The organism is Candidatus Melainabacteria bacterium, assembly GCA_016193285.1.
GTDB lineage: Bacteria > Cyanobacteriota > Vampirovibrionia > 2-02-FULL-35-15 > 2-02-FULL-35-15 > JACPSL01.
In genome coordinates, this window is the sequence record JACPSL010000018.1 from 1 (window position 1) to 115,343 (window position 115,343).

Sequence of the window (115,343 nt, forward strand, 5' to 3'; positions counted from 1 at the left end):
CACACAAAGTGATACATTAACCTGAAAACATGATGAGTATTCTTCAGCGTCTCCACAAAGAGGATAGCTTAACATGCCTTCGGCATGTCAACTATCCTCCTCGGGGGCAAGCCCCCGAGATCGCCGTTGGCGGTTTCGAAATGCTCATGGTTATCAACTTTTTCTAAAACATTCTTTAGCTTAAATTTTAATCTGCCCCTCTCGCTAAGATACATTATTTCAGCCAAAGAAATTATGGAAAGAATTATTTTAGAATTACCTGTATCAGCATCCCTTAGAATTTCTAAAGCTCTTTTCCCAAGTCTGTTAGGATGAGAAATAAATCTTGTAATTGCAATAGTGTCAGCTACGTATTCCAATTTTCAATCTTTTCTTCTAAATCCTTTTGTACTTCTTTACGTATAGTTCTTATCTCATTTTCAAGATCAATATTCTCATCTACTAAACCAGCAAAACAATTCTCTAAAGGTTCGTTTTTTTTTGGCGATCTTATATCCTCTATAATAAAAAAAAATTCAGTGTTAGGTGGAAGATTAAGTTCTTGGTCAAGCTCAACCCTTTTTTTACCTAGATATTTGCCTTTACCTTCAATACTCATTATTGGCTCCATTAATTTTGTGTTAATAAGATTATACCCTGAGGCTGTTAAACCTAATTTAAGCAGGACTTAAGCAGCTTTCTGCAGAAAATCTGGTATCTTTAATTGGATAATCTCAATCTTACAGAGCCTGAATGCGTCAACTAAGAGACACCAACACAGTGCTGACATAGGAGTGCTGAGCTTTGAGTAAATTAGGATCTACACTGATGTGAGCTTACTTTTATTGATTTTCTTTGCTAAAACAAATAGTTCACTATATTCTTTGTCTTTAGCTACCACTTTAGAAAATAAATTATTTGTGTTATAAGGGGTGCTAGCACATTTAACTTCAAATCCATATCTTGTAAGATTCTGCTTGAAGAATAAATCATTAAATGCCATTGTATGCTTTTCTCCAAATGCATAAGACTTCTTAGCATTGAATACTTCACCTTTTTCAATCCCTGAACAGTTTGGCACAAAAATAATTAAACAGCCACCTTTATTTAAAAGTTTATAAAACGTCTCAAAGACAGAATATAGATTGGACAAATGTTCAAGAACATGATTAGAAAAAATAATGTCAAAACTTCCATTCTTCATAGAATGTAACAAAGAGTAATCATCAAGTATTGTTAACCCTAGTTTAATTTTCCCAAAATTAACTCTCTCTTTTGAAATCTCAAATCCAGTTACATCAAAACCACTCTTTTGTAATTGTAATGTTCCATATCCCCATGAACAACCAAAATCTAATAACTTACCATTTGATTTAAATAGCCTAACAATTCTAATTTTTTCAGAAAAATCTTTTTCAGTATTTAAAAAGCATGTGTTTAAATATTCTTGAAATTTAAATTCATCAGGGAGTCTTGTGGTCATCCCTTCTTTATACTCATCTTGGTAGAACTTAATACTTTCAGATATTTCTTCTGTAGGATAACGAAACATCAACCCGCAAGCATTGCACTTTAAGAGTTGTAATAAAAAATACTTCCTGCCTATTAAACCAAATTCCTGTCCTTTACAAAATGGGCATTGCTTTTCTACTTTGATTAGATATTTTTTTAAAACCTTAAAAAGATATTGAATTCTTGCCATGAACTATGTTTAAAGCATTAAAGCTTTTAAGTTATTCTAGCAAGAAAATATCTTTTACCGATCTGAATTATTTTAAGTTTTTTAAGTAGTTCTTTATTTCCATTAAGATCTGATAAATAACCAATTACGAATACATCTTTTTTTTCTTTTTTGGATAATTTGATTTTGCTAATTTGTTTTGTTGTCTTGTTGAAGTTAACTGGTACTCTGCCATAATAGACAAGTATTGGTTTATAGCCAATTAAGGATATTATTTCTTTTGCACCACTATTTTTAGCTAACTTCGCAAAATTAACTAAGTCAGCATATGTAGTTTTGTAATATGTTGAAAGACTTGTTTTTAAAATTAATATTCCTGGGATTACAAGTGTAAAAGCAAGGCATACGATAAAATTAAGTCTTTTTTTGCTCATTATATTTAAATAATGTCCGGTTATTAAAGCTAAAGGTGGAAATAATAAAATGATATAAGTAGCGAATTTTGTTTTTGAAAAAGAAAAGAAAAGAAAAATTGTTATGATCCAGATTAAACAAAATAAAATAAGCTTGTTGAAATCCTCCTTTTGTAAGTGTTTTAAGAAAGTAAAAAGAACTTTTATAAAAAACAATGTCCATGGCATAAAACCTAATAAAATTACTGGGATATAAAACCAAATAGGTCCACGGTGCTCACCAACAACTGATGTAAACCTTTGTAAGTTATGTGTCAGAAAAAAAACTTTAGTAAACTCGCCACAAGTTGCATGGTGAACTACAATATACCATGGCAAACTTATAAGCAGTGCAAAAAAAATAATAATAAAATAAACTCTTAAATGTTTTATGTCAAATTGTTTTCCAGAAATTAAAAATATTGTTAGGATTAAAAATAAAAGTAAAATTGCTACAGGGCCTTTTGTTAGAATAGCAAGACCTAAAAATAAACCAGACATCATTGCATAAATTATTTTTTGTTTCCAGTCTTTAACAAAATAACTTAAATATAGAGAATACATTGAACTTGAAAAAAAGAAACATAAAGCCATGTCAGTAGCTGCCCGGCGACCAAGAAAAACATATTCTGCTGATGTAGCTAATATAACTGCTGATAAAAATCCGCTAGTGCTCCCTAAAATCTTTTTTGCTATGTACCATGTAAACAATATAAGTAATATTGCACAAAGAGCTGATGGTACTCTGCTTGAAAAATCACTAACACCAAGAGCTTTATATGAAGCTACAATCATCCAGTAAAAAAGAGGCGGTTTATCAAATCTGTCTTGGAAATTAAATTTTGGAACAATATAGTTGTTGTTTTCGATCATTTCAAGTGCTGAACCAGCATATCTTGGTTCATCTTTAGTAAGTAAACCATACTCACCAATTCCATAAAAATATGTATAAAAGAGGATTAGTATGAATAAGATGTTTAATGCTTTAAGTCGCTGTTGAGAAGACATGAAGATTTAAATTTACCATGAGGTTTAAGATTGATTATTTGTTTTATTTATTTCTTGTTTTATTCCTTATAACTAGCTTTTTGATAGTTGATGATTTTGGAGTTCCAATTGATAATCCAAAAAACTATTTTGAAGGAGAAGCTAATCTTACATATCTTCTTACAGGTGATATTGAATCTTCTAAAGTGTTAAACCAAACACATGGAGCATTTATTTTTATGCTTGCTGATGCATCAAGGAGGTTACTATCTAACAAGCTCCATTTTCTTAATCCAATAGCTGCAAGGCATATAGTTTTACCTCTAATAACAGCTTTATTTTTTATTCCTCTTTTTTATTTTTTAAAGAAATATTTTAGTTCTGGATTTGCCTTAGCTGTAATTGCTATTTTAGTTACTTACCCTGAATATTTTGGACATATATTTAACAATTTAAAAGATCCACCGCTTGTTGTTTTTTTTACACTTGCAATAATTTCATATGCTGAGTGGATTTTTTCAAAAAAGCTTAAATACTTATATTTATTTTTTGTTTTTTTTGGACTTGCGCTATGTATAAAACTATATGCTCTTTTACTTATAGTGATTTTATTTTTGTGGATAAAACTAGGAGGGAAAAGATTCGTTGACAAAAATTGTTCATTAAAAAAAAATCACTTTCATTTTTTAATTGGGTTCCTAATAATTTTAACTTTACTTGCTCTTTTATATAATCCGACATACTGGGGCTGGGGTATTGAGAATAAAATCCTTTTTATAAAAAGATTTATTTCTAATATTAGATGGATTACATCAAATTCATCTGCTAATGCAGGATTAACTCTCTATCCATTTGTACAAGTATTTTATAGAACACCATTACTTATGCTTTTGTGTTTTACTTTTGGTTTTTATCAAACTGTAGCTAAACATAAAACTGATTTATCTGTCCTTCTTATAGTCTGGTGTTTAATCCCAGTAGTTATACTTTGTTTTCAACAATTATATCGTTATCATAATGGTAGTAGGCTTTTCCTTGTTTATGTAGTTCCTTTTTCAATTGTTTCTGTTATTGGAATACAGAGTCTAGTAAGTTTGTTAGTAAGAGAGTTTAAACTAGATGAAACTTCTTTAAAGTTGATTATCCCTGTATTAGTTTTTAGTTTAAATCTTAGTAGTATTATTTCTACACATCCTTATCAAACTACTTATTTCAATTCTTTAGCTCGTGGTCTGAAAGGTGCTCAGGAAAAACACATACCTAATGCCAATGATTACTGGTTTAATTCATATCGGAAAGCAGGAAAGTGGCTGGACAAAAATGCAAAAAAGAACTCAAACATTTTTTTTATTAATCGCATTTCTAGTAGAACCTATCTTATAGAAGATTTAATTTCAAGAAAAGACTTACTGATAAGAAATTTTTTCCCTCAAAGGATTAAATACATTTTTCCGCATGATTCTTATATTGTAATAATACCGTTTGATTCTATACAGCGCGGTCATTACTCATCATTCTGGAAAGAGAATTACAAAATAGTGCATGAAATAAAAAGACAAGGTGGAGAAATTTTAACAATATATTATAAGCCTTGAAGTTTTATTATATTACAATAGAGAAAATGAGAAAAACATTTACTGCTGGTGGTTTAGTTTTAAATAAGAAAGGTCAGGTACTTATTGCAAATCAAAATGGAAATTCCTGGTCATTGCCAAAGGGGCATATTGACGAAGGAGAAACTAAACTTGAAGCAGCAATTAGAGAGATTTATGAAGAAACAGGCATTAGAAAATTACAGTTTGTTAAAGAATTAGGTTTCTATGAGAGATATAAAATTGGATTAAATAGTAGTGAAGAAGATAAATCAGAATTAAAAAATATCTCTATGTTTTTATTTAAAACAGAGGAAGAAAATTTAAAACCAAAAGATCCAACAAATCCAGAAGCTATTTGGGTGGAGAAAAAAAAAGTTGCAGAGTTATTAACTCATAAGAAAGATAAAGAATTTTTTCTGGGTGTTATTAAAGAACTTCCCAGTCTTTTATAAGTAATAAATCTTTTTGTTGTATGGGAATACTGGTTTTCCAGCACAATATAAAATAAGATTAGAGTTGTTGTATATCAAATCAATATCTAAACAATCATGGGCTACAGAAAAGACTGTAAGATCTGCACTACTAAGTAATTCTTTAGTAAGTGCTCTTTCCAATTTGACATTAATATTTTTAGCAAATGGATCATAGATAGTTAGTTTTACACCAGCTTCGGCTAACAGCTCAGCTAATTTTAGTGAAGCAGAAGTTCTTATATCTGCTACGTTTGGTTTGTATGTTATTCCAATTAATAATATTCTACTTCCTTTTAGCGGCTTAAGTTTTTCATTTAAAACTTGAGTTATCCTTTGTAAAACATAGTATGGCATGCCTTGGTTTATACGATGTGATAGTTCAACAAATTGAAGATAGCAATCATTTGTCCTAGCCCATGAGTCCATATATAAAAGATCTACTGGTATGCAATGTCCTCCAGTTCCAACAGTAGGCCAAAACGGCATGATACCAAAGGGCTTGGTATATGCAGCAGCTAAGACATCCAAAATATTCATATTGAGTCTGTTTGCTGTTCTTGCCATTTCATTTACAAATGCTATGTTTACTGCCCTAAAAGTGTTTTCGTATAGTTTTGCAAACTCAGCAATTTCAGGTGATTTTGTCCTTATAACTTTTACAATAAATTGGCTGTAGAAGAGTTCTGTTAATGACAAACAATTTTCAGTTATGCCAGATACTAACTTAGGTATGCTTTTGACACTGGAGTATTGTTTACTTGCAGGGTCGATCCTTTCTGGAGAGTAACCAATAAAAAAATTTGCTCCTGCTACAAGATTTTTTTTCTTGTGCAATATCTTTGGCATTATTAGTTTTCTTGTAATTCCTGGTTGCAAGGTACTTTCTATTAGTAAAAGTTGCCCTTCTTTAAAAACATTATTTGTTAAAGCATCTATTGCAATTTCAATAGATGAGAAATCAGGATGAACATATTCTTTTAAAGGGGTTGGCAAACAAATTATATAGATGTCACGGTTTTTTATTTCATTTATATCTAGTGTAACTATCTTTTTAAAAGAAGATATTGATTGAAGTTCTTTAATAGTTTTTGTGTCTATATCGTAACAAACGACATCTAAGTTAGAATCCAGAAGTGCTTCTGTTACTGCAGTACCTACATAACCCATTCCTACAACTACAATCTTGGCAGTTTTACTTGTTATCTTATTTTTTAGTTCATTAAACATTTTTGTTTTACTCTAACATATGTTTCAATAGGATTTAAATATGCCTTTCTTTTAATAACGCTTCTATTTACAATCAAGAAATGTTTCATTTATTATAGATATTAATGAAGATTTTAATTACTGGTGGTGCTGGCTTTATAGGATCTCATCTGGCTGAGTCATTAATTAAGCTAAAAGAAGAGAGCTATGTTTTAGATAATCTTTCTACTGGTAGTTTTGAAAATATCAAACATTTAATTTCTAGTCCGAAATTTCATTTTATTAATGGCTCAATAAGAGACCAGAAATTATTAGAGGAGTTAGTGGATGAATGTGAATTGATTTATCATTTAGCAGCAGTAGTTGGAGTCAGATTAGTCGTAAATAATCCAATAGACGTGATTGTAACTAATATCACTGGTACAGAGTTTCTTCTTGAGCAAGTTAGTAAAAAGAATAAGCAAATTTTAATAGCATCGTCATCAGAAGTTTATGGAAAAGGAGAGTTAGAAGCACTTAAAGAAACTGATAATTTAATTATTGGACCTCCGACAATTCCACGATGGAGTTATTCATGTTCTAAGTTAATAGATGAATTCTTAGCTTTAGCTTACTATAAGGAAAAAGGAACTCCAGTTGTAATAGCTCGTATATTTAATACTGTTGGACCTCGTCAGACAAGCAAGTATGGAATGGTAATCCCAACTTTTGTTCGTCAGGCATTAAATAATGAACCATTAACTGTCCATGGAGACGGAAATCAAATCCGGTGTTTTAGCCATGTGTCGGATACAGCTTCATGTTTAATTAATTTAATGAACACTACAAAAGCAATAGGGGAGATATTTAATGTTGGAAGTGATAAGAAAATAACCATTCTAGATCTCGCAAAACAAATTAAATTAGTTTCTAATAGTACCTCTGACATCAAATTCATTCCTTATAACAAGGTATATGGAGAAAATTTTGAAGACGTGCTTTGCCGGATTCCAGATCTTATTAAACTAAAAAAGACAATAAATTACCACCCTGTTTACAACTTAGATGATATTTTAAGAGATGTGATTGCGTTTGAAAGTGCAAAACTAGCAAAGAACAGCATTTGACTGTTGCCTCTTATTTCGTTATACAGTGCAACCCACCGCCTTCTTGAATTAAGAGTGAGCAATCAATTCCAACAATTTTTCTATCCGGGAATATTTTTTTAAAAATTTCTAAAGCAAGACTGTCAGATTTACAATTAAAAGTAGGAATTATTACTCCGCCGTTTACAAAAATAAAGTTTGCATAAGAGCTTGGAAGCTCATCATTATTACCTGGTAAAGGTATTTCAATTATTTTAAGTTTATATTCTTTCTTAGGATGTTGCCATTTTTGTAAGTATTCAATACTTGGTCTTAGCCTGTCATAGTTTTTATTTTTTTTGTTGTTTGTGTTGCACACTAACATAGTTTTTTTATTTATAAACCTTGCAACGTTATCTATATGTCCATCAGTATGATCATTTGCAAGCCCATGTTTTAACCAAATTATTTCTTCTATGTTAAATGCAGGTTTTATAATTTGCGCAACTTGTTCTTTTGTTAAATTTTTATTTCTATTTTTGTTTAAAACACACTCTTCAGTAGTTAATAAAACCCCATCGCCAGAGAATTCTACAGCTCCTCCTTCTAATATGAATGGATAAGATTCAATTTCACACCCAAGATAAGTTGCAATTTCTTTTGGGACATTATTGTCAAGATCCCATGGAGGGAATTTACCTCCCCAAGAATTAAATTCAAAATCCAAAATTTTCTGTGCCATGAAAAATGGTCCATAATCTCGAATCCAGACATCGTTATTTGGAATAATTATTTTTTTTAATTTATGTTGGGGCGTATTGCAATACGCCCGTACCTCAAAATCGTTTAATAATTCTATGTTCGGAAAAATTAAATTTACATTTTGAAAATCAAGAATAATTTTAATTAGCTCTTTATAAAACTCTTGTATCTTTCCTATTCTTTTTTTTTTCCACTCTTTTTCATTATGTGGCCATGAAAGCCATGTAGTATGCTGCTTTTCCCATTCAGCTAGATAATGTCCTCTTTTATTCATTAATCAGCATCCGAATATTTTAACAAACCTTGGTAACTGTCAATTCTTCTGTCTCTAAAAAAAGGCCATGTTTGTCTACATTTTTTTAATTTATTAAAACTAATTTCTACTTCTGATATTGCTTCTGTGGTTTTGTCTTGATGGACAATTGAACCATATGGATTTGAAAGAAAAGAATGTCCCCAAAAATTTAAATGTCCTTCTTTGCCTACTCTATTTACTGCCATTACATAAATTCCATTTGCAATTGCATGTGATCGCATAATCGTAGTCCAAGCATCTACCTGAGACTTGTTAAGGGCTTGTCGCGACAAGCCCTTACAGGATTCATCGTTATCCCAACCAATTGCAGTTGGATAGATTAAAATTTCAGCACCTTTTAATGCTGCAATCCTAGCTGCTTCTGGAAACCATTGATCCCAACAAATAAGCACACCAATATTTCCAACAGATGTCTTAGTTACAAGAAAACCACGATCTCCAGGAGTAAAATAATATTTTTCATAAAATCCTGGATCATCTGGAATATGCATTTTCCTGTAGTGACCAATAATCTCTCCATTGTTTTCAAGTATTAAACAACTATTGTGATAAATTCCTTCTCTTCTTTTTTCAAATATTGGAAGTATTAAAACTATTTTTAATTCTTTTGCTAATAGCTGAAAGTGTTTAATAATGTCAGACTTAATTTCAAGAGCACTATTAAAGTGTTTTTTATCTTCTGTAATTGGGAAATAGTCCCATAAAAAAAGCTCTGGCAAAACAATAAGTTTTGTTTTGCTCTTGCACGCATCTTGTATTTTCTCTGAATAATATTTTAAATTCTTATTAAGATTGCCTTGTGATTTACCTTGGATCCAAGCTGCTTTGAATGATTTCATAATTGTAATCTTTAATTATCAATTACCAATTATTAATTGTCAATTTGCGTTATAATTTTCTTATGTCGGTAGAAATCAAAGGACAATACGAAGGTGATTTAAGGGTAAAGCTTGTTCATGGTCCGTCAGAATCTGTTATTGAAACTGATGCTCCAATTGATAATCAAGGTAAAGGTGCTCGGTTTTCACCAACAGATCTTGTTGTAGCATCTCTTGGGTCCTGCATGTTGACTATTATGGGTATTATTGCAAAAAGAGAGGGAATAAACCTTGAAGGCCTTTCTTTTCGAGCCAAAAAACATATGACTGAAAATCCAAGAAGAATTGGAAAAATTATTTTAGAAATTTATTTGCCAAAAGGAATTACAAGTGAGCAAAAAGAAAAACTAGAAAGATCTGCTCATACTTGTCCTGTGCATAAGTCATTACATCCAGATATCCAACAAGATATAAAATTTGTTTATTCGTGACTCAAAAGGCAATATTGGTTGATGTTATATCTCCTGAAATAACAAAGGAAGAAGGCTTTGAACGTCTTGGTGAGCTTGAAAATCTTGTAAAAACTTTTGGTGGTATTGCTGTTGTAAAAATTATTCAAAAAAAATCCATGCCTGATTACAGAACCTATATAGGCTCTGGAAAGGTTCAAGAAATATTGACTTATAACAAAACACAAGATAAAAATGACAAAGCAAACCTTTTAATAGTAAATAATTTACTTAAGCCATCCCAGGTTTATAACCTTGGAGAAATATGTAAGAGAGAAAATATTGAAGTATGGGACAGGATTGATTTAGTTTTAAAAATATTTGATAAGCATGCAAGAAGTGTAGAGGCAAAACTACAAATAGAACTTGCTGCAATAAGACACATGGGTCCAAGGATTTATGGTCTAGGTTTAGAACTTACAAGACAAGCAGGTGGTATTGGTACACGAGGTATTGGCGAAACAAATATCCAGATAATGAAACGCCACTTAAAAAAAAGAGAACAAAAAATTAAAGAAAAACTTAAACATCATGATTTAGTTCAGTTGAATCATAGAAGACAAAGAAGAAGTAAGGATTTAAAAACTATTTCTCTTGTAGGTTATACAAATGCAGGTAAAAGTACACTATTAAATTCTCTTACAAAAAAAGGTGTTTATGTAGCAGATGAATTATTTGCTACTTTAGAAACAACTGTTGGAAGATTATACTTACAAAATACAGAAAAGATTGTACTACTATCAGATACAATTGGTTTTATCCAAGACCTGCCACCTGATTTAATTGATGCATTTAGATCTACACTCAGTGAAATTATTGACGCAGATCTCTTATTGCATATAATTGATACTAGTGATCCGTTGTATGAAAATAAAATTAAAGTAGTAGAAAGTATATTATTTGATTTGAAAGTATCTGATAAACCTAAAATATATGTTTTTAACAAGGTAGATTTAAATCACAATGTTGATAAAAAAGAGATTATTAGATCTTATAGTGAATATTCACCAGTTTTTATTTCTTGTAAAACAAGACAAGGTTTAAATGATTTAATTTTAAAGATTGAAAAGATAAGTCTTTACTCATAAACAGCAACCTTTTTTTAAATTAATAGTCATTTAAATAAAATCAAGTAAAATTCAACTTAAGGAAAAATTATGGAAATAAAAACAGATACAAAAAAGATAATTATTGGTGCATTAATTGCAGTTGTTGTACTAAATGTTTTAGGTAAAGAGCTGCAAAAAAGTTTTGAAAAGTCAGTTTTAGAAGTTGTAAAGAAAAATCCAGAAGGATTTAAAACTGCCCTTGGTAATTTACCAACTGAAGTTACTCCGCCATCACCTGCCCAGCCCAGTGAAGAAGAACTTTTTAAGCAACAGTTAGAGGATAAGACAAGTGTAGATATTGGAAATACACCTATTCTTGGTAGAAGGGATGCAAAGATTCAGTTAATTGTATTTAGTGATTTTCAATGTCCTTTCTCAAAACGTGGTGCAGATACTACTCATGCTTTAATTCAAAAATATGGAAACAAAATAATGTATGTTTATAAAAATCTTCCTTTACCATTTCATCCTGAAGCAATGCCAGCAGCAAAAGCTGCACTAGCAGCCGGGAGACAAGGGAAGTATTATGAGTATCATGATAAGCTTTTTGAAAATCAAGACAAATTAGGTGAACCGTTATATCTCCAGCTTGCAAAAGATCTTGGATTAAATATTGATAAGTTTAATACAGATAGAAAGAGCAAGGAAATTGAAGATCAAATTAATGCAGATACAACCCAAGCAAGTGCTATAGGTTTTAATGGCACTCCTGGTTTTACTTTAAATGGTGTAAAAATTCTAGGAGCTTATCCAATTGAACATTTTGAAAAAGTAATTAGTGCTTTAGGAGTTAGTTAGTTAACACTTATACCTTGTAACCTATTAACTGTATTCTTTAAACCATATATGCATTTACCAAGAACTGGTAAAAGCTCGTACTCAAATGAAATCCTAATCTCATCATTGTCATAAGCTGTAGTCATATTGTGATGGCTTGATCTGTAATCAATTGCTTTAAATCTTGATCTTAAATCAAAAAGTTTTAACACATATGTAGCAAGGAATTCAGCACCAATAACTTGTAATTCTTCTCTTTCAACTTCTTTAGCTAATCCGATTTTTTGTTTAATTTTTTTAGTTAGTCTTTCTTTTATGTCATTCTCTTCAATACTAGTAAGTTCATGCTTACCTTGTAAGGCATCTTTTCCAACAAAAGGTAAACAAATTTCTTGAATAATCTTTTCAATTTGTTCATTAATTTTGTTATTTAATTCAGTTTTTCCAGCTTTAAATTCTTTAACAAGCTCACATAGTTCTTCATAAATCTTAGTATCTTTTGCTTGCTCAAATGCATAGTTTGTTTGTATTTGTTCATAAGTTAAATAACCATGATCATGTTCTACCTTATAAAAATCAGATACAAGTTTTTTAATACTATTTTCTGCAAAATCAGATAAACCCTTTACAACTAGTGAGTTACATATTCTTTCTCTAAGGTTGTTTAAATCTTCTGTTGTAGTTTCTTTGCCAGAAATTTTTCCAATTAGTTTCTTTCCAAAATATGCAATTTGAATAAAAGATTGTGGAGCTCTGCTAAAGAAAACATATAGCCCATTAAATACAGAAAGGAATATGCTTCCTGTTCTTCCTAAGACCTTATCAATAAGAGCACTAGCTCCACCTTTATTTTGTGCTTCTTCTTCTAAGTGTGGTTCATCTAATAGTGGTGTAAAAAGTGAAAACATTGAAAGTGGGCTGAGAGTATGAAAAATAATTTCAGCATAATGTCTAATTGATTTTAGTCCATTATTCTCATTTGTAATTTTATTTTCAAACCAATTCCCAAAATTATCTAATGGGTTTCTAAGAAAACCTGGAAGCCCTTTTTTTAAATTCTCTCTTTCTTTTACTACACGCACTACTGAATCAACTCCTTTTGCATAGTATTCAGGTGCTGCTACAAAAAAGCTTACAAGCCTGCTTAATCCAAGAAATGGTCTTCTAAAGAAATCACCTGGTGATATTTTTCCAGTAAATAACGCACATGTATCTGCTAACTGTCTTAGTCCTTGCATTACAGGATTTGCAATACTACCAATAATTGTCATTCGTTTAAAACTTTGATAAAGTTCCTCATAACCTTCAATTTTTTTATTTGATTCCTCAATTAGTGATTCATCAGATTTATTAGAAAGCCAAATGTTAGTTTGCTCTTTTGTTTTTAATACCCATGCAAGCAATGCTTGTAAATTACCACCTGCCCATGTAACTGTAGTAAAAAACAAAGCAGGAATATTGAAAATAGTTGCAGCTTTGTGAAAACCTGTAGCTCCAAACTTTTCAGGATTTATAAATGGCTCTATAACAAAAGGAGTAAATCCAGCACTGCAAGCTCTATAAAAACCTTCTCTTGCTGTATCAAATATTTTTTTTATTTCTGCTCTTTCACCATTTCCGTTTCTTCTTGAATAGAAATTTATAATTTCATTTCCAACTAAAAAAAATGGCGAAGCAATTGCTCCTATTGACCCAAAGGCATCACCAACTACTTTCAGTGCTTTTGCTGGAAATGTTGCTCCATATTTTAATGAGCCTAAAAGTAGCCCAAGAGCACCTACTCCAATAGCAGTACCTGCAATTGGCTTAAAAGTTTTTTCTACTTCTTTGTATTTATCTTTTGCTGAAGAAGAAGGTTCTCGTGGCCGAGGGGATACTGGTGGTACTTCTTTCTCTGCTATGGGTGATGTTGTCTTTAGGATTACTGGCATTATTCTGACTTATTTCATCGGATATATACTAAATATTGGATTATGTTAACTTATCAACGTGGAATTGTCTATGGGTATAACCCTATATTCCCGATATAATTAGTCGACTTAGAATTTGATTTGTTATTTTCTTTTCTTTTGCAGCTTTGCTAATTCTTGATAAAGTTTTCTTTCTTCATCTGCAATTATTATTGGAACATTTATTTTTACTTTTACAAAATGCTCTCCTCTGCCTTCTCTTTTCTGGTGAGGTAATCCTTTCCCTCGTAATCTTAAAACTTTATCATTTTGTGTCCCTTGTGGAATAACTATTTTTACTGGGCCATCTAGTGTTGGAATTTCTATTTCTGTTCCAAGTACTGCATCACTTGGTGAAATAAAAATTTCTGAATGAATATCATCTCCATTTATTTTAAAAAACGGATGAGGTTTTACTTTTACTACTAAATATAAATCCCCTGCCTCTCCTCCATTTTTTCCTAACAGTCCTTGTCCAGCCATTCTAATTTTTGAACCTTCTCTAACATTTGGTGGTATTTTAACTTCAAGTCTTTTCATGTCTCTGCCAGGAATACTAATATCTATTTTTCTTGAAGTTCCTTTAAATGCTTCTTCAACAGATAGTTCAAGATTTAAATAATGATCTTCTCCTCTACGTCTTCCTTGAGTTCGTGAATGTCTTTCTGAATAAATGTCTTCAAAAGGTGAAGTTCTGCCTTTTAATGCTTCGCCAAACAACATTTCAAAAAAGTCGCTAAAAGGAGATTCATATGTTGTTTTAGTAAATTCTTGGTTAAAATCAAAATTAAAGTCAAATCCAGGTGGAGGAGTAAAATCACTTCCAGCTCTAAAGCTACTTCCTAAAGTATCATATCTTCTTCTTTTATCAGAATCTCCAAGTACTTCATAAGCCTCATTAATTTCTTTAAACTTTTCTTCTGCTACTTTATTATTTTTGTTTGCATCTGGATGATATTTACGTGCTAGTCGTCGAAAAGCTGCTTTAATTTCTTTTTCCGTTGCACTTCTTGTGACTCCTAAAATTTCGTAATAGTCTTTGTATTTGACCATGATTTAAATTATTCTACATCTTATACAATAAATATTGTGCAAGACAATAATTCTGTATATTACAGTCTAAGCTCATATCTACAAAAGCGTTTTGGTATAAAAGTCCAGCGCATAACTTTAGAAGCTAATTTAAGCTGTCCTAATAGAGATGGTACAAAAGCTTATGGTGGTTGTACTTTTTGTACACGAGATGGGACAAGTGCAGGTGCATTTAGTATAAATGATCCGATATCAAAGCAATTAGAAGACGGCGTAAAACTTTTTTCAGAACGTTTTGGCGCAAAAAAATTTATTTCATATCTTCAGTCATTTACAAATACTTATGCATCAACAGATAAATTAAAAAAAATTTATGATGAAGCAATCTCACATAAGGATGTTGTAGTTCTTGCAATAGGGACTAGGCCTGATTGTTTATCTGATGAAGTACTGGACTTAATTGAGACATATACATCAAGAGTTGAAGTCTGGTTAGATATTGGTTTACAAACCATATATGATGAAACACTTGATTTTATAAATAGAGCACATACAAGTGATGATTTTTTTTGTGCTTTAGAAAGAGCTAAAAAAAGAAAATTAATTGTTTGTGCTCATGCAATGCTTGGACTGCCTGGTGAAACTAAAGAAATGTTTTATAAAACCATGAAAAAACTTGCAGCATCACAAATTGATGCAATAAAAATTCATCAACTGTTAGTGCTTGAAAAAACAAAAATGGCAATGCAGTACAAGAAAGGTTTGTTTAAAACATTAGAACTTGATGAATACATTTCTTTAGTGTGTGATTTTCTTGAAATGCTTTCACCAAATGTAGTTATTCACAGGCTTTTTGCAGAAGCAAGACCAGGTGAATTAGTTGCACCAAAATGGGCAGAGCAAGATGATGGCAGAAGAAATAAACAACAAATTTTAAGAATGATTGAAAGAGAATTGATAAAAAGAGGTACAAAACAAGGTTCAAGTTTTAATTAAGATAAATATTTATCTTTTCTTTATATTTTTACCTTTGGCTCTTAACTTTATTAGGTTAGATTCAAAGTATAGTTATTTTAGCAACCTATTTGTTTTATTTATGCCTTTAACAATTCAAAGAAATATTAATCAACGAAGCCAACAAAGCCAACGAAGCCAAGCCACAAGACAGTTAAAATCAGCTGCTAAAAAATCAAGCTCAGACGAAAAAATATTAAATGGTGTCAAAATTGCTAGTGGTGTTGCAGCTGCATTAGCTGGAGGCGGGGCTTTTTGGTTCTTAAAAGATTTTGGAGCAGATTCTGATTCTATATTTGGTTATATTAAAAAATCTTTAAAGTGGATTTTACTTAGTAGCGGGCTTGTTGGAGGAGGTATTATTGCATTTGGCTTTAAGAAAGATGGTGCGCTTCTTGTTGAAAATAAACAATTAAGACAAACAAGTTCACAACCTTCACTACCTCTAAACGAAGAGGAAAAAGAAGAATATGCACACAACTTGATTCAAGAATTATATGGAGAAAATAGAGTTAGTGAAGGAGCACAAAGAAATAAGATTTTTCAAGATTTATATGATTTGTTAACGAAGACAAGAGATAAAAATATCTCTTTAAATATTTCCAAAATAATTCTTTCGTCATTAGACAGAGTAAGCATTCAAACTGATCAAGACGTTAATGAATTTAGAAAATTGTTAGGGTTAATGAAAGATATTAAAAAACATGTCTTTGATTCAGGACTTTCTTTTAAATTAAATAATTCTATTCATATTATAGAAGAGAAAATAAAAAAGAGACTTGAAAGTGATTATGAGGGTATTGAGACTTCAATAATTTTAATTCAGGATGATTCTAAAGAACCAGAAGCACGTGCAGAAGAAATCTTACTTCTTAAAACAAAATATCAACAAACAGAAAATCCTTTAATTCATAGTGAATTAATTTCTTGCTTAGGTAAACTACGTGGTACGCCTTGTGGCGTTACATTAGCTGATACTTTGATGGATATAGATCCCGGAGCAGTTTATAAAGAATTTATGAGGGACAGGCTTTAATATTTTTAAAATATTTGTTACCAATGTAACCTTTGGTTACATCAAATTTCATTTCAATTATGCATAATAATTGAAATGGGCAATGATTTATTTCAGAACAAATATAGAATAAAATCTATTCGATTGGAGCATTGGGATTATTCATCTGATGGGGCATATTTTGTAACCATTTGTGTGAAAGATAGAGAATGTGTTTTGGGTGAAATTGTTAATGGAAAAATAAAATTATCAAAAATCGGGGATATTGTGAAACAATGTTGGTGTGAAATTCCAAAACATTTTAAAAATGTTGATTCGGACGAATTTATTGTAATGCCAAACCATGTGCATGGAATCATACAAATAACCAATGATGGTTGTGATGATGGTTGTAGAGACGCGATTAATCGCGTCTCTACGGGTACGGGTGGAATTACCCACAAATACAACCCAATGTTGTCAAAATCATTATCAACAATAATCCGATGGTATAAAGGACGTTGCAAATATGAAATAAATAAAAATCAAAACAAAATATATTTCCAATGGCAACCACGATTTTATGAATCAATCATTCGTAATGAAAACCATTTGAATGCAGTACGTGAATATATTGTTAATAATCCTTCAAGATGGGAATTCGATAGAAACAATAATCCTTTATACCACAGCCATTTGTAATTGATTTATTAATTTTTCAAAATCTGGAAATGATGTGCTTATCCACTCAGAGCCAGGAATTGTAATTGGTTCATTTGCTTTTAAGGCTGCTATTGCAATTGACATGGCTACTCTGTGATCTGAATGTTTTGGCCATTCAATATTTTGGTTTACTTGAAAAGGCTCTCCATTTAAACCATTAATTTCTAAACCATCCTCAAGCTCGTTTACTTCTACGCCAAGTTTTCTTAAAACTTGTACCATAACACTTATTCTGTCTGATTCTTTGTAACGTAGTTCTTTTGCATCTTTAATAATTGACTTTCCGCTTGCTTGAGCCATTGCAATGCACAAAATTGGGATTTCGTCTATTAGAGTTATAATTGTACTCCCTTTGACTTCAACTGCATTAAGATTGTTAGATGTTACAAATAAATCAGCAACTGGTTCACCTGAAGAATCTTTTTTGTTTGTAATTTCAATTTTTGTTCCCATCTTCTTGAGTACATTTAATATGCCTGTCCTTGTAGGATTTACTAATACTCTTTGTAAAAGCATTTCAGAGCTTTGGATTATGCTACATGCTGTTATAAAAAATGCAGCTGAAGATATATCACCTGGAATAGAAAGGTCTTGAGCTTTTAAGTCTTGTTCAGACCCAACTACAATTTCATTTTTTTCATGCTTGATTGTTGCACCAAAAACATTTAACATCCTTTCAGTATGATCCCTTGTTTTTTCTTTTTCAATTATTCTTGTTTCACCTTTAGCGTATAGTGCTGCTAGCATAATTGCAGATTTTACTTGTGCACTACTAACTAGCATTTCATAAGTAATTCCATGTAACATTCCTGGCAAAATTACAATAGGAGCTTTAGTATTATGTTCTCTAGCTGCAATTTTTGCACCCATAAGAGTAAGTGGCTCAATGACTCTGCCCATTGGACGACTTAAAAGTGAATCATCACCTGTAAGAATAGATAAGAAATTTTGTGTACTTAATAATCCACTAAGTAGTCTGATAGTTGTACCTGAGTTTCCACAGTTTAAAATGTTTTTAGGTTCTGAAAATGAGTTTCTTCCCTTACCATAAATAGTTATAGATTCATAATTGTTATAAGTGTTAATTTCAATACCAAGCTGCTGCATTATTTTTAAAGTATTTAAACAGTCTCTGCTTGTTAATAAATTTTTAATTTCTGTTCTTCCATTTGCAACTCCTCCAATAATAATTGCTCTGTGGGATATTGATTTGTCAGCTGGAACTGAGATGGTTGACTTAATTGGATTTTTTAAGGGAGTAACTGTAAATTGTTTCATTTTACAATTTCTATCTGGATGTTATTGGCTGCTTGGATATTTTGGTGGGTTCTAGCTCCACCAGTGAATCATTTCCTTGTAATGTTGCAAAAAGTTTATTAGATTCAGTATCGTAAAAAAGGTAATATGGCTTGATAATATTGTCAGCTAAAACTGTTACTTCTTTGTTTTGAGTAATTTTTAAAATTGAATTACCAGTATAATTAGCAACATAAATATTATCGCTTTGATCTATTGCAATACCTACAGGACCTTTTATTCCAAGTTTTTCAATAAATATTTCTCTTGTACCATTAGCATTTATTCTTTCAATACGATCTTTTGTAAAGTTAGCAACGTATAAATTATTCTTGCTGTCTTTTGCTATACCTGTTGGTCCACCATTAAGATTACTAGTAACTGTCTTAACTGGATCTTTAAAATCTTCTTGTGATGGCTTAGTAAGAGTGTTAACTAAAAGCTGAGCTTGGCTTTCAGCAGTACTACTATTATTTTGTTGTACTAGTGTTTGATTTATTATTCCTAGCTTGTTCATTACTTCTCCATACTTAGGGAAATCTTTAGGCAGCAGAGAGAAATATTCCTTTGCTTTTATAAAGTTTTTGTTTTCATAGTAACAACTGGCAAGTTCGTAAGTTGCTTCAGCATCTTTTGAATTTAATTCAACTGCTTTTTGGAAGAAAAAAATTGCAAGAGGTAGATTTTTTTGTTTTTTATAAATTGCTCCGAGATTATAATAAGCATCAACAAACTCAGGATCTAAATCAATTGCTTTTTTAAAATAAATTACTGCTGATTGAAGATCTCCTTGTTCGTAACTTTTTAAGCCTAAGTTATATAAACTTGCACTTGCTGGTTTAGGATTAAAGTTCTTAGCACTTTCTTTTGCCTCTTGTATTCCTTGAGAGTAAGCAGGAGTATGTATAAAGCATAAAATTAAGAGAATAAACAATAAAAAAATATTTAAACTAATTTTTTTTCTACTCATAATCACGTAGGTATTCTAACACATTTGTTAATTAATAATTAAAAGTAATCTATGTAGTCTTCATTGCATTACAATAATTGTTGTGAAGAGATATAAGAAAGGATAGGGAAATGGTGGTGGAAGAAAAGACTATGTCAGGTAAACTTTTATTTAATCCACAAGCTTTTTGTATAAGATTAAATTCACCAAGTGGATCATTTTCAGGTATTGCAACAATTATAAATGGCTCTGGAGGTCATTTAGGTGATATTAAAGTAGTTGAAAATAATCAAAATTTTGTTACTAGAGATATTCATTTTTTTTCTAATACAATCCAAGCAAGAGAAATTATTTCAAAGTTACATGACTTACCAGGAACACAAATTCTTGATGTTCAAAATGAAGTTTACAATGCCCATGTCAGTGGAAAAATTGAGATCAAATTAAAAAAAGAAGTAAGAGATTATAGAGACTTATCGGTAGTTTATACACCAGGTGTAGCTGAAGTTTGTAGAACCATTCATCAGGATCAAAAGCTTGCTTATAACCTAACAATTAAAAAAAATTCAGTTGCAGTTGTTACTGATGGCTCTGCTGTTTTAGGGCTTGGAAATATTGGACCTTATGCTGGAATGCCTGTTATGGAAGGTAAGGCAATGTTATTTAAAATGCTTGCAGATGTTGATGCTTATCCTATTTGCCTTGATGTAAAAACTCCTGATGAAATTGTTCAAATAGTTAAAGCAATTGCTCCTGGTTTTGGCGGGATAAATCTTGAAGATATTGCAGCACCAAAATGTTTTGAAATAGAAAGAAGATTACAAAATGAACTTGACATTCCTGTTTTTCATGATGATCAACATGGAACTGCAGTTGTTGTTACTGCTGCTCTTTTTAATGCTGTAAAAGTAGTTGGTAAAAAGTTAGAAGATTTAGAGATAGCAATCACTGGAGCTGGTGCTGCAGGAGTTTCTTGTGCAAAGATGTTACTTTTTGCAGGTGTAAGAAATATTATTGTTACTGATAGAAATGGTGCTATTTATATGGGAAGAAAAGAAATGAATCCTGCTAAAGAAGAACTTGCATCACTTACAAATCAAGAAAGACAAAAAGGAGCAATTTCAGATGTTATAAAAGGTGCTGATGTATTTATAGGTGTGTCAGGACCCAATTTGGTTAGTGTAGATGATATTAAATCAATGGCAAAAGATCCAATTGTTTTTGCTTTGTCAAATCCTGATCCTGAAATTAAACCTGAACTTGCAAAACCATATGTAAGGATCATGGCAACTGGTCGCTCTGATTATCCAAATCAAATAAACAATGTTTTATGTTTTCCTGGGCTCTTCCGCGGACTACTAGATAGTTATGCTACAACTGTTACAGAAAAAATGAAATATGCAGCAGCAAAAGCAATTGCTTCAATAGTCCAAGATTATGAATTAAGTGAAAGCTATATAATCCCAAACATATTCAATAAACATGTAGCACCTGCAGTTGCAAGTGCAGTTGCAGATGCTGCTTTTGAAGATAGGGTTACAAAAGTTATTCCAGAAGTTGATTTAAAGTTAATATAGTTATTTATCTATCTAACCCACCTCTTAAGTCAGTCCTTTGTGATCTTACGGGTGATTGATTAGTAGTTTCTTCTTCTTCTCTTTCAAAATTTCCACCATGAACAGTTCTTGCATGTTTTATTAAATCTAGAAGTTGTTCCCTTTTTCCTCTTAAATCTGTCCTTGTTTGAAGAATTGGTAACCCATTTGTTGCATCATATATGTAGCCAAGAGTTCCAGCTCTCAATATAAATCCATACTCAGCTGCTTTTACAGCAATTTGAATTGCAAACTCTTCGGCGCCGTACTTCATTAAATACTGAGAGCATAAAATATCAAATACTTCCCAATCTAGCTCTCCAATTGTGTTTGGTTTGATATTCCTTGAATCAAATCTTTCAAAAGCAGTTATACATAGTTTATGAATTACTATTGCAAGGTCCCTATCTAAATCTCTATAGTCTCTTACAGCAGCTATTGTAGAATGGACAGATTTAATATCTATCTCAAGATTTGGGTTTCTTAATGCTTTTGAAAGTAGTCTTACAGCATTTGGAACTTGATCTGGTATCCTTCTTAAATCATGAATTGTTTTATCAATTCTAGCCTTATCTTTTATCTGTAATTTTCTATCAAGGTACTCAACTGCAATTTTATATGCCAGCTCTCCTCTTATACTTAAATCAGATGGTATGGGTTTTCCTTCCCGGCTTTTGGGATTTGCAAGTCTTGCAATGGTAATTTCTATAAATTGTGGATCTTTTAGCTCACCATGTTTAACAGCAGTTAAAACTAGCTGTCCATAAGCAATATTATTGCCTGGCTTTTTACTATCACTTGCTTGAACAGCAGTAGTTGTGATCATCGGTTCTTCAAAATGTAACCCATTTTCTATAGCACTTAACATTAGCCCTGCTGTTTCAAATGGACATTCTTTTTGACCAGCTACTATTGTTGACTCTGTAGTAATCGGCTTTGGTCTGGTTTCATAATTTATTTTATTTTTAAAACAATAAGTTGCAAGTAAAACAGCAGCTAGAACTTCTCCATTTTCTCTAAGACCTCTTACAATTGATTCAATGTCTCGCTTTGTATTTTCATCAGTTAAAAAAGTAAGTTTAGCTCGTATTGCTTCTTCGATTAGCTGAACTCCTTCTGCATAGTCTCCTTCCTTTCTAGCTTGTGATAAGCGACTTTCATATTCGTGTGGTTGGTAACGCAAATTAGATGTAGAAGCTTGAGCACAAACAGTTTTACCAACAGTAGCAGCTTGTACATCTCCACCAGGCTTTTCACCACTTTTAACTGCAGATGGAGTAGTAGGGAGAGGCTTGTTTACCAGAGGCTTTACTGCTAATTTTGCTTGTTGTTGTAGTCGTGCACGTTCAATCCTGCTTTTTTTACTCATATTAAAATTCCCTTTTTAATATTTTATATGATCTGTCTACAATTAATCTCATCATGATATATTTAAGAAGTTTTAGGACAGGTTAGATGAGTCAAGCAAAGAAAAACTATTTTCCATTACTTTTTGCAGTAGCCTTTACATATTTTACTTTTGGAGCAATTACAAATGTAGCAGGTGCAATTGTACCTAAGATTAAAGAAACATATCAAGTAAGTGGCTCAGCATCTAGTTTTCTAGCTTCTGTTTTTTTTATTGCCTACGGCTTAACATCAGTTCCATTTGGTTTTGTAATTAATAAATACGGGACAAAATTTACTTTGCTCTTAGGAGCACTCATTACTACAGCTGGTGTTTTTCTCTTTGCTAGTGTGCCTGGTTATTATCCAAATATGATTAGTATGTTTACATGTGGCGTTGGAATTACAGCTCTTCAAGTTAGCCTTAATCCTCTTGTTAAAGAAATTAGTAACCCTGAAAAGTATTCTAGAAACTTAACTTTGTTTATGGTCTTGTTTGGGGTTGGATCATATGTAGCTCCTCATGTTGTAACTTGTGTAAAGTCAAGAGGACTAGAGTGGAATTATGCATATTGGTTATTTACAGCTGTTTCAATAGTTATGTTTTTTTCTTTAGCTTTTCCAAAATATCCTTCCGAACTCAGGGCTGGACATGTCCAGCCCCTACAAAACTCAAAAACTGGATTTGTAGAACTCTTAAAAGATCCATTAATGCTTATGTACACATTAGCGATTTTTCTTTATGTAGGAGTTGAAGTAGGAGTTGCATACAATATTGGACTTTTTTTAGAAGATGCTCATAATATTTCAACTATTTTAGGAAATAATGCTGAGAGTATTAAAAATTCAACAATTGCAAATTACTGGCTTGGTTTACTTCTTGGCAGATTATTAGGAAGTTTTGTTTTGGATAAAATTCCAACTAAAAAAGCAATTCAAATTTATATTTCTTGTGCAGCTCTTGCTTTAGGAGTTGCAGTCTTTTCAAAAAGCTTAACTATTGTGTTGTGGGCATTTCCAATTGTAGGATTTTTTATATCAATTATGTTTCCTTCAATTTATGGCCTTGCTATTGACTCTTATAAAAAAGAATATTCTGGCATAGTTTCAGGAATACTTTGTACTGCAATAATTGGTGGTGCTGTAATTGCACCAGTAATTACAAAAGTTTCAGAAATAACAGGTTCATTACAAGAACCAAACTGGCATATTGCTATGTTAATTGCTTTTGCTTGTTATGCATATATTTTTACAGTAGGGATTTGGGCAAAAGGAAAAAGAATAGAAGGATGAAACATATAGTCTTTGCTTCTTTGCTTCTTTGTCTCTTTGCTTCTTCTGTATCAGCAAAACTTGGAAATAAGGTTCACGAAAATCAAAAACAATTTAGCAAAGAACTTTTTACAAGACAATTTTCTGAAGAAGGGAAAAATTTTTCTGGAAGAAAAGTTTACCAAGCTCCTTTTTACGGGTGGCAAATAGACACTATATATAAAGATGGGAGATCTTTCTCAGAAACAGCAAGACCTAAAGGAAATAAAGTTAGTAAAAAAATGATTACTGAAAGAGAAGCAAATATTATTGCAGATCTTTTATATCCTAAAAAAGAACGTGGTCAGTACAGAAAGCAAATTAAAAATGCACATTTTATAAGTCATTTTTTTGAGCATGGTCTTGTAAGTTATGAAATGGCATTAGATAAAAGAAAAAAATATCATGTAGGAATTGTTGGGGTTAGAACTGTGTTATATAGTGATGGTGATATATTTAAAGACATTATGGTAAATGCATATCATTAGAAAAACATCCTAACTATTGTCAGGTAAATAATCTCTTAGCTTTGTACTTCTAACGGGATGTCTTAGTTTTCTTAAAGCTTTAAATTCAATTTGCTTAACTCTCTCGCGTGGAAGCTGAAATAATTTGCTTACTTCATCTAAAGATCTTTGTTGACCATCTTCTAGTCCAAAACGTAAACAAATTAAATGTCTTTCTCTTTCATTTAATTCTTCTAAAACTTTGTTTAAGTCTTGCCTTAGGAATTCATTTGAAACCTGAGTGTCTGGCTGAACAATTGAATTATCTTCAATAAAATCAGATAGCTTTGTATCTTCTTCTTTTCCAAAAGGTGTTTCTAGTGAAACAGGTTCTTTAATTGCTTTTAGAATTTCATCTAGTTTTTCTTTTGAGATTTTCATTACTTTTGCAATCTCATCTTCTGAAGGTTTTCTGTTTAGTTGGTTTGCTAAGTAGTCAGTGATTCTACGAACCTTGTAAAGATTTTCTACCATATGTACTGGAACTCTTATAGCATTTCCTTTATCAGCAATTGCTCTTGTAATTGCTTGTTTTATCCACCACGTTGCATAAGTAGAAAATTTAAAGCCACGGCTGCCATCAAATTTTTCAACAGATTTCATTAGACCTATGTTTCCTTCTTGAATTAAATCTAAAAAATTTAATCCTCTTCCTAAATATCTTTTAGCAATTGAAACTACCAACCTTAAATTGGCTTGAATTAATTTTCTTTTAGCAACTTCAGCTTCTTCTCCGCCCTGTGAGATTGTTTTTGAAATTTCTAACTCTTCTATTGGTTTTAAGAGAGGAACCTTTCCAATTTCTTTTAAGTAAAGTTTAACTGAATCATCAATTGGTACATTTATATCTAAGAAAAAGTCATCAAAAGTATCTTCATCAGTAAAGGTCGTGATTTTATCCTGGTTATTTTTTGTAGTATTGTCTTTCAAATTTTTAACTGGTGAATCGTGATAAACGTCACATGTAACAAGATCACTTAAGTGATTTTCTGTTACTTTTAATGTATTCATTTTTTACCCCTTATTGTAGAAAAAATAACTCTGAGGTACTAAGCCCACATGAACTAATAAAACTCATGAAGTTTAGCGTTTTGTTAACAACTTTACGTTCTTGCTGTTTGTTAAAAATACGTTAAGTAGTTGAGTTTAAAATCTAATCCCGCAAGTCCTGATAGAGTAGTAAATATGTACTATTTTGAATTTGATTCAAAAAAAGTTCTTCTACATTGTGGAGATTGCTTAGATATCTTAAAAAATTATAATGAAAATATATTTGATTGTATTTTTGTAGATCCACCTTATCTTTTATCTAACAATGGTTTTACATGTCATTCGGGCCAAAGAACATCAGTAAACAAAGGCAATTGGGATATAAGTAAAGGTCCTGAATATGATTTTGAATTTCATAAAAAGTGGCTGTCTGAATGTAAACGAGTATTAAAACCATCCGGAACAATTTGGATAAGTGGTACATATCATTCTATTTATTTATGTGGTTTTCTTTTACAATTACTTGGATTTCACTTGTTAAATGATATTTGTTGGTTTAAGCCAAATGCTCCACCAAATTTAAGTTGTCGTTATTTTACATGTAGTCATGAAACTTTAATATGGGCAAAGAAAGATAAAAAATCAAAGCACTATTTTAATTACAAAACAATGAAAGAAAATAGCTGGCATGATGATCTTTTGAAAAAAACAAATGCCCAGATGCGTACAGTCTGGTCAATAACTTCGCCAAAAAAAGAAGAAAAAAAGTTTGGTAAACATCCCACGCAAAAACCAATTGCATTATTAAAAAGAATTATTCTTGCAAGTACTAAAGAAGGAGATTTAATTTTAGATCCTTTTTGTGGGAGTTCTACAACTGGCATTGCTGCACATATATTAAATAGGAGATTTGTTGGAATAGATATAGAAAAAAAATATCTTGATATTGGAATTAAAAGATTTGAAGAATCAAAATGTCAACTCCCGCTATTTTAAGGTTGGATCTCTAAACTTGTAGTAAAATATTATAGTTATGCGTAAGTCAATTTTTTCAAATAGAAAATATATTTTAAGCTCAGGTCGTGAGATTGATCTAAGTGCAGAACATATAGGTAATAGAGTTATTGTTTCAGGTATGTTTAATTTTTTAGATCCAGTTCAAGAAATTGGACATTCAGCATTAATCAGGATAGAAAATAATCAAACAGTTTCGTTTGAATCAATTGGTGCAAAAAATATTGATGATGAAAATTTAAAAGAAATTTTAAAACCAATTGAAGGACTAAATGGTTCAGACAATAATTTAAAAATATTTGAACTAAATGAATTAATTAGTGTAATGCAACAGTTTTTACAAAAGATTGATAAAGAACTAGCTACAAAGAAATAATGTCTGACCTCATTACTGGTCCATCAATGCAGGTTCTTAAATGTTTTTCACCTGTTTTTATTACACATGACATACAAACACCAAAGCCACAAGCCATATATTCTTCAAATGAAACTTGGGCAATAACATTAAAATCATTACAAACTTTAATAACACTCTTTAACATTGGTGTTGGTCCACACACAAATATTTCCTGATTTTTATTTTTCTTTAATTCATTAATAAGTAGTTCCGTAACAAAACCTTTTTTATCTGAACTACCATCATCTGTTATAGATTCAACATCACCATATTTTTTTAATTCTTCAGTACAAATAAGATCATCTTTTGTTCTTGCTCCAAAAAGTGTTTTAACTTTGTAGCCTTTTTCATGGGCAATTCTTGCAACAAGTGGAAAAGTTGCAATTCCAATACCACCAGCAACTATTAAGATAGACTTTTGTTTATTTTCAGGGTAAGTAAATCCTTTTCCTAAAGGCCCATTAATAAGTATTTGATCTCCAATTTTTAATTTGCTTAAAAAGCTAGTGCCTTCTCCAATTACTTTATAAAGAAAACCAATTTTATCCTCGTTTATTTCATAAATGCTAAATGGCCTAAGGAGATACTGTCCTGATTCCATCATTACAAACTGTCCTGGAGTTATATTTGAAACAATTCCAGGAGCATAAAACCAACTTACATAATAGTCTTTTCCAACTGATATATTTTTTATTAGTTTTGCTTTAGTTAAAACTTGCTTAGAAAGCATTCTAGAGTTAAAACCTAATTATTCCCCAACCAACTAATGCAGAAGAGAGCATAAATACTCCTGCTGTTATCCATGTTAATTTATTTAATCCTGCTTCTGCTTGAGAAGGACCACTAAATAAACTTGCTTGACCACCAATACCACCAAGTCCTTCACCTTTTGCAACATGCAAAAGAACTAAAGCTAATAATGCAATTCCGCTTAAGACTTGAACAGCTACTATAAAATATGCCATAACAAAGTTATTTTATCACAACAAACCCCTGGTTGGATTTGTAAATAAAGAGACAAATATTTTAAACAATGCAGGAAGAAGGATTAAAAGAAGTATAAGAGCAATTGCAGGTTTTATTGAAAAGCTAATTTGAAAAGCATTTATTTGTGGTGCAGCTCTTGACATTATTCCTAAAATTAAATCAACTGCAAGTAAAAAAATAACTATGGGTGATATGATTAAAAATCCAATAATAATTACATCAGCACTTATTCTAAGTAGTTTGTCAAAGCTAAAATTTATTTGATGAATGACTACAGGAAATGTCTCATAGCTTTTGTAAAATCCTTCGATTACTTTTTCAAGACCTCCCATTGAGATAAATATTATTAAAGCAATCATCTCAAAAAATCTTCCAATGATTGTACTTTGAACTTGATTTCCTGGATCAAATACAGTTGCTGCATTTAAAGCCATTTGCATGTCTAGCATTTCACCTGCAATTCTTCCAATTTCTAGTATTAATTGAGCAACCCAACCAATTAACATACCAACTAAAACATTCATTACAATTAAATAAACAAACTCAAATTCTTTTGGATATTCTTGAGGTACTTCTAAAAGTGGCATTAAAATTAAACTTAAAATAATTGAAAAAGTAATTCTAATAGGAGCTGCGATGGTTCTGTGAGATAAAAGTGGTGCAGTACTTGCGAATGCAACTGAACGAGTAAAAACTAAAAACCAAACATTTATAATGCCTCCTAATTCTTGCAGTAGTTTTGCTTGGTTTACAATAATATTTGAAATCTCAAACATGGAATTTCTTACTTTTTTACTCCAGCCAATTAGCTCTTTCAGTTTGCTCGTTTTTTGTTTCCTGGCTTTCTATATTTTCTTCTTCCACTTGTTGTGGTTCAGTATTTGTTACAGTAGAATCCTGAAGAGGTATTTCAGTTTGTGGAGGCCTGGCTTCAACAGGCGGAGGCAGAGGCGGAGGTAATGTCTCTACTTGTGTTTGAGGCTCTTGAACTTGCAATTGAGATTCAATTTGTGTCTGAGGTTGAGGTTGAATAATTGGTGCTTCAATTGGCAAGGCTCCCTTTAAAGGGGCTATTGGAACTGTTAGTACTTTTGGTATTTGAGGCACTGTTTGTACAGAAGGAAGAGAAGGTTTACTTATTGGTGGAGGCTTCACTATTTCAGGAGAACCTAAATATGGAATTCCTTGAGGTATTTCTAATACCTCGTTTTCAATTTTTTCAACGTTAGGTACCTTTTCAAAACCTTCTTTAAATTCACCCTTTGTAGAAACACCTGTTGGAATAACTTTTTGAGACTGACGAGGAATAAAAGTAAATGCAGATGATAATGTCTTGGTAGTGTATTGATTTAAATATTGAAACATCCAAAAACCAAGAGAAATAATGAGAACAAAAACACCAATTATTTTTAAGGCTGACCCAATTGTTTGTTCCTGAACCTGTGTTGCTGCTTGAAGAACACCAATAACAAGACCAATAAAAGCAGCAGCTAAGACAAGCGGTCCTGAAATTACTAAGACTACAATTATCCCGTCCCTAATTGCTTGCGGCATCCAGTTCATAAAAACAATTGCTCCTTAGTTAGTTAAAGCTTTGTACTAGGCCTTTAATTATAAGCGACCAACCATCAATTGCTACAAATATTAAAAGCTTAAAAGGTAAAGAAACTATCGTTGGTGACAACATGATCATACCTAAAGCTAATAAAATGTTTGCAACTATTAAATCAACTACTAAAAACGGAATGAAAATTAAAAATCCAATTTGAAATGATGTTCTTAATTCACTTAATAAAAATGCTGCTATCAAATGCCTGAATTCTACATCTTCAGGAGTGTCTGGATTTGGAGTATTGCTAATGCGGTAAAAAAAAGCTAGGTCTTTCATCTCAGTTTGTTTTAGCATAAATTTTCTTAAGGGCTTATATGCTTCAGTAACTGCTTGTGGGACACTGATTCGTTGATTGCTTAAAGGAATTAAAGCTCTTTCATTTATCTCATTTAGTGAAGGTCCCATTATGTAACCAGTAATAATTATTGCCATTCCAATTAAAACTAAATTTGGTGGTACTTGTTGTGTACCAATTGAAGTTCTTAAGAGCGACAAAACAATTACTATCCTTAAAAAAGGTGTCATTGTCATTATTATTAATGGAAGCATTGATAAAATCACAAGCAATACAGTGATTTGTAGTGATGGTTCTAAATTTGGAAGAATGTTTTGCCAGTTCATTTTTGTAACCATTAATTTATTATTTTCATTTCTTTGTGAGATGAAAATAATTTTATTTTTTCTTGTAGTGATATTTCATATAAACCTGACTGTGAGCTAAGCTTGGTTGATTTAATTAAATTTCTTTCCTTTAAACAATTTAAGACAAGTATAGGTAATGCTTTTGCTTCCTTTGCTATATAAAATGCTACAAGACTTGCTAATCCAGATCCAAGAAAAATTGTTGTTAGTTTAATAAGAAAAGAAAAAACATCTTTCATTTTCTTAGCTTTCTTCAAGATTTTCTAATTCATCAGCAAAAGTTGCTTTTTTTTCACTCTTGCTTTCTTGTTTATCAATCAAATCATTTATTTCTACTCCACCAGGTGAACCTTTTAATCCTCTTTTTGCTCCAATTAAAAGATCAGTTACTCTCAGACCAAACTGATTTCCAACAATTACTAATTCTCCTTTTGCTACTGGCTTACCCTGGGCAGTTAAAACAAGTTCAGAATCTAAAACAGAACCTAATGGCAATACTCCACCTGACTTAAGTTCTAAAACTTGTTTTAAGGGGATCATAATTTTCTGAAACTCTGCAGTTAATTCCAGAGGGAGACTTGAAAGTGGATCTTCTTCAATATTTTTTGGCCTTATCATTTCACTTGCTAGCTCGTTAATATTTCCTATTTCTTTTAAATAAACCGGGTGATCTTCTTCAGGTAAGACGAGACTAATTTCACCTAAGTGCCAGTTAAATTTGCTTGTGTCGCTATCTTCAAATATTATGAGATCTTCTAGCTCAATTGACTTAATTTCATTAAACGATAACTTAGTGCCCCCTACTAAAAAACCTACAGGCACTTTTATACCGGTATTAGCAAGTTTGTTTAAATCAACAATATCTCCTGCACTTGTCTTTGTAATTTCCTTTGGCCTGAAACTTGCAGGTATACCATAAGCAATTCTTCCAATCTCACCTTCATTAGACTGAACTACCCAAACTAAATAAATTAAATCCATTAAAAAAGGATGTTTAGCATCAACTTCCCAGTATCCTTTCATTTTTGTTTCAACGCCCCCTAAAAATGATTGAAGAATATTTAATTCTAGTTCATTAACTTTTTTTATATTAAATGGACGATTTACAGGAGATTCACCAAAAGTCTGATTTAACAAAAACTCAGTAAGCTTAGAATCAATTCTTATTTGTCCGTTATAGCTATTGTGTTGCCATGAAGCACCTATGCCAATCCAATTATTTGGATCTAAATCAAGTAATATTGCAATTAGTTTTGTTCTAACTTTAATTCCAAAAAAATTTTGGATGACATCATTTATTTCTATTTTTTCATTTGACCAAAGATGTAAATTATCCATAAGAGGCTCATTAATAATTTGAAATGAGTCTGGTTTAAATGGATTTATGCCTAATTGTCTAATTAGCTCCTTATTTTTGTTTTTTATCACAGTAACATTATTCCCTTAATTAGGGGAAAACCTACAATGTGCTATAAATATTATCTGAAACTTAATTTTTAATACATTTATTTTAGTGACTGCTGTATTATAAAAACAAAAATGCCTGAAATTGAAGTCCCAGATTTTTTTGTACCAAACCCAAAACAAGATCCAAGACTAAATGATTTAGTTAATTGGTTTAAAAAGTTTTGGGGTTACTTAATCTTTGTATTAATAATGCTTTTATTTCTTTCTGGTTCAATTGTAAAAGTAGATGCTGGAGAAAGAGCAGTTGTATTTAATATCTTTGGTGGCATAGAAAAAAGAGTTCTTGGAGAAGGGATACACATTGTTTTGCCACCAGTCCAATTAGCAACAATTTATGATGTTAAACAAGCAACCTATAATTTTACTTCAGATGAACAAGGCGGGCAAGGACAAGTAGTTGGAAGAGAAATACATTCACTAACATCTGATGGACAAAAAGTTGATGTGGAACTTTCTGTAAGAGCTAAACCACAACCAACTGAGCTTTGGAAATTACATAAAACTATTGGGCCTGACTATGCTTCAAAAGTAATATTTCCTAAAGCAAGATCAGTATTAAGGGAAGTACTTTCAACTTATCCTGTTGAAGATGTTTACAGTGTAAAGAGGCAAGAAATACAAAACGAAATTCAAGAACAGCTTACAAATGATCTTGCAAGAAAATATTTTATTGATGTAGAAGAAATCTTAATTAGAAATGTAAGATTTTCAAAAGAATTTCAAGATGCAATAGATCGCAAACAACAAGCATTTCAGGAATTTTTAAAAATGGAATATGTTCTTGCTAGTGAAAGAGCCAAAAAAGATGCAAAAATCTTTCAAGCAGAAGGAGAAGCTAAAGCAATAAATCTAAGAGTTAATGCCTTAAGAGCAAATCCAGATTTTATAAAATACAGGAGAGCACAAATTTTTGGGAGGAAGGCAAAACTAATACTTAGCAATGAGTAATGAGGAACAATAAATAATGAATAAAGAGAGCTTAACAGCATTAGGAATGGCAATATTAATTTCTCTTGTATTAATTTTTAGTGGTTCACTAATTAAAATTATTCCAGCAGGACATGCAGGTGTAGTGTTTAACTTATTTGGTGGAGTAGAAAAAAGAGTATTAAATGAAGGAGTTAATTTTGTTATTCCATTTGTTGAAGCAGTAACAACTTATGATGCAAGAAAGATCTCTTATACATTTTCTGACAATCTCGAAAGAAGTTCAGTAGGACAAAGTATTAAATGCCAAACCAATGATGGACAACAAATTGACATTGACCTGACAGTAATTGCACACTTAGATAAAAATAAAACATGGAAAATCCATCAGGATTTAGGAAGAGACTATGCTCAAAAACTTATAGTCCCTCAATCAAGAAGCATAATTAGAAATATAGTTGCTAAGTATCCAATTGACACTGTTTATACATCTTCAAGAGCAGGCCTAGCTAAGGATGTAGAACATGCACTTAGAAAATCTTTTTTAAAAAGCGGACTTTACTTAGATGAATTATTAATCAGGGGGATTACTTTTTCACCTGCATTTGCAGAAGCAGTTGAAAGAAAACAAATTGCACTTCAGGAATCTCAAAGGCAAAATTGGATTAAAAAAACTGCTGAACGAGAGAAAGAAAGAAAAATTATTGAAGGCGAAGGTGATGCAAGAGCTTTATCAGTAAAAGGACAAGCACTTAGCTTGGATCCACGTATTGCAGAACTTGAATTCTTAGAGCAAATTGAACAAAGAGAAACTGAGATTCCAATAATCACTGGAGCAATGAATGTAATATTATCTATTGGTGAACTATTAAACGAACCTCTAAGAACATTGCCAAATAATACAAAAGAATAAATGAAGAAAACTTTTTTACGAAATCCAAAAGGTTCAAGAGATTGGCTTCCAAATGAAGTAATTAAACAAGAGTTTGTAAGAAGATCTCTTGTTAAAGTATTTGAACTTTGGGGATACAGACCTATTCAAACTCCAATACTTATTAGCTGGGATACTTTAAGTCAAGGCAGTAGTAAACTTGCCGATGTTGCTTTTAAATTAATGGGTGAGCATGGAGAACTTTTAGCGTTAAGGGCTGATTTAACTACACCTATTGCTAGAGTTACTGCAGAAAGGATGCAGAAAGAAAAGTTACCATTTAGATTTTATTATGTTGGAAAAGTATTTAGATATCATGCAAGAAAAACAACAAACGAACGCGAGCTTTATCAAGTTGGGATTGAGCTTATTGGCTCAAAAGAAGGAATTTCAGATTTAGAATGCTTACAAGTACTTTTAGATAGTTTAAGTAAACTTAAACTTAAAAAATATCTTGTCTTGTTTAATCACTCAACATTATGGGTTGAACTATTTAAATGTTTTGGAAATATTGCTCAAGAACTTTATAAAGCTTTGTCTAAAAAAGATTTAATCTTGTTTAATTTAATCCTTTCTAAATCCAAACTTTCAAACAAAGAAAAAGAATTTTGGAGTAGATTAATTCAAGTTAGAGGAAATAAAGATGCAATTAAAGAAATCAAGCAATTAGCAAAGCTTGTCAAAAGATTAAAGATAAAAAAAATAATTTCTTATTTTGAAAAAATTTTAAACTTATTTGAAAATAATATTGAAATAGATTTAAGTTTAACTAGTGATGTTGATTATTATACGGGGATTTATTTTGAGGTTATTACTCCTTTTTTAGGAAGAAATATCGGTTCGGGTGGTAGATACGATGAGCTAATCAGCAAGTTTGGATTTAATACTCCTGCTATTGGTTTTTCTTTTTGTTTAGAAGATTTACTTTTAACTTTAGAAAATCAATCACATAAATTCCTAGACTTTAAGCCTCCTGAACTTATTGCAAAAGGAAGAAACATAAAAAATACTTTTAAAGCAATTAAAAAACTACACTCGAGAAACAAGAACGCAACAATAAAAATATGAAGAAAGACTCTAAAGAACTAACCATTGCAATTCCAAAAGGGTTTCTCCATGATGGAAGTTATAAATATCTTTCAAAACTCGGAATAAATTTTACAGATAAAAATTTTAAGGACACAAATAGAGAATTAGTATTTTTTGATAAACAAAATAATATTAAAGGACTTTTAGTAAGGCCTAATGATGTAAGTGTATATGTAGAACATGGAAGTGCAGATTTAGGAATAGTAGGTTTAGATTTGTTACAAGAACAAGTTCCTGATGTTATCAAGTTAAGAGACTTAAAATTTGGCAGGTGCAAACTTGTTCTTGCTGTCAAAAGAGACTCTCAAGTTAAAAGTGTAAAAGATTTGCCACCAAATTCTAAAATTGCTACTAAGTTTACAAAATTAGCAAATGATTTTATTAACAAATATGGTTTAAGTGCTGAAGTTATTAAGTTATATGGATCTGTAGAACTTGCACCAATAGTTGGTCTTAGCAATGCAATTATTGATTTAGTTGCTACTGGAAAAACACTTAAAGCAAATAATTTAATTTCAATAGAAACAATTTTAGAAAGCACTGCAACATTAATTGCAAATCCTGTATCTTTTAAGATTAAGAAGTCAGAAATATTAAAGTTTGAAGCATAGCTAGACAATATGGATAGATTGTACTAGAATCATAGTAAGGATTAAAAAAAAGATAACACACTCATGAATCAATGGATGATTCACATATGTGGTTTTCTTGAAAAAAAGCTCAAGCAGAGTATTTCTAAATCTGCGTACATTGATTCAAAAGCAGAAATACTTGGCAAAGTTTGTGTTGGAGAAAATACAAACATCGGGCAAAGCAAAATTATTGCTGAGGATTGTTGTTTAATTAACATAGCAAAACACTCAGCAATAAGAAGTCAGGTATTAATAAGAGCAAGGCATCATATAATCCAGGCCAAGCGAGAAATCACTGACATATTTATTGGAAGTAAGGTTTACATCTCAAGTGAAGTAATGATTGAAGGGCCAGTAATTATATCTGATGGAACATTTATAGGAGGAAAATCAAAAATTATTAATTCAATAGTTGGAACAAATTGTTTAATTGAAGATAACGTAACACTTCAAAATGTATATGTACCGCCAAATTCTGTAATTTATTCTAAATCCTTTATAGATTCAAAAGAAAAATTAGATCAAGTTATTCAAGAAAGCAAAATTGAAAGTTGTTGTGAGTTTAGTTGTTTAGGAAATAAATAAACTATTTCTCCATTCTTGAATAGATTTTAGATTTTTTAAGGTTGCTAACTTAAGTGCTTTTTTTAATTCTTTAAAGTACCGAGGTAAAAGTTGTACAAGTTCATTAGAGTTTGAAGTAAGTAAACCTAAACTCATTTCAGGATTCCCCCCTGCAATTCTTGTTGTATCTCTAAAACCACTTGATGCAATAGTCATGGCTAACTTTTTTAATTTTTTATCATTTGTATTTTTAACTAACTGGCAAAGTCCTATTGAAACAAGTAAAGGAAAATGGCTAATCAGTGCTACAGCCTTGTCATGTTTTTCTGGAGTAGTTATTATTGGCTTAGCATGAATTCTTGTAATAATTTTTTTAATTCCTTTAATTAATTTCTTATTTTTATCAGTAGGAGTTAAAATCCATGTACAATTTTTAAAAAGATCTTTTTTAGATGCACTAAATCCAGCGTGCTCGGTACCTGCCATTGGATGACCACCTATGAAGAAACGAGCTGGCGAAACGGCGAAACGACGAGACGGCAAAAAGTATTGTTTTGCAATCTTACATATTTTAACTTTTGTACTTCCTACATCAGTAACTATAACTTCTTTTTTTAATTTTAGAGCTGCGATTTTTTTTATATAATCAGGTATAAATCTTAAAGGAGTTGCAATAAAAATTACATCTGCTTTTTTGAGTACCTTAGAATCTGGTTTTGTAGAGCCTATGTCAATTGCTTTTTCTTTTTTAGCAAGTTTTATTGTCTTAGGATTTCTTGTTATTCCAATTACTGTGTAACCTTTTCCTTTTAATGCTTTTGCAAGTGACCCACCAATTAAGCCAAGTCCAATTATTGCTATGCATTTAGTTTTATTTTCTTTTAGCATAACTATTTATTATATCCAAATACGGTATACTTTTTTATATGCCAAAGCTTTGCATAAATATTGATCATATAGCAACTGTTCGTGAAGCAAGAAAAACAATTGAACCTGATCCTGTTTTAAGTGCAAAGCTTGCAATTGAAGGTGGTGCAGATGGAATAACTATTCATCTAAGAGAAGATAGAAGACATATAAAAGATCGGGATGTAATTCTACTAAGTCAATTTATTAATAGTCATCAGGGCAGGATAAATCCTGCCCCTACTGTACTCTTTACGCTGGAGATGGCGGCCGCCGATGAAATGCTTGAAATATCTTCAAAGATAAAGCCTAATTTAGTAACTCTGGTTCCTGAGAAAAGACAAGAACTTACAACTGAAGGTGGATTAAATGTTATTTCACAAAAAAAATATTTAAGTGATTACTTAGAAAAACTTCATAAGAATAACTTAGTAGTAAGCATTTTTATAAATGCTGATAAAGAACAAATTAAATTAGCAAAAGACATAAGTGCTGATTTTGTAGAAATTCATACAGGCCCATATGCAGAAAACCCAAATGAAAAAGAATTAAACCTTATAAAGGAAGCAATTTTGTTTGCTCAAAGCATTGGTCTTAAAACAAATGCAGGCCATGGTTTAAATTATGAAAACATAAAGCCTATTGCAAGGATAAATGGTATTGAACAACTTCATATTGGGCATTCAATTATAAGCAAAGCTGTAATGATTGGAATAAAAGAAGCTGTAAGAGAAATGAAAATTTTAACTCAATTAGGCTTACCCCACGTTATAAATGCTACTTAAGCGGGTATAATACTTTTACGTTAAAAATTAAACAACTTAAAAAGAGCTTTATAGCTCTTTTTTTATTTTGATTTAAGATTAAATTTTTTTAATGAAGAGGTTTTGTTAACCTTTACTTTATACAAGTTCTTTAGAGTCAATTTATAGGAAAAGGTTCTTAGAAAAACAAGAAGGGTGAAACAATGAGTGACTTTACATTAGGACTTAGATTTATAAAAGAATATATTACAAATGGGTTTTCTTATGCTGATGCTGTAGTTAATGCTAAGAAAAATCAAGATATGGTTGATGGTACAAAATTGCCAGATGCAAAATATGAAGCTGTACGTGCACAAATGAAAAAGGGTACCTTTGCAAGCAAAACAGCTGAAACTGTTATTAAACCAGTTTATAAAGGTGCAGGTTCTAGTGATGAAGAAGTTAAGCAACACTCAGACAACTTTGGGAGAATTATTGATGGACGTGCCTTCAAAGGGGATATAAACGAAGGTAGTAAGAAAAAGTAATTTGCTATTATTTTCTTTGTGGCTGAAGATATTGAGATTAAACTAGGTCAACTTTTCTTTGTTGGTTTTTGTGGATATTCTTTATCAAAAGAAATAAAAGATTTTTTTAAAACAGTTCAACCAGGTGGAATAGTTTTTTTTGAACATAATGTTAAAAGCAAGAAGCAAGTTAGAAAGCTAATTAAGGATATAAATAAATTTTTTAAAATAAAACCATTTATTGCTGTTGACCAGGAAGGTGGTCGTATTGAAAGACTTAAAAAGATTTGTACTTCAGTACCAAGCCTTTGGGAACTTAGCAAGCTTGGAGCAGATAAAGTTTTAGAAGCACAAAAAATAATTATTAATGAACTGCTTGAACTTGGTTTTAATATGAATTTTGCACCTGTTTTAGATATAAACTCAAATCCTAAAAATCTTGTTATAGGAAGAAGAGCAATAAGCAATGATCCTGAAATTGTTACAAAAATTGGCTGTAAAATAATTGATTTGTATTTAAAGAGAAATATTATTCCTGTTATAAAACATTTTCCAGGGCATGGGGATACGGATGTTGATTCACATTTAGCCCTTCCAATTTTAAATAAAAGTAAAAATCAATTAAACAATTTTGAACTTTTACCTTTTAAAAAAGCAATTAAAAACAATGCCCCAGTCATAATGGTTGGACATATTCAATTACCAAAAATTGAAAAGGATAAAAAAAGGCCAGCATCCTTGTCAAAAAATATTTTGCTGGATTTGCTTAGAGATGAACTAAAATTTAAAGGATTAATTATTACTGATGAGTTAGGTATGAAAGCAGTTAGTAAGAACTACTCTTTAGAGGCTGCTGTTTATGAAGCAATTAATGTTGGTGCTAATATGCTTTTATTTAACCAGAAAGAAAATCGCATTACTCGATCATACAAGCACGTTAAAGAAAAATTAACAAGGGAGCTTTTAAACAAAGTTGAAGAATCATATAAAAGAATAATCACAATAAAAAACAAATTCCTCTTAACTTCCTCTTAATAGATCTCATGTAACTTACTCACTTAGCATAAAGGAGCATTATGCCATTTAGATATCGTTTAGAAAAAGTACTAAAGATCAGAGAAGAAGAACTCGATGATGCAATCATTGCAATGAGAGAAGCAGAAGATCATCTAAGAGAAGTCTCTTATGAACTAAGTATAACTATTGAAAAACGAAATGAGATGCATGCTGAATTAATTAAAGAAGGATTAGCACATGCAAATCTTTATGTAATGAGGATTAAGCAATTAAATGAAAAAATTGCTTCCTTAGAAAAAGAACTACAAGCTGCCCAGGATGCACTCTTCAAAGCAAGAGAAGAAGTAAAAGAAGCAAAAATAAGGCTTGAAGCTTTAAAAAGACACAAAGAAAGAAAATATAAAGAATATACAAATGAAGAAAACAGAAAAGAAAGAATTATGCTTGATGAAATTGGGATCTTAAAACATACCAGGGAACTTTTAGAAAGTAAAGAAGGAGAATAAGATAAAGTGATACCTCAAGTAAACATTGATAATAATCTTGATACCTTTAAAATGGCTAACAACCTTTTAAAAAATCCTTCTAATGTAAGTTTTAGTAAGTTGCTAGAAGAAGCAAATGAAAAAAGGATACAAGAAGTATCTCCAAAATTAGAAGAAAAAGAAACAACTGCGGAAGAAGCTTTAGAAACAAAAAAGAAAAAATCAAAACAAAATTCAAATGAAGAATTACCCAACGTAAGTACAATTATTCAAAACACAGACAACAAAACTTCAAGAGGGGTCCACTCAACATATGCACTTTTAAATAAATTTAAAGAAAACAAGCAACATTTTGAAGAAGAAATGTTTCAAAGCCCAAGACAACAAATACTAAACAATGCTCATAATGTTGCTGGTCAAGCACTTATCCAGCCAGTTTATGATCAAGGGCAAAGAAGACAATACTCTAAATCAGAATTACTTGCTCTGTGGGAAAAATTTATACCAATAGTTACTGAAGACATAACTAAAAAATCAATAAGAGTAGATATACCACTTTTAAATGATGTTCAAGCACTTGTGCTTAGAATGCATCCAGACAGAAGTGTTACAGCATCCTTGCTTGGCTCAAAAGAAATGGGTGAACTAATTAAAAATAACAAGGATAAACTAAACAACAATTTAAAACATCATCGTTTATCACTACGTGATTTTAATTTTTATGAGTCAGAAGTTTTGTTTAATAATGAGTCAGGTTCAAGGAAGAAAAAGAGAAAAGAAAAGCAGCTTAAAACACCTAATTTCAATTTAATTTAAGATAAAAAAAGTAAAGGAGAAATGACCATGTACAACATATCAACACTAGCAGCAAATGCAGCACAATCAGCGTTAGAACAAATTGACTTTTTAACTTCTAACGTAATTAATGGTGAAACACCAGGCTATAACGGTAAGAGATTTACCTTTAGAGACTATTTATTTGGTGGCACAATTGAAGATGCTGGTTATTCCTGGAGACAAGGCAAAGAAATGGTAAGAGTAGGTGAACCTACAAAGATGATGCTTAGAGGCAAGGGCTTTTTCACTATGTTAAATCCAGGAAATAATGAGATTGTGTACACAAGACTTGGTGATTTTCATTTTGATAGAAACGGTTACTTAGCTTCCAACGAAGGTTTTACATTACTTGGAACTCCTCTCCAATCAAATGTTCAGCCACATGGAAATTCTGGATATGCAAAGTTAGGACCAAGAGCTGAATTTGATATATTTGCAGATCCATTTAATAGTCCTGCAAAAAGAGAATATGCACAAGTTAGTTCAGGTGGAGCAATTGGAAAACCACAACCAATTAATCTAGCTGTTGATCCTACTAATGGTTTATATCTTGGAAAATATGAAAAAATTAGAATTGATAAAAGTGGTGTAATTTGGGGGAAGTATGGTGACAGTGAAGTATCACTGTATAAAGTAACACTACGAAATTTCCAAAATTTAAATGGATTAAAAAACTTCCGTGATGTTTACTGGAAACAAACTTCTGAAAGTGGTCCTGCATTACCATCTAATGCACTTGTTTTTAATGAAGCATTAGAAAAATCCAATGTCTGGACTAAAGTAGAAATTGACTCCATTATTGAAGCACAAAGACAATACACTGCAGCAATTAATGCACATAAAGTTGCTGACAAATTGCTTCAACAAGCTGTTGAACTTGTTGGTTAATCCCACCCATTACCCCTGTCAACCGACGAGTTCATATAAAGGCCCCTCCAAAAAAGTGAGGGGCTTTTTTTCAATTATCAAGATTAGTACCATAATTACTTCTTTTAATAAGTTCTACAAATTCCTTAAACAAATAATCACTATCATGTGGTCCAGGAGATGCTTCAGGATGGTATTGAACTGAAAAGATTGGTAACTCTTTATATCTCAAACCTTCATTAGTATTATCGTTTAAATTGTAGTGGGTAACTTCTAATTCTTTTGGAAGTGTTTCTGTTTCAACTGCAAAACCATGATTTTGTGCAGTGATTTCAACTTTTCCTGTAAGTAAATTTTTTACAGGCTGATTTGCACCACGATGTCCAAATTTTAGTTTATAAGTTTTTGCACCAAATGCTTGAGCTAATAATTGATGTCCAAGACAAATACCAAATATTGGAATATTTAATTTATCAATTACTTTTCTAATTGTTTCTATTGCATATTTAACAGGCTCAGGGTCCCCTGGTCCATTTGATAAAAAAACTCCCGTTGGATTTATTGCTTTTATTTCATCAAATGTTGTCCAGGCAGGAACTACAAGTGGTGCTAATCCAAAATAACTTAGCCTGTTTAAAATATTTCTTTTAATTCCAAAATCCAATGCTACTATAGGCCAGGCTGGCTGGGTTTTTGGCATAGGTCCTCTGTAGTTTTCTTTTGTAGAAACTTCTTTAGCTAGATCTCTTCCTAGCATTTGTGGGGATTCTAAAACTTTTTTATGTAGTTCTCTTGGATTTAAAATTTCAGTAGAAATTCCTGCTCTCATTGCACCTACATTTCTAATCCTTCTTGTAACTGCTCTTGTATCAACATAAGAAATTCCAACTAGCTCTTGAGATTTTAAAAAGTTGTCAAGTGTAGAATCAGCACGCCAATTACTTTCTTTAGGACTTAAGTTTCTAATAACTACACCTTTTGCAAAACTTTTTTTTGCTTCTAAGTCAATATTGTTTGTACCGTAGTTTCCAATCTCAGGATAAGTAAAAGTAATAATTTGGCCTGCATAACTTGGATCAGTAATTATTTCTTCGTAGCCAGTCATGCTTGTATTAAAAACAATTTCGCCAAGTGTAGTTCCGGAGCATCCAAAGTTCTTACCTTCGTAAGTTGTTCCATCTTCCAGTGTTAAGATTGCTTTTATTGTCATCCTTAACATTTATATCAAATATCGTTAAAATATGAAGATTTAATGGCTTTATGCTTAGGGGTTGACATAATTCCTAAAATGTTTAGAATCAAAAGTAAGAGTTCTTAAACAGTTCTTAACCTAGAACCTAAAAGGAAAAAATAAAAAATGCCGCCAAGAACACTAAACAGAAGACCACAAGCAAGATCAAAAGGAAGTGATCCTACAATAAGTGTTGCTGCTGCATCTACAGCAAAAGTAACTTTAGCAACAAATAATCCAGAAATAGAAAATAAACAAGCTAATCAAAACCAAGGACAAAACGATGATTTAAAAAAGCTTATTGAAACTTTAAAAAATAAACTTGGAAGTACTCAAGGAACACCAATACAAAAACAAACTCCTCCTCCTCCAAAAGCAAGAACAGTTTGGAACCGCAGCATAACTACTGAAAAAACCTGGGTACCAAAACCTGCTTATACAATACTTACAAGGGTTTCAAATCATGAAAAGGTACCTGTTAAGTCATCCAAGATATCTGACTTGTCTATAAATTCACTTCCACACTCATTTTTATATAGACCAGGTGCAGCTGGAATTAAAGTTGACAAGTTAACAGTTAAATCCGGCAAACAAATCGGCTGGGGTTAATTTTTTTAAAAAGAAAAAACAAATTTATTTTCTTGTCTAGTCCTTGCAATTGCAAGTGCATTCTTTGGAACATTCTTTGTAATAACTGAACCTGCTGCAATCATTGCACCTTCACCAACTACAACTGGAGCAACTAAAACAGAATTTGAACCTGTTGAAGCCCTATCTTTAATTATTGTTTTACTTTTTTTACCAGTACGTGAATTGTAATTTGCAGTTATTGTTCCAGCACCAATATTTACATTCTTACCAACTGATGCATCTCCAATGTAGCTCAGGTGGGCAATTTGAGTATTGTTTCCAATTTTACTTTTTTTAATTTCAACAAAATTTCCTACTTTAATATTGTTTGCTAAAACCACATTATCTCTTAGTCTTGAATAAGGTCCTATATGATTGTTATTTCCAATTTTTGAATTTGTTACGTGTGAAAAAGTAATATTATTTCCAAAACCAATTGTTACAGTGCCTTCTATATACAGATTTGGACCAAGAATGTTTTTAGAACCAATTTTAATTTTTCCTTTTAAAAAAGTATTTGGATAAATTATATTCCCTCGTGAAATCCTAACACCTGAGCCAATATAAGTATTCCGTGGATCCAAAATTGTAATTCCCTTATCCTGGAATTTTTTTATAACTTTATGATTCATACTGTAAAATAATAACAAAAACAATTATAAAATGCTAAAAACTTATACAGATCAAAAATCTTCCTTGTTCATTACAAAATGGAAAGATTGTCAAACCTTTGTAAGTAAAGTTAAATCACAAAGACCTCTTTTTATACTTGTAATTGCTTCTACTGAAACAGCATTAATTCCTGGAATATCCAGTGCTGGACAAAATGTAGAGCTTTTAAAATTAACTCCAGCACTAGATGCTGACTTTTTACTTTCTAAAAAAGAAGAATTTAAAAATCAATTACCAGTATCACCAAGTGGTATTCCTTCCCCAGTAATTATTTCAAAAGCAATGATTGATTTACTAGATTTGGATATTTCAGTAATTGATGTTGGTGCCTTTGTAAAACCTAAAGGTGAGCACATTAGTTTAAATATGGGTACTTCAAAATGCATAACTACTGGTAATGCTTTAGGACCTATAAAAACATCTTTCTTATTTCAAAAAGGTGAAAAACTTATTTCAAATTTTAATGCTTATCCTTATGTAGTAATTGGTGAATGTGTTCCAGGAGGGACAACCACTGCTTTAAGTGTATTGTGTGCATTAGGAATCAATGCTTTTGATTTAGTTAACAGTAGCTCACCTGAAGGAAATAATCTTTGGAAAAATCAAACAGTAAAAGATGCTCTACTTACAAATGCTAATTTATTTTCACGAGTAAATAAAAACCCACTTAAAGCAGTTGATTATTTTGGTGATCCAATGCAGGCTTTCGTTTGTGGTCTTATAAAAGGTGCACAAAAAGTAAATAAACCTATACTTCTTGCTGGAGGTTCTCAGATGCTTGCAGTATACTACTTAGCAAAGAAAGTTTTAGGTTATTCACCATATGATGTAGCAGTAGCAACAACTTCTTGGATTACAAATGATAAAAATGCTAAGACTAAAAAACTTGCTGAACTTGTTGATGCACCACTTACTTCATCAAATGTTCATTTTAAAGACTCAAAATGCCAAGGGCTTTATGCATATGAAAATGGTCATATTAAAGAAGGTGTTGGTGCAGGTGGATTAATGGTGGTTGCTGATTGGTATAAGAATTTAACACAAGAAGAAATTGTATCTAAAATAGAAAATGTTTATTGTAATTACTCAGCTGGCTCTGCGGAACTCTCGCTCCTTGAGCCAGCTTTCCATAGACCGCTCGGCTTGCCCAAGTAAATTGGATCAAGCCTCACTTTATTAAATAGTATAATTCCGTGAAGGATAACCTAAGATAAATTAACGTGCTGAGTAATTATATTCGGTCACAATAACAAAAATTGTTTAAAGATAACTACAAGACATAAAATAGTTACTTCACTTAATTCAATTAATGCTCCATAAGTATCACCTGTATGACCTTTAAAATGGTTATCAAGCCAGTGTGACCAGAGCAGACAAAAGACCATAGACAATAGACCATAGACTAGATAAATAAACTTTAGATGAAAACAAAATATACACATTAAGAAAACTATAACAAAACAAAAAAGATTTGCGAAAAAATCTCCCGGCTTTTTTACTCCAGATAAAAGTAAAGATGAACTTATTCCAGAGTCCTTACTTTTATTTAAAAAAGTAAAAGAATATACAGCAGCTAATCTTGCAAGAGCACAAGAAATTATAATTACAAAAAATATCTTATTTAAAATAATAGTGCAAAGAGAAATTAATTTAAACAAAACAACAAAAATACCTGCCATTGCCCCAAAAGCACCTATTCTGCTATCTTTCATGGCTTCTATTTTTCTTGTTTTATCTTGACAATTAATGCCATCAAATGTATCCATTAATCCATCAAGATGCAAACCACCAGTAATTAAAACCCATAGAAATACAAGCAAAAGAGCTGAAAATAAAACTGGTAATTTAAAATACAAAAAAATCTTAGCAAATAAAAAAAGAATTAAGCCTATTAAAAAACCTATTAAAGTAAAGTATGGTGCTATCCTTCCCCAGTCTTCTTTTGTTGCTTTTGGTAAAGGAGGCGCAGGCAATTTAGTTAAAAAAAGCCAGGCATAAAAAAAACGATGAAGTAACTTTATCATCCAATTCTTTTTCTCATCGACTCCTCATGTGCTTTTAATCCTTCAGCATCTGCTAAGTTAATTACATCTTTTGCAATTTTATTAAATGATTGTTTATCAAATGAAATAACTGAAATCTTTTTCATAAAATCCATTACTGTAAGTCCACTAGAAAATCTTGCACTCCCACCTGTTGGTAAACAGTGGCTAGGTCCTGCAATATAGTCACCGACCGACTCACAAGAGTACTCACCTAAAAATATAGCTCCTGCATTGTAAATTTTATTTAATAAGCTGACTGGATTTTTTGTGATTATTTCTAAATGTTCTGGTGCAAACTTATTTATTAAATCAGTTGCTTTTTGTAAACTTTTTACTATAATAATTGCACTATTTTTTTTCCAGGAGTTAAGTACTATATTTTTATTTGGTAATTTTTTTGCTAGCTTTAAAAGTGTTTTTTGTGTTTCTTTAGCAATCTGTTTACTGTTGGTAACTAATAGTGCAGATTCAAGTCCTGAGCCATGTTCAAGCTGGCTTAAAAGATCAATAGCTAAGTAGTTAGGATTTGCAAACTTATCAGCTATGATTGCAACTTCACTTGGTCCATATAAACCATCAATCCCTACATCTCCAAAGACAACTTTTTTAGCTAGTGTTACATAAATGTTTCCAGGTCCAATAATTTTACTAACTGGTTTTACTGTCTCTGTACCATATGCTGAGGCTGCAATTGCTTGAGCACCACCTATTTGATAGATCTCATTTACGTTAAGCAAATTACAAACAGCTAAAATATTTTTATGTACAGGTGGTGGAGTAAATACTGCTATTCTTTTTACACCGCTAACCTTAGCTAATATCACTGTCATTAAAATTGTTGAAATTAATGGACTTTTTCCACCAGGTATATAGATACCAACTGAATCTAAAGGAACATACTTGTAACCAAGTTTTTCACTTTTTCCAAAAGATTTAATCCAGCTTTTAGGCATATTTGTTTTTTGAAATTTTTGTATTCTAGAAATTGCTTTTTTTGCTGATGCTAAAAGATCTCGTGCAATTTGTTTCCTTGCTTTTTTAATTTCAGATTTTGAAACTAAAATATTTTTTAACTCACGCTTGTCAAACTTTCTTGTATAGTAAATTAAAGCTTTATCACCTTTTTCTCTTACATTCTCTACAATATTTTCTACTACTTTTAATTCTTTTTTTTTCTTGCTTAGATTAAATCTTGAAGAAATTTTCAGAATTCTTTCCTTTGCTTTATCTAAATTTTTAATTGTTGGCATAAGAGTATTATAAGCTCTCAAACGACTTAATTGCTTTTGGCAAATAAGTAATTAAATCCTGTGGAAGAAGTGAATATTTTGTTTTTTCACCTGCAATTATTTCAGCAACTTTTCCATGAAGGTAAACACCAACACAAGCTGCAATCGGTGGTTCAAGACCTTGTGCAATTAATCCTCCAATGTAGCCAGCTAATACATCTCCAGTTCCACCTTTTGCTAGTGCTGAATTTGCAAATGGAGAAATGTATGTTTTTCCATCTTTTGCTGCAATAATTGTTCCTGGACCTTTTAAAACTACTGTACATCCAAGTTCTAAAGATGCATCTTGTGCAAGTTTTAATTTATTCGATAAGACTTCGTTTAAATCTTTTCCTAGTAATCTTGCAAACTCTTTTAAATGTGGGGTTATAATCATATGGTTTCTAGCGCTTCTTAAGATTTCTTTTTTAGATGCCAAAACACTTATGCCATCAGCATCTAAAACAATAGGGACTTCTGCATTAGTAATTAGTTCACAAACTAAAGTTTTAATCTCTTCTCTAAGAGTTAAACCTGGTCCTAAAACTACAACATTGGATTTTTTACATTCGCTCAGAATCTCATCTAATTTAAATTCCACATGAATTACTTCAGGAATGCTAGAAGTAATTTGAACAAATACTTCTTTTGATGTAGCTAAACAAGTTAATCCTGAACCAATTGAACTAGCAGCTTTGCTTGCTAAAATTGCTGCACCTGGATACTTCATGCTACCAGCAACTACTAGTGTTCTTCCAAAACTACCCTTGCTTTTATCATTAGCCCTTTGAGGTAAATTGTCATTGGCAAATTCATCATCTAATAAAAATAAATTTATATCCTTGTCAGGTAAACCAATATCAACAACATTAATCTTGCCTGAATATTCTCTGCCAGGATAAATATATAATCCTATTTTTGGATAACCAAAAGTTACTGTTTCCTTAGCCTTTATTGCACAAGAAGATATATTACCACTACTTGGATCGACACCGGTTGAAATATCACATGCAATAATATTTTTACCTGAGTTATTTACTGAATTAATTATCCATTCATAAAAAGTTGAAAGCTTACTTTTACTACTAGTACCTGTTCCTAGTAAACAGTCTACAACTGTATTTGTATCTTTTAAGAAGCTTAAAAAGGCTTTATCACTTTCATTTTGAATTTGAAAATATTGAATCTTAGTTTTTTTTACTAGATCAAAATTAATTTTTGCATCATAAGATAATTCTTGCTCACTAGAAGTTAAACAAATAACCACTTTGCGTTTTAACTTGTGGAGGTATTTACTTGCAGTAATTCCATCTCCGCCATTATTTCCTTTACCACAAATAAACATATATGGCTCATCATAATTTTTTACTATACGAGCTAAACCTTTTCCTGCTTTTTCCATGAGCTCTAAAGAGCTTCCTAAACCCATTTTTTTTATGTATTCAGATTCATGTTCACGTATTTGACTAGAGGTTACTAACTTTTGCATTTTTGTATTTTATTTAGCTACAATCATTAATTTGGATTTCCCAGAATAATCAATTTGAGCTATATTTTCAAATGAAACCTTGCTACCAACACTAATCATATTCTTGTCTGTAAATCCACCATTTACTTCAATTACTTCAGTTACATTAAAATCTGACGAGTAAAGAGTATGAGTTTGATTCGGCTCTGCCGCTTTTACAATTTTAACAATTTTCCCCTGGTTTATAAAAATTATGTCAAGTGAAATGAGTGTATCCTTCATCCAAAAAGTAACTTCCTTTGCTGGTCTAAAAACAAAAACCATGCCTCTATCTTGTGGTAAGTCTGGTCTACTCATTAAACCTTTTGATTTTTTTTCGTCAGTATCTGCAATTTCAAGAAACACTACTAGATTTCCCTTGCCTGAAAACTTAACCAAACCTTGAAGAGCTTTAGCTGAGCTTTCAGAAAAGAAAAACATAATTAAAATTAAAATTATAGAAATTATTTTTCTAAACATTTCATTACCTTACCACTTACTACTTACCTCTTACCACTTGTTCTTTACCATCCATACTTTGCATAAAGAGTAACTTTATAATTTGGATTAATCCAATCAATTAATACCCCTCTTGTATTTTGCAAAGACTGACTTTTAATTTTACCGCTTGGATCTATAAAGGCAGAAATACCATTGTTAGCACAAATTACAAATGGCTTTCTGTTTTCTATTGCTCTAAATGCAGCAAAAGCTAAAAATTGCTCCTTAATTCTAGAGTTAGAAAACCAGCTTAAATCAGAAAGATTAACTAATAGTCCTGCTTTTTGAAGAGAATATTTTCTTATAAGAGAAGGAAAAATTAATTCAAAACAAATATTCATACCTAGTTTTCCAATAGAACTGTTTATTGCGGAGATTTTTTTACCTTCAACAAAACCTTCCCCAATAGTAAATGATGCCAACTTTTTTAATATGTTAGGTAAGATATAAGAAAAAGGTACAAATTCTCCAAAAGGCACTAGTCTTTCTTTTTCATAAAATGAAAACCTGCTTTCACCAGGAAGAATACTTGCTATGCAATTTGTAAATTCAGAGTTCTGTTTATTACAATACGTACCAAAAATAACACTTGCTTTCTTTTTATTTACTATAGATTTTAACCAACTTTGTACAGAGGGGTTTTTATTGAAAACTGTTGGTAAAGATCCTTCAGGACTAATAAAAAGTGCTGCTTCATTGTTAACTAAAAGTTCTTCATAAGTTTGTTTTGCAAGATTTAAATCAACTTTTGCTCCACGTGTAGTCTTAATTGGTAAGTTACCTTGAAGCAAGCAAATAGCTTGTGATTCATTAGAAAATTGTTGTTGATTTCTTTCATATAAAAAAAATCCTGTTATTAAACTTATAAAAATCAAAGTTAAAACAAAAATAAAACCATTGATAATTACTTCAAGCCCTCCAGGTGTCTTTGGTATATGTCTATCTCCTATTTTTTCAGAACTAAATATCCAAATCAAGAACTCTGCTAAAACTAAATTAAAAATAACAATTAAAAAACTAATTGAAACACTTCCAAAATATTCTGCAATTTGAATTAAAAATAAATTCTTATACTGGCTATATTCAACTAAGGTCCACGGAAAACCTGGTAAATATTTACAAGAAAGTAACTTATTAAAAACAATTAGCCAAATAAAAGTTGTTAATATTAACTTTAAAATACTGTTATTAAAAGGTTTTACTGAAACTTGTTTTAGTAAAAACACACAAATTGTAAATAAAACAAAATAAAGTGAACAATAAACTGATGTTATAAAAAGAGCTAAATAAGACAAAATTAAACTCTCAGTATTACTTAATCCTAACCAATCTAAGGGGTGCATTGAAAATAACCAATGCAAATACCAGAAGTTATAACCAAAGCCAAATAAGAATGAATAAAAAATTCCTTCTTTAATCTTCTTAGCAGTGTTTATAATAATAAAAAGTGGTGTAAGTCCAATCCATGCAACAAGCCAAAGATTATATTCTGGTGCACTAAATGATAAAAGAAATCCACAAAATGTTATTAACAATATTTTTATTACTGGGTTTGACAACATAACAAATATTTTATTAGTTTTATAAAAAACAAAGGAGAAATGTGAGACTAAATAACAAAGCAAAAACTATTTTAGGTATTGATCCTGGCAGTACAACAGTTGGCTATGGAGTCTTGTGTTATGGTAATGGAGAAACAAAACCAAAAGCAATAGGTTATGGATATATTGACTTAAAAGGTAATTCTGACAAAGGTGACAAACTTTTACAACTTTACAATGATTTAAAGGCACTATTTAAAAAATACAAGCCTGATAGTATTGCAATTGAAAGTCTCTATTTTTTTAAGAATGTAAAAACTTTTGTGCCTGTTATGCAATCAAAAGGCGTCATTTTGTTTTCTGCAGCAGAATCAAAAATAAAAACATATGAGTATACACCACTACAAGTAAAACAAACTATTTCAGGGTATGGTAAAGCTAGTAAATCTCTAATTCAAAAATTAATACAAAAATACCTGGACATTAATTCTACGATAAAGCCAGATGATGCTTCTGATGCACTTGCAATAGCACTTTGTCATGCTAATCACCTGGTTCAAAAAGATGAAAAAAAATTAAATTAAAAATCTTACAAAGAGAACACAATTTAGAAATAAAAATTTACAGAAAAATATTTTTATTTATTTTCTAGACCTACAAGCTAAATCCTTATTTTAGGGATATCCAGGATTTATTACCTACGCCAATTGGACGAATTTTCTACATTAAACCTTAACCTAAATATGTTTGTTTTATGATAAAGGGATAGCTAGGTTTCTAATGTAATTGTATGAGGCATTATGTGATAGAGAGCACTTACTATAAGGATTTAATAAGGTATAGTGTCTGAAGTTTTATTTCATTAAAGTAAAGTTAGAAAGGTTAATTAAAATTGAAAGATAAGAAAAAAAGTCCTGAAATTAAATATTCTGTGTTTGAGACATGCTCACAGAAAAGTTATGAAATTGATCCACCTTTGAAAGAATTAACACACTCTTTAAATGAAATTGCAGGAGAGTTAAGAACTGAAGAAGCTACTGAAGATGTATCGAGAAAAGATAAAAAACCAACTAGTAAAGAGATTTCTTTTTTTGCAAAAGAAATTAAAAATTTGCCAGAGTTAAAATTAGATTTTAAAGAACCTTTACACAGAATTGCAACAACATTTAGTAAAGCTTTTGCAAGTCTGAGAGACTATGAAGAAGCTAATGAACAAATTCAAGAATTGCTTATAGAAAACTTCTTTCATACTGCAAGCACATTAGCAATGGCAGTAGAAACAAGAGACCCATACACTGGAGGTCATTCTGAGAGAGTTTTTCAAATTGCTGCAGAATTAGGAAGAAGATGTAACTTAAGCACGATTGAACAGCTTTACCTGCAAGGTGGTGCTTTATTACATGATGTAGGTAAAATTGGTATTCGAGATGGTGTTCTTTTAAAACCTGGGCCACTTACAGATTCTGAATACAAAGAAATGCAGCTGCATACAATAATTGGAGCTCAGTTAGTTAAAAAGCTAAACTGCTTGTATGGATGTATTGATGTAGTTATTCTTCATCATGAGAGAATTGATGGCTTTGGATACCCATATGGGATAAAAGGAAAAGAAATACCACTTATAGCTAGAATAACTTCTATAGCTGATGCATATGATGCTATGACAACAAATAGAATTTACAGAAGAGCACTGAGTCATGAACAAGGAGTTGAAGAAATAATTAGAAACAGCGGCACACAGTTTGATCCAGAAATAGTTAAAGTTTTTGTCCCTTGGTGGGAAGAAAACTTTCAACACAAGTCATACAAAAATGCTGTTTAAAATTTTTTTACCGAATTCTATCTAAGTCTAATTCCTGAGCAATTATTATAAGAGAAAATCTGTCAATCCTTTCATATAAAACATCTTCTAAATATTTCATGAGTCTATATAACAAGAGCTTAACTGTACACTTTTTCATTATAAGTTCTTTAGAGATCTTTTCGTTAGAAAATCCACCTGCAACTAATTTTAAAACCTTGATTTGCTTATGAGTAAGAGCAATTTTTATACCTTTATGGTTTAAAATAGTTTTTTGATTTAATAGAATTCCTTTTTGTTTCAAATAGTTTTGATGATCTATTATTTGCTCATAAGCAGAAAAGGTGGATCTAGTTTTAAGGTTTAATTTTCTAGCTTCTTCTCTCACAACAACAATATTATGAGAGAGAGGTACAGAAAAGTTAATCAGGTTAATTCTGGTATTTCATTAATTAAGACTTTAAGGAAATTTGTAAAAATTACAAAAAATCTAACAAATATTTTGTTCTTCATTAGCTTGTTGTAATTTTCTAATTAAAAACCCTAAGGATAAATATTATTACTTTACAATATTTATAATTAATTAATATTTTGAATAGGTCTATCTAAGTTTATGTCCAAAGCCTAATTTAGAAGCCAGTCGTATCAATGTTCTTGGTTTAACTGGATACATGTAAAATGCTTTTGCAAGTTTGTCTTTAATTTCGTTTACATATGACTGGACTGTCTTAGTTTCAACATCTAGTAGTTCAGCTATTTCATCATTTTCTTTTCCATCAACCATGTAATGTAATGTTTCTCTTTGCCTTGGAGAAAATTGAACCTCAGGAAGATGTTCAGCAGTAAAAATAACAAGCTCATCACTTTCATAAACATGTCTAATTAAATTTGCAAGTTTCCCAATTGAAATTGCTTTCTCAATATAAGCTGAGGCCCCTATTTCTAAACATCTGTGTATTCTTGCCCATCCTGTTTCATTAGAAAATATAATTACCTTACATTTAGCAAGCGCTCTTAGCTTATGAATATATGGCTTCAAGTCATATTCCTCACAATCTGGCATTTTAAGATCCAATAAAACCATGTCAGGTTGTAACCCTGCAACTTTGTCCATCAGCTCGCCATAAGAATGAGCAGTTCCAATAATTTTAATTCTTCTATCTTTGTTTAAATCAACTTCAACACCTTGAATTAAGTAAGGATGATCATCAGCAATTAAAATCAATATCATTTCTTTTTTGGGATTATAGGTATTTAATTTAGAAGTTCTTGGTGGATGATATCTAAAACTACTTTTTGAAAATGTGTACAAGTATCCTTGATGTTGTAATGCTGTTTCCATAGTGTTTTAAGTTAGGAGTTATTTTACATCAAAGATAAAATTTAAATTATTAAATTTTCAACCTCTAATACTTTTACCAATCCAAAAATTAATCAAATTCAATGATTTGAAAATCATCCTTGTCTAAATAAAAAATATTTAATCTTCGTTGAGGTGAGTAAGATTTTACCTTACCTTTGGTTAAGCCCTTAAAGTAAGTCATAAGCCACATTTTGTATTAGAATATCAATCAATATCAATATGCAAAATACACTTACTAAAGGCAACATTGAAATTTTAATTAAAGGACTTACAGAACAACCTCGCTTACAAGAGAGCTCAAACATAATATCTCTAACTAGTAATGAACTTACAGATATCTTATTAAAGATAAGCAAGGATATAAGAGAAGAAATTTCAATTGATCAGCTCTTAGAAAACACAACTAAAATTCTAGGTGAATCTGGTATAGCTGAAAGAGTCTTGTTATTTCAAATAGACAATGATTATTCAAAAACATTATTAACACATCATTGGGAAAGTGCTTATTTACCTAAAATAAATCCACTTGGTTTTCAGTTAGATTTGAGTGACATGACTTTACTAAAACTTCTACGTTTAAACAAAAGGCATACTTTGCAAATAGAAGATCTGTCTCATTTTTTACCTCTGCCAAATTACATTTTTAAAAACAAAATAAAAGCACTTTTCCTTAAATTAAAAACAAAGTCTCTTCTTGTAACTACTGGAAGCACTTACAAAATTAAAGTTGCAGTTAACTTACAATTTTGTACAAAGAACGTTATATGGAGTAATGAAATTGAAAAACTTATCCAGTCAATTGCTGACCAATTAGCTATTGCAATTGAACAAAATATAGAAAAAAGAAAAAAGGAAAATCTACAAAAAAACATAATAGAGCTCCAAGAATCTGCAAACCAAGAACAAGAGAGGCTTTTAAAGCACTTTGCTAGTGAATTACATGATCTTCCATGCAGCATAATTCCAGCTTTAAAAAAGGCAATTCAAGAAAGAGATTTTAAAGAATGTGAAAAACTTGTTGATGAATTACACTACAATTTAAGACATCTTATAAATGAATATATGATTCCAGACATAAACTTGTTAGGTTTTGTTAGTACGCTGTATCAATTTCTAAATGGTTTTAAAAAATCTTTTAAGGGGAAAGTTATTGTGGATCTTTATGATGAAGAAATTAATATCTCGCACAAAATGGCTGTTGAATTATTTAAGGTAATTAAAGAGTGGTTGTGTAATATAGAAAAACACTCTAAAGCAAATGAAGTATATTTTAATTTAAAGAAATTAAATGAAAATTATTTTTTAATTACAATTTCTGACAATGGAATTGGTTTTGATCTAAATGGCACAAGAAATCTTGGTTATGGCATATTAAACATAAAGCAAAGACTTAAAGAAATAAAATCAAAGCTTGAAATTAAAAGTGAAATAAACAAAGGTACAACACTAAAAATACAATTTTGCTTGATATAATCTTTCTATGAAGCTTACTACTAAAGGCCAATATGCAATTCAAGCAATGATTGATATTGCATCACATTGTATTAAATCAAAAGTACCAATATCTCTTAGAGAAGTAGCTTGTAATCAAAACATACCACTTCCTTTTTTAGAACAAATTGCAATAAAGCTTAGGAGAGCTGGTTTAATAAAAAGTACAAGAGGTCCTCAGGGTGGATATCTTCTTTTAAAGGATAAAGCAAGTATTTCACTGGCTGATATTCTTCAAGCCGTAGAAGGTCCTATTAATTTAGCTCCAACTGGTAGTAATGAAGCAGTGGTTACTTACGAGTTATGGCAAAAACTTAATGGAAGTATTTTTAAAATTTTAAAATCAATAACACTAGAAGATCTTTATTATGATTCTATTAGTTTTAAGGCATCAAAAGAAAATCAAGCATATGTACAATAAAAAAATGATTTATGCAGATCATAGTGCTACTACACAAGCAAGGCCTGAAGTAATTCAAGCTGTGGTAAAGGTTCTAGAAGAAGACTTTGGCAATCCTTCAAGTATTCACTTTTACGGGAGAAAAGCAAAGGAACATTTAACTGGTGCTAGAACTGAAGTTGCATCAGTAATAAATGCAAAAGAAGAAGAAATAATTTTTACAAGTGGTGGGACTGAAGCAGATAACATTGTTATTTTTGGTATTGCAAGGTCTTTTGAAGCACTTAAAATTAAAAATAAAGATAAACATATAATATCTACTAAGATTGAACATCCAGCAATTAAAGAACCACTTGAGTACCTGGAGAAAAAAGGCTGGAGAATTACCTGGCTAAATGTAGATAAGGAAGGATTTATTGATCTGAATGAACTTAGAAAAAATATTACAAAAAAAACATTACTAGTTTCAATCATTCATGCAAACAATGAAATTGGAACTATACAGGATTTAAAAGAAATTTCTAAAATATGTAAGGAAAATAATGTTTCATTTCACGCAGATGCAGTTCAATCTTTTGGGAAAATCCCTATAAATGTAAAAGAATTAAATATAGATTTTATGTCAATGTCAGGACATAAGATCTATGGCCCAAAAGGAGTTGGAGCACTTTATCTGAAGTCTAAAGATTTTTTAGAGCCTTTAATAATGGGCGGTGGCCAGGAGAGTAATTTAAGACCAGGTACTGAAAATTTAGCTGGTATTGTTGGTTTTGGAGTTGCATCAAAGTTATTAAAAAAAGAAATAAATGAAAATGCAACAAGACTTCGAAAACTTCAAACCATGCTTATTGAAAGCTTGTCAAAAATAAAAGGTATTATTTTAACTGGTTCAGGTATTGAAAATAGAATTCCTGGCCATGTAAGTATTTGTTGTAAAGATGTAGAGGGTGAGAGTCTTGTTTTACAAATGGACTTGAAAGGCATTGCATGTAGTTCAGGATCAGCATGTAAATCTCATAATGAGTTTGAACCATCTCATGTTTTACTTGCATGTGGAATTTCAAAAGAGTATGTAAAAGGCTCTCTAAGATTAACTCTAGGAAGAGAAAATACTAAAGAAGACATAAATTACATTGTTGAATCAATTAAAGATATTGTAAACGTAAAGCTTCTAGTACCATAGTTTAATCTCGAGAAATTCGGAGAGTGAGGGATTCGAACCCTCGATAGAGCTTTTGGCCCTATAACTTCTTAGCAGGAAGTCGCTTTCGACCAACTCAGCCAACTCTCCATTTTTATGCTCACGATAAGCGTGAGCTTCCGTTGGTAGATCCCTTTCACCTGATCGGATTCACCGAGTAAATCGGATGAATCCTTTATTGATAACGCCTCGGAACTGCTACGCAAATTCCTCGGCTATTAGATGTGTCACATCACTCGCTCGGACTTCTGCCTTGGGAAAATCCTTGCTTAGAATTTTTATTTTTCAGTATACTCTTTGTTAGTATTTTTTCCCTAAGGGATTTATCCATTTTAACAGTAAATATTCCTAAATATTATACTGGTAGAATATCCCTTGCACAATTTGTCTATTATAAGATAAAGTCTTAATAGTTCTCTCGTGACAAATGAAAAAGACAAATATAATTACAATTATTTTATTTACATTGATTGTTGCTCTTGCTGCTTTTATTTTAGAACAAGATAAAGTTACTGGAGAAACTAGCTGCCCACAAATACAAACTGATTGTGCAGGTGAACCACCTGGATGTGATTCTCCATTTGGAATTTATGATCCAACAATATGTATGTGTACTTGTCCTACTTCAAAACCAAATGACTTAAGCAGTAATAAATGTCTATGTCCCCAAGGGCAATATGCACTGGGCAATATGTGTTCAAAAGTTATTCATGGGGACTGTTTCCCAAAATACAAACCTGTCTGTGGTTGTGATGGGGTAACTTATGGAAATAGTTGCGTAGCATCATTTTTAGGAGTAAAAAAGAAAACAAAAGGTATTTGTAATTCCTTAAACCAAGAATTCGTAGTTTGTTTATCTGACGGGGATTGTCCTTTTGGCAGTTGCCAAGACGGAAGAACTTACCAAAAATATTCTTGTCTTGAAAGTATATGTGAAGAGTTAAATTTCTTTGCTGATCCATGCTTAGTAACATCTTCAGATAGCTTAGGAGATATCACACTAAATAAAAACTTTGCAGGTTTATGGAAAGCAAGAGTTTCTTCAAGTTCAGTAGAGTGTATTATTTGTACTCAAGTTGTTCCTCAATGTTTAGCTAACCAGACTTTAGTACCTCAAAGTTGTACTGAATGTGCACATTGTGTTAATGCTGTTACATCTTCAAGCTCAAGTTCATCTTCTTCAGGTAGTTCTAGCTCTCTTTCTAGTAGCTCCTCTTCTGGTTATTGTTGTACTTGCAACAATAGTATGCTTAATTGTACTGGTACTCCAACTTGTTCTGTAGGTGGAGGCAACACAGTTGTCTGCTCTGGTAACGATGCTTTTTGCTGTCCTTCTACCAATCTTAACTGTAATAATGCTATCTCATTTAATCAGCTCTCTTGTGTCTCTTCTTCAAGAAGTTTGTCTCCTTCTAATAATAGTAGTTCTTCATTGTCATCTTCAAGCTCAAGTAGTGAATCAGTTATAAAAACCAACTTGCTTCATATAAATGAAGGACTTAGTGGCTCAAGAATTATTACATTTAAACTTTGTGTTAGAGATGGAAAACTAGAAGGAACAGTCCATCAAGGTGATGTATTTATAAATGGAGTAATAAAATCACAAAACATACTTTCAGAAAATGAGGTCATCATAGACATAGTAGATAAAAACAATAACTCAACAAACTTAAGACTAAATCTTATTAGCAAGCGAGAAATGCAAGTAACATTTTCTGATGAGCATACAACAAATGCTAGAAAACTTAATCTTTTTAAAAGTTGTTTATTAAAAAATCAAAACTCAAGAAAGTAACTACTCAAACTTAAAAGCCTTACTGTATACGCTTTTAGAAACAATTTGCTTATTACATTGAATCCCGCCTGAAGAAGAATTAAAAGATACATTAGTCTTTGGTTCAGCAATAAGGATTAGATCAGCAAATGTCATTGAAACAAATTTTGGAGTAATTCCTGTAATTGTTTTCCCATCATCTGAGATAGAAACAGAGCTAGAACAAAATTTATTACTTCTAAAACATACTTTTATATTTTTTGTAAAAATTGAAGGGTCAATAAAACCATCAATAGTAAACTCTGTACCACCTGAAAGAGGTCCTTTAATTGGAGCAATGCTTTTAAGTATTGGGCCTGGCTGAAGTTCAGTTATTGAAGTAATTGTGCTATCTTGAAAGTCAGGAACTATCAAGTATCTGCCATATGGATCACTAATTAAAGAGCTATTTTCAGAACCTTCTCCAATTGAATATTCACATACTAATGATAAGTCTATTAAATTCAAAACTTTGATTTTTCTCTGAGAATCTTTTTGAGCTAAAACTAAAACATTGTTATTGTCAGGAGTAATATCAACACCTAAAACATTACTGACATCATTAAATTCTACAGACTTAAGAATTCTTGCTAGTTTAAGATCAAATGTGTCTAATTTATAAACAATAATTCCACTTTCATCAACAACATTAGCTACAGAAACAGCTATTTTGCCATCTTGACTTAAAGTTGAAATAGTTTTTCCCTCAACCTCAGTACCTAAAAAACGAATTATCAATTTATTATTAAGCAGATCTAATATGTGCAAAACATGTCTTCCCCCAAAAGAAGAAGCTACTGCCTTAGTAGATCCTAAATCAAATTTAATTCTGCTTAAAATCTCATCAACCTTAGAAGATATTTTTGCTGGTATATCAAACTTAATTAGTTTTCTTGTTCTATTTATAAAAATACCAATAGACTCAGCAAAAGCTTCACTAAAAGTTATTACTGCTTCTTTAAAATCTGGAGCAAACTCAATTGACTTAGCATTATCTGGTATGGAAATTTCTTTCTCAATTTTTTCAGTAGAAGTGCTGGCAATTACAAACTGTGGAGATTTTTCATCATCATCACTGACAATTAATTTTTTCCCCTCGTTATCATTAAAGCTTGCTGCAGTGATGCCTTTCTTAGCAAAGTAAAGAGTTCGTACTCCGGAACTGTCTGAAGAGAATGGATTTACAGCGCTAACTGAATTGTTAGTTAAATCTATAATTTGAATAATTGGAAAACTTCCACTTGAGCTGGATGAAGTAGCACCTGAACTACTTGAAGAGGAACAAGGGTCACTAGAAAATGTAATTAAAATACACATTGCACCACTACTACTGCTTGAAGCTGTACAGGTGAATTGCTTATATTTTCTTCCATCGTTGCAAGAACTTAAAGGACATTGATCATCGCTTATACAAGCAAGGTTGCTTTGAAATCCACAATTTGCTTTTGTATATTTTTTAATTCCATTTGCTCTTGCAATACAACTATTTAAATAATTTTGATTATCACATCCGCAAACTGCATCTTGTGTACTTGGACAGGTTAATGTACCAACTACACAAGAGGCCTCGTCAAAGTAATTTCCAGAAGAACATTTACAACTTGTTCCTTGATTAACTTGTTGAAGAAGAGTACTGCTTTCACTTGAAATTGCTGAAACAAGTGCTTTATTTTTATCTTTGCTGATGCCAATTTTTAAAACGTTAAGATCTAAATTTTCCCCGCGTAGAGGAATAAGAACTTCATGATTAATCATGTTAGAAGAGAAATTAAATTTTCTAACATAAGGTTTTTTTGATGAATCAACAATTAAAAAGAAAGAACCATCACTTGAAACTGATAAATCTGTAATATTATTTAAACACCTATCCTCTATGCATCTTGGAATACTACTAACTACTTCTGCTTTAACCGAGGCTATTAACAAAAGAAAAAAACTAAAAAAGACAACACAAGTATAAAATTTTTGTATGGATTTTACTAATAAATTGTTTTTAATGCATGACTTATTCATTATTTTTAAATTATAGTTGTAGTTGCTAATTGGTCGTAGGGAAAGCTTTATAAATAATAACAATACTATTACATTGAAATATTTGCTATCATTATTCAGATGGCAAAGAAGGTTTTAATCGTCGGATGGGACTGTGCTTCACCTGACTGGGTATTTGATAAGTGGATTAATAATTTACCCACCTTAAAATTACTTTTTAAAAAGAGTGTTTATGGAAATCTTACAAGTACCATTCCACCAATTACTGTACCAGCATGGCAGTGTATGTTAACAAGCAAAGATCCTGGACAGCTTGGTGTTTATGGTTTTAGAAACAGGAAAGATTATAGCTACGATGGTCAGTACTTTTCAAATGGAGCTGATATTTTAGAGCCTGCTGTTTGGGACATACTTGGTAAAATAAATAAAAAATCAATCTTAGTTGGTGTACCACAAACATATCCTCCAAGACCAATTAATGGTCATATGGTAACTTGTTTTTTAACCCCAAGTATTAAGTCACAATATACTTATCCAAATGAACTAAGATATGAAATAGAAGAAAATATTGGGGAATATATTCCTGATGTAAAACAATTTAGGACTGAAGACAGGGATTTTATTTTAAAGCAAATTTACGAAGCAACTAAAACAAGATTTAAAACTTTTAGACATCTTTTAAAAACAAAAGAGTGGGATTTTGCAATGATTGTTGAAATGGGCACAGATCGTATCCATCATAGCTTTTGGAAATTTTTAGATCCCTTGCATCCTAAATATGAAATTGGAAATAAATATGAAAATGTAATTCCAGAATATTATAAATATCTCGACAATGAATTGGCAGAAACATTAAAATTGGTTGATTTAAATGAAACAGCAATAATGGTTGTATCTGACCATGGCGCAAAAGCAATGATTGGAGGGATTTGCATAAATGAATGGCTTATAAAAGAAGGGCTTTTAACTTTAAAAGAATACCCAAAAACATTTACTCCAATTGAAAAATTAGAAATTGACTGGTCTAAAACAAAAGTTTGGGGATCAGGTGGTTACTATGCACGAATATTTATAAATGTTCAAGGTCGAGAGCCAAACGGACAAATACCACAAAGTGAATATAAAGAACTCAGAGCCAAACTAAAAGAAAAAATTGAAAATATAAAAGATGAACGAGGAAGAAAGCTAGCTACAGTTGCATATATTCCAGAAGAAATTTATAAGACAACAAATCGTATACCTCCAGATTTAATTGTAATTTTTGATGATTTAAGATGGAGATCGGTCGGTAGCGTAGGAATAAATTCTATTTATACTTATGAAAATGATACAGGTCCTGATGAAGCCAATCATGCACAAGAAGGCTTGTATCTATTATTTGATCCAAAAAATATTTCAAGTGGTAGGAGAGATGACAAGCATCATTTAATGGATATCGCACCAACAGTATTGGACCTTTTAGGTGTTAAAATACCTAGTGATATGCTAGGAAAATCAATTTGTGGGTTAGGGGTACACGTTTGACGAATATAGGTTTTGTCCGATTTATTCGGCAAAACCGATCAAACTAGAAGGATTGGCAAAAGGAAGGTTCAGCTTGTCTGAACCTATAAAAAAATGAAAACAATCTGGTTTTGTGGTAACGATGAAAATAAATTAATTTCCTTAGCAGAAATGCTTGGTGAAGAATTAATTCTAAGAGATCAATTTGTAGAAGTAATTGTCCAAAGTGAAGTAAAAGAAATTCTTGGAAAAGGATTAAAAGATACGAATGAAGATAAATCTGTTTTTATTGACAGGCTTGGTTTTTTAGGAAATCTTCTTCATAGAAATAATATTTACGCACTGATTGTGTCAAGTGAAGCCACATTGAACGATAGAAAACCTGTTAAAGAGAATTATAAAAATTATGTAGGGGTTTGTCATGGCAAACCCAATGATCCATTGACAGATGTAGCATTAGATGAAAAAGATGATATCAAACAAAATGCAAAAAAAATAATAGATTACCTTGTAAAATTAAATTTAATTCCTGGAAAAAATACAAGTGCTTATTCAAAGGAAGAAGAAGAAGAGATTAGACGAAGATTAGAGAATTTAGGTTATGTGTAAACAATCTATCTAGCACTTGGCTAATGTAATCTTTATCTGGTCTTATCTTATTTAAGATTGTAAATCTGTCAGGTCTTGTCTGTGGTGCATGAATTATTACTTCAATTAATTGTTCTTTAGTTAAACCTATCATTGGTAATGTAGTAGGTAAACCCATAAATCTTAAAACTACTTTTAGCTCTTCAAAATTATTTTTTTGAATATAATCCAATTCTGCTCGCAGGAAAGTAGCAATGTATGTTCCAAAAGCTACTTGAGCTCCATGTTGCTTTAGGTCTCCAAAAAGTTCGTCAATAGCATGGCTTATTAAGTGTTCTGCCCCACTTGCTGGCCTACTTGTTCCAGCTATTTCCATAGCTATTCCAGATAAAGCTAATGATTCAATTACTAAATTTAAATTTTCTTTTAAAAATTGTTCTCTTGTTTTTCTTTGTAAGATGTAATTTTCAATCTCACAAAACACGTTTTGAGCTGCATGTTTAGAAACCATTACTGCATAATCATCTATATATTCATTTGCCTCTATATTTGCAAGTTTACAATCTTCAACAGCCGACAGATTAGACAAAAGATCCCCAACACCACTAATTATGCTTTCTTCATCAGATTTTTCTATTAAGTGAAGAGGGACAAATAAAGCAATTGGAATAGTTGCACCAAGACTTTTATATTTATTTTGTTTTTCTTTTAAAACTGCAACAGGAGAACAAATGCCATCGTTTGAAATTGAAGTTGGAATACTAATACAAGGAATGTTATTTATATGTGCAGCATACTTTGCTGTATCTATTACTTTCCCACCACCTACACCAACTACAATATCAAAATCAACTAGTGAGAGCTGATTTACATAAGCAATTGAAGCATTTATTACTTGAAACGTTTTCAATTTTTCTACCTTACCTAAAAGAGCAACCTCTAACTCATTTGTAATCAAGTAATTAGGAGTCTTAGTAGTAATTAAAGCTACTTTAGAAAATCCTTCTTCATTTATAAAATTAATAAGCTTATCTGCTACTTCTTTATTTGAATTTAAAATACATAAATTATGAGGGACATTAATTGTATTCATAGTAATGCTAATTTTTTGATTTGGCTTGAAATATTTTTAGCCATCTCAAAATCCTCAAGTGTATCTACTTCTGTCCAAATGTTACCTTCTGTAGAGCATGGAGAAATAGATACTTCATTTAACACTTGTGCTAATGCATCTTCATAGTATAAATCAAAGTTGTTATTTTTAATATTAAGTTCAACTGATTCTAAGAATTTAACTCTTTCTATTCCTCTTAAGTAGGTAATTCCAATGTATTCACCATATGAAGTAGCAATGTCTAGATTCTTATTAATTTCAATGATTTTACTGCTTGAATCTATTTTAACTTTCATATCTTCAGAGATAAGTTCTTTTTTGTTGTCAATAATAAGAAAAGAGCTGAGCGCTGAAAGCTGAGAGCTGAGAGCTAAATTTTTTAAAATATCCTGATGAAAAATAATATCTGAATTCAATAATATTGTTTCATCATCCCAAATATTTCTTGCAAGGTAAGCAGAATAAATATTATTGTATTCTTTAAATTTTTCGTTAAAAATAAATCGAAAAATAAATTGATCTGACCACTTTTTATTTATATGCTCTTTTAATCTTTCTTCTTTGTGTCCTGTTACAAAAATAATCTCTTTTATGTTTATTTCTTTTAAAGATTCAAGGGAAAAATCAATTAAACAGTTCTTAGAATCTGCTTTTAAAAGGCATTTCGGGATATCACTAGTAAGCTCACCAAGTCTTTGTCCTGCACCAGCTGCTAATATAATTGCTTTTTTCATGAGATTTATGCTAACACAGAAAAGAGGTAACTTCTAAGCATGTTAATTTATCTTAGGTTATCCTTCACGAAATTATGCTATTTAATAAAGCGAGGCTTGATCCCCAAAAATATACAAAAGACTTGGGCGAGCCGAGCGGTCTATGGAAAGGTGGCTCAAGGAGCCATGTCACCGCAGAGCCATCTGAGTAATTACGAAAATAGCATTTAAGGCAATAATCTTAGTCAAAATCGCATATTAACTATACTTGGGTATAATCTTATGCGGGGGCGTAACAGTCTCGACAAGATTGAAGGATTCTGAATTGCAAGCAGTGGAAGCTTGGTTACCACTTAAAATATTCAAAGCAAAAAGAAACGATAATGTCGTTTACGTAAATTTCGGAGCTCCTGCATATGCAGTAGCTGCCTAATTTTATAGGCATCGAAACAGAGTGAAAGTGTGACTACCAACTCAAGCTCTGAACAAACCAGGTAGTTGCAGCTAATTAGTTTCTTGGTTTAGTAGTTAGCTTAAGATCAAAACCAAAACACCGGCGGGTGCCTGACCCACTCTTCAGCGGTTCTGAAGAAATTTCAAGACAAGCTTGTAGATATTTAAAACTTTTCATTTTTGGACAGGAGGGGCAGTTCCTCCTCGCCTCCAAAAATTTAGAAATTAGAGAATTAGAATTTATAGAACAAGAAAATATTCTAGATGCAAACCGGGTTTTGGATTTGAAGGAATAACCATCTATACTTCCAAACTTTAAAATTGTTCTATTAGCTGAGGTAAAGTTTATTGTCCTCGACTTTATATATCATTGGTACAAACAATATATTTGGGTATTTTTCTTTTAGTCTTTTACTTTCACTAACTACAAAGTCGATCTCATTTTCAATTTCAAAAAATGGTGCAAAAGAGTTAAAGTGGTTTTCAGCTTGCTCCTTAGTCCAGCCAGCGTTTTTGACCAAACCTTGAACTATTTTATCTTTCTTACTTGTAAGGTTTACCATTCCACAATTGCTGTGTCCTATTAATACAACGTGTTTTATATCACCAAAACCAATTGCAAATGAAAGTTTAAATTCATTGCCAGTAATCCTTGCACCAGCAGTTCTTAGTATGTAAGCAAACCTGTTGGGTACATTTAATTGCTTTCTGTTATCCATACACATAACAATTGCTATTTGAGCTTTTTCATATTCTTTAAAACTTGTAGAAAGATTATGATACTTTAATAGTTCAGCAATAGGTGTATTTAGCAGATATTCTGGTATATCTTTTTCAGTTAATATACTTTTTAACTCATGTGTGTGGATTTCATTTGTCATTTATAATTTGTATTTTTAACCTAAGAAAGACAATAGTTCGTTGTAGGTTGATAGAAGCTCACTATTTGATGTTAGTTGATAAGCAATAAGACTAACTGCACTGGCAAGTACTTTTGATATCTTTTTTGAAGCTACTAAACTATAGAAAACCTCTTTACCTTTTCTTTCTTCAGTTACTAATTTATGTGTTCTTAAAAGTGCTAAATGCTGAGATACATTTGACTGACTTATATTTAGTTCTTTTTGTAATTCATGAACACTTACCTGTTTTTTCTTTTTTAAAAGCCATAATATTTTTATTCTTACTGGATGAGATAATACAGAAAATAAATTGGAAACAGAATTAATTTGTTCTTCAGGAATTACTTTTGTCTTTTCTTTTTCTTCTTGCATAACTTTTCAAGATATTATAATATCCTAATATGTTAAAATGTTCAAGTTATGAAATTTAGTGTTTTAAAAGAACGATATTTTGAGAATTTTTTTACAAACTTTATGAGTGGTTTAACTACTGGCGTTGTAGCTTTACCAATGGCTATGGCATTTGGTGTAGCTTCTGGACTGGGTGCTCATGCAGGTATTTATGGAGCAATGGCTACTGGGATTTTTGCTGCATTATTTGGAGGTACGCCAGGACAAGTTACAGGGCCAACTGGTCCATTGACAGTAGTTACTGCCACTCTTGTTGCAAGTCATTTAAAGCACTCAGAGCATATCTTTGCAGCTATTGTATTAGCTGGACTTTTACAAATATTATTTGGGTTAATTAAAACAGGACAATTTATTCGTTATATACCTTACCCAGTAATATCTGGCTTCATGAGTGGTATAGGAATAATAATTACTATAATTCAAATTAATCCGCTTTTTGGATTAAAAGGATACGGTGATGTAGAAGACGCCTTATTGCATTTTATTGATATTCCAAAAAGCTTTAATATCCAGGCAATGTTAATTAGTTTGTTTGCAATTTTAATAATATATTTGCTTCCTCTTATTACAAAGAAAATACCTGCGCCACTTGTTGCTCTTTTAGTTTGTACTTTTACTTCAGTTTATTTTAATTTCAACCTACCAAGAATCGGTGAAATACCACACGGTATTCCACTTCCAAGAATTCCTGGGATTTCTATAGAAGATATGCATTTAATTTTTTATGCAGCATTTACTCTTGCAGTTCTAAGCTCAATAGATTCATTATTAACATCATTAATTTGCGAGCGAATTACAGGCAAAAGACATGACAGTGAGCAGGAACAAATAGGACAAGGAATAGGAAATATAGCAGCAGGTTTAATTGGTGGTATTCCTGGAGCTGGAGCTACTATGCGAAGTCTTGTAAACATTAGGTCAGGTGGTACAAATTATCTTGGTGGAATAGTACATGGCTTATTTTTACTTGCAGTCTTAGTAAGTATTGGTCCTCTTGCTTCTATTGTCCCGCTTTCATGTTTAGCAGGTATTTTAGTTACTGTGGGAATTGGAATACTTGACTATAGAGGTTTACTAAGTATTGGAAAAGCACCAAAAGAAGATGTAATCGTCATGCTTATAACTCTCTCTCTGACAGTTTTTGTAGATCTAATTATGGCTGTTGTCGTTGGGGTTGCACTCTCAAGTATATTTTTTGCTAAAAAACTTAGTGATATTGGTTCTTCATCACATTCAAGTTATGACAGCCTTGAACATCTTTACGAGGTTGAAAGTCAAATACCGCTAGATCTAAGAAAGAAAATTTACATTTATACCTTCAACGGTCCATTATTTTTCGGGGAAGTGAAAAACTTTGATCTTGCTTTAACCAAAATGAAAGATGTGAAGTACTTAATAATTAAGTTTTACAATGTGCCAGTAATTGATCAAAGCGGAGCCTATGCAATAGAAGATGCAATTGAGCAGTTAGAAAAAAGAAATGTAAAAGTATTCTTTGTTGGAATGACTATGCAAATTAAAGCAGCACTGACAAAAATAGGAACAGTTCATAAGATAAATGAAAACCATTGCTTTGACTCTTTTGAAGATGCATTGTTAGATATAGATATTTCTGAAAAGAAATTAAGTTCTATTACTAGCTTTCAAGCCAGGAAAAACTAAGCACTTTATATGCAAATAGGCCAACTAAAAATGTTGAAACAACTATTCCTAATGTTGCAAGTGATAGTCCTTTAAAAGCAATTGGCTTTACTTCTTCCCACTTTGTATCAAATCCACCTGCAAATAAAATAAATACAAGTCCCACTATTCCAAGTTGTTGTGCAAGCTTTGAATTATCAAAATAAATACCCCCTGGGCCATCTGAACCAGCAAGTATCCCAATTAACAGAAACAATAAAAGTGCTATGGTTTTATTTTACTCATATAATTCCTACCATTAACATAATTCCCACAGTAATTAACATTAAACCAACAATTTTTTGAATTGACTCATAAGTAACCTTCTTAAGTAGTTTATTCCCCAATAAAACACCTAGCAGTGAGAATAATATTGTTAGTATAAGCAATGTAATGTTTTTGCTTAAAATATCTCTTAAAAAAAATGAACTATATGCAATTAATCTTGAAATATCTACCATGCAGGCAATTAATACCCCGGTTCCAATAAAACTTTCCTTTGAAAGATTACATTTTATAAGAAATGCGCTGCGAAGTCCTCCCTGGTGACCAGATAGTCCGCCAATAAAGCCACTTAATAATCCACCAAGAGGTAAAAGTCTTTTATCAAATGAAAATTTTTGCAGGCTTGGTAAGATATCAAAAAGTGCGAATGAAAAAATTATTGTTGCAATAACTAGTTTTATTGGAGTGATAAAAAATTCTTTATGACACAACTCATAATTTGCAATTGGTTCTAGTCCAGCAAGAAAATTTAATGTCCGTGCTCCAAAAAAAGCAGTAAGAATTGCAGGAATGCCAAATTTTAAAACAATTGTTTTATCTGCATATTTGCCAAGGAGTGTTAGTTTAAATAAATTGTTTAAGAAATGGACAATGGCAGTAAACGCAACTGCAATATTAATTGGGAAAAATATTGCAAAAACAGGAAGCATTACTGAATTAACCCCAAAGCCTGAAAACAAACTAATAAGAGATGAAATAAATGCAAAAAAAGAAATTAAGAAAATATCCATCCCGTTAGAGATATCTCCACCACAAATAAACACTACAAATAATTAAAGCTTCTATCATTACAATCATCCCAACTTTTAAAAATTCTATAAATGTTATTGGATGATTACTTTTGTTTGCCATGTCTGCGATTATTATATTTGCACTTGCTCCAATTAAAGTTCCGTTTCCGCCAAGACATGCACCAAGCGAAAGTGCCCACCAGAGAGGATTTAAGTCATGATAGTGATGCCCCAAGTTTTTTATAAGCGGGATCATTGTAGCAGTGTATGGAATATTGTCTATAATTGCAGAAAGAAAACCAGACATCCAAAGAATTGCAAATGTTATAATCTCAAAACTTCCTTTACTTAATTTAAAAACAAGTTCTGAAAGATAATGTATTGTGCCAACTTTTTCTACTGCTCCAACAATTATAAAAAGACCTATGAAAAAGAAAATTGTTGTCCATTCAACATCTTCCCAAATATGTTTTCTATTTTCAAAAATTAAAAGTACAGATGCACCACTAAGCGCAATAGTTCCTGCTTCAAGATTTAATGCTCCATGAAAAAAGAAAGCAAGAATTACAATTGAAATAACAATTAGTGCTCTTACTAAAAGTTTTTTATCTGTAATTAGTCCTTTTAAAGACATCTCTTCAAGTTCTTTTTTAGCAGTTTGTGATATCTTAAGCTGGTTTTTATAAATCAAATAAAGCGTAAAAAGATTTACAATTAAGACTACTAAAACAACTGGAGTTAAATTAATAACAAATTGATTAAAATCTAACTTTGCAGCAGAACCAATCATTATGTTTGGTGGATCCCCGATTAGTGTTGCTGTTCCTCCAACGTTTGAAGCTATTGCCTGGGTTATTAAATAAGGTACAGGATTTATTTTTAAATCTTTTGCAATTGCAATAGTAACTGAGCCAAGAAGTAAAACAGTAGTAACATTGTCTAACAAAGCAGAAACAAAAGCAGTTAAAAGTGCAAAGTAAATCATAAGTAGTACTCCGCTGCCGTTTACCTTTTTTAAAGTCCAGATTGCTAGATACCTAATGCCACCTGTTTCCTTAAGAATATTTACAAGTATCATCATTCCAACAAGTAAAAAAATTACATTAAAATCAATATAATGAAATGCTTCTTCCTGAGTAATAAATTTCCCAATGAGTAAAGCACTGGCACCAAGCAGTGCAATTACAACCCTTGGCAATTTTTCAAGCGTAATTAAAATATAAGCAAGAATTAAAATTAAGTTTGGAAAAAGAAAATTGAAGGACATCTATAAAATATTAACAGGTAACAATTAAAAGTTCTTATTGGTATTTCAAAAGCAAAGATGTTGTAATATAAATAGGATTTTAAAACCTATACGAGAGGTACGATAGCTTAAGTTCAGGGTATAATGATAGTATCATATGATACTATCAGCTTATGTATCCTCTTTATAAAATTACAAATAAATCAATATCCTTAATTGCTGAGATTTCTGCATTACTTGGGAAATTAGAAGGATTTACTTCAACTATACCAACTCCGCAACTAAGAAAGCAAAATAAAATTAAGACCATTCACGGCACACTATCAATTGAAGGCAATACTTTATCTATTGGACAAATAACTGCAATTATTGAAAACAAAAGAGTAATTGGTCCAAAAAAAGATATTATTGAAGTCAATAATGCAATAAAGGCTTATGAAGATTTAAGTAAATGTAATCCAAACTCACTAGACTCACTGTGTAAAGCGCACAAAGTTTTTATGCAAGGCTTAGTTAATAATGCTGGTAAAGTCAGAGCAAGCAATGTAGGAATTCTAAAAGGAAATAAAGCTTCACATATTGCTCCTCAGCCAAAAATGTTGCCTAAGCTTTTAAAAAATCTTTTTGATTATCTAACTAAAAACAAAAAAGATGAACATCTATTAATACGAAGCACAGTTTTTCATTATGAATTTGAGTTTATTCATCCATTTATTGATGGTAATGGTAGATTGGGAAGATTCTGGCAAACTATAATTCTTTATAATTACAACCCTATATTTCAATACATTCCAATTGAGTCAATAATTAAAGAGAATCAGCAGGATTATTATTTAGCTTTAGAGCAATCTGATAAACAAGGAGAATCAACAATATTTGTCGAATTTATGTTGGGCATCATTTATAATTCACTAAATAGATATTATTCTGAATTTAAGCCCGAAACAGTAAGCACTGAACAAAGAATAACTAAAGCTAAGGAATACTTTAAAAGTACAAAGTTTAGCAGGAAAAATTATATTGATTTGTTTAAAAACATCTCAACTGCAACAGCTAGCAGGGATCTAAAATATTGTGTAGATAAAAAGCTGGCAGAAAAATATGGGGATAAAAGATTAACTTCTTACAAATTTAAATAGGCCCACATCATCTCCAAAAATGTGTACTAAGTGGCAATACTCCTCTTAGCTCAAAGTTTCCATAAAATGTAACTCCTGGATCTCTTTGTCTAAGTGATTGTCTAAATGCTGCTCCGTAAATATTGTTTATACCAAAAGTTAAAAGATAGCTTCTTGTTCTTGGTGATTCATAAGTAATATTTGCATCCCCAAGAAAATATCCTTTGATCTTATCCACTTCTCCAATTGTTCCAAACTTTGGTCCAATGTAAGTATTAATAAAGTTTATGCTAATTCCTGTTGGACTATGCCAAGTCCATCCAAAACGAATTCTATTTGGTACTTGAAGGGTTGGAATTTTTCCATTTACAATTGCTAAAGTGCTTGTCGTATCATCAAATATTTTGTATGGTGTCCTGTCCCGAACATGTTGATAAACATATGTTGCAAAAAAACCAATTTGCTTAAACATAAGTTGGTTGTAACCTACTTCAAAACCCCAGTTTCTAACTCTTTGTACTTGATAGTCAGCTATGCTATCAAAGTTTCTAACAAGCATTCTTCTATAAAAAGGTTTTACTTTAATAAAATTTTCCAGCCAGGGTAAAATCTTTGGAAGTCTATGTTCAAAACTTGCTGCATGCTCCCAGCCTTCAGTTCCACGTGTAAAGAACTCACCTTGATCGCCAAAAGGTAATCCTGCTACGTCTTGCGGTGCAAGCTCAGGTAAAAAAGTATTGTAAAAAGCTTTGTGTTGTGAACCAAGCCTTACTACAGTGTTTTCACCAATGTTATATGCAACAGCAGCTTGAGGGCTAAATGAAACTCTGTCAGTAAATCTTTTATCATAATCAAAAAGATTTGCAGTCATTCCATCAGTAATTGTTTGAGCTATTGTATTGTCTTTTGTTCTCTGGAAAATTTGATCGTATCTAAATCCAAGCACAAAATCTGTTCTTTTGTTTAGTCTAATTAAATCTTGTGTGTATGCAGTAATGATGTCATATTTTGATCTTTCTTTAAGGTATCCAATTGTTTGAACAGGAGGAACAATGCCTGTGCTAAAGAAATTAGTGCTTACTTGTGCAGGATTATTTGAATGTATCCACTCACCTCCCCACGTGAACTTGTGTTTATCAAGGTTTGAAAGGTGTCTTAGTTGATAACCATAATTTCTTGGAAAGATTCCTGCAAAGATCTTTGAGCTTCCAAGTTCTGGTGTACTTGAATCTAATCTTGTGGAACTAACTTCACCAAAAAACCTATTTAAAATTACATTCTTTGGATTTGGACGCCAGCTAAGAGTAGTATCAAAATTATTTAAATCTGGTGTAAATAAAGATCTTGCCTTTGGAAAGTTTTTATCAAACACTCTCATGTTTACATCAGCTCTGGTATAAGAACCAATTACATCAACTGTTTTTAAAGGACTAAATGCAAACTCACCTTTAAAAAATGATCTATTTCCTTTTCCTGTTAAATCTCCAAAGACATTTCTTGCTAAGCCTCCCATAAACTCACTGTTTACATAAATATTCCATGGTGTACCTAAATATCCATTTGCAGAAATTGAACCTTCATTTAAAACTGAGGTTTGTTCTTGGCCAAAAAAACCAGTGGTAGTTACATAAAGTTCAGGTGCTCTAAAAAATCTATATCTTCCATTTGGAGATCCAAGTACACTTGGAGATAGTAATTTTCCAATTAGCCTTTCTGAGTCAGAAGCAAAATTAAGTCCAAGATCAAATTCGTTTGTAGATGTCCTTGCATTTATACCGGTTAAGTTTGTTCCACGTAAACCCCTTACTTGTCCTGTACTTAACTGAGCTTGTGCGACACCACCGCCATCACTCTTTGGAAGAATAGGATCAACTCTGTTACTACTATAAATTGAGCCAAGAGTAAAATGACTAGCTCCATCAATTGGATTTTCTCTTAGTGCTTTATTTGCCTGGAAAAATCCCCAGTCAGTTAACCCAAATCTAAGTGGTTCAATGCCAAGATTTCCACTTGCTACTGAGAGATTTCTACTTTGTCTTGCTCCTGCTTCTAAAAGATTTGGTGTAATGCTAATTGTTTCTTCATCTAATTCAAGTGACTTCCCATACTTATGTGCAACATCATAAATAATTGAAAGATTATTTAAAATTAATGGATCTTTTGGATCAATTCTCCTAGCTTCTTGAAGTTCATTAATTGCTTTTTCTGTTTGCTTACTTTGATAATATGCTTGCCCAAGATACATGTGAGTTCTTGCTAATGAAGGTTCTAAAAGTACACTAGCTAAGAATTCTTCAATAGCTTCTTCGTTGTAAAAACTACTAATTAATGTTTTCCCCTTACCAATATGTGCTTCAGCAAGATCACTGTCAATATTTAATGCTCTTTCAAAACTTTCACTAGCTTTTTTAATTTTCCCAAAGATATATTGAACTTCGCCTAAACTAATATATGGTTCTGGAGAATTTGGATCAAGATTAATTGCTTCTTTTGCTTCTTTTTCAGCTTGTACAAAATTACCTTCAGCTATTAAATACTTGCTTTTTTCTGCTCTTGGCAAGTACCAGCTTGGATCTAGTTTTATTGCTTCGTCAATGACTTGTAGAGCTTCTTTTTGTTTATGTAAAATAAATAATGTTCTTGCTCTCATTAACTCATTTGTTGCTGAAGTAGGATCTATACTGCTTGCTTCTTCAAAAAGTTCTAAGGCTTCTTTATACTGACCACTAATTAATTTTTTAATTCCAAGAAGTGTTTTTGGTTCAGCATCATCTGGATTTTCTTTATAATTTTTTGTAAGTACTTCAAGACTTGCATCTTCTACTTGTTTTTTTAACTTAAGGTTCTTTGGAAAATAAAATATCCACTGAACAGCATTTTCTGTTTCTTCAACAGTTAATGTTCTTTTTACAGGAATAGTATCTGGTGTAGCTTCTCCTTGTTCGTTTTGTGCTACTAAAACTGATCCTATTGAATTAGAAAGATCAGCTGAGCCATCTAAAACAGTAAGCAATGTTTTATTTTCATCTGAATAAATATTTAGTTCCGTGCCACGTATAGCTGCTGAACCAGATTTTGTATCAATTTCAAGCTTTCCAGGCCTATTTTTAGTTCTAATCCACATTTCACCACTATCTTGTTTTAACTGAGTTTTATCAACTACACCAGTTGAAACAGGCTTTACAGAAGAGATAACATTTTTAATAGTTATTTTAGAGTTTGAATTTAATTTAATTAAACTTTCATCTCTAAGTAAAATTGCAACTCTTGAATTTGGTCCGGTTGATACAACATCACCAACGCTTAGATTTTGAAATGGTTTTGCAGGAGAAGTACTTCCTCTTTGTGCAACAGTAACATTCCCTGAAAGGCTTACTATTCTTCCTGCTGCTTTTTCAATTTCTGCTGCTTGTAAACTTAAAGAGCAAAAAACAAAAAAATTAACAAGCACAAAAACAAAATAAATAACTAATTTTTTCATAACAATACGATTATTATCAGACGCAATCGTTATTTAAAAGGTGCCACTATTCTCTTTTGCCTTTATTTTTTTAGAATAAGTCTTGAAAGCAAGCATTTTATTTAGTTTTATGTCAGATTCTTCTAAAATCGGATCATATTTTCTTGCAAGTTCAATAGCCTTATTAGCTTCTTCTTTTCTCTTTAAGGCATATAAAGCTCTTGCTTTCATAATATTGTTAGTTGGGAATTTTGGGTATATTTCATTTGTTTTATCAAAAAGTTTTAAAGCTTCATTGTAGTTTTCACTAAGCAAGTTTGTAATACCAAGCAATGTAATAAGTAATGGTTCATCAGGATGCTGGTCTAAAACTTTACCCAGTCTTCCCTTGGCTGAGTCTAATTTCCCCTCCTGTAAATCTTTTGAGGCTAAGATAGCTGCAAACTTAGGATTCTTGCCAAAGAGTTTTGCAACTTCCAGTGTCATTTTTTCTATTTCAAGCTTATCTTTTTCGGGGAAGTTATCCTTTATAAGATAAAGGCTGACTATTGCATCCACATGGTGTGGTAACCACATCCCCAAATATTGACCACCTAATAACATGTCGTATCTTTCTTTTAAAATCGGGTACCAAGTACTTTTAGCTGATTCATACTTCCCTTGATATGCATCAACCAATGCTCTATAAACTTTTGGTGTAGGATTTCCTACAAAATCACCTTGTGCTTTTTCAAAAACAGTTCTTGCTCTTTCAATTATTCCTAGATCAATTAAAAGCAAACCATATTCAACAGCAACACTAAAAACATCTGGTGTGTTTTGATATTGAGTAGATAAGTTGTTTTTATAATCTTTTGATTTTTCTTTAATCTCTAAAAAACTTGGCAGCATATAAAAATCCTTAAGCCTTAAAGACTCAAGCCACTTGTGAGTATCTTGATTTTTCCCAAGAGCATTGCAAGGTTGAACGTTAAATAGCAACAAGCCAACACTCAATATCAACAATAGTTCTTTAATCCTAAACATAGATCCAACATAATATCATACTTCCAATTAAAAATAAGATGTGACAAACATCACATAAATCAGCTAAATCTATATTGATTGTTTAATTAAATACATAGCATGGGTATATCCTTGATGAATACTAGTTTGCAGGACACACTAATGTTAAAAACAATAAAACAACAAAGCCTTAGAGAATTTTTTTTAATTTTACTTTTTAGTATTGTTCCTACATCTTCTGCGTATGGTGCAGGGTATTATGATGTACCTGAACATGGAAGACCGCCGTCAGTTTTTAGTTTGTGTTGCTGCAAAAAAGTTAGCGAGGAAGGTGAGCAAGTGATTTATAATTGTTTTAACGTAGAAGAAGAAAAATGTCCAGTAAATACCAAGCGTTACAAAGTAAATGGCTTTGACTGTCCAAGCAGTCTGATCATAAAGAAAAGATAATCACTACATCACTTCCCATTTTTATGTTTCCCATTTGGTTTTTTTCTAAAGAGTAAAGATCTTTTGTATTCTCCTGATCTAAATACATTTAACACATCACTTACTCTACTAATGCTCGACATGATTTTTCTTAATTCATAAAGATCTTTTACCATAACAACAATTTTTAATACTGCAGCATCATCTGTAGTTCTAGCAACAACGCGAAGATCTCTTACATTTATTTTTTCATCAGCAATTTTATCTAAAATATCCCTTGAAACACCAACTCTATCAATACACTCAACTTCAATTGCAGCACTGTAAAGTTTAGCCTTACCTTCATGCCATTGAATTGGCAATATTCTGTCATGCTCTACATTGTCTAAGTTTTGACAGTCAGATCTGTGAACAGTAATCCCTTTCCCTTTTGAAACAACCCCTACTATGTCTTCTCCAGGTAAAGGACAACAACACTTAGCAAGATGGTGCAACATTCCTTCAAGTTCAGCAATTTCTTCTTCAGGTCTTTCAGCTATGTGTTGTGCAGACTTACTTTCTTTTTGAAGCATTGATTCTTTTAACCTGCCTTTAAGTTGTGAAGTTGTAATATCTCCACAACCAAGTGATGCTAGAAGATCTTCTTTAGTAGGCCTGTTTAATTTTCTTACTGCTTCTAAAAAATCACTTGAGGATAAAATTTGTTCTGCTTTTTCCTCACCAAATTCTGCTTCAATAAGATTCTTACCTTGCTCAATATGAACATCCCTATGTTGCTTTTTAAACCATTGTCTTATTTTATTTTTGGTAGTACTTGCAACAACAAAATTTAGCCAGTCAAGGCTTGGATGAGCATTGTTACTTGTTGTAACTTCAACTATGTCTCCGTTTTTTAATGTTGTGTTAAGTGAAACTATTCTTCCATTAACTTTTGCACCTGTACATTTATTTCCTACATCTGTATGTATTCTGTAAGCAAAATCAATTGGAGTAGAGTTTCTAGGAAGATCTATTACATCCCCTTTTGGAGTTAAGATAAAAACTTCGTCAGATAAAAAATCTAGTTTTACTGCATCAATGTATTCTTCAGGATCCTTTAAGTCGCTTTGCCATTCTATTAATTGTCTAATCCAAGACAGTTTTTCATCATAAATATCATCTGACTTTTTACTGCTTCCTACTTCCTTATATTTCCAGTGTGCTGCAATACCATATTCAGCAATTTGATGCATCTCTTCTGTACGAATTTGAATTTCTATTGGTCTGCCATGAGGTCCTACAAGTGCTGTATGCAAAGACTGATACATATTTGGTTTTGGAATTGCAATGTAATCCTTAAACTTTCCTGGTATAGGTCTAAAAAGATCATGAATAATTCCCATCACTTCATAACATTGTCTTTCTCTTTCTACAATAATCCTTATCCCAAGAAGATCATAAAGTTCTCTTGATCCATATCTTTGCATTTTTCTATAAATACTATAAAGATGTTTTGGACGACCATATATTTCTGCTTTAATACCAGCTTTTTCAAGCTCAGTTTTAATCTTTATAATAATTTCTTTTATTTTCTTTTCACTGTATTCTCTATCTCCAATTACAAGCCCTTCTACCTCTTTATATTTCTCAGGCTCTAAGTAAAAAAATGAGAGATCTTCCAGCTCATTTTTTGCTTTATTTAAACCAAATCTGTTTGCAAGTGGTGCAAAAATATCTAATGTTTCTTGTGCAATTCTTTTTTGTCTATCACTAGAGAGATATTGCAATGTTTTCATATTATGTAACCTGTCTGCAATCTTTACAAGCACAACTCGTAAATCAAGAGCAATTGCCATAAGCATTTTACGAAAGTTTTCAGCTTGATGTTCTTGCATAGAAACAAAACTTAGTTTGCCAAGCTTAGTAACACCTTCAACTAATTTACTTACTTCTTGCCCAAATTCTTTTTCAAGCTGTACAACATCAATGTCTGTATCTTCTAAAGTATCGTGCAAAAGTCCAGCACAGATAGTCTCAGTATCACAATTTAAATCAATTAAAATTCCTGCAACTGAAAGTGGATGAACAATATAAGGATCCTCACTAACTCTTTTTTGACTACCATGTAATTTACAAGCAAAATCCAAAGCTTTTTTAATATCCTGAAAATCTTTTTCAGGCCTGCCAAGTTTAGAGAATTTGTCTAAGAACTGATTTATTAAAATTATTTCACTATTTTCACTCAAAGTTTTCAATATTATTTTCTTGGGTAATTAAGCTCATCATTGAACCTTCTTAGTTGAATTATAGACAAATAAGAGGATTTTTATTCATTGCTTGTTAAATTCTTCAAAGATACGTTCAAATTAACCTTATTTTTGATCCCTCATCATCTTTTGTAACTTGGATTTGAGTCTGGAAGGCTTCCTTAAGCTCCTCCAAATGTGTGACTACTAAAATTAATTCAAATTCATCCTGAATAGATCTTATTACCTCAACTAATCTTTCTCTTCCAGCAGTGTCTTGTGATCCAAAGCCTTCATCTATAATTAGTGTCTGTAATTTTGCACCTGCTCTATTTGCAAGTAGCTTTGATAAAGCAAGCCTTAAAGCAAAATCAATTTTAAATGCTTCACCACCACTATATAGCTCATAACTTCTTGTACCAAAGCTATCAGCTATAACTACATCTAAAGTTTCAGTTAAACCACTAGAACTTTTCTTTTCTCTTTGTGTTTTTAAAGCAACATGCATTTGATTTTCAGTAAGCCTTGTAAGTATTCTATTTGCTTCTTTTTCAATTTCTGGCACAACTGTTTCAATAATTGCTACTGGAATTCCATTTTTACTAAATGCTTTTTCTAATATCTCAAAATATTTTTTGTCACTAATAAGAGCCTGAATCTTGTTTTCTTTGTCACTCATTTGTTTTTTTGAATGCTCTATTTCACTTAATGATTGTTCTGTAACTATTAAATTCTTTTTTATTTCCTGTTGTACTAAGTTCTTTTTATCTTCTTTGTGCTTAATTTCTAATACTTCTCTTTCTAGTTGTGCAATGTTTTCAATTTGGTTTTTATTTTTGTCTATTAAAGATTTTAATTCTTCTAATTCTGTACTTGCCTTATTTAGCTTCAGTGATAAACTTTCTAATTCTCTTGAAACATCAGGGAATTCTGTTTCTGCTTCTAAAAGCAAATTATGAGTCAAAATTATATTTTCTTTTTCTATCTTCTTGCTTTTTAATTCTTCATACAAACTTTGGCTATAACTTACCTTATTTAATTCGTTTTGTATATCATTTAATTTTTTACTTAATCCTTTAATAAGACTCCCATTTTTTAATAAGTCATCCAGAGATTCTGCTTCTTGTTTATAAGTATTTATTTCTTTATCTAGAGTGGCAATCTGTTCCTGTGTTTTTTGAAATTCGTTTTTTGTAACTTCAATATGTGAAGATAAGACTGATAGTGCTTCTAGTGGATCTGATTTAAAAGCATTTATAGATTGAAGCCTTTGTTGTTTTATTTCTTCAAGTTCTTTAAGCCTTTTAGATACAAAATGAGGTGTTGAATTTATTTTTTCTTTAATTTGTGCATATTCATTTCTTTTTTCTTGTATTTCTTTTTCTATTACTTCGATATCACTAGTTACCAGTTTCTCATTTTCATCGTATGACTTTAGTTCAACTTTGTAAGCTTTAATTACTTCATCCTTGTTCTTAATTGGGCTTTTACAAAGCGGGCAAGGCTCAGAGTGGTTATGAGAGTTTAAGGTTTCGATTTTTTTAAGAACTTCTTTTTTCTTGTCACTAATTTCTTCTAGCTTATGATCTAGCAATTCTTTTTTATGTTTTAATTCCTGTCCCTTGGATTCTATTTTTGAGATTTGCTCTTGTAAATCATAAAACTCTTTAATTTCTTTTTTAGTGTTTGGCAGAAAATCAGAAATAAATCTACTTTCATTTGTAAGATGTTTCATAAGATTATCCTTTAGGCTGCTTCTGTCAGTTAATTTTGATCTGTGTACAGCTAATTCTTGTTCTATTTGGTTTATTTTTTCTTTGAGCTCAGACTCAAAGTAGTTTTTCTCATGTAAAAGCTTGTTATAAAGTTCTTTACCCAGCTCACACTTGTCAAACTCTTTTTTTAATTCTAGAAAATTGTTGTGCTCTTGTCTTATCTTTTCTTTATTGCTTATTAGCTTTTTGTATTTTTCTTCTTTTAATTTAATACTGTTTAACTGTTCTCTTAAAGTATTTATTAGTGATTCCTGGGCTTCTTTTGATTTTTCTAATGTCTTAATTTGTTTTCCTTTTTCCCTCATTTCACTTAATTCTTTTTCTTTTTTGTTTAATTCTTCTCTAATAGAAACCAATTCTTTTTCTTCTTTACTTAATTCAAGAAATATGTACTCAAGTGATTTTTTTAATTCATCTTCATTTAAAATTTTTTCTTTTAAATTGGTTATGAGATTTTGTTCTAAAGCAATACCTTGATCCAAAGTTCTTACTTTTGTCCTTGCAGCTTCACAAAGTTTGTTGTAAACATCTAATCCTAAAATGTCAGCCAGGACTTGTTTTCTTTCATGTGGCTTTTTAATAGTAAACTCATCTGCTTTGCCTTGTCTTAGGTAAACACTATTAACAAAAGTTTCATAGTCCATTTTTATTGTTTTAATAATAAGATCCTGTGTTTGCCGAACTGTACTTAAAGTAAGTGAAGTCCAGATTTTTTCTTTAGGATTAAATATTTGAAATTCTAAATTTGATTTCCCTTGAGAATTTTTAAAAGCCTTGGATCGTAACCGATAAACTCTGTAAAGATCTCCTTCCATGTAAAACTCAAGTTCACAAGACATTTCAACAGTGCGAAGTCTTATAAGTTCATCAGTTCTTGCTCTGCCACCTTCCCAAAGAACCCATGTAATAGCATCAAGTAAGCTTGACTTTCCTGCTCCATTTACTCCAGTTAGACATGCAACATGTACTCCTGAAAAATCAATTTCAGCATTTGGATAAGACATAAAGTTTTTTAGAGTTAGCTTTTTGAAAATCATATTTTTTAATTATAATCTTAGTTCATTTTCTCTGCTTCTGTCTTTTTTTAAATGCTATAATCCTTAAGGTTAAGTCTTAAAGGTTACTAAACGGAGGTAATGATGGATCCAGTTTTAATTGCAGAAGCAGTAGGAAATAATGGTGATGCACTAGCTAAAATGGGACTAGCTATTGGTGCAGGGCTAGCAGTAACAGGAGTAGGTGGTCCTGCAATTGGAGTAGGACTTGCTGCCAGTAAGTCTTTAGAAGGAATGGCAAGACAACCTGAAGCTACAGGAAGATTACTTGCAAACACACTTATTTTTGCAGCACTTAGTGAAGCACTTGGATTATTTGCTTTCTTAATTGCAATTTTATTGTTCTTGCAACTACAGTAAATCTATATGCTTGAAATAAATTTCACTCTCGTGTTGTTTGCACTAAGCTTTTTGGTATTTATTTACTTATTAAACTTAACTTTGTACAAACCTGTGGGTACCATTGTTGAGGCTAGAAAAAACTTAATTAATGGAGAATACAAAAGAGCAAAAGAATTAACAGAAAATGCAAATAAAATCCTGGAAGATTATAATCACAGGATTAAAGAAGCAAGGAAACTTGCACATAATACAATTGAAGAATCAATAACTCAAGCAAGTAGTAAAAAAGAAGAAAAAATATCTATTTTGGTCAGTGACTTGAACAAAGAAAAAGAAGGAGCTCTCAAACAATTAGAAAAAGATCAAAAAGAAGCACTGAAAGCATTAGAAGGTGAGATAAAAGTGCTTACTGACTTAATTACAAATAAAATACTAGGAACGGAGAAAAACCTTGTTAGAACAAATTAAGATATGGGACATTTTAGTTAAGTCAGATCTTTTAAATGTAATTATTCTTGCTGCAGCATTTATTTATCTAGGGAATAAATTTCTTCCTAAAATAATTAGTGAAAGAAAAAAGCAAATTACAAAAGAATTAGAAGGAGCCAGAAAAGCAAGAGTGGAAGCAAGTGAAGAATTAAAAAAAATAGAAGAAAAATCCAAACAAGCAACTCTTGAAATTGAAAAAATAAAAGATGAAGCTAGAAATACTGCAGCTACAATTAAAAAACAAATAGAAGAAGAAGCAGAAAAAGAGCTTAGTGAGCTAAAATTAAAAATAAAAAGAGAAATTGGTGCAAGCTATGATGATGCAATCCAAAACATAAAAAGTTCTACAAGTAAAGTAGCTTTAAAACTAGCAGAAGAAGCACTTACAAAAATCTCAAAAGATCATGAAGTGCAAAAAAAATTAATGGAGGATTTTTTAGCTGAGTTAAAAACGCCAAATAAAAACTAAGCAAATGAAAGCAAACAAACAAATAGCAAAAAGATATGCACAAGCATTATTTGAACTTACTTGTGATAAGGCTGAAACAATTTTCAATGAAATCAAAAGTGTAAATGAATTAATAAATCAGATTAAAGGTGCAATAGACGTTTTCAATAATCCAGGAATTACCAAGAATGAAAAAAAACAATTGTTAGAGACACTCCACTGGAGCGTCTCTACAACAACAATGAATCTTTTATATATTCTTATTGACAGACAAAGGTTTAACTTACTTCCTGAAATACAAAATGAGTTTTTAAAGCTTATAAACAAAGGGAAAGGTATTGTTAGTCTTGAAGTGATTTCAACTGTCGAGCTTGATCCTTCAACTCTAGAAAAACTAAAAGTAAAATTTGAGAATTTACTTAACAGTGACAACAAAGTTACGATAAAATCAAGAATTGAACCAGGTTTAATTGGTGGAATTAAAGTTAAAGTAAATGATCTTGTTTATGACGGGAGTATTAAAGGTAGATTAGAAAATTTAAAACGGAGGTTGCTTGCATAATGACAATAAAGCCAGATGAGATAGTAAGCATATTAAAAGAACAAATAAATCAATATCAGGAAAAGCTTACTGTAAGTAATGTTGGAAGTGTAATTTCTGTTGGTGATGGCATTGCAAAAATTTACGGACTTGAAGGTGCCATGTCAAGCGAACTTGTTGAGTTTGATGATAAAGAAAAAACAGTTGGAATGATTTTAAATCTAGAAGAAGAAAGCGTTGGTGTAGTTTTATTTGGTGATGCAAGAGATGTTCATGAAGGAACACAAGTAAAGACCAGTGGAAGAGTTGCTTCTGTACCAGTTGGTGATGCAATGATTGGTCGTGTTATAAACCCTATTGGAAAACCACTTGATGGAAAAGGTGAGATTAAATCAAACAAGTTCAGACCTATAGAAAAAGTTGCACCAGGAATTGTAAAAAGAAGATCTGTATGCGAACCACTACAAACAGGCATTGCTGCAATTGATTCCATGATTCCAATTGGCCGTGGACAAAGAGAACTGATTATTGGAGACAGGCAAACAGGTAAAACCGCAATTGCAATAGACACCATTATTAATCAAAAAAATGAAAAAAACAGGCCCATCTGTATTTATGTAGCCATTGGACAAAGACAAGGTCAGGTTGCACAAATCAAAAAAATCTTAGAAGATGCTGGTGCAATGGAATACTCGATCATTGTAAATGCTGCATCAACAGATCCTCCAGCACTTCAATTTATTGCTCCATTTACAGGAGCTGCAATTGGTGAAGAGTTTATGGAAAACTCCAAGCATGTACTTATTATTTATGATGACTTAACAAAACATGCATGGGCATATCGTGCAATGAGTCTTTTACTTCGCCGCCCTCCAGGACGTGAAGCTTATCCTGGAGATGTTTTTTATCTTCATAGCAGACTCTTAGAGCGATCAGCAAAATTGAACGAAAAACTTGGCGGGGGTTCAATGACCGGACTTCCAATTATTGAAACTCAAGCAAATGATGTTTCTGCATATATCCCAACTAATGTTATTTCAATAACAGATGGACAAATATTTTTAGAAACTGATTTATTTAATGCTGGCACAAGACCTGCAATTAATGCTGGTATTTCTGTCAGTCGTGTTGGTGGTGCAGCACAAACAAAAGCAATGAAAATGGTAGCTGGTAAGCTAAGACTTGATTTAGCACAGTTTAGAGAAATGGAAGCATTTGCACAGTTTGCATCAGACTTAGATCCTGCTACACAACAGCAAATAAAACGTGGTCAAAGATTAACTGAAGTTTTAAAACAGCCACAGTTTAGCCCGCTTACAGTAGCTAAGCAAGTAACGATGATTTTTGCAGCAAACGAGGGTATCCTTGACAATGTAAACTTAAAAGAAATCCAAAAATTTAAACTAGAATGGTTTAAATACTTTTCAGCAAATTATAAAAAACTAGAAGACAAATTAAATTCAGGTGCTGCTTTAGATGACAATGAAAAAAAAGAATTAAGAGCTACATTAGAAAAGTTTAGGGATAGTTTGTTTAGTTAATCATGAACTCAATAATTTCATTCTTTCAAAACTTCATGGCAACTCTTACAATCTGGGTCTTACCAAATGTTTTTAAAGTTTTTTTAATTGTTTTAATTGCATTTTTTGTTCAGTATCTAATTCATCTTGGAATTGAAAATTTTATCAAGCAATCCAGGAGGATAAAAAGAGCTGAAACATTAAGTCAGATTTCACATTCAACAAGCAAAGTAATAATTACTACAATTGCAATTATGATGGTTTTGCATGAGTTAGGTTTCAATGTAATTCCAATTATTGCAAGTGCAGGTGTTTTAGGATTTGCATTTAGTTTAGGCGCACAAAGCCTCATGAAAGATGTAATAAATGGTTTTTTTATTTTACTAGAGGATCAATTTGGAATAGGCGATCTAGTAAAAATTGGTGATCATAGTGGTATAGTTGAAAAAATGAATTTAAGAACAACAACACTTAAAGATTCTAATGGCAGCATTCACATCATTCCAAATAGTCAGGTTGATAAGGTGACAGTATTAAGTCAAAGACACTAAATAGCAAATAATTTTTTTTGTTCAATCTCAGGTGATAATCTTTTTAAAATCAGATTGTAATAAGTTTCTGAAGACTCTATTGCCAGATAATGTCTATTTAGTCTTTTTGCTACAAGAGGAGTAGTTCCAGTCCCACCAAAGGGATCTAAAATCAAATCTCCGACATCAGAACTCACTTGAATTATTCTCTCAAGCAGTGACTCAGGCATTTGACAAGGATGTTCTCCAAGTCTTTCTTTAAATGTCCCACACACTCTTGAAATTTGCCATACGTCATCTGGTAATTTACCTTTTGGATTTGCTCTCCTATCATTGTAAATTAATTGTCTTGCTGATGGGACCCTTATGTATTCAGTATTAAATTTGAAGTCTTCCTTATCTTTTGTAAAATAAAAAATATGAGTATGAGCCCGATTAAATTTTTTGCGTTGGCTTTGACCAAAGGTATAGTACCAGATTATCCAGTTTCTAAAATAAAAACCTGTTTGTTTTAAAATTATATTTATTTCAGCAGCAAACTCATCTCCTATTGCAATATAAATTGAGCCGTTGTTTTTTAATACTTTATAAGTTTCTGATATCCACTTTTTTGACCAATTATAATACTCATCATAAGATAAATTGTCATTGTATCTGTCATATTTTATTCCTATATTGAACGGTGGATCTGCAAATATTAAATTAATTGAATTCTTTGGCATTTTTGCCATAATTTCAATGCAGTCACCCAGATAAACTTTGTCAATTAACATTTTTTCAGTCATTGAATTTATTGCAGATACTTTTTTCGTTTGTAAAACCACCTTTTGCTGTAGCAGAACCAATTAGCTGTCTGTCAGCTACCTGCCTATTATTGATTTTACTTTTCATGAGAATTTTAAATACATAATAACACCAAATGATAAAATACTCTTATGTCACAAAAAGAAATCCGTGTTCGTATAGCACCTAGCCCAACAGGTAGTCTTCATTTAGGTACAGTTCGTACTGCACTTTATAATTATCTCTTTGCAAAAAAAAATGATGGAAAATTTATTCTTAGGATTGAAGACACTGACTTGGAGAGAAATAAAGACGAATACACAAAAGAAATTTTAGATGGATTTAAGTGGTTAAAAATAAACTTTGATGAAGGCCCGTACTATCAAAGTGAAAGATTAGCTCTTTATCGTAAGCTTGCACAAGAATTACTAGATGAAGGAAAAGCTTACCAGTGTTTTTGTACACAAGAAGAATTAGATGGGCTAAGAAAAATTCAAAGAGCAGCTAAGGTCCCAGAAAAATATGACAACAGACATAGAAAATTAACAGAAGAACAAAAGAAAAAATTTATTTCTGAAGACAGAAAGCCAGTTATTAGATTTAAACTACCAGATAACACAGACATTAAGTGGCATGATGAAATAAGAGGAGATGTTTCAGTAAACACTAACGATCTTGGAGGAGATCCAGTCATCATAAGAGCTGATGGAATTCCTCTATATAATTTTGCTGTTGTAGTAGATGATGGTGACATGAAAATTAGTCATGTAATTCGTGGAGATGATCATTTACACAATACAGCAAAACAAATCCCAATTTTTCAAGCACTTGGATATGTAGTTCCTACATTTGCACATGCACCACTAATTTTTACTCATGATAAGGAAAAACTTAGTAAGAGAAAGCATGGTGATATTGCAAACATTGATAAGTATCAAAGAGAAGGTTATCTTCCTGAAGCATTAGCAAATTATTTAGTACATATGAGCTGGACGAAACCAGACAAACCAGAAGAAGAGATCTTTAGGCTAGATGAGATCGTGAACCAGTTTAGCCTGGATAGAATTAGCAAAAGCCCTGCTATTTATGACTTGCCCAAATTAAACTGGTTTAATAATCATTATATAAAAGAAAAATCAATTGAAGAAATTTATGATCTTGCAAAACCATTTTTCGTAGAGACGTTTGGCCAAACGTCTCTACAATCGATTTATTCAAAAAATCAAATCTTACACATGTTAGATTCTGTCAGATCTGGTGTAAACAAATTAGATGAGATACCTGCTTTAATCAATTTTTTCTTTGATGATAATTTTAATTTAAGCACTGAAGAAAACTTAAAAATATTAAATACAGAAAGTGCTAAGGGGGTATTAGATAAAACTCTAAAAAATCTAGATAAAATAAATTTTCAAAATCAAGGTGACTGTAAAAAAGCAATTGATGAAGTTGGTAAAGAATTAAACTTAAAAGGAAAAGATTTATATTGGCCTCTTAGAGTAGCTCTCTCTGGCTCAAACAAAGGTCCTGACTTAGGTTTAATTATTTCACTTCTTGGAAGAGAAAAGATAAAAAGTAGGATTGAGAAAGCATTAAGTGTTTTAGTTTAGACAACCCTATTAAAAAAACAAGATCTTTTTCCAGTATGACAAGCTACTCCACCAATTTGCTCTACTTTTATAAGTATTGTGTCATTGTCACAGTCATAATAAAGCTCTTTTACTTTTTGAACTTCACCTGATTTGTGTCCCTTATGCCAAAGTTCATTTCGTGAGCGACTGTAAAAATAAGTTTCTTTTTTTTCTAATGTTAATTCGAGCGATTCTTTATTCATGAATGCAACCATAAGAATTTCATTGTCCTTATAATCCTGAACAATAGCTGGAACAAGACCTATATCATTCCATTTGATTTTTGAAAAATCTATTTTGTTAACTGTTTCTTGATGATTCATTAACATTATTTTAACCGCTATATTAGCAATTCACAAATTATCAATAAATTCTATTGACAACATGCCCTTTAATTTGAGAAAATATTTATACAAGGATTAACCAACATGCAAGGGCGTTTCAAACGCCCTTTTTAATTGGCGTTTTTGTATTTCCAGGTAATCTTCCTTAGCTACTCCAAAATGTGGCATAATATCTGCTGATGTTAAAGCTCCTCTTACACCAAGACTATAAAGCCATATCCCAGATTTAATATATCCAAGAACAGGGCCATTTACATTTGCTGCCATTGTAGTTTCATCACCTAAAATAAATTGATGTGTAGAAATTTTTCCTTCAAAAGTTCTGCCGGTAATTTTTACATTTGTTGAAATTGGTTTTTTAGGATGTCTTGTGTCTACAATACCGCCTGTAGTTACTCTATCTCTTGAACAAACATTTGCAAGCTCAAGCATAATATCATCTGCATGTTCCATATGGTGAAGTTCTAAAATACCATTACGCTTCTCAAGTTCTTTTATAATTTCTTCATCAGTCATTTGTGAAACAATTTCTGGATTAAATCCTTCAAGATGTGCAATGTCTTCACGAACTGTAGATTTGTAAAGTTCCCAATTACTTATCCCGACACCAAAAGTAATTGTTACATCTAAAATCTCAACAAACGATTGTGCAGCAAGACTAGCTGCACTAGTTAGAAACCCTGGAGTTGCACCACAGCCTGTTAGATATAAGATTCCTGATTTCTTAAACTCATTATCTAAATCCTTAATCATCTGAACTGCTTTTGTTCTTTTAAGTGCATCAACTATTACTCCTTTATAACCAGTTTTTATAATTTCCTTTGCAACATTTGGAATAAACTCATTTGGTAAATTTGGCAGTGCAATAAATATTGCATTTATTTTATTTTTATATGAAGAGACAAGATCAATAATTGAATTTGATGAAAGAGTTGAACCAATCATCCTTTCGACTGAGAGAGCTTCTTTTACACTAAGTCCATCAATACCATTTTCATTAAATAAATAAGCACTACGATCGCAAATACCAACCAACTTAAAATCTTTTTTCTGCTCTACAAGCAAAGCCATATTTTTACCTAATCCACCTGAGCCAAGAACTGTAAGATCTATCATTTTTCTTCTCCTCATTAATTACAATTAGTATTGTATAACGTCACTGAACTTTTAAATTTATTGTTTTCATTGTATAAGTATAAAGAAGTGGATAGCATTTCAGACAAAACACACGACGTAATTATAATTGGCGGTGGGCCAGCAGGATTAATGGCTGCTTTTTATTGTGGAACAAGTGGTATAAAACCTTTAATACTTGAAGCACTTGATTTTTTAGGCGGGCAACCTGCTGCACTTTATCCAGAAAAACCAGTTTATGATGTGCCAGGACTCCTTGAATACACTGGCAAAGAGCTCGCAGACACGCTTACTGAACAGGCTATGCAGATTGAACCTTATATTGAGTTTAATCAAAGTGTGGCAGAAATTAAACAAACAAACGGTACATGGACCCTCTCTTGTAAATCAGGAACAGTATACAAAACTAAAGCAGTAATTGTAGCAATTGGGAAAGGTGCCTTTGCACCAATTAAGCTTGGCTTTCCTGAGGAAGAAAATTATTTAGGTAAAGGTATTCATTATACAGTCAAGCATATTAATGACTTTAAGGGAGATGAAGTTTTAATTGTTGGTGGTGGTGACAGTGCAATGGACTGGACTTGTACATTAAAAGATGTTGCTAAAAGTGTTACCTTGATTCACAGAAGAGATGGATTTAAAGCACATCCTGGAGCAGTGAATCAAGTAAAAGCAATGGCAGAATCAGGTGGAATCCAAATGTTTATTCCTTATGAAATTAAAAAAGTAGAAGGCACTGGCAAGATTGAAAAAGTAACTATATTTAATAATCAAACTAGTGAAGAAAAAATTCTGCCAGTACAAAAGTTAATTATCTGTGCAGGATTTAGACCTACCTCAGATGCTCTAAAGAAGTGGGGACTTGAGCTCTCTGAAAAAGGATTTATTAAAACCCATGAGATTTGCAAAACCAATTTGCCTGGTATTTTTGCAATAGGTGATGTTACTGAGTATGCTGGGAAGAGGCATTTACTTGTCATGGAGCTTGGAGAAGCAGCATGTTCTGCTGGTGCAGTTGCTACCCACATTTACGGAAAAGAAAAAGGTGGCGCCGAGTGGTGGGCGGGACCAAAGAAAAAAAAGACTGGTAATGTTGAGATAGATAAGGATAACGATCAGAAACAAATGGTGAGCACTTAGTTCGTTTAAAAAATTCAAGTCCTCTTAGTTAAACTAATTAAACTTCGTTCAAGACTTGCACGCAAATCTTCAGGAGCACATCTAATAATACTCTCTAAAAGTTCTTTATTTTTCTCTTCTGATAAATCACGTTCACCAAGATCTAAGATTTGCAAAATATCATTAACGCTTTTTAATACTCCAGAAAGATCATCCTTTACTAGAGCCTCTTTTAGTTTAACTGTTTTTTCATCTCTAGTATCTTCTGGATTGATATTAAGACCGATGGCTTTCAAAGTATGATACAGACTTTCTCTTCTTATTTTTTCTGCTTGTTCATTTGCAGTTAAGGTACCTGCTCCAGTATCTTCTTTTTTAAATCCTATATTTATTTTTCTACCATGGCTAGTACCAAGTTCTTCTAAAAGATCTTTCATCTCTCCTAGAACAGGATAACTAAGAAACCCTGAAAGTGGTCCAACTAAATTAATTTCATCCCCCTCTTTTATTTCACCAGTTTGCCCATCAACTTCAAATTTCCCACATTCAACTGTTGATGCAGTTGATTTTAAAGTGTCTATTAGTAAACCAAGTATTCTTTTATTTTTTTCGCTTTCACTTATTCCAGGTTTATCAATATCTTTTAAAGAGTTTGCTGCCATATACAAACCTGCAGCTAGTATAGGTGGAGAGATTGATATTACTGAACATGGTTTATGGTAACCAGGTCTGCTTGCATGTGTGAAGGCATTAATTGGATAAGAAATAATGTCAATCATTTGCCTTTCAGAATCATATTCTATACAGCAAGTTAATCCATTTGGCTTAAACAATTCTTCATTAAGAAGCTGTTCTATTTCTTGAAACTGTCCTCTAAGTGGACCAGTGCATAATCCATCAGAAATATTGTGAACTGTGTCTGGATAATAGAAGAGAAGATTTCTAATAAGATAAACAATATCGTCAGAACTTATTTTATTTTGTTTGATTATTTCTTTTAATTTCTCAAGTGAGAAATCATCTGCAGATTGTATGTCTAGAAAATCTTGCAAAGCTTTTTCAAATCGATCTTTTGGCTTTTGTGATTCTTCAAATTTTTCATCTTTCTCATGATCTGGTCCTTGTAAGGCATCTTGAATTGTAGGGAAAGAACCAGATAATATGCCCTCTAAGATTGAAGTTATTTTTTCTTTAAAATCAGGACTAAATAATTTTGTAAAGGTTTCATTCTTGGTTAAATTATCTTTTACCATTTTAATAATTGACGAAATCCAATTACTAACTAGATCTGTTTCAAAAATATTTTCAGGGCTCCTTGAAGTAGAGATTATTCCTGCACCAGCACCACCCATTAGAAGTGGGAAAATGAATTTTCTCCACCATGAAACATCTTCTCCCCTTTTGAATACCCAGGAATCCAAAAGTTCATATGCAGTACCACCTAGTAATGCTGCTCCTGCAACATGTCTTCTTTTTATATCTTCATACCAGCATCTTTTATCTTTTGGAGTGTAAGTAGTACCAAATAATTGCCTGTCCCAGAAACCAACTGTGGTTTTTATTTCTACTGTTTTCAAAGCATCAACCATTGATAAACCTTGTAAAATATTCTACTCTTTTAAATAAATTGTCTTCTCTGATATTACAAAACAAGCTTCTTAACCTGCAATAGTTAAGAGCTACAAAATCTTAAATAAAGATAAAAAATTATAAATTACTTACTTTTTTCATCTTCTTCAGTTAAGCCTGCTTTTATTTCAGTAGCAGTTGAAGTCAATGATTCTTTAAAGTTTTTTAATCCTTTTCCTAAGTTACGCCCAAGCTCAGGTAATTTTTTTGGCCCAAATATAACTAATGCAATTCCTAAGATTACTATTACTTCTGGAAATCCAAGGTTAAAAGGAAGCATAACAACTAAATACTAGCACAATTATTTACAAATGCAAATGCCCAAATTGATCCTGGCCTCTGATAAAGAGATGCTCTAAAGTTCCCATTTATATCCCACGCTTCAGGAGTTCTAAACCAGTATCCTTTTTCATTGTAGACAACATTATAAATACCAAACGCAGTTTGAAGTGATTCTTTTTTTAATCCCCTTAATTCCATATGTGATGCTAAAGCTAATGTAACTCCTGACCATATTTCATTTGATTGAGTGTTTAGTTTCCAGATTTTACTTTCTGGAAGTAAAGTGCCATCTGGATTTATACCATTTATTGCACCAATATTTCCATTACCTATTTTTTTTACATTGAACTCAAAGATTTTTCTTAAAACCTTTTCAACTCTGTCTTTTTGAAAAATATCTCCAAGCCCTAAAAGATCTGCATACCACTGACCACAAAGCTGGTCTGCCATTATGTTCTCTTTATGTGAGCTTTTTGTATCGTATAAGTAATATTCACCATTCCAAAGTTTTGACTCAAGATTTATTCTTCCAATTTCAAACCAACTTTTAAAAAGCTCGTGATCTTTATTTAATAATTTTGCGATTTCAACTACTGCTAATAAAGATGCTAGCCAAAGGCCATTACAATAAGTGCTAGCTCCATGCATTGTCCAATTATCATATGTTTGATCAGGAATATTATCATTTTCAATTAAGCAATCATTGTCTCTGTCAAATTGTTTTAAATATTTAATTGCTTCAATTATGGGAAGCCATGCTGATTTTAAAAACTCAATATCTTTTTTACCTGTAAAATAAAAATCACGATAAATTAAAAGTATAAATTTTGAATTTAAATCTTTCCATAGATTTACGTTTATATGCGAGTAAGCATTAATTTTTAAAAAAGGATCCTCATAAGGTGCTCCTAAATCGTGTGGTGCTGCTCCTTTTACTTTTCTTTCAGCCTTTGTTCTGTCAAGTGGATGGTCAAAAAACTTTTGCTCTTTAATTTCAAAATCAATTGTTTTTAAGTAGTCTTTCATTATTAATATCTCAAGCTCAGGCCATAGTTTTAAAAGAGGAAACGAGCCGTAAAACCTTACATCGAGTGTTTCATAAAATGGATAGTCAAAACATTCAAGAGAGCCAAAATGTTCTTCTTGCCTAAAAAACAAGTTGCTCTCTCTTTGTTCTGATTTCGCCGATACGCCGATACGCCGATACGTTGATGCTTGTTCTCTCCCTGCTGTCCAGATTGTTCCTCCAGCTGCTAGAAAATATAGTTCATTAATCAAAAGTATCTTAAACCAGTCAGGTTTATCAGTTCGTAAAAATTCTTCCTGCCAATTTTTTATTTCACTTATCCATTTTTCATGATTATTAAATGCTTTGCGTGCAATTTTTACTACGTTCTTCCCATCTCTGCCAAAAAACTTTGTATAGTGCTTGTACCACTTAGTACCACAACCAGATTCCAATATTGGGAAATCCCAAGCAAGTACAAAAACAATTGTCTTTCTTTCATAAGGTTTTAGCTTTACTTTTGCACAGATTGCACCAGGAGAATCTTTTAAATTTGATGAAGAGCTAAGAGCTCCCACTTTTGAAAATGTTTTCCAAATCTCAGAGCCATCTCCATGCTCAGAGAAAGCATTTGCATAACTTACTTCTACATCTTCTCTTTGAACAAAAATCCCCATTTGTCCATATTTGTAGTCTTTTTTCTGGCTTAAGTTATCAAAAATTAATCCATAAAAATTGTTTTCTTGATAAAAGAAATTTTCCTTGCTTCCAAATATACTTTGCCAGCTCCAAAGTAATGAAATCTCTCTTTCACTCTTAGTAGGATTTGAAATATGCCATCTAAAAATTGCAAGAGGATAACTAGTATCCTGATAATTGTGTGGAATGATTGGAGAAAATTGTTCTTGAATTAAATTTAATCCTTCATATTCAAAATAAGCTCTTGGATATAATGCATGATAAGTGCCATTTTGTTTTTTCCAAACCCAAGAAGACAGAGAGTTATCATTTGGTTTATAATCATTTAGAATAAAAGCTGTTCCATTCTCATAGAAACCAAACTGACAGGGAAAAATTGTTTTATAAATATGCTTCCCAACTTCTAGATGCCATCTTGAAAAATCTCCTCTAAATGATTGAGAAAAAGTCCCTGCTCCAAAGCCACCTAATGGGATGCCTTGAAAATATCCATCATCAAAATTAGGCAGTCCTCCTTCAGGACCAATTACTTTTACTACTCCAGGTGACTCATGTGGTTCACCAATTTTTCTTTTCCAGCTTATTTCTGGGATTATCATAAGATATATGACAAGTATATAAGCCAGGAAGTTTCTAACTGTATTTCTAATTTAGGGTTAACGGGTCATATAAAAATTTTATATTCTTTTAATTTATTTTTAGTTTAAAAACTTTTCTTGCGAGGAAAGATATCTAAGCAATGAAGCACAAGAAAAAATTAAAGGATAAAAAAATGCTTGGAAGTTTTATAGGGAAACTTGATAAGGGAGTTTGCATTATTAGCTTAGTAATATTTTCATTACTTACAATGACAATTATTACATCTGACTTATTTAGAGTATTTGATATAACTGGGGTGTTTAAGCAGTAGATTGGGCACTATTGGAATCGAACCAATACTTTCTTCCGTGTGAAGGAAGCGTTTTGCCATTAAACTAAGCGCCCTTAAATACCTTGACTGTCCTATTATAAGACACGCTAGATTAAATAAATTTTATCTACTTAGCTATTGACTATAAGAACAAAATGAAATAGATTATTTAAATATTATTATTTAAGCATCTTTTAAAAGGAGGAAATATGACATCTATAAAGATAGGACCTTTAGCTCTCTATAGCAAAATTAGACGACCTCAAAAGAGTTTTTCTTCACGGGATAGAGAAGCAATATCTCGCTCTCAAGCTAGTACTCTTCCACCTGAGCATCAATCTAATTTCAGAAGACATATGAAACGCCCTAATTTACACTTTGTTTAAAAATTTGTTCGTGGAGGTATATCTCAACTCGGGAGAATATTGTCATGAAACAAATATTATTTTTATTAATTAGTTTAATTTTAATCTCAAGCGATCTTGCATTTGCTACGTGTGGTTATAGAGCACCAGAAATACAAACTCGTCAAAGAAGCTCATTAGTAATTCCTGAATCAACAAATAACATAAAAAAACTTGCAGCAATTTCAAAAAAAGATGCAAAGAAATTTGCTACATCTCAATATCACGGTAAAGTTAAAAAAGCAGAACTTATAACAGAAGACGGCACACTTGTTTGGAAACTTGAAGTTAAAGGTGAACAAGGACAAAAGGAATTATTTATTGATCCAGCAAATGGTACGTTTTTAGGATACGGGTTAACTAAATAAAGAAGCAGGTATGTTATTTTATTTAGTTAACCGTGAGAGAAATTCTTGAAAAAACAAAACTAAAATACAAAAAAAATATTCTTGAAACAATAGGTTACACTCCGTTAATTCAACTTACAAAGATAACAAAAGGTTTAAAGCCACTAATTCTTATCAAAGCAGAGTTTTTTAATCCTGGCGGATCTGTTAAAGATCGTCCTGCAATAAAAATGATTGAAGAAGCAGAAAAAAAAGGATTATTAAAACCAGGAGGAACAATAATTGAACCTACTAGTGGAAACACTGGCGTAGGACTTGCTCAAGTTGCAGCTGTAAAAGGATATCGGTGTGTACTAGTAATGCCAGATAAAATGAGTGAAGAAAAGTTTGCACTTCTTAAAGCATATGGTGCTGAAGTAGTAAAAGTGCCTACTACTGCTACTTCAAGTCCAGAGAGTTATAACAATGTAGCTCAAAGACTAGCTACAGAAATTCCCGGAGCATTTTTACCAAATCAGTTTCAAAATCCTGATAATCCAAAAGCTCACTATGAAACAACTGGACCAGAAATTTGGGAAGATACACATGGAAAAGTTACACATCTTGTTGCAGGAGTTGGAACAGGTGGAACAATTTCTGGAATTGCTAAATTTTTAAAAGAAAAAAATCCAAAAATTAAAATAATTGGTGTAGATCCTGAAGGATCAATTTACTCAGGTGATTATAGTAAGTCATATAAGATTGAAGGAATTGGAGAAGACTTTTTACCTCGCAATGTAAATCTGTCGTTAATTGATCAATTTGAAAGAGTTAATGATAAAGATGCTTTTGAAACAGCTAGAAAGCTAGCAAAAGAAGAAGGGATTTTAGCTGGTGGATCTGCTGGAGCTGCAGTTTGTGGAGCTATAAGAATTGCTAAAAACTTAAAAGAGAATGACATAGTAGTAGTAATTCTTCCTGACACTGGAAGAGCTTATCTAAGTAAGATTTACTCAGACAAATGGATGAAAGAAATGGGATTTCTTGCAGGCAGCCCATACAGGATAACATTAAAAGAATTGTTAACAAAAAAAGAATTTTCAGATAAGCTAATCTCTATAAATTACAGAGCTACTGTCAAAGAAGCAATTGAAGTAATGAGAAAAGACAGCATTTCACAATTACCTGTTGTAAAAGGAAATGGTTATGTTGGGAGCTTAAGTGAAATTGCATTAATGCAGGGGATTTTTGATAGAACAATTCAGACTAATGATCCTATTGAAAAAATAATGGGCAAGCCTTTCCCAGAGCTTGATGAAAATACTGAAGCAGAAGAAGCATTTAAAGAATTTGCTCTTGGCGGTTCAGCAATTATTGTAAAAAGAAGTGACAAGCCAGTTGGACTTTTAACAAAGATAGATTTGCTTGATCAGTTTTTAAGTAAATAGCTTTATATCTTAGGTTTAATCAGGGATTTGTTTCTAAGATTTATTAAGTGGGTATAATATCCCTGTAAAAAATGAAAAAATTAATTTGTTTAATCTTCGTATTGTCTATTAATCTTCCAACCCTTGCAGCACTAGGCATTAACTATGGAAATCTTTTTACTATTCCTCTTTTAGAAAATCATAAAGATAAAAGTACTATACTTCTTGCTCAGTCACAAACAAGTTTTTCAGGATCTACTAGTGGTAACAATGAAACACCATTTTCTGACACAGTTAAGATGTACCTGTCCTCTACCCCTTCAAACTTACTTGGAGCTTATGAACATTACAAACCTCAATCAGCTCATCTAAACTTAACTGGTACATCTCAAACTACTCCAGCATTTACTATTACAGCAAATGCTACTTTTACAAATCAAGCTTGGTCAATCACTGATGTTCAATTAAGTGGCACAGTTCCTACCAGCTATACTGTTCCTGAACTTATAATCGATGATATTGTTGCTCAAATTGGAGGTCCTCAGTGTACTGGAACTAAATTTATTGCTGTAAAAACAATGGGTGGTCAAGATTATCTCATTACTTGGATGATTGACGGCACCTCAACCAATGAAACTCGTCCTGTTTTACTTCCTAGACTTCAATTAACTCCATGGATAGGTGATAAGAGAGGCTGGCTTATTAAAATAAGAAACACAAACCCAGAAGGCGGGTTTGATCCTTATGCAGTTCCTTATGGACAAGACAATGTAAACCTAAAAAATTTAATCGATCCAATCATAAATGTAATAAACAGATTGTCTAATAATCAAGTCAGGATGTTTTATGAAATAAAAGAAGCTTATTATAATGGACCTACAAATATAAGTTGCCAACTAAATCAAAACCCAATTATAAGTAATGTTCTTACTAATCTAGGAATCAATGAAACAAACTGGCGAAGCAGCTTTGACTTTTCAGTATACACAATGTACAAAATATTGCTTGATGCCTTCAAGCAGTATGAGAATTGTTATATACCACAAGGTACTGCCGCTTTTTGTGCTGCTGGTGCATGGTATCCAGATATTATTACTTCCTCTTTCAACGAAAGAACTTTTCAACATGAATTTGGACACACTATAAAATTTCCTCATCCATATTTAAATATCAATTGTGAAGGTGGCAATCCTCAAAACGTAATAGCAAACCAGGTATTTGACAGCTGCAATGATTCACCAAGAAGCCCAACTTCAAATATGGGCCCAAACAATGGATTTTGGTGGAGTCCTATGGAAAGAGCTATTCTTGGCTGGTTAAAAGGAGCTCAAGTAAAATCAATATCAAAGACTGGAATATATGACTTATACAGTGATAACGACGATCTTACTTCTGATCCTAGTAAACCTCTTATCCTTCAAGTACCAGTTAAAGTTAATAACATAACTGATTTTATTTATTTAACGCTACCAAATATAAGTGATGTAACTTACTGTTATAGTAGGACTGGTGAAACAGAGTTCATAGATCATTACAGTATGGGAGTTGAACTTAGTGCAGCGCACAATTTAAATCTTGATTTTACTGCATCAAGATTTGGTAGAAGTCTTTATTCAGTTGGATTAAAAGTATATAGTTACAACAATCAACCGTACAATGATGGTGACTGGCAAGCAGAAAGAAATGCTACATTCAAAAATACTATACAACCTGATCAAGAAGTTCATCTAAATTGGCAAGGTACAGATGTCGTAATAAGAAATTTAGAACGCAGCGGTAATCATGCAAGAATTAGTATTCAATACAACGAAGACATAACTTTATCTTCCTCATCAAGCTCATCAAGTAGTTCAAGTTCATCTTCATCATCAAGTTCGTCAAGTTCCTCTTCTAGTTCATCTTCTTCTAGCTCAGGTGGTTCATCATCATCATCATCTTCTTCTTCTAGTTCATCTTCCTCAAGTTCATCTTCTTCTAGCTCAGGTGGTTCATCATCATCTTCTTCTTCTAGTTCATCTTCCTCAAGTTCATCTTCTTCTAGCTCATCAAGTAGTTCAAGTTCATCTTCATCATCAAGTAGTAGTTCTTCCTCAGGTGGTTCATCATCATCTTCTTCTAGTAGTTCATCATCTTCTTCTTCAAGTAGCTCTTCAGGTGGAGTAGATGGTAGCTCATCATCAAGTAGTAGTTCTTCTTCAGGTGGTTTCTCTACTTCAACAACCTCAAGTACTTCTACAGGTGGTACTTCTACCTCAACAACTTCAAGCACTACTTCATCTACAACCTCAAGTACTACAACTGGTGGTGCTCCAAGTTTAGGTGGTGGTGGTCTGTTTTTACCTTTAGAACCTCCTCCACAAACACCAGTACCTATTACATCTCCAACACCAAGTCCACAAGTACCTGAAGAGCCAATAACATCTCCTCCTCCAATTGCTACGGATCAAGGAAATGAAACAAAAAGTAATGAGAAGGAAATTGAACTTATTTTATCCTCTCAATTACCTAATACTGCTTGGCAATCGCTTACACCAGATGAGTTGTCTAGTAATGTTAGTCTTGCATATAGTGATTCAAGCCTAACATTTGAAATTAAGCTTGCAAACGATATTTCTAGTTCAGATATAGTTGCTCTTGATCTGGTAGATAGTAAGGGTACTGAATTTAAAAATATTCCGTTTACATTAACTTCAACTTCAAAAAATTTAAATAATTTTATTTTAAGTTTTCAAATGCCTAGTAATATTGCTAAGGGCAAAATGACATTTAAACTAACATCAAATAAGGATACTACCTTTATTGGATCAGTTAGAATTGTTAATTCTTTAAACATTGTAGCCATTACTTCTGGAAAAGAAAAAATCATTTCAAAACCAGTTATTAATAAGATTCAAGTAAAAAAGAAAAATAACAATGTTATCTTAGGTTTATTAGGCAATGGCTTTATAGATAAAAAACCACTTTTTACTAAAGATGGTAAGAAAACAGTCTTAAGAAGTAATAAAGGTAGTGAAAACACTATAGTTACAGTATTCCCAAGCAATCTAAATATAAACCAAAAGATAACTTCTATTTCAAAAAATGGCAGGAGCCTTACGATAAAGTTAGTTTTAAATAAAGAAGATCTTAAAGAACAAGTTCAAGGTATTGTTACTGTTGCTACCCCAAGAGGAATTACATCCAAGCAATTTGTAATCGATAAATAAAACTCTACCACAAGTGATAAAATAAAAATATGCAATTTGAAACAAAAGCAATTCACATTGGTCAAGAACCAGATCCAACTACTGGTGCAACTATTACACCTATTTATCAGACATCTACCTTTACACAAGATGCTCTAGGAAAACACAAAGGCTATGAATATTCAAGAACTGGAAACCCTACACGAGCAGCACTTGAAACTGTTTTAGCTTCACTTGAAAATGGAAAATATGGGCTTTGTTTTGCTTCTGGATTAGCAGCTACAGTAAATGTTTTATGCTTGTTACAAGCTGGTGATGAGATTTTAGCTTGTGATGATCTTTATGGCGGTACAATTAGACTCTTTAACAGAGTATTTCCTAACTTCAATATTAAAACTACTTATGTAGATGGTACAAATCAAAAAAACTTTGAAGATGGAATTACATCAAAAACTAAATTAATCTGGATTGAAACACCAACTAACCCTATGCTAAGACTTTGTGATATAAGTGCTATTAGTAAAGTCGCAAGACAAAGGGCGGATGGCCATCTGCCCCTACTGGCTGTTGATAATACATTTGCAAGCCCATTTTTTCAAAAGCCTCTTGATCTTGGTGCAGACATTGTAATCCATAGCACAACTAAATACTTAGGTGGGCACAGTGATGTAGTTGGTGGCACAGTAATTGTAAGTGATAAAAATATTTATGAAAAAATAAAGTTTTATCAAAATGCTCTTGGTGCAACACCAGGACCACTTGATTCATGGCTCATACTAAGAGGGGTTAAAACCTTGGCACTTAGAATGAAAAAACATGAAGAAAATGCAATCAAGGTAGCAGAGTTTCTAGAAAAACATCCAATAGTAAAAAAAGTAAATTACCCAGGCTTAAAATCTCACCCTCAGTATGAACTTGCAAAAAAACAAATGACTGGGTTTGGTGGAATGATATCTTTTGAAGTAAAAGGTGGAAGAGACATTGTTAAAAAAATAGTTGAATCAACTAAGCTCTTTGCACTTGCTGAAAGTCTTGGGGGAGTTGAATCGCTGATTAATTTCCCGTTTACAATGACTCATGCAGGAGTTCCTGATAATCATAAAGCAAGGCTTGGTATTACAGAAAGTTTAATTAGACTTTCAGTAGGAATTGAAAATACAAATGATTTAATAGATGATTTAAGACAAGCACTAAGTTGAAAACAAAGACATACAAATTTCATTCCTTGGCAATCTATGTTAAAAATAAAAGAAGTTATTCTTAGGATCCAAGAAAGGAAAAAGAAAGATGAAAAGTACAAACTCTAGAAAGAATTTTCTTTATGCTATTTTATTTTTAGTTGCTATATTCTTTAATAGTCTTCCTCTTTATGCACAAACACTACAAGTACAAGCTTCCTTATATAACAGGCTTGGAGGAGTATTTGTGATTAGCGCTGTTGTAGATGATTTTACTGAAAGGTTAGTTTCTGATCCTATTATTACTGCAAATCCAAACATTGTAGCTGCAATCTCTGAAATTAATAAGCCAGGACTAAAGTTCCTTATAACTGAGTTCCTTTGTGATAGAAGTGGTGGACCACAAAAATATACAGGGAAAAATATGAAAGAAGCTCACCAAAATTTAAAAATTACAGAAATTGAGTGGGGTACATCAGTAAAAATATTACTTGATGCTCTTGCAAAACAAAATGTCCCAGAAAAAGAAAAAAATGAACTAGTTGCACTTATATCAAGCATAAAGGGAGATATTGTTTCAGCTGAAATAAAAGTTCCTACACCACAAGTTCCTCCATTACAAGTCCCTGCTCCACTAGGACAAGCTCCTTTTCCACAAGTTGCTCCTCTCCCACAAGCTGCTCCTGAAGTGCAAGTTGTGCCACCTCCTTTACAAGCTCCACAACCTGTAATCCCACCAGTACAAGCTGCACCTGTAATAGAAGCAGTACCTCCTGATATCGAAAATATACTTCCTGATCTAGCACCACCTGAGTAGCTATTTAATACATAGCATTAAATCCATCAAGCATTTTTAAAAACCTTGGAGATTCTGCTTGCTTTAAGATTTCAAGAAGCATTCTTACATGATCTATTGCTGCTTAGTTGCTTTCACAAATGTCAATAATTTATCATTAGAAGACTTGATTGTATAGCACTACAATATAGCCATGTCTATTTTGTGGTATACTGCAAAGTAGCCATGATAGAAAGAGAGCTATATAGTTTAATAGAAAAAGATAGCAATCTAAGACAAATGTCTTTTGTTGCAGGGCCAAGACAAATAGGGAAAACAACTCTTGCTAAAGAATTATTGCATAAGCATAATTGCTCAGAGTTTTATTTTAATTGGGATTTAGCTTCTACAAGATCAAATTATAGAGAAAATTCAAATTTTTATTCTAACAACATAGGGAACAGGAAGAAGGTCTGGATTTGTTTTGATGAAATCCACAAACTAAGAAAATGGAAAAATATATTAAAAGAGCATTTTGACAAAAATGAAGGCAGAATGAAAACAATAATTACTGGAAGTGCAAGGTTAGATCTGTTTAGAAAATCTGGAGATAGTCTTGCAGGAAGATATTTTTTATATCATTTGTTACCTTTAACGCTAAGTGAAATTTCAGCAAGGGGAAAAAATGTTGAAGAGAAGCTAGCATCAGCAATAGACTTTATTGAATTAAGAATAAGTAGGAAAGTTAAATCTAAAAACTCAATTGATCAGCTACTAAGATTCAGTGGTTTTCCAGAGCCCTTTAAAATAGCTTCTGAAGATTTCCATACAAAGTGGAAAAAGTCTTATGTTGACAGGCTAATCTATGAAGATTTGAGAGAGATATCACAGATTCAAGACCTGGAAAAAACTGCACTATTAATTGATTTACTGCCAGAAAGAATAGGAGCACTTTTATCAATTAATTCACTAAGTGAAGATTTAGAAGTAAATTTCAGAACAGCTAAAAATTATCTTAAAGCATTAGAATTAACTTACATATTGTTTTTTATTAAACCCTATACAAAAAATATTTCAAGATCGGTAAGAAAAGAACAAAAAGTCTATTTCTATGACTGGACAAGAATTAACAATGAATCAAATAGATTTGAAAATTATGTTGCATGTGAACTTTTTATACTAGTTTCCTTCTGGAATGATTCTGGATATGGATATTATGACTTGAATTTTATTAGAACAAAAGATGGAAAAGAAACAGACTTTCTAATTATAAAAGATAAGAAACCCTGGTTACTTATAGAGGTAAAGCTTGCGTCAAAGGAAATAAAGTCGCATCATATTACACAAGCAAAATACTTAGGTAATATTCCGGTTATTCAGATAGTTTATGAAGGAAGTGTAATAAAAAGATTAGATAAGAATTTGTTTATAATTTCTGCTGAAAAGTTTTTTTAAAGAGATCTTAGCTCCATTGTAGAAGAAGTCAGAACCAGAATTTGGGAGCGTGGGTATCTATTGTGCCTAAGAAAATAGTGTTACACCTTTTACAGAAATTTACCTATGAAATCTCTCAGACTTTTTCAGTGAAGCCTACCTAGTAGTAAAAACCTTACCTCTTTTCTTTCAAGTGGCAATTTTCAATTTAGATTAGGGTTATCCTAAAGTTGATCGGGGTATCCTTAAAAATTTTTGTTATGTTCTGGTGATCACTGAGCTTTCACTGACAACCTTACTATACTTAGGGAAGAACATTAATGTAGGAGGTACTTATGAAAGAAATAATTTATAAGTTACTGGTTATAGCATTTCTTATTCCAACTTTACAACTTCCTGTTTTTGCAGAAGGTGATTGTATTCTTGATGAAGCAGGAGTTTGTCAGGAAGGGGAATGCAGACTGGAAGATGGAGAGATCGGTGTTTGCAGACAATCAGGTGATGATTGTGTATGCTCTCCAAATAACTAACAATGTTTAATTTTAGATCAGATAAGGGGAATGTGCTTCTTGAACTAGCTTTAGTTACTCCACTTTTAATAATGTTTATTGGAGTAATTTTTGAAGCTTCACGAATGTATTATATCCAAAGTGCTTTAGAGTATGGAGCTAAAGAAGCTGCACGAATTGGTTCATCAGTTAAAGAAAGTGTTGATGCTAACTACATGAGTAAGAGTACTATTTCACGTTATGAAATTGAAAACTTAATAAAAAATAGTGTGAGAGTAATGGGTGTAATTGAAGAAGGAGCACAATTTATGATTAGATACTTAAATCCAGCTGGTAATGAAATTAGTGGTGTTCAGGATAATTTGCCATTTGACAGAAAAAATGATCCCGGTGCAATTGATTTTGTAGAAGTAGAAATTACATATCCTGGAAGTGGACCTGGAGTAAACAGTCCAATTCCTGTAGTAATAAATCCAGGAAATATTTTTAAAGACAGTATAACTTTAAGTTCAAAAGCAATATTTAAAATTGAAGGAAGGTTTGAAAGATGAAAAATATTTTAAGAAGAGATTTAGGAGCAATAATGGTAGAAGCTGCATTTGCAATACCAGTGTTTTTATTTTTAATTTTTGGTTTACTTGAACTTTCAAGAATAATGTACATTAAAAATGCATTAAATATCGCAGCTCAACAAGTAGCAAGTTCAATTTCAATACATGCAAAAAGGACAGCAACCTATGATGTTGCTTCTTTTTCAACTTATGCAGCCAGCATTCATTATCCAGGTGCTGTGTTTAGCTCAAGTCAGTTTTCTTTTAATGTTACAAATGCTTCAAACAGTTCTACAGTTACAAATGGACAAGCTGATGGAATAGCAAGCACAAAAGTTGTAGTGAATGCTATTTTTCCACCACCAAATAGTGGTGTTAAAGTTCCAACTTTTGATCCAGGTAGATTATTTGGTGCACCAATTTTTGGGCGAAATGGTATACAGCTTTCAGCACAAGCAATTTGTTTTCTTGAACGCTCAAGGAGACCTGTATTAAATTAGGAGAAGTAAAAGTGAGACATAAAGTAAGAAATAATCCTGGATCAATTATACCCATGGCAGCTCTTTTAATGAGCGTGATTATTTCTTTTTCAGCACTTGCAATAGATATGAGTTATAACGGTATTGTAAGAAGTTCACTTGAAAAAGCAACTGAGTCTGCAGCTGTAGCTGGAGCACAAGAATATTTTAGAAATGGTGCTGATGCAGGAAAAGCAGTAAATGAAACTATTCGGATCTTTAAAATGAATGTTTCTAATGACACAATGATTGGTAACTATTACTCTGCTACTGGTATGGGTAGTCCAACAACATTAACTTATTCAAAAACATTTACATCAGGTGATAACTTAAGAGCTTTATTTAAACAACAACCAATTACTTTAACCATCATGACTGACTTAAATCGCGGTAAAGTAACAGTAACTTCAGCACATACTACAAAATCATACTTTGCAAAACTGTTTACAAGTAATTCAATGATCTCAATAACAAGAGAAGCAGAATTACCACCATATGATGTTGTATTTGTAGTTGACTTATCGGGCTCAATGAGATTTGCTACAGTAAGTACTTATATTGGAACTGCATATGTACAAACACAAGGAATGTCAGGTTTAGGACCACTGACTACAGATGTGATTATTACTCAGTCCCAGTATCAGCCAGGCATAGGCACAATGATTACAGCAAACGGCCTTGTGACAACTCTTTCTAATATCACTGATGTAGTAATTAACACACCAGGAACTGATATTCCTGCAACTGCAACCTATAGTAGTGGCAAAAGTATTTATATCAATGATCCTGACAGAGGATTTATAGTAAATCACGATATGGCTAGTGGGCTTAGAAGAATAGCTTTAACTGGTTACAGAATTAATCAATTAGCAGCATTAAATGTATCTGGTGAAGATAAACAACTTGCACAAACTTTTAATGACAATAAAAGTACAAATCAAGCAGTTGTAGACAATTATTTTACTAGAGCAGCTTCTTATATAGAACCAGTTGCAAGTGCAATAGATGGTGTTAGTGCTTTTATTGATACTGTAAAAATATATGGTTCAGCTGCTTTAAAGTTAGGTTTAGTAACTTTTGAAAGTAGTTCTTATACTGCTGATATGACATCTAACTGGTATTGTAGTGAACTAGAAGGAGGAAATGTTTCTAAATATATGAAAAGAACATTACCTTACTTAAGCCTTGTAAATCCTGTTAACTTTGATACTGTTACTAATAAACTATCCATCATGGCAACAAGTGGTACTGGCTCCTTTACAAATCCAATTGTTACTTATAGTTATCCTAATGGTGGTACAAATATAAATGCTGGACTTACTAATGCAAAGTATGTATTTGACAAAAGCGACAGACCAAATTCTGAAAAAGTAATTATTCTTTTTACTGATGGTGAACCAACAGCACATACTTTTAGTGCACTTGGGCAAAAAGTTAAATCACTAACTGATGCAAAAATTAAAATTTATTCAATAGTACTTACTTTAGCTATATCACAAACTACTATTAATAATTTTAAATATCAAGTTGAAACTATTGGAAAAGCAGAGCCTGTAATATTTATAAATGATCCTGCAAAACTAAAAAATGCATTTCTTCAAATTGCTGATGATTTGGGATTAAAGTTGGTTAATTAATACGAGGAAATCTTATTTTCTCTTGCAAGTCTCATAGCTTCCTGAGCTTGTGCATAACGTGCAGTTTCAATTCTCCATGCTGCATTTAGTAATTGTTGTTGTCTTTTAAGTTTATCCTCATTTTTTTTAAAATTATTTAGTTTTCTAAGTTCACTATATTCATTGTTTAAAGAAATGTTGTTATCTACTTTCTTATTTGTAGACTCATTATATTTCCCTGCATCTAAAGGCTCTTTCATATCAGGACCTTTTTCATCATCTTTCTTTATGTAAGGTTTAAATGGTGCTAGCTCATCAAAATCATGATATGGAATTTCTGGTTTAGCAAGCTTGGATATTTTAGCCACCGAAGTTGGTCTTACAATTTGTGGTGAAACAACAACAAGTAATTCTGTTTCACCTTGTCTAAATGACTTGCTTCTAAATAAAGTCCCTAAGATTGGGATGTCACCAATGCCTGGTACTTTACGGAGGTTTCTTGTATTGTCTTCTCTTAAAAGTCCACTTATAGCAAATGCTTGTCCTGTTTCAAGTTCAACCTGTGTTTGTGTTCTTCTTGTCCTAAATGCAGGTGGTCTTACTGATGTTGAACCTACTGGTACAACAAGGTTTGAAAGATTAGTATCAATATCTCTTATTTCAGGACTAAGTTGTAAATAAATTTTATTTTCACCAGTTACTGTTGGTAGTATTACAAACCTTATTCCAAAAGGTTCATAAGTAATATCTTGGCTTGCACCACCAGCTGTAAAAACTGATCTTACAATTGGTACTTCTCCACCAGCTAAAAATGAAGCTGGCTCTCCGTTTGCAACTACAAGATTCGGTTCAGCAAGTGTTTTAATTTCTCCTCTTTCTTGAAGAGCCTGAAGAACAACTCCAATACCATTATCTGGATTAAAGATTGCTCCAGTTACACCATCTCCAATTGTTTGTGCAACAACTGATCCACCTGCAACTGAACCATGACCAAAACCAAATTCAGGAGCTGAACCTCCACTTGCAGCTTTAAATTCAGTTAAATTTGCTATTGAACCAATTTGTCCTAAAAGCTGCCCGATTCCACTCCCACCAATAAATGTTCCACCTTGAATTGTGCTGCCGCCAAACGTTGTATTAAAACCTAAATTTCTTGCAACACTTCTTGAGACTTCAAAAAACCTTATAGCAACTGATACTTGTGGAGGATCTTTTACTGTTAAAAAACTAATTACTGATCCATTTTGTGTAGTTGCAATTACACCACGACTAAGATTTGCATATCTATTTGAGGTAAATTTTATTGGGTCACGTGCACCAAAAGATACAGCTGAACCTTGGGTTTGAGTTTGCCCTTGAGAATCTGAATTTGCAGATATGTCATATCTTCCTGCCAACCCATCAACAATTTGTCCACCAGGTTGACTTATAATTTTTATTCCTTGATCCCCTACATACACACCTGCAATTTGAAGAGCTCTGGCAATTATCTCTGCATTTGAAACTTCTCCTTTTAAAATTATTTTTCCACTAGTTGCTGCTGTAGATGATGACGTAGTAGAGCTGGAACTACCTGCAGTTGGAGAAGGAGTAGAAGAAGATGCTGCTGCTTGTGATAATGAACTAGTAGCAACTGATGTTTGTTCGCTTGAAGTTTTTGATGTAGAACTTATATTAGAACTTGGTGGAATGTATTCTACTGTAATATTTTTATCTAGGTCTTGTAGTTGCTTAGTTAAATAATCAATATCAGGCCAAACTGAGATATCAAATCTTGCTGGATGTGAAGTTTCTTTTTCCCACATAATTATTGTACTTATACCTAATTTTTTAGCTCTAACAAAAACCTCTTTTTCATTTAGCACCTGAAGATCTACAATTGCTGGATCACTTACTGCAACTCTTAAAATTGTTTTATCACTTGATATGATTTCACCTTTTCCAAGGTTTAATTTTTTTATTTGAGTTTTATCTTGATAGTAATCTGCTTCAAGAAAGAAAACTTTTGAACTTACAGGGATTATTGTTTGAATACAAAAAGCACTAATTAAAGTTAATAAAAATAAAGTCTTAATGAATGGCTTCACAGTACTCTTATCAGAACAATAAGCAATAGTAAATGTTCCTTTTTTAGGAATTTTTTATCTTGCTCAAGATAATTATTGTGGCAGACCACTCCCAAGTGTTGAAATTAATTGAAGTACAGGAGGTCCTACACTTACTGCTAAAACACATGGAAAAATAAACAGTGCCATTGGAAGCATCATTTTAATTGTCATTTGTGCTGCTGTTTCTTCTGCTTTTTGTCTTCGTCTAACCCTTAAAAAATTTGCCTGGCTTCTAAGCACACCTCCAATACTAGAACCAACTTTTTCTGACTGAATTATAATCCTTGCAAGACTTTTTAATTCTTCTGAACTTGTTCTTGTTCCTAAGTTTAACCAACAAGTAGTCCTGTCTTGTCCTAAATTCATTTCTCTGTTTGTAAGAATAATTTCTTCAGCTAGATCTTTTCCTTTATTCCCAATATTTGAAGCAACTCTTAGTAATGACTGATCAATTCCCATACCAGCCTCAGTACATATGACTAAAAGATCTAAGGCATCTGGCAAGATGCGATCAATGCTTTGTTGTCTTTTTGCTACTAGTTTATCTAAAAAAATATTTGGAAATATAAATCCAACAGCACCTACAATAAAAGCAAGAAACATTCCAGTTTGTAAATTTTTTCCTATTACTGAAAGAATAAAAAATGGAATTACTGCAAGTACAATAGCTAAGGTTATTTTAATTGTATATAAAAACTGAAGTGCTTTTTTATCCCTGAAGCCAGCTTTAATTAAAAGCTTTCTTGCAGCTGACTGTTTACTGTAAGGCACCTTCTCGCTAAACCAGCTCCCTACTTGTTCTCCAAGAGGAATTAAAACTCTTTTTGCAAAACTTTCATCTTTATCTTCTTTATCTTGAGTGTCGGGGGTGTACTTTGCAGATTCGCTTTTTTCAGATAACCAAAATTGTAATCTTTTACTTATTTCACTTGATTCAGCAGATATTGCTCTTGTCCTGTAGATTACTATGCAAATTAAAAATATTGCACCAAATGCACATACACTACTTAGAATAATCATTAGGTTTGTCATTTGTCTTTTCCTACACCTCCAACTTAGTAATTTTATTTATCATTAAATAACCAATAGTCATAGAAATAACACACCCAATTAAAATATTTTTTCCCATTGGATCTTTTACAAAGGTACTGTAAGTTTCAGGAGCAATTAAGTTCAACATTATATAAATGCCAATAGGTAAAGAAAGCAGAAGATAAGCAGACATCTGGCTTTCGGCAGTAAGAGCTTTAACCATTCCTTTTAATCTAAATCTTTCTCTTACGGTTTCACCGATACTTCCAATTAATTCTGAAAGATTACCACCAAGTTCTCTATTTATTATTATTCCAGTACATAAAATTTGTACATCCATTGCATTAACTCTTGCAGAAAGATTTTGTAGTGCTTCATTTAAAGATAGTCCTAAATTAACTTCAATAATTACTTTTCCAAATTCTTCACCAAGTGGAGAAGGAAACTCTTCTGCTAAGTGTTTTAATCCTGTCTGAACATCAAGCCCTGCTCTTAAATCAGAACCAAGCATGTCAAGTGCCTGGGGTAATTGTTTAACAAAATCATCTATCCTTTTAGCTTTTAAAAAATTTAATAACCCAAAAGGGAGAATTGCAAAGACTAGTCCTATTAAAGGAATATGGAAAAATAAATCAACTAACATTCCACCAATTAATCCAACAAGTCCTATAAACAATAAAAATTCTCCAACTTTAATTTTTAATCCGCTTTGCTCAATTAAAGTTAAAAGAAAATCAGATCTGTTTTTTAACAATCTTTGAAGTAAATCATTTAACCAAGGAATTGTACTAACCCGTAAATCCCTTCTTAGTGTTTGTTCTTGATTTTCAGTAACTGAACTTTGGGATACTTCACTGTATCCAAGGGTTTGTATATTAATTACTTGTTCAACTCTTTGACTTTGATATTTTAAATTTTCTTTTCTTTGCCAAAAATAATAAATGGATAAGCAGATTAATATCACTACAAAAAATACAAAGACTGAAAAAATTATTGGAGCTAGCATAGATTAAACATATTTGGAGGGAGCTTATACCCCATTGCCTCAATTCTTTTTGAAAACACTGGTCTAATACCTGATGGTTTAAATATACCCTTTACTTTACTGTTTTCATCAACTCCTTTTTGCTCAAATGTAAAAATGTCTTGGGTTGTGATAACACCATTTTCCATGCCTGTTACTTCTGATATCTGGGTAACCCTTCTTGAGCCGTCAGAAAATCTGTTTAACTGACAAATTAAATTTACTGCTGAAGCAATTTGTTCTCGGATTGCTCTTTGTGGCAATTCAATCCCAGACATTAAACACATTGTTTCTAATCTGCTAAATGCATCACGGCTTGTGTTTGCATGTAATGTTCCCATACTGCCATCATGACCTGTATTCATTGCTTGTAAAAGATCAAGTGCTTCACCAGATCTAATTTCTCCTAAGATTATTCTTTCTGGTCTCATTCTAAGTGCATTTTTAACTAAGTCTCTTTGTGTAATTTCACCTTTTCCTTCTAAATTTGGTGGTCTTGTTTCAAGTCTAACTACATGATCTCTTTGAAGTTGTAATTCTGCAGCATCTTCAATAGTTACAACTCTTTCGTGATTAGGTATGTATCTTGAAAGTGCATTTAAAAATGTTGTTTTCCCAGAACCAGTACCACCAGAAACAATAATATTTAACCTGCAAAGCACGCAAAGTTTTAACATCTCACACATGTTTTCAGTCATTGCTCCAAACTTTATTAAATCTTCAAGCATGAATTTTTTCTCTGAGAATTTTCTAATTGATAAAGCTGCCCCATCTATGGAAAGGGGCAGAACAATAGCATTAACTCTTGAACCATCTTTTAGCCTTGCATCTACCATTGGTGAGGATTCATCTACTCTCCTACCAACACCACTTACAATGCGGCTTATAACTTTCATAAGATGAAACTCATCGTCAAATACAATATCTGTTTTTTCCAGCACTCCTTTTCTTTCTACATAAACTTTTTCAGGACCATTTACTAAAATATCGTTTACAGTTGGATCTTTAAGCAGTGGTTCAATAGGACCTAGTCCTAAAATGTCATCTATTAATTCATCAATTAATTTTTTCCTGTCACTTAAACCTAAAGGAGTTCCTTCTTCCTGGAGTAAAGTATCAATTAAACTAATAATATTTTGTTTTGTAGATTCATCATTTAAGTTTGAATTTAATTTGCTTGTGTCTAACTCGTCGAGTAATTTACTATGTAATTTCTTTTTTAATTCCTTATAGCCACCTAAAAATTTAGAAGGAGTGGCAGAGGGCTTTTTTTGTGCTTGAGGACAAGCTTGTTCAGTGCCTGCATTTTCCTTTAAAGGTTCTTCTTTTTTTGAAAATATACTTTTTGAAAATTGTTGTCCTGGATTATTCATTTTTTAAAACCAATTTAAAATTCCTTTCTTTTTAATACTTTTTTCTTCAGTGCTTGAAATATGTTTGCTTGGAGCTTCAGAATCTCCTTCTGGTATTTCTGATTTTGAAATTTTTCCTGCTAGAATTTTATAAGATGTTGCAAGCGGGGAATTAGGAGAAAATTCTAAAATAGGTCTTCCATAATTTGATGCTTCAACACATAACTGCCAGTCATTTGGCAAGGCATGGTAAATGCTGTGATCAAGTTGCTTCTGAACTAAGGCAGGTTCTAAACTTCCAATGTACCAATCCTGCCTATTAATTACAGGTTTAATTTTATTGTCAAAGGTGCCAAGCTCTTTTAAAATCTGAATAAAAATTCTATTGTCTCTAATAGCTAAAAGATCAAATGTCGTAAGTAAGAGCAAGTCATTAGATTTTTGAATAAAAAACATGGATATTTCATCAAGCATTCGTGCAGAAGTATCAATTAAAATAAAGTCATAAGTTTCAGAAGCAATTTCTATTAAATGTTCTAAGCCAGAAGCAGTTATTTCGTTGTAATCACTGGTTTTAATCAGGCCACCTATAAGTGCTAGGTTTTTCCCAATAGTGCTTACAGCATTTGTAAGATAATGTTCATCCAGGCTTTTATCTTGTTTACAAATATCAACAAGTGTACACTTTGGAATTGTGTTTAATAAAACGGTTACATGATTAGAAAATCCTGCAGCATCAATGATTAATGTTTTTTTCTGGTAAGTGTTTGCAAGTGCATAACTAAGATTTACTGTTGTAGTACTTACACCTGTACCACCTTTGTAACTAAGTAAAGTAATAACCTTGGCTGTCTTTCTTGTAGGCATATGACCTTTAGGTGCTGTATTTAAACGATCTAAACAAGAAATGAGTTCAAATCTTTTAAATGGTTTAACTAAAAATCCAACTGCACCAAGTTTAATTGCTTCAATTGCTAAATCTGCATCTTTAAAATCTGAGACTATTAAGAAATGCTTCCCGACTAAATTTGATGAATAGTCAGCAAGAATATTGTGAGCATTTGTTTGGTTTCCTGAAAAATCTAAAATTATTAAGTTACAACCTGGCAGTTCTTGATAATCCTTGACTAAGGATATCTCTAATTGGCCTTCCCATACATTGGATATGGTTTCTTCCCAATATTTTTGTTCGTTTTGTTGTGTTATAACTAGTATTTTAAGCATATATTAATTAGTGGGCAATATATAGTAATGTGCCCTCTAAAGTTCAACTGCTAACAACCAAGGGAAATAGTGGGTTAACCCTACGTCATAATGACTATGTTAAAAATTTTCTTTACTTTATCTTTAATTTTTCTACTTCAGTTAACTTGTTTTGCAAATACTTCTTCTCCTCTATTTAGAGGATATATTGTAAACAAAACATTAATTCCAATGAAACTTAAGATATATGAAATTGATAAGGATTCATATTATTTAGCAGAGAGAAATTTTGATGACAATTCAATTGTACCGGTTTTAAATTTAAAAGTTACTGTTGAAAACAAGGAGGATTATAACTTAGCTTTTGAAGATTATAAAATATTTATTCCAGAGTCAACAAAACTTATTGGACATATAAGTGAAATTATTCCTCCTAAAAGCTTTGACAGAAAAGGTTTTTACAAAGTTACTTTTAATAAAGCAATTTGTCCTAGTGGACAGACAATTTATCTGATGTCAGATATAGTTTCTGGCGAATTAACAAAAACATATAATCCTTTACATCATTTAGGAAAAAGTACTTTAAGTTTACTTGGTGGTTCACTTGCAGGAGCATTATTTTCATACCAGCTTGGTGGATTAGGTTTAATAGTAGCAACTCATGGTTATTCACTTGCAGCAGGTGCAGGAATCGGTGGGTTGTTTGCTACAGTTGGTGGTTTTACAAGTAGCGGAAAAAGTGCAACTATAGAACCTGGTAATGAACTAACATTAACTCCTCTTGATGAAGTAAGTTTAGAACAATTAAAACAAGTTACATGTCTAAAAGATCAAGTTTCCCAAACAGCTGACAAGTCTGAACTTAGTCTTGAGATTTTAAAAGTCAAACAAAAAAAAGATATTATGGGAGATAAGATTCTTAAAATAACTGTTAAAGTTATAAATAATTCAGATGAGAAATATAGACTAAGTAATTTTTACTTAAAGGACTCACAAGGGAAAGAATATTCACCTACGTTTGTTGATTTAAATGATGATATGTTTATTGACTTTCCTCCAAAACTAACTAAAATAGCTAAACTTAATTTTTTTGTAGATTATCCTAAGGCTACACACTGGCTTGTTTTAAAAAATGGGACTTTTAGTAAGGAGCTTGGTTCTTGGAAAGTAATTGACTGAAGTTGCTAAGTACCATTCATATGTTTTTTTTAGTCCAGTTTTTAAGTTAGTTTTTGCTTTCCATCCTAGTTTGTTTAGTTTTGTGGTGTCTAAAAGTTTTCTTGGAGTTCCATCTGGCATGGATATGTCAAATTGTAAGTCTCCTTTATAATCAATCACTTCACATATTAGTTTAGCTAGTTGTTTAATTGAATATTCTTCACTAGAACCAATATTTATAATTTCATTTTCTGAATAATTTCTTATAATAAATATACATGCATTTGCTAAGTCATCCACGTATAAAAATTCTCTGAGTGGCTTACCACTACCCCAAATAGTTACCTCATTAGAGTTTAATACTTTTGCTTTATGGATCCTTTCAATTAAAGCAGGAATTACATGATTGTTTTTACTATCATATTTATCACCAATGCCGTATAGATTTGCTGGCATTACTGAAACAAAATTTGTTTTATATTGCTTGTTATAACTTTGACACATAATTATCCCTGCGATTTTTGCAATTGCATAAGATTCATTTGTAGATTCTAATTTACTTGTTAATAAATATTCTTCTTTTATTGGCTGAGGACAATCTCTTGGATAAATACAAGAAGAACCTAAGAATAAAAGTTTTTTAACTTTATTTAAATATGAATTGTGGATTATATTATTTTGGATTTGTAGGTTTTCATAAATAAACTCTGCTGGATAAGTACTGTTTGCATATATTCCACCAACCTTTGCAGCAGCTAATATTACATATTCAGGTTTTTCATCCTTAAAGAAAGAAAATACTTTTTTGTAATCTAAAAGTTCTAATTCTTCATGAGTTTTTGTTATTAAATTTTTATATCCTTGGTTTTT

Annotated in this window: 112 protein-coding genes, 2 tRNA genes and 1 other RNA gene (1 of these 115 running past the window's edge); 59 read left to right on the forward strand and 56 right to left on the reverse strand. The window is 31.8% G+C overall.

Annotation, left to right across the window (positions count from 1 at the left end):
- Positions 1 to 68: 68 nt before the first annotated feature.
- From HYY52_03630 to HYY52_03645, 4 genes are all read right to left on the reverse strand, one after another.
- On the reverse strand, positions 69 to 359 hold the full coding sequence (locus tag HYY52_03630; protein MBI2995777.1) for a hypothetical protein: 291 nt from the start codon (positions 357 to 359) through the stop codon (positions 69 to 71).
- Positions 347 to 598, reverse strand: a complete 252-nt coding sequence (locus HYY52_03635; protein ID MBI2995778.1) for a hypothetical protein — start codon at positions 596 to 598, stop codon at positions 347 to 349. The genes HYY52_03630 and HYY52_03635 overlap by 13 nt, the downstream gene beginning before the upstream one ends.
- Before the next feature lie 201 nt (positions 599 to 799).
- A complete protein-coding gene (locus tag HYY52_03640) occupies positions 800 to 1,681 on the reverse strand; it encodes a class I SAM-dependent methyltransferase (GenBank protein MBI2995779.1) in 882 nt (293 codons plus the stop codon).
- A gap of 26 nt (positions 1,682 to 1,707) precedes the next feature.
- Positions 1,708 to 3,120 (reverse strand): glycosyltransferase family 39 protein, encoded by a 1,413-nt coding sequence (locus tag HYY52_03645; GenBank protein MBI2995780.1) that lies wholly within the window; start codon positions 3,118 to 3,120, stop codon positions 1,708 to 1,710.
- Between the two features lie 17 nt (positions 3,121 to 3,137).
- On the opposite strand from HYY52_03645, the gene HYY52_03650 reads away from it, so the two are divergent.
- Positions 3,138 to 4,694, forward strand: a complete 1,557-nt coding sequence (locus HYY52_03650) for a glycosyltransferase family 39 protein (protein MBI2995781.1) — start codon at positions 3,138 to 3,140, stop codon at positions 4,692 to 4,694.
- Between the two features lie 26 nt (positions 4,695 to 4,720).
- A complete protein-coding gene (locus HYY52_03655; GenBank protein ID MBI2995782.1) occupies positions 4,721 to 5,146 on the forward strand; it encodes an NUDIX domain-containing protein in 426 nt (141 codons plus the stop codon).
- On the opposite strand, the gene HYY52_03660 is transcribed toward HYY52_03655, so the two are convergent.
- The gene (locus HYY52_03660; GenBank protein ID MBI2995783.1) at positions 5,141 to 6,394 is read right to left on the reverse strand and encodes a nucleotide sugar dehydrogenase; all 1,254 of its coding nucleotides are present in this window, start codon (positions 6,392 to 6,394) and stop codon (positions 5,141 to 5,143) included. The genes HYY52_03655 and HYY52_03660 overlap by 6 nt on opposite strands.
- Before the next feature lie 104 nt (positions 6,395 to 6,498).
- Between HYY52_03660 and HYY52_03665 the strand changes: the two genes are divergently transcribed.
- Positions 6,499 to 7,479 carry a GDP-mannose 4,6-dehydratase gene (locus HYY52_03665; GenBank protein ID MBI2995784.1) on the forward strand — a complete coding sequence of 327 codons (981 nt, stop codon included), beginning with the start codon at positions 6,499 to 6,501 and terminating at the stop codon, positions 7,477 to 7,479.
- Positions 7,480 to 7,489: 10 nt separating this feature from the next.
- On the opposite strand, the gene HYY52_03670 is transcribed toward HYY52_03665, so the two are convergent.
- The gene (locus HYY52_03670; GenBank protein MBI2995785.1) at positions 7,490 to 8,473 is read right to left on the reverse strand and encodes an agmatine deiminase family protein; all 984 of its coding nucleotides are present in this window, start codon (positions 8,471 to 8,473) and stop codon (positions 7,490 to 7,492) included.
- Positions 8,473 to 9,354, reverse strand: coding sequence for a carbon-nitrogen hydrolase (locus HYY52_03675; protein ID MBI2995786.1), 882 nt, complete (start codon positions 9,352 to 9,354; stop codon positions 8,473 to 8,475). The genes HYY52_03670 and HYY52_03675 overlap by 1 nt, the downstream gene beginning before the upstream one ends.
- Before the next feature lie 62 nt (positions 9,355 to 9,416).
- On the opposite strand from HYY52_03675, the gene HYY52_03680 reads away from it, so the two are divergent.
- The 3 genes from HYY52_03680 to HYY52_03690 all read left to right on the forward strand — a co-directional run bounded on the left by HYY52_03680 (position 9,417) and on the right by HYY52_03690 (position 11,749).
- The gene (locus HYY52_03680; GenBank protein ID MBI2995787.1) at positions 9,417 to 9,824 is read left to right on the forward strand and encodes an OsmC family protein; all 408 of its coding nucleotides are present in this window, start codon (positions 9,417 to 9,419) and stop codon (positions 9,822 to 9,824) included.
- Positions 9,821 to 10,930, forward strand: a complete 1,110-nt coding sequence (gene hflX / locus HYY52_03685; GenBank protein MBI2995788.1) for a GTPase HflX — start codon at positions 9,821 to 9,823, stop codon at positions 10,928 to 10,930. Before HYY52_03680 ends, hflX begins: the two co-directional genes overlap by 4 nt.
- 69 nt (positions 10,931 to 10,999) lie before the next feature.
- Positions 11,000 to 11,749, forward strand: a complete 750-nt coding sequence (locus HYY52_03690) for a thioredoxin domain-containing protein (protein ID MBI2995789.1) — start codon at positions 11,000 to 11,002, stop codon at positions 11,747 to 11,749.
- Here HYY52_03690 and HYY52_03695 read toward each other — a convergent pair.
- Together HYY52_03695 and HYY52_03700 are read right to left on the reverse strand one after the other, a co-directional pair.
- On the reverse strand, positions 11,746 to 13,659 hold the full coding sequence (locus HYY52_03695) for a hypothetical protein (GenBank protein ID MBI2995790.1): 1,914 nt from the start codon (positions 13,657 to 13,659) through the stop codon (positions 11,746 to 11,748). The two genes, HYY52_03690 and HYY52_03695, sit on opposite strands and share 4 nt — an antisense overlap.
- Before the next feature lie 123 nt (positions 13,660 to 13,782).
- Positions 13,783 to 14,730, reverse strand: a complete 948-nt coding sequence (locus HYY52_03700) for a DnaJ domain-containing protein (protein MBI2995791.1) — start codon at positions 14,728 to 14,730, stop codon at positions 13,783 to 13,785.
- 36 nt (positions 14,731 to 14,766) lie between these two features.
- Between HYY52_03700 and HYY52_03705 the strand changes: the two genes are divergently transcribed.
- From HYY52_03705 to HYY52_03715, 3 genes are all read left to right on the forward strand, one after another.
- A complete protein-coding gene (locus HYY52_03705; GenBank protein MBI2995792.1) occupies positions 14,767 to 15,705 on the forward strand; it encodes a TIGR01212 family radical SAM protein in 939 nt (312 codons plus the stop codon).
- A gap of 100 nt (positions 15,706 to 15,805) precedes the next feature.
- Positions 15,806 to 16,759 (forward strand): hypothetical protein, encoded by a 954-nt coding sequence (locus tag HYY52_03710; GenBank protein ID MBI2995793.1) that lies wholly within the window; start codon positions 15,806 to 15,808, stop codon positions 16,757 to 16,759.
- Positions 16,760 to 16,834: 75 nt separating this feature from the next.
- Positions 16,835 to 17,419 carry a transposase gene (locus HYY52_03715; GenBank protein MBI2995794.1) on the forward strand — a complete coding sequence of 195 codons (585 nt, stop codon included), beginning with the start codon at positions 16,835 to 16,837 and terminating at the stop codon, positions 17,417 to 17,419.
- Here the strand turns inward: HYY52_03715 and aroA are convergent.
- A complete protein-coding gene (gene aroA, locus HYY52_03720) occupies positions 17,399 to 18,718 on the reverse strand; it encodes a 3-phosphoshikimate 1-carboxyvinyltransferase (protein MBI2995795.1) in 1,320 nt (439 codons plus the stop codon). The two genes, HYY52_03715 and aroA, sit on opposite strands and share 21 nt — an antisense overlap.
- Before the next feature lie 10 nt (positions 18,719 to 18,728).
- Positions 18,729 to 19,706 (reverse strand): tetratricopeptide repeat protein, encoded by a 978-nt coding sequence (locus HYY52_03725; protein ID MBI2995796.1) that lies wholly within the window; start codon positions 19,704 to 19,706, stop codon positions 18,729 to 18,731.
- Positions 19,707 to 19,837: 131 nt separating this feature from the next.
- Here HYY52_03725 and HYY52_03730 point away from each other — a divergent pair, with 131 nt between their 5' ends.
- The gene (locus tag HYY52_03730; GenBank protein MBI2995797.1) at positions 19,838 to 21,262 is read left to right on the forward strand and encodes an NAD-dependent malic enzyme; all 1,425 of its coding nucleotides are present in this window, start codon (positions 19,838 to 19,840) and stop codon (positions 21,260 to 21,262) included.
- Between the two features lie 4 nt (positions 21,263 to 21,266).
- On the opposite strand, the gene HYY52_03735 is transcribed toward HYY52_03730, so the two are convergent.
- Positions 21,267 to 22,649, reverse strand: a complete 1,383-nt coding sequence (locus HYY52_03735) for a hypothetical protein (protein ID MBI2995798.1) — start codon at positions 22,647 to 22,649, stop codon at positions 21,267 to 21,269.
- Between the two features lie 86 nt (positions 22,650 to 22,735).
- On the opposite strand from HYY52_03735, the gene HYY52_03740 reads away from it, so the two are divergent.
- Both HYY52_03740 and HYY52_03745 read left to right on the forward strand, forming a co-directional pair.
- Complete coding sequence (locus HYY52_03740) at positions 22,736 to 23,959, forward strand: MFS transporter (GenBank protein MBI2995799.1); 1,224 nt, start codon at positions 22,736 to 22,738, stop codon at positions 23,957 to 23,959.
- Positions 23,956 to 24,465, forward strand: a complete 510-nt coding sequence (locus tag HYY52_03745) for a hypothetical protein (protein ID MBI2995800.1) — start codon at positions 23,956 to 23,958, stop codon at positions 24,463 to 24,465. Before HYY52_03740 ends, HYY52_03745 begins: the two co-directional genes overlap by 4 nt.
- A 9-nt stretch (positions 24,466 to 24,474) precedes the next feature.
- Here the strand turns inward: HYY52_03745 and HYY52_03750 are convergent, their stop codons facing one another.
- Positions 24,475 to 25,494 (reverse strand): sigma-70 family RNA polymerase sigma factor, encoded by a 1,020-nt coding sequence (locus HYY52_03750; GenBank protein ID MBI2995801.1) that lies wholly within the window; start codon positions 25,492 to 25,494, stop codon positions 24,475 to 24,477.
- A gap of 174 nt (positions 25,495 to 25,668) precedes the next feature.
- Here HYY52_03750 and HYY52_03755 point away from each other — a divergent pair, with 174 nt between their 5' ends.
- Both HYY52_03755 and HYY52_03760 read left to right on the forward strand, forming a co-directional pair.
- Entirely contained in the window at positions 25,669 to 26,469 is an 801-nt protein-coding gene (locus HYY52_03755; protein ID MBI2995802.1) for a site-specific DNA-methyltransferase, read from the forward strand.
- A gap of 37 nt (positions 26,470 to 26,506) precedes the next feature.
- Positions 26,507 to 26,863: a hypothetical protein gene (locus HYY52_03760; protein MBI2995803.1), complete on the forward strand. Its 357-nt coding sequence runs from the start codon at positions 26,507 to 26,509 to the stop codon at positions 26,861 to 26,863.
- Here the strand turns inward: HYY52_03760 and HYY52_03765 are convergent.
- Genes HYY52_03765 through HYY52_03795 form a run of 7 tightly spaced genes read right to left on the reverse strand, consistent with a single transcriptional unit; the run spans position 26,850 to position 31,553 of the window.
- Positions 26,850 to 27,614 carry a dihydroorotate dehydrogenase electron transfer subunit gene (locus HYY52_03765; GenBank protein ID MBI2995804.1) on the reverse strand — a complete coding sequence of 255 codons (765 nt, stop codon included), beginning with the start codon at positions 27,612 to 27,614 and terminating at the stop codon, positions 26,850 to 26,852. The genes HYY52_03760 and HYY52_03765 overlap by 14 nt on opposite strands.
- Before the next feature lie 7 nt (positions 27,615 to 27,621).
- Positions 27,622 to 27,849 carry a preprotein translocase subunit SecG gene (gene secG, locus HYY52_03770; protein ID MBI2995805.1) on the reverse strand — a complete coding sequence of 76 codons (228 nt, stop codon included), beginning with the start codon at positions 27,847 to 27,849 and terminating at the stop codon, positions 27,622 to 27,624.
- A 15-nt stretch (positions 27,850 to 27,864) separates the two neighbouring features.
- The gene (gene fliR, locus HYY52_03775; protein MBI2995806.1) at positions 27,865 to 28,647 is read right to left on the reverse strand and encodes a flagellar biosynthetic protein FliR; all 783 of its coding nucleotides are present in this window, start codon (positions 28,645 to 28,647) and stop codon (positions 27,865 to 27,867) included.
- Between the two features lie 16 nt (positions 28,648 to 28,663).
- Positions 28,664 to 29,434, reverse strand: coding sequence for a flagellar biosynthetic protein FliQ (locus HYY52_03780; protein MBI2995807.1), 771 nt, complete (start codon positions 29,432 to 29,434; stop codon positions 28,664 to 28,666).
- Positions 29,435 to 29,453: 19 nt separating this feature from the next.
- Positions 29,454 to 30,104: a flagellar type III secretion system pore protein FliP gene (gene fliP, locus HYY52_03785; protein MBI2995808.1), complete on the reverse strand. Its 651-nt coding sequence runs from the start codon at positions 30,102 to 30,104 to the stop codon at positions 29,454 to 29,456.
- 11 nt (positions 30,105 to 30,115) lie between these two features.
- On the reverse strand, positions 30,116 to 30,364 hold the full coding sequence (locus HYY52_03790) for a hypothetical protein (protein MBI2995809.1): 249 nt from the start codon (positions 30,362 to 30,364) through the stop codon (positions 30,116 to 30,118).
- 4 nt (positions 30,365 to 30,368) lie between these two features.
- The gene (locus HYY52_03795) at positions 30,369 to 31,553 is read right to left on the reverse strand and encodes a FliM/FliN family flagellar motor switch protein (GenBank protein MBI2995810.1); all 1,185 of its coding nucleotides are present in this window, start codon (positions 31,551 to 31,553) and stop codon (positions 30,369 to 30,371) included.
- A gap of 111 nt (positions 31,554 to 31,664) precedes the next feature.
- Between HYY52_03795 and HYY52_03800 the strand changes: the two genes are divergently transcribed.
- The 5 genes from HYY52_03800 (at position 31,665) to HYY52_03820 (ending at position 35,756) form a co-directional block, all read left to right on the forward strand.
- Complete coding sequence (locus tag HYY52_03800) at positions 31,665 to 32,540, forward strand: prohibitin family protein (protein MBI2995811.1); 876 nt, start codon at positions 31,665 to 31,667, stop codon at positions 32,538 to 32,540.
- Between the two features lie 16 nt (positions 32,541 to 32,556).
- Complete coding sequence (locus HYY52_03805; GenBank protein ID MBI2995812.1) at positions 32,557 to 33,432, forward strand: prohibitin family protein; 876 nt, start codon at positions 32,557 to 32,559, stop codon at positions 33,430 to 33,432.
- The gene (locus HYY52_03810; GenBank protein ID MBI2995813.1) at positions 33,433 to 34,518 is read left to right on the forward strand and encodes an ATP phosphoribosyltransferase regulatory subunit; all 1,086 of its coding nucleotides are present in this window, start codon (positions 33,433 to 33,435) and stop codon (positions 34,516 to 34,518) included.
- Positions 34,515 to 35,150 (forward strand): ATP phosphoribosyltransferase, encoded by a 636-nt coding sequence (locus tag HYY52_03815; protein MBI2995814.1) that lies wholly within the window; start codon positions 34,515 to 34,517, stop codon positions 35,148 to 35,150. The genes HYY52_03810 and HYY52_03815 overlap by 4 nt, the downstream gene beginning before the upstream one ends.
- A gap of 63 nt (positions 35,151 to 35,213) precedes the next feature.
- Positions 35,214 to 35,756 (forward strand): hypothetical protein, encoded by a 543-nt coding sequence (locus tag HYY52_03820; GenBank protein MBI2995815.1) that lies wholly within the window; start codon positions 35,214 to 35,216, stop codon positions 35,754 to 35,756.
- Here HYY52_03820 and HYY52_03825 read toward each other — a convergent pair.
- On the reverse strand, positions 35,742 to 36,623 hold the full coding sequence (locus HYY52_03825; protein ID MBI2995816.1) for a prephenate dehydrogenase/arogenate dehydrogenase family protein: 882 nt from the start codon (positions 36,621 to 36,623) through the stop codon (positions 35,742 to 35,744). The genes HYY52_03820 and HYY52_03825 overlap by 15 nt on opposite strands.
- A 38-nt stretch (positions 36,624 to 36,661) precedes the next feature.
- On the opposite strand from HYY52_03825, the gene HYY52_03830 reads away from it, so the two are divergent.
- The 6 genes from HYY52_03830 (at position 36,662) to HYY52_03855 (ending at position 41,138) form a co-directional block, all read left to right on the forward strand.
- Complete coding sequence (locus HYY52_03830; protein MBI2995817.1) at positions 36,662 to 37,426, forward strand: pyridoxine 5'-phosphate synthase; 765 nt, start codon at positions 36,662 to 36,664, stop codon at positions 37,424 to 37,426.
- A gap of 182 nt (positions 37,427 to 37,608) precedes the next feature.
- Complete coding sequence (locus tag HYY52_03835) at positions 37,609 to 37,932, forward strand: hypothetical protein (GenBank protein MBI2995818.1); 324 nt, start codon at positions 37,609 to 37,611, stop codon at positions 37,930 to 37,932.
- 18 nt (positions 37,933 to 37,950) lie between these two features.
- Positions 37,951 to 38,946: a glycoside hydrolase family 3 protein gene (locus tag HYY52_03840; GenBank protein MBI2995819.1), complete on the forward strand. Its 996-nt coding sequence runs from the start codon at positions 37,951 to 37,953 to the stop codon at positions 38,944 to 38,946.
- Positions 38,947 to 38,987: 41 nt separating this feature from the next.
- Positions 38,988 to 39,434 (forward strand): flagellar FliJ family protein, encoded by a 447-nt coding sequence (locus HYY52_03845; protein ID MBI2995820.1) that lies wholly within the window; start codon positions 38,988 to 38,990, stop codon positions 39,432 to 39,434.
- 6 nt (positions 39,435 to 39,440) lie between these two features.
- The gene (locus HYY52_03850; protein ID MBI2995821.1) at positions 39,441 to 40,229 is read left to right on the forward strand and encodes a hypothetical protein; all 789 of its coding nucleotides are present in this window, start codon (positions 39,441 to 39,443) and stop codon (positions 40,227 to 40,229) included.
- A 27-nt stretch (positions 40,230 to 40,256) separates the two neighbouring features.
- Positions 40,257 to 41,138, forward strand: coding sequence for a flagellar hook basal-body protein (locus HYY52_03855; protein ID MBI2995822.1), 882 nt, complete (start codon positions 40,257 to 40,259; stop codon positions 41,136 to 41,138).
- A gap of 70 nt (positions 41,139 to 41,208) precedes the next feature.
- Here HYY52_03855 and carA read toward each other — a convergent pair whose 3' ends face one another.
- Positions 41,209 to 42,336, reverse strand: a complete 1,128-nt coding sequence (gene carA, locus HYY52_03860) for a glutamine-hydrolyzing carbamoyl-phosphate synthase small subunit (protein MBI2995823.1) — start codon at positions 42,334 to 42,336, stop codon at positions 41,209 to 41,211.
- 138 nt (positions 42,337 to 42,474) lie between these two features.
- Between carA and HYY52_03865 the strand changes: the two genes are divergently transcribed.
- Positions 42,475 to 42,957 carry a hypothetical protein gene (locus HYY52_03865; protein ID MBI2995824.1) on the forward strand — a complete coding sequence of 161 codons (483 nt, stop codon included), beginning with the start codon at positions 42,475 to 42,477 and terminating at the stop codon, positions 42,955 to 42,957.
- Between the two features lie 5 nt (positions 42,958 to 42,962).
- On the opposite strand, the gene HYY52_03870 is transcribed toward HYY52_03865, so the two are convergent.
- Positions 42,963 to 43,610 (reverse strand): hypothetical protein, encoded by a 648-nt coding sequence (locus HYY52_03870; protein MBI2995825.1) that lies wholly within the window; start codon positions 43,608 to 43,610, stop codon positions 42,963 to 42,965.
- 31 nt (positions 43,611 to 43,641) lie between these two features.
- On the opposite strand from HYY52_03870, the gene HYY52_03875 reads away from it, so the two are divergent.
- Entirely contained in the window at positions 43,642 to 44,805 is a 1,164-nt protein-coding gene (locus HYY52_03875) for a TIGR00303 family protein (protein ID MBI2995826.1), read from the forward strand.
- Positions 44,806 to 44,891: 86 nt separating this feature from the next.
- Here HYY52_03875 and cobS read toward each other — a convergent pair whose 3' ends face one another.
- Genes cobS through lnt form a run of 5 tightly spaced genes read right to left on the reverse strand, consistent with a single transcriptional unit; the run spans position 44,892 to position 50,533 of the window.
- Positions 44,892 to 45,674: an adenosylcobinamide-GDP ribazoletransferase gene (cobS, locus tag HYY52_03880; GenBank protein ID MBI2995827.1), complete on the reverse strand. Its 783-nt coding sequence runs from the start codon at positions 45,672 to 45,674 to the stop codon at positions 44,892 to 44,894.
- Complete coding sequence (gene hisD / locus HYY52_03885; GenBank protein ID MBI2995828.1) at positions 45,671 to 46,945, reverse strand: histidinol dehydrogenase; 1,275 nt, start codon at positions 46,943 to 46,945, stop codon at positions 45,671 to 45,673. Before hisD ends, cobS begins: the two co-directional genes overlap by 4 nt.
- 7 nt (positions 46,946 to 46,952) lie before the next feature.
- Positions 46,953 to 48,452 (reverse strand): NAD(P)H-hydrate dehydratase, encoded by a 1,500-nt coding sequence (locus HYY52_03890; protein ID MBI2995829.1) that lies wholly within the window; start codon positions 48,450 to 48,452, stop codon positions 46,953 to 46,955.
- Between the two features lie 9 nt (positions 48,453 to 48,461).
- Positions 48,462 to 48,950: a DUF192 domain-containing protein gene (locus HYY52_03895; protein ID MBI2995830.1), complete on the reverse strand. Its 489-nt coding sequence runs from the start codon at positions 48,948 to 48,950 to the stop codon at positions 48,462 to 48,464.
- Between the two features lie 44 nt (positions 48,951 to 48,994).
- Positions 48,995 to 50,533 (reverse strand): apolipoprotein N-acyltransferase, encoded by a 1,539-nt coding sequence (gene lnt, locus HYY52_03900; GenBank protein ID MBI2995831.1) that lies wholly within the window; start codon positions 50,531 to 50,533, stop codon positions 48,995 to 48,997.
- Between the two features lie 41 nt (positions 50,534 to 50,574).
- Between lnt and ruvC the strand changes: the two genes are divergently transcribed.
- Together ruvC and HYY52_03910 are read left to right on the forward strand one after the other, a co-directional pair.
- Positions 50,575 to 51,096 carry a crossover junction endodeoxyribonuclease RuvC gene (gene ruvC / locus HYY52_03905; protein MBI2995832.1) on the forward strand — a complete coding sequence of 174 codons (522 nt, stop codon included), beginning with the start codon at positions 50,575 to 50,577 and terminating at the stop codon, positions 51,094 to 51,096.
- Positions 51,097 to 51,404: 308 nt separating this feature from the next.
- Positions 51,405 to 52,334 (forward strand): HD-GYP domain-containing protein, encoded by a 930-nt coding sequence (locus HYY52_03910; protein MBI2995833.1) that lies wholly within the window; start codon positions 51,405 to 51,407, stop codon positions 52,332 to 52,334.
- 7 nt (positions 52,335 to 52,341) lie between these two features.
- Here the strand turns inward: HYY52_03910 and HYY52_03915 are convergent, their stop codons facing one another.
- Complete coding sequence (locus tag HYY52_03915; protein ID MBI2995834.1) at positions 52,342 to 52,701, reverse strand: hypothetical protein; 360 nt, start codon at positions 52,699 to 52,701, stop codon at positions 52,342 to 52,344.
- 213 nt (positions 52,702 to 52,914) lie between these two features.
- Positions 52,915 to 53,655 carry a response regulator transcription factor gene (locus HYY52_03920; GenBank protein ID MBI2995835.1) on the reverse strand — a complete coding sequence of 247 codons (741 nt, stop codon included), beginning with the start codon at positions 53,653 to 53,655 and terminating at the stop codon, positions 52,915 to 52,917.
- Between the two features lie 240 nt (positions 53,656 to 53,895).
- Between HYY52_03920 and HYY52_03925 the strand changes: the two genes are divergently transcribed.
- The 3 genes from HYY52_03925 to HYY52_03935 are packed head-to-tail and all read left to right on the forward strand — an operon-like array spanning position 53,896 to position 56,750.
- Positions 53,896 to 55,149, forward strand: a complete 1,254-nt coding sequence (locus HYY52_03925; GenBank protein MBI2995836.1) for a hypothetical protein — start codon at positions 53,896 to 53,898, stop codon at positions 55,147 to 55,149.
- A 7-nt stretch (positions 55,150 to 55,156) separates the two neighbouring features.
- Positions 55,157 to 55,588 carry an Rrf2 family transcriptional regulator gene (locus HYY52_03930; protein MBI2995837.1) on the forward strand — a complete coding sequence of 144 codons (432 nt, stop codon included), beginning with the start codon at positions 55,157 to 55,159 and terminating at the stop codon, positions 55,586 to 55,588.
- Positions 55,578 to 56,750 (forward strand): cysteine desulfurase, encoded by a 1,173-nt coding sequence (locus HYY52_03935; GenBank protein MBI2995838.1) that lies wholly within the window; start codon positions 55,578 to 55,580, stop codon positions 56,748 to 56,750. Before HYY52_03930 ends, HYY52_03935 begins: the two co-directional genes overlap by 11 nt.
- A gap of 17 nt (positions 56,751 to 56,767) precedes the next feature.
- Here the strand turns inward: HYY52_03935 and HYY52_03940 are convergent.
- A tRNA-Ser gene (locus HYY52_03940) sits at positions 56,768 to 56,858 on the reverse strand.
- Positions 56,859 to 57,375: 517 nt separating this feature from the next.
- On the opposite strand from HYY52_03940, the gene HYY52_03945 reads away from it, so the two are divergent.
- The gene (locus HYY52_03945; protein MBI2995839.1) at positions 57,376 to 58,563 is read left to right on the forward strand and encodes a hypothetical protein; all 1,188 of its coding nucleotides are present in this window, start codon (positions 57,376 to 57,378) and stop codon (positions 58,561 to 58,563) included.
- Here HYY52_03945 and HYY52_03950 read toward each other — a convergent pair whose 3' ends face one another.
- Positions 58,564 to 60,594, reverse strand: a complete 2,031-nt coding sequence (locus tag HYY52_03950) for a hypothetical protein (GenBank protein ID MBI2995840.1) — start codon at positions 60,592 to 60,594, stop codon at positions 58,564 to 58,566.
- A 99-nt stretch (positions 60,595 to 60,693) separates the two neighbouring features.
- On the opposite strand from HYY52_03950, the gene HYY52_03955 reads away from it, so the two are divergent.
- Together HYY52_03955 and HYY52_03960 are read left to right on the forward strand one after the other, a co-directional pair.
- Positions 60,694 to 62,097: an alkaline phosphatase family protein gene (locus tag HYY52_03955; protein MBI2995841.1), complete on the forward strand. Its 1,404-nt coding sequence runs from the start codon at positions 60,694 to 60,696 to the stop codon at positions 62,095 to 62,097.
- 93 nt (positions 62,098 to 62,190) lie between these two features.
- Entirely contained in the window at positions 62,191 to 62,685 is a 495-nt protein-coding gene (locus HYY52_03960; GenBank protein ID MBI2995842.1) for a hypothetical protein, read from the forward strand.
- On the opposite strand, the gene HYY52_03965 is transcribed toward HYY52_03960, so the two are convergent.
- Together HYY52_03965 and HYY52_03970 are read right to left on the reverse strand one after the other, a co-directional pair.
- Positions 62,651 to 63,757 carry an iron-containing alcohol dehydrogenase family protein gene (locus HYY52_03965; protein ID MBI2995843.1) on the reverse strand — a complete coding sequence of 369 codons (1,107 nt, stop codon included), beginning with the start codon at positions 63,755 to 63,757 and terminating at the stop codon, positions 62,651 to 62,653. The two genes, HYY52_03960 and HYY52_03965, sit on opposite strands and share 35 nt — an antisense overlap.
- A complete protein-coding gene (locus HYY52_03970; protein ID MBI2995844.1) occupies positions 63,754 to 64,512 on the reverse strand; it encodes a phosphocholine cytidylyltransferase family protein in 759 nt (252 codons plus the stop codon). The genes HYY52_03965 and HYY52_03970 overlap by 4 nt, the downstream gene beginning before the upstream one ends.
- Positions 64,513 to 64,777: 265 nt before the next feature.
- Here HYY52_03970 and ssrA point away from each other — a divergent pair.
- Positions 64,778 to 65,160, forward strand: a transfer-messenger RNA (tmRNA) gene (gene ssrA, locus HYY52_03975).
- A 113-nt stretch (positions 65,161 to 65,273) separates the two neighbouring features.
- On the opposite strand, the gene HYY52_03980 is transcribed toward ssrA, so the two are convergent.
- Both HYY52_03980 and HYY52_03985 read right to left on the reverse strand, forming a co-directional pair.
- Entirely contained in the window at positions 65,274 to 65,825 is a 552-nt protein-coding gene (locus tag HYY52_03980; protein ID MBI2995845.1) for a carbonic anhydrase, read from the reverse strand.
- A 15-nt stretch (positions 65,826 to 65,840) separates the two neighbouring features.
- Entirely contained in the window at positions 65,841 to 66,218 is a 378-nt protein-coding gene (locus HYY52_03985) for a helix-turn-helix transcriptional regulator (GenBank protein MBI2995846.1), read from the reverse strand.
- Positions 66,219 to 66,320: 102 nt separating this feature from the next.
- Here HYY52_03985 and HYY52_03990 point away from each other — a divergent pair, with 102 nt between their 5' ends.
- Positions 66,321 to 67,919 (forward strand): SulP family inorganic anion transporter, encoded by a 1,599-nt coding sequence (locus HYY52_03990; GenBank protein ID MBI2995847.1) that lies wholly within the window; start codon positions 66,321 to 66,323, stop codon positions 67,917 to 67,919.
- Here HYY52_03990 and HYY52_03995 read toward each other — a convergent pair.
- From HYY52_03995 to HYY52_04005, 3 genes are read right to left on the reverse strand one after another with little or no spacing between them, the layout of a single operon-like run.
- A complete protein-coding gene (locus tag HYY52_03995) occupies positions 67,894 to 68,166 on the reverse strand; it encodes a cation:proton antiporter (GenBank protein ID MBI2995848.1) in 273 nt (90 codons plus the stop codon). The genes HYY52_03990 and HYY52_03995 overlap by 26 nt on opposite strands.
- 13 nt (positions 68,167 to 68,179) lie before the next feature.
- A complete protein-coding gene (locus HYY52_04000; GenBank protein MBI2995849.1) occupies positions 68,180 to 68,953 on the reverse strand; it encodes a sulfite exporter TauE/SafE family protein in 774 nt (257 codons plus the stop codon).
- Positions 68,954 to 68,957: 4 nt separating this feature from the next.
- A complete protein-coding gene (locus HYY52_04005) occupies positions 68,958 to 70,220 on the reverse strand; it encodes an ArsB/NhaD family transporter (GenBank protein MBI2995850.1) in 1,263 nt (420 codons plus the stop codon).
- Between the two features lie 152 nt (positions 70,221 to 70,372).
- Here HYY52_04005 and HYY52_04010 point away from each other — a divergent pair, with 152 nt between their 5' ends.
- On the forward strand, positions 70,373 to 71,338 hold the full coding sequence (locus HYY52_04010; GenBank protein ID MBI2995851.1) for a Fic family protein: 966 nt from the start codon (positions 70,373 to 70,375) through the stop codon (positions 71,336 to 71,338).
- 7 nt (positions 71,339 to 71,345) lie between these two features.
- Here HYY52_04010 and HYY52_04015 read toward each other — a convergent pair whose 3' ends face one another.
- Both HYY52_04015 and HYY52_04020 read right to left on the reverse strand, forming a co-directional pair.
- The gene (locus HYY52_04015) at positions 71,346 to 74,798 is read right to left on the reverse strand and encodes a tetratricopeptide repeat protein (GenBank protein MBI2995852.1); all 3,453 of its coding nucleotides are present in this window, start codon (positions 74,796 to 74,798) and stop codon (positions 71,346 to 71,348) included.
- A gap of 33 nt (positions 74,799 to 74,831) precedes the next feature.
- Positions 74,832 to 75,803: a hypothetical protein gene (locus HYY52_04020; GenBank protein MBI2995853.1), complete on the reverse strand. Its 972-nt coding sequence runs from the start codon at positions 75,801 to 75,803 to the stop codon at positions 74,832 to 74,834.
- Between the two features lie 141 nt (positions 75,804 to 75,944).
- On the opposite strand from HYY52_04020, the gene HYY52_04025 reads away from it, so the two are divergent.
- Positions 75,945 to 76,232, forward strand: a complete 288-nt coding sequence (locus HYY52_04025; GenBank protein ID MBI2995854.1) for a hypothetical protein — start codon at positions 75,945 to 75,947, stop codon at positions 76,230 to 76,232.
- Positions 76,233 to 76,240: 8 nt separating this feature from the next.
- Here the strand turns inward: HYY52_04025 and HYY52_04030 are convergent, their stop codons facing one another.
- Entirely contained in the window at positions 76,241 to 78,436 is a 2,196-nt protein-coding gene (locus HYY52_04030) for a bifunctional (p)ppGpp synthetase/guanosine-3',5'-bis(diphosphate) 3'-pyrophosphohydrolase (GenBank protein MBI2995855.1), read from the reverse strand.
- Between the two features lie 115 nt (positions 78,437 to 78,551).
- Positions 78,552 to 81,248: an SMC family ATPase gene (locus HYY52_04035; protein ID MBI2995856.1), complete on the reverse strand. Its 2,697-nt coding sequence runs from the start codon at positions 81,246 to 81,248 to the stop codon at positions 78,552 to 78,554.
- Positions 81,249 to 81,407: 159 nt separating this feature from the next.
- Here HYY52_04035 and atpE point away from each other — a divergent pair, with 159 nt between their 5' ends.
- Genes atpE through HYY52_04065 form a run of 6 tightly spaced genes read left to right on the forward strand, consistent with a single transcriptional unit; the run spans position 81,408 to position 85,157 of the window.
- Positions 81,408 to 81,626, forward strand: a complete 219-nt coding sequence (atpE, locus tag HYY52_04040; GenBank protein MBI2995857.1) for an ATP synthase F0 subunit C — start codon at positions 81,408 to 81,410, stop codon at positions 81,624 to 81,626.
- Between the two features lie 6 nt (positions 81,627 to 81,632).
- The gene (locus HYY52_04045) at positions 81,633 to 82,076 is read left to right on the forward strand and encodes a hypothetical protein (protein ID MBI2995858.1); all 444 of its coding nucleotides are present in this window, start codon (positions 81,633 to 81,635) and stop codon (positions 82,074 to 82,076) included.
- Positions 82,060 to 82,566, forward strand: coding sequence for a hypothetical protein (locus HYY52_04050; protein MBI2995859.1), 507 nt, complete (start codon positions 82,060 to 82,062; stop codon positions 82,564 to 82,566). Before HYY52_04045 ends, HYY52_04050 begins: the two co-directional genes overlap by 17 nt.
- A gap of 4 nt (positions 82,567 to 82,570) precedes the next feature.
- Entirely contained in the window at positions 82,571 to 83,107 is a 537-nt protein-coding gene (locus tag HYY52_04055) for a F0F1 ATP synthase subunit delta (protein MBI2995860.1), read from the forward strand.
- Positions 83,104 to 84,627, forward strand: coding sequence for a F0F1 ATP synthase subunit alpha (locus HYY52_04060; GenBank protein ID MBI2995861.1), 1,524 nt, complete (start codon positions 83,104 to 83,106; stop codon positions 84,625 to 84,627). The genes HYY52_04055 and HYY52_04060 overlap by 4 nt, the downstream gene beginning before the upstream one ends.
- Before the next feature lie 2 nt (positions 84,628 to 84,629).
- Positions 84,630 to 85,157 carry a mechanosensitive ion channel gene (locus tag HYY52_04065; protein ID MBI2995862.1) on the forward strand — a complete coding sequence of 176 codons (528 nt, stop codon included), beginning with the start codon at positions 84,630 to 84,632 and terminating at the stop codon, positions 85,155 to 85,157.
- Here the strand turns inward: HYY52_04065 and HYY52_04070 are convergent.
- Positions 85,154 to 85,921, reverse strand: a complete 768-nt coding sequence (locus tag HYY52_04070; protein ID MBI2995863.1) for a site-specific DNA-methyltransferase — start codon at positions 85,919 to 85,921, stop codon at positions 85,154 to 85,156. The two genes, HYY52_04065 and HYY52_04070, sit on opposite strands and share 4 nt — an antisense overlap.
- A 150-nt stretch (positions 85,922 to 86,071) precedes the next feature.
- Here HYY52_04070 and gltX point away from each other — a divergent pair, with 150 nt between their 5' ends.
- Positions 86,072 to 87,529, forward strand: a complete 1,458-nt coding sequence (gene gltX / locus HYY52_04075; GenBank protein ID MBI2995864.1) for a glutamate--tRNA ligase — start codon at positions 86,072 to 86,074, stop codon at positions 87,527 to 87,529.
- On the opposite strand, the gene hisI is transcribed toward gltX, so the two are convergent.
- Positions 87,526 to 87,873: a phosphoribosyl-AMP cyclohydrolase gene (gene hisI / locus HYY52_04080; GenBank protein ID MBI2995865.1), complete on the reverse strand. Its 348-nt coding sequence runs from the start codon at positions 87,871 to 87,873 to the stop codon at positions 87,526 to 87,528. The genes gltX and hisI overlap by 4 nt on opposite strands.
- 96 nt (positions 87,874 to 87,969) lie before the next feature.
- Positions 87,970 to 89,025, reverse strand: a complete 1,056-nt coding sequence (locus HYY52_04085; GenBank protein MBI2995866.1) for a saccharopine dehydrogenase-like oxidoreductase — start codon at positions 89,023 to 89,025, stop codon at positions 87,970 to 87,972.
- Between the two features lie 72 nt (positions 89,026 to 89,097).
- On the opposite strand from HYY52_04085, the gene HYY52_04090 reads away from it, so the two are divergent.
- On the forward strand, positions 89,098 to 90,168 hold the full coding sequence (locus tag HYY52_04090; protein MBI2995867.1) for an NAD(P)/FAD-dependent oxidoreductase: 1,071 nt from the start codon (positions 89,098 to 89,100) through the stop codon (positions 90,166 to 90,168).
- A 14-nt stretch (positions 90,169 to 90,182) separates the two neighbouring features.
- On the opposite strand, the gene HYY52_04095 is transcribed toward HYY52_04090, so the two are convergent.
- The 3 genes from HYY52_04095 to HYY52_04105 form a co-directional block, all read right to left on the reverse strand.
- A complete protein-coding gene (locus HYY52_04095; protein MBI2995868.1) occupies positions 90,183 to 91,736 on the reverse strand; it encodes a hypothetical protein in 1,554 nt (517 codons plus the stop codon).
- 125 nt (positions 91,737 to 91,861) lie between these two features.
- Entirely contained in the window at positions 91,862 to 92,056 is a 195-nt protein-coding gene (tatA, locus tag HYY52_04100; protein ID MBI2995869.1) for a twin-arginine translocase TatA/TatE family subunit, read from the reverse strand.
- 5 nt (positions 92,057 to 92,061) lie between these two features.
- Positions 92,062 to 94,362 carry a glucosylceramidase gene (locus HYY52_04105; GenBank protein ID MBI2995870.1) on the reverse strand — a complete coding sequence of 767 codons (2,301 nt, stop codon included), beginning with the start codon at positions 94,360 to 94,362 and terminating at the stop codon, positions 92,062 to 92,064.
- 140 nt (positions 94,363 to 94,502) lie between these two features.
- Between HYY52_04105 and HYY52_04110 the strand changes: the two genes are divergently transcribed.
- Positions 94,503 to 94,673, forward strand: a complete 171-nt coding sequence (locus HYY52_04110; GenBank protein MBI2995871.1) for a hypothetical protein — start codon at positions 94,503 to 94,505, stop codon at positions 94,671 to 94,673.
- A gap of 2 nt (positions 94,674 to 94,675) precedes the next feature.
- On the opposite strand, the gene HYY52_04115 is transcribed toward HYY52_04110, so the two are convergent.
- Positions 94,676 to 94,747: transfer RNA gene (locus tag HYY52_04115), tRNA-Val, on the reverse strand.
- A 356-nt stretch (positions 94,748 to 95,103) separates the two neighbouring features.
- Here HYY52_04115 and HYY52_04120 point away from each other — a divergent pair.
- The 10 genes from HYY52_04120 (at position 95,104) to HYY52_04165 (ending at position 106,617) form a co-directional block, all read left to right on the forward strand.
- Positions 95,104 to 95,445: a PepSY domain-containing protein gene (locus HYY52_04120; protein MBI2995872.1), complete on the forward strand. Its 342-nt coding sequence runs from the start codon at positions 95,104 to 95,106 to the stop codon at positions 95,443 to 95,445.
- Positions 95,446 to 95,486: 41 nt separating this feature from the next.
- Positions 95,487 to 96,851: a cystathionine beta-synthase gene (locus tag HYY52_04125; protein MBI2995873.1), complete on the forward strand. Its 1,365-nt coding sequence runs from the start codon at positions 95,487 to 95,489 to the stop codon at positions 96,849 to 96,851.
- 71 nt (positions 96,852 to 96,922) lie between these two features.
- Entirely contained in the window at positions 96,923 to 100,036 is a 3,114-nt protein-coding gene (locus HYY52_04130) for a hypothetical protein (protein MBI2995874.1), read from the forward strand.
- Positions 100,037 to 100,065: 29 nt separating this feature from the next.
- The gene (locus HYY52_04135; GenBank protein MBI2995875.1) at positions 100,066 to 101,214 is read left to right on the forward strand and encodes a cystathionine gamma-synthase; all 1,149 of its coding nucleotides are present in this window, start codon (positions 100,066 to 100,068) and stop codon (positions 101,212 to 101,214) included.
- Between the two features lie 88 nt (positions 101,215 to 101,302).
- Complete coding sequence (locus tag HYY52_04140; GenBank protein MBI2995876.1) at positions 101,303 to 102,010, forward strand: hypothetical protein; 708 nt, start codon at positions 101,303 to 101,305, stop codon at positions 102,008 to 102,010.
- 204 nt (positions 102,011 to 102,214) lie between these two features.
- Complete coding sequence (locus HYY52_04145) at positions 102,215 to 103,423, forward strand: ATP-binding protein (GenBank protein ID MBI2995877.1); 1,209 nt, start codon at positions 102,215 to 102,217, stop codon at positions 103,421 to 103,423.
- 314 nt (positions 103,424 to 103,737) lie between these two features.
- Entirely contained in the window at positions 103,738 to 103,932 is a 195-nt protein-coding gene (locus HYY52_04150) for a hypothetical protein (GenBank protein MBI2995878.1), read from the forward strand.
- A gap of 2 nt (positions 103,933 to 103,934) precedes the next feature.
- Positions 103,935 to 104,462, forward strand: coding sequence for a pilus assembly protein (locus HYY52_04155; protein ID MBI2995879.1), 528 nt, complete (start codon positions 103,935 to 103,937; stop codon positions 104,460 to 104,462).
- Complete coding sequence (locus tag HYY52_04160) at positions 104,459 to 104,962, forward strand: pilus assembly protein (GenBank protein MBI2995880.1); 504 nt, start codon at positions 104,459 to 104,461, stop codon at positions 104,960 to 104,962. Before HYY52_04155 ends, HYY52_04160 begins: the two co-directional genes overlap by 4 nt.
- Before the next feature lie 11 nt (positions 104,963 to 104,973).
- A complete protein-coding gene (locus HYY52_04165; GenBank protein ID MBI2995881.1) occupies positions 104,974 to 106,617 on the forward strand; it encodes a VWA domain-containing protein in 1,644 nt (547 codons plus the stop codon).
- On the opposite strand, the gene HYY52_04170 is transcribed toward HYY52_04165, so the two are convergent.
- From HYY52_04170 to HYY52_04190, 5 genes are all read right to left on the reverse strand, one after another.
- Positions 106,614 to 108,683, reverse strand: a complete 2,070-nt coding sequence (locus HYY52_04170) for a pilus assembly protein N-terminal domain-containing protein (protein MBI2995882.1) — start codon at positions 108,681 to 108,683, stop codon at positions 106,614 to 106,616. The two genes, HYY52_04165 and HYY52_04170, sit on opposite strands and share 4 nt — an antisense overlap.
- A gap of 72 nt (positions 108,684 to 108,755) precedes the next feature.
- The gene (locus HYY52_04175; GenBank protein MBI2995883.1) at positions 108,756 to 109,736 is read right to left on the reverse strand and encodes a type II secretion system F family protein; all 981 of its coding nucleotides are present in this window, start codon (positions 109,734 to 109,736) and stop codon (positions 108,756 to 108,758) included.
- 10 nt (positions 109,737 to 109,746) lie between these two features.
- The gene (locus HYY52_04180; protein ID MBI2995884.1) at positions 109,747 to 110,742 is read right to left on the reverse strand and encodes a type II secretion system F family protein; all 996 of its coding nucleotides are present in this window, start codon (positions 110,740 to 110,742) and stop codon (positions 109,747 to 109,749) included.
- Entirely contained in the window at positions 110,736 to 112,133 is a 1,398-nt protein-coding gene (locus tag HYY52_04185) for a CpaF family protein (protein ID MBI2995885.1), read from the reverse strand. Before HYY52_04185 ends, HYY52_04180 begins: the two co-directional genes overlap by 7 nt.
- 3 nt (positions 112,134 to 112,136) lie before the next feature.
- On the reverse strand, positions 112,137 to 113,336 hold the full coding sequence (locus HYY52_04190; GenBank protein ID MBI2995886.1) for an AAA family ATPase: 1,200 nt from the start codon (positions 113,334 to 113,336) through the stop codon (positions 112,137 to 112,139).
- Between the two features lie 90 nt (positions 113,337 to 113,426).
- Between HYY52_04190 and HYY52_04195 the strand changes: the two genes are divergently transcribed.
- A complete protein-coding gene (locus HYY52_04195) occupies positions 113,427 to 114,494 on the forward strand; it encodes a DUF4352 domain-containing protein (GenBank protein ID MBI2995887.1) in 1,068 nt (355 codons plus the stop codon).
- Here the strand turns inward: HYY52_04195 and HYY52_04200 are convergent.
- Positions 114,441 to 115,343 carry the 3' portion of a GDP-L-fucose synthase gene (locus HYY52_04200; protein MBI2995888.1) on the reverse strand. It continues 72 nt past the right edge of the window, so only the last 903 of its 975 coding nucleotides appear in the window; its start codon lies off the right edge, out of view — the gene reads right to left on this strand; it ends in the stop codon at positions 114,441 to 114,443. The genes HYY52_04195 and HYY52_04200 overlap by 54 nt on opposite strands.

What these genes read in the sequence shown, in the direction of transcription:
- HYY52_03875 (MBI2995826.1), top strand. Translation starts at nt 43,642, where the DNA reads ATGCTAAAAACTTATACAGATCAAAAATCTTCCTTGTTCATTACAAAA.
- HYY52_03655 (MBI2995782.1), top strand. Translation starts at nt 4,721, where the DNA reads ATGAGAAAAACATTTACTGCTGGTGGTTTAGTTTTAAATAAGAAAGGT.
- HYY52_03670 (MBI2995785.1), bottom strand. Translation starts at nt 8,473, where the DNA reads ATGAATAAAAGAGGACATTATCTAGCTGAATGGGAAAAGCAGCATACT.
- HYY52_04175 (MBI2995883.1), bottom strand. Translation starts at nt 109,736, where the DNA reads ATGACAAACCTAATGATTATTCTAAGTAGTGTATGTGCATTTGGTGCA.
- HYY52_04145 (MBI2995877.1), top strand. Translation starts at nt 102,215, where the DNA reads ATGATAGAAAGAGAGCTATATAGTTTAATAGAAAAAGATAGCAATCTA.
- HYY52_03680 (MBI2995787.1), top strand. Translation starts at nt 9,417, where the DNA reads ATGTCGGTAGAAATCAAAGGACAATACGAAGGTGATTTAAGGGTAAAG.
- HYY52_04140 (MBI2995876.1), top strand. Translation starts at nt 101,303, where the DNA reads ATGAAAAGTACAAACTCTAGAAAGAATTTTCTTTATGCTATTTTATTT.
- cobS (MBI2995827.1), bottom strand. Translation starts at nt 45,674, where the DNA reads ATGATAAAGTTACTTCATCGTTTTTTTTATGCCTGGCTTTTTTTAACT.
- HYY52_03760 (MBI2995803.1), top strand. Translation starts at nt 26,507, where the DNA reads ATGCGTAAGTCAATTTTTTCAAATAGAAAATATATTTTAAGCTCAGGT.
- HYY52_03855 (MBI2995822.1), top strand. Translation starts at nt 40,257, where the DNA reads ATGTACAACATATCAACACTAGCAGCAAATGCAGCACAATCAGCGTTA.
- HYY52_03800 (MBI2995811.1), top strand. Translation starts at nt 31,665, where the DNA reads ATGCCTGAAATTGAAGTCCCAGATTTTTTTGTACCAAACCCAAAACAA.
- HYY52_03635 (MBI2995778.1), bottom strand. Translation starts at nt 598, where the DNA reads ATGAGTATTGAAGGTAAAGGCAAATATCTAGGTAAAAAAAGGGTTGAG.
- HYY52_04020 (MBI2995853.1), bottom strand. Translation starts at nt 75,803, where the DNA reads ATGTTTAGGATTAAAGAACTATTGTTGATATTGAGTGTTGGCTTGTTG.
- HYY52_04150 (MBI2995878.1), top strand. Translation starts at nt 103,738, where the DNA reads ATGAAAGAAATAATTTATAAGTTACTGGTTATAGCATTTCTTATTCCA.
- HYY52_03740 (MBI2995799.1), top strand. Translation starts at nt 22,736, where the DNA reads ATGAGTCAAGCAAAGAAAAACTATTTTCCATTACTTTTTGCAGTAGCC.
- HYY52_03725 (MBI2995796.1), bottom strand. Translation starts at nt 19,706, where the DNA reads ATGAGTAGAAAAAAAATTAGTTTAAATATTTTTTTATTGTTTATTCTC.
- HYY52_04045 (MBI2995858.1), top strand. Translation starts at nt 81,633, where the DNA reads ATGCTTGAAATAAATTTCACTCTCGTGTTGTTTGCACTAAGCTTTTTG.
- HYY52_03640 (MBI2995779.1), bottom strand. Translation starts at nt 1,681, where the DNA reads ATGGCAAGAATTCAATATCTTTTTAAGGTTTTAAAAAAATATCTAATC.
- atpE (MBI2995857.1), top strand. Translation starts at nt 81,408, where the DNA reads ATGGGACTAGCTATTGGTGCAGGGCTAGCAGTAACAGGAGTAGGTGGT.
- HYY52_03980 (MBI2995845.1), bottom strand. Translation starts at nt 65,825, where the DNA reads ATGACAAATGAAATCCACACACATGAGTTAAAAAGTATATTAACTGAA.
- HYY52_03780 (MBI2995807.1), bottom strand. Translation starts at nt 29,434, where the DNA reads ATGAACTGGATGCCGCAAGCAATTAGGGACGGGATAATTGTAGTCTTA.
- HYY52_04085 (MBI2995866.1), bottom strand. Translation starts at nt 89,025, where the DNA reads ATGAGGAGAAGAAAAATGATAGATCTTACAGTTCTTGGCTCAGGTGGA.
- HYY52_04110 (MBI2995871.1), top strand. Translation starts at nt 94,503, where the DNA reads ATGAAGCACAAGAAAAAATTAAAGGATAAAAAAATGCTTGGAAGTTTT.
- hisI (MBI2995865.1), bottom strand. Translation starts at nt 87,873, where the DNA reads ATGAATCATCAAGAAACAGTTAACAAAATAGATTTTTCAAAAATCAAA.
- HYY52_03695 (MBI2995790.1), bottom strand. Translation starts at nt 13,659, where the DNA reads ATGCCAGTAATCCTAAAGACAACATCACCCATAGCAGAGAAAGAAGTA.
- HYY52_04095 (MBI2995868.1), bottom strand. Translation starts at nt 91,736, where the DNA reads ATGGTTGATGCTTTGAAAACAGTAGAAATAAAAACCACAGTTGGTTTC.
- HYY52_03710 (MBI2995793.1), top strand. Translation starts at nt 15,806, where the DNA reads ATGCCTTTAACAATTCAAAGAAATATTAATCAACGAAGCCAACAAAGC.
- HYY52_04055 (MBI2995860.1), top strand. Translation starts at nt 82,571, where the DNA reads ATGAAAGCAAACAAACAAATAGCAAAAAGATATGCACAAGCATTATTT.
- secG (MBI2995805.1), bottom strand. Translation starts at nt 27,849, where the DNA reads ATGGCATATTTTATAGTAGCTGTTCAAGTCTTAAGCGGAATTGCATTA.
- HYY52_03730 (MBI2995797.1), top strand. Translation starts at nt 19,838, where the DNA reads ATGTCAGGTAAACTTTTATTTAATCCACAAGCTTTTTGTATAAGATTA.
- HYY52_04130 (MBI2995874.1), top strand. Translation starts at nt 96,923, where the DNA reads ATGAAAAAATTAATTTGTTTAATCTTCGTATTGTCTATTAATCTTCCA.
- HYY52_03745 (MBI2995800.1), top strand. Translation starts at nt 23,956, where the DNA reads ATGAAACATATAGTCTTTGCTTCTTTGCTTCTTTGTCTCTTTGCTTCT.
- HYY52_04120 (MBI2995872.1), top strand. Translation starts at nt 95,104, where the DNA reads ATGAAACAAATATTATTTTTATTAATTAGTTTAATTTTAATCTCAAGC.
- HYY52_03925 (MBI2995836.1), top strand. Translation starts at nt 53,896, where the DNA reads ATGCAAAATACACTTACTAAAGGCAACATTGAAATTTTAATTAAAGGA.
- HYY52_03990 (MBI2995847.1), top strand. Translation starts at nt 66,321, where the DNA reads ATGAGTGGTTTAACTACTGGCGTTGTAGCTTTACCAATGGCTATGGCA.
- HYY52_03675 (MBI2995786.1), bottom strand. Translation starts at nt 9,354, where the DNA reads ATGAAATCATTCAAAGCAGCTTGGATCCAAGGTAAATCACAAGGCAAT.
- fliR (MBI2995806.1), bottom strand. Translation starts at nt 28,647, where the DNA reads ATGTTTGAGATTTCAAATATTATTGTAAACCAAGCAAAACTACTGCAA.
- HYY52_04065 (MBI2995862.1), top strand. Translation starts at nt 84,630, where the DNA reads ATGAACTCAATAATTTCATTCTTTCAAAACTTCATGGCAACTCTTACA.
- HYY52_03690 (MBI2995789.1), top strand. Translation starts at nt 11,000, where the DNA reads ATGGAAATAAAAACAGATACAAAAAAGATAATTATTGGTGCATTAATT.
- HYY52_03700 (MBI2995791.1), bottom strand. Translation starts at nt 14,730, where the DNA reads ATGGTCAAATACAAAGACTATTACGAAATTTTAGGAGTCACAAGAAGT.
- HYY52_04105 (MBI2995870.1), bottom strand. Translation starts at nt 94,362, where the DNA reads ATGATAATCCCAGAAATAAGCTGGAAAAGAAAAATTGGTGAACCACAT.
- HYY52_03650 (MBI2995781.1), top strand. Translation starts at nt 3,138, where the DNA reads ATGAGGTTTAAGATTGATTATTTGTTTTATTTATTTCTTGTTTTATTC.
- HYY52_03845 (MBI2995820.1), top strand. Translation starts at nt 38,988, where the DNA reads ATGCCATTTAGATATCGTTTAGAAAAAGTACTAAAGATCAGAGAAGAA.
- HYY52_03930 (MBI2995837.1), top strand. Translation starts at nt 55,157, where the DNA reads ATGAAGCTTACTACTAAAGGCCAATATGCAATTCAAGCAATGATTGAT.
- HYY52_03835 (MBI2995818.1), top strand. Translation starts at nt 37,609, where the DNA reads ATGAGTGACTTTACATTAGGACTTAGATTTATAAAAGAATATATTACA.
- fliP (MBI2995808.1), bottom strand. Translation starts at nt 30,104, where the DNA reads ATGAACTGGCAAAACATTCTTCCAAATTTAGAACCATCACTACAAATC.
- aroA (MBI2995795.1), bottom strand. Translation starts at nt 18,718, where the DNA reads ATGAAACAATTTACAGTTACTCCCTTAAAAAATCCAATTAAGTCAACC.
- HYY52_03935 (MBI2995838.1), top strand. Translation starts at nt 55,578, where the DNA reads ATGTACAATAAAAAAATGATTTATGCAGATCATAGTGCTACTACACAA.
- HYY52_03985 (MBI2995846.1), bottom strand. Translation starts at nt 66,218, where the DNA reads ATGCAAGAAGAAAAAGAAAAGACAAAAGTAATTCCTGAAGAACAAATT.
- HYY52_03945 (MBI2995839.1), top strand. Translation starts at nt 57,376, where the DNA reads ATGTGTACTTGTCCTACTTCAAAACCAAATGACTTAAGCAGTAATAAA.
- HYY52_04015 (MBI2995852.1), bottom strand. Translation starts at nt 74,798, where the DNA reads ATGAAAAAATTAGTTATTTATTTTGTTTTTGTGCTTGTTAATTTTTTT.
- HYY52_03960 (MBI2995842.1), top strand. Translation starts at nt 62,191, where the DNA reads ATGAAAACAATCTGGTTTTGTGGTAACGATGAAAATAAATTAATTTCC.
- carA (MBI2995823.1), bottom strand. Translation starts at nt 42,336, where the DNA reads ATGTTAAGGATGACAATAAAAGCAATCTTAACACTGGAAGATGGAACA.
- hisD (MBI2995828.1), bottom strand. Translation starts at nt 46,945, where the DNA reads ATGCCAACAATTAAAAATTTAGATAAAGCAAAGGAAAGAATTCTGAAA.
- HYY52_03810 (MBI2995813.1), top strand. Translation starts at nt 33,433, where the DNA reads ATGAAGAAAACTTTTTTACGAAATCCAAAAGGTTCAAGAGATTGGCTT.
- HYY52_03830 (MBI2995817.1), top strand. Translation starts at nt 36,662, where the DNA reads ATGCCAAAGCTTTGCATAAATATTGATCATATAGCAACTGTTCGTGAA.
- HYY52_03645 (MBI2995780.1), bottom strand. Translation starts at nt 3,120, where the DNA reads ATGTCTTCTCAACAGCGACTTAAAGCATTAAACATCTTATTCATACTA.
- gltX (MBI2995864.1), top strand. Translation starts at nt 86,072, where the DNA reads ATGTCACAAAAAGAAATCCGTGTTCGTATAGCACCTAGCCCAACAGGT.
- HYY52_03660 (MBI2995783.1), bottom strand. Translation starts at nt 6,394, where the DNA reads ATGTTTAATGAACTAAAAAATAAGATAACAAGTAAAACTGCCAAGATT.
- HYY52_04070 (MBI2995863.1), bottom strand. Translation starts at nt 85,921, where the DNA reads ATGACTGAAAAAATGTTAATTGACAAAGTTTATCTGGGTGACTGCATT.
- HYY52_04155 (MBI2995879.1), top strand. Translation starts at nt 103,935, where the DNA reads ATGTTTAATTTTAGATCAGATAAGGGGAATGTGCTTCTTGAACTAGCT.
- HYY52_04185 (MBI2995885.1), bottom strand. Translation starts at nt 112,133, where the DNA reads ATGAATAATCCAGGACAACAATTTTCAAAAAGTATATTTTCAAAAAAA.
- HYY52_03815 (MBI2995814.1), top strand. Translation starts at nt 34,515, where the DNA reads ATGAAGAAAGACTCTAAAGAACTAACCATTGCAATTCCAAAAGGGTTT.
- HYY52_03870 (MBI2995825.1), bottom strand. Translation starts at nt 43,610, where the DNA reads ATGAATCATAAAGTTATAAAAAAATTCCAGGATAAGGGAATTACAATT.
- HYY52_04190 (MBI2995886.1), bottom strand. Translation starts at nt 113,336, where the DNA reads ATGCTTAAAATACTAGTTATAACACAACAAAACGAACAAAAATATTGG.
- HYY52_03965 (MBI2995843.1), bottom strand. Translation starts at nt 63,757, where the DNA reads ATGAATACAATTAATGTCCCTCATAATTTATGTATTTTAAATTCAAAT.
- HYY52_03755 (MBI2995802.1), top strand. Translation starts at nt 25,669, where the DNA reads ATGTACTATTTTGAATTTGATTCAAAAAAAGTTCTTCTACATTGTGGA.
- HYY52_04005 (MBI2995850.1), bottom strand. Translation starts at nt 70,220, where the DNA reads ATGTCCTTCAATTTTCTTTTTCCAAACTTAATTTTAATTCTTGCTTAT.
- HYY52_03665 (MBI2995784.1), top strand. Translation starts at nt 6,499, where the DNA reads ATGAAGATTTTAATTACTGGTGGTGCTGGCTTTATAGGATCTCATCTG.
- HYY52_03715 (MBI2995794.1), top strand. Translation starts at nt 16,835, where the DNA reads ATGGGCAATGATTTATTTCAGAACAAATATAGAATAAAATCTATTCGA.
- HYY52_04025 (MBI2995854.1), top strand. Translation starts at nt 75,945, where the DNA reads ATGTTAAAAACAATAAAACAACAAAGCCTTAGAGAATTTTTTTTAATT.
- HYY52_03865 (MBI2995824.1), top strand. Translation starts at nt 42,475, where the DNA reads ATGCCGCCAAGAACACTAAACAGAAGACCACAAGCAAGATCAAAAGGA.
- HYY52_03950 (MBI2995840.1), bottom strand. Translation starts at nt 60,594, where the DNA reads ATGAATAAGTCATGCATTAAAAACAATTTATTAGTAAAATCCATACAA.
- HYY52_04180 (MBI2995884.1), bottom strand. Translation starts at nt 110,742, where the DNA reads ATGCTAGCTCCAATAATTTTTTCAGTCTTTGTATTTTTTGTAGTGATA.
- HYY52_04160 (MBI2995880.1), top strand. Translation starts at nt 104,459, where the DNA reads ATGAAAAATATTTTAAGAAGAGATTTAGGAGCAATAATGGTAGAAGCT.
- HYY52_03955 (MBI2995841.1), top strand. Translation starts at nt 60,694, where the DNA reads ATGGCAAAGAAGGTTTTAATCGTCGGATGGGACTGTGCTTCACCTGAC.
- HYY52_03805 (MBI2995812.1), top strand. Translation starts at nt 32,557, where the DNA reads ATGAATAAAGAGAGCTTAACAGCATTAGGAATGGCAATATTAATTTCT.
- tatA (MBI2995869.1), bottom strand. Translation starts at nt 92,056, where the DNA reads ATGCTTCCTTTTAACCTTGGATTTCCAGAAGTAATAGTAATCTTAGGA.
- HYY52_04010 (MBI2995851.1), top strand. Translation starts at nt 70,373, where the DNA reads ATGTATCCTCTTTATAAAATTACAAATAAATCAATATCCTTAATTGCT.
- HYY52_03825 (MBI2995816.1), bottom strand. Translation starts at nt 36,623, where the DNA reads ATGCTAAAAGAAAATAAAACTAAATGCATAGCAATAATTGGACTTGGC.
- HYY52_04000 (MBI2995849.1), bottom strand. Translation starts at nt 68,953, where the DNA reads ATGGATATTTTCTTAATTTCTTTTTTTGCATTTATTTCATCTCTTATT.
- lnt (MBI2995831.1), bottom strand. Translation starts at nt 50,533, where the DNA reads ATGTTGTCAAACCCAGTAATAAAAATATTGTTAATAACATTTTGTGGA.
- HYY52_03750 (MBI2995801.1), bottom strand. Translation starts at nt 25,494, where the DNA reads ATGAATACATTAAAAGTAACAGAAAATCACTTAAGTGATCTTGTTACA.
- HYY52_03735 (MBI2995798.1), bottom strand. Translation starts at nt 22,649, where the DNA reads ATGAGTAAAAAAAGCAGGATTGAACGTGCACGACTACAACAACAAGCA.
- HYY52_03920 (MBI2995835.1), bottom strand. Translation starts at nt 53,655, where the DNA reads ATGGAAACAGCATTACAACATCAAGGATACTTGTACACATTTTCAAAA.
- HYY52_04035 (MBI2995856.1), bottom strand. Translation starts at nt 81,248, where the DNA reads ATGATTTTCAAAAAGCTAACTCTAAAAAACTTTATGTCTTATCCAAAT.
- HYY52_03820 (MBI2995815.1), top strand. Translation starts at nt 35,214, where the DNA reads ATGAATCAATGGATGATTCACATATGTGGTTTTCTTGAAAAAAAGCTC.
- HYY52_04135 (MBI2995875.1), top strand. Translation starts at nt 100,066, where the DNA reads ATGCAATTTGAAACAAAAGCAATTCACATTGGTCAAGAACCAGATCCA.
- HYY52_03765 (MBI2995804.1), bottom strand. Translation starts at nt 27,614, where the DNA reads ATGCTTTCTAAGCAAGTTTTAACTAAAGCAAAACTAATAAAAAATATA.
- HYY52_04195 (MBI2995887.1), top strand. Translation starts at nt 113,427, where the DNA reads ATGACTATGTTAAAAATTTTCTTTACTTTATCTTTAATTTTTCTACTT.
- HYY52_03895 (MBI2995830.1), bottom strand. Translation starts at nt 48,950, where the DNA reads ATGTTTAGAAAAATAATTTCTATAATTTTAATTTTAATTATGTTTTTC.
- HYY52_03790 (MBI2995809.1), bottom strand. Translation starts at nt 30,364, where the DNA reads ATGAAAGATGTTTTTTCTTTTCTTATTAAACTAACAACAATTTTTCTT.
- HYY52_03970 (MBI2995844.1), bottom strand. Translation starts at nt 64,512, where the DNA reads ATGAAAAAAGCAATTATATTAGCAGCTGGTGCAGGACAAAGACTTGGT.
- HYY52_03890 (MBI2995829.1), bottom strand. Translation starts at nt 48,452, where the DNA reads ATGCAAAAGTTAGTAACCTCTAGTCAAATACGTGAACATGAATCTGAA.